Annotated in this window: 78 protein-coding genes, 1 tRNA gene, 1 rRNA gene, 1 other RNA gene and 1 pseudogene (1 of these 82 only partly in view); 42 read left to right on the forward strand and 40 right to left on the reverse strand. The window is 28.0% G+C overall.

The window, feature by feature from the left end; all coding sequences use genetic code 4:
* Positions 1-1,101, reverse strand: partial view of a hypothetical protein gene (locus BCF59_RS01965; RefSeq protein ID WP_134110712.1) — the 5' portion only. 651 nt of this gene lie to the left of the window's left edge; only the first 1,101 of its 1,752 coding nucleotides appear in the window; the start codon lies at positions 1,099-1,101; its stop codon lies off the left edge, out of view.
* A 507-nt stretch (positions 1,102-1,608) separates the two neighbouring features.
* Here BCF59_RS01965 and lepA point away from each other — a divergent pair.
* The 4 genes from lepA to BCF59_RS01985 all read left to right on the forward strand — a co-directional run bounded on the left by lepA (position 1,609) and on the right by BCF59_RS01985 (position 8,069).
* Positions 1,609-3,417 (forward strand): translation elongation factor 4, encoded by a 1,809-nt coding sequence (gene lepA, locus BCF59_RS01970; protein WP_134110713.1) that lies wholly within the window; start codon positions 1,609-1,611, stop codon positions 3,415-3,417.
* Positions 3,418-3,425: 8 nt separating this feature from the next.
* Entirely contained in the window at positions 3,426-5,330 is a 1,905-nt protein-coding gene (locus tag BCF59_RS01975) for a M13 family metallopeptidase (RefSeq protein WP_134110715.1), read from the forward strand.
* 451 nt (positions 5,331-5,781) lie between these two features.
* Positions 5,782-6,579 (forward strand): alpha/beta fold hydrolase, encoded by a 798-nt coding sequence (locus BCF59_RS01980; protein WP_134110717.1) that lies wholly within the window; start codon positions 5,782-5,784, stop codon positions 6,577-6,579.
* 41 nt (positions 6,580-6,620) lie between these two features.
* A complete protein-coding gene (locus tag BCF59_RS01985; protein ID WP_134110719.1) occupies positions 6,621-8,069 on the forward strand; it encodes an MFS transporter in 1,449 nt (482 codons plus the stop codon).
* Positions 8,070-8,221: 152 nt separating this feature from the next.
* Here BCF59_RS01985 and rplQ read toward each other — a convergent pair whose 3' ends face one another.
* The 20 genes from rplQ to rnpB form a co-directional block, all read right to left on the reverse strand.
* Complete coding sequence (rplQ, locus tag BCF59_RS01990) at positions 8,222-8,584, reverse strand: 50S ribosomal protein L17 (protein ID WP_134110721.1); 363 nt, start codon at positions 8,582-8,584, stop codon at positions 8,222-8,224.
* 1 nt (position 8,585) lies between these two features.
* The gene (locus BCF59_RS01995) at positions 8,586-9,596 is read right to left on the reverse strand and encodes a DNA-directed RNA polymerase subunit alpha (protein WP_134110722.1); all 1,011 of its coding nucleotides are present in this window, start codon (positions 9,594-9,596) and stop codon (positions 8,586-8,588) included.
* Positions 9,597-9,621: 25 nt separating this feature from the next.
* Entirely contained in the window at positions 9,622-10,011 is a 390-nt protein-coding gene (rpsK, locus tag BCF59_RS02000) for a 30S ribosomal protein S11 (RefSeq protein ID WP_134110724.1), read from the reverse strand.
* 2 nt (positions 10,012-10,013) lie between these two features.
* Complete coding sequence (gene rpsM, locus BCF59_RS02005; protein WP_134110726.1) at positions 10,014-10,382, reverse strand: 30S ribosomal protein S13; 369 nt, start codon at positions 10,380-10,382, stop codon at positions 10,014-10,016.
* A gap of 17 nt (positions 10,383-10,399) precedes the next feature.
* Positions 10,400-10,513, reverse strand: a complete 114-nt coding sequence (rpmJ, locus tag BCF59_RS02010; protein WP_134110728.1) for a 50S ribosomal protein L36 — start codon at positions 10,511-10,513, stop codon at positions 10,400-10,402.
* Between the two features lie 14 nt (positions 10,514-10,527).
* The gene (gene infA / locus BCF59_RS02015) at positions 10,528-10,746 is read right to left on the reverse strand and encodes a translation initiation factor IF-1 (RefSeq protein ID WP_134110730.1); all 219 of its coding nucleotides are present in this window, start codon (positions 10,744-10,746) and stop codon (positions 10,528-10,530) included.
* Position 10,747: 1 nt separating this feature from the next.
* Complete coding sequence (gene map / locus BCF59_RS02020) at positions 10,748-11,494, reverse strand: type I methionyl aminopeptidase (RefSeq protein WP_134110731.1); 747 nt, start codon at positions 11,492-11,494, stop codon at positions 10,748-10,750.
* A gap of 384 nt (positions 11,495-11,878) precedes the next feature.
* Complete coding sequence (tuf, locus tag BCF59_RS02025; protein WP_134110733.1) at positions 11,879-13,066, reverse strand: elongation factor Tu; 1,188 nt, start codon at positions 13,064-13,066, stop codon at positions 11,879-11,881.
* Positions 13,067-13,311: 245 nt separating this feature from the next.
* On the reverse strand, positions 13,312-14,559 hold the full coding sequence (locus BCF59_RS02030) for a CNNM domain-containing protein (protein WP_134110735.1): 1,248 nt from the start codon (positions 14,557-14,559) through the stop codon (positions 13,312-13,314).
* A 51-nt stretch (positions 14,560-14,610) separates the two neighbouring features.
* Positions 14,611-16,062 carry a DnaB-like helicase C-terminal domain-containing protein gene (locus tag BCF59_RS02035; protein WP_134110737.1) on the reverse strand — a complete coding sequence of 484 codons (1,452 nt, stop codon included), beginning with the start codon at positions 16,060-16,062 and terminating at the stop codon, positions 14,611-14,613.
* Positions 16,049-16,507 (reverse strand): 50S ribosomal protein L9, encoded by a 459-nt coding sequence (gene rplI / locus BCF59_RS02040; RefSeq protein ID WP_134110739.1) that lies wholly within the window; start codon positions 16,505-16,507, stop codon positions 16,049-16,051. The genes BCF59_RS02035 and rplI overlap by 14 nt, the downstream gene beginning before the upstream one ends.
* 1 nt (position 16,508) lies before the next feature.
* Positions 16,509-18,476, reverse strand: coding sequence for a GGDEF domain-containing protein (locus BCF59_RS02045; RefSeq protein ID WP_134110740.1), 1,968 nt, complete (start codon positions 18,474-18,476; stop codon positions 16,509-16,511).
* Positions 18,477-18,594: 118 nt separating this feature from the next.
* Positions 18,595-19,611 (reverse strand): ZIP family metal transporter, encoded by a 1,017-nt coding sequence (locus BCF59_RS02050; RefSeq protein WP_134110742.1) that lies wholly within the window; start codon positions 19,609-19,611, stop codon positions 18,595-18,597.
* Complete coding sequence (locus tag BCF59_RS02055) at positions 19,578-20,342, reverse strand: YebC/PmpR family DNA-binding transcriptional regulator (RefSeq protein ID WP_134110744.1); 765 nt, start codon at positions 20,340-20,342, stop codon at positions 19,578-19,580. Before BCF59_RS02055 ends, BCF59_RS02050 begins: the two co-directional genes overlap by 34 nt.
* An 8-nt stretch (positions 20,343-20,350) precedes the next feature.
* Complete coding sequence (nadE, locus tag BCF59_RS02060; RefSeq protein ID WP_134110746.1) at positions 20,351-21,142, reverse strand: NAD(+) synthase; 792 nt, start codon at positions 21,140-21,142, stop codon at positions 20,351-20,353.
* 123 nt (positions 21,143-21,265) lie between these two features.
* Positions 21,266-21,961 (reverse strand): 50S ribosomal protein L1, encoded by a 696-nt coding sequence (rplA, locus tag BCF59_RS02065; RefSeq protein ID WP_134110748.1) that lies wholly within the window; start codon positions 21,959-21,961, stop codon positions 21,266-21,268.
* On the reverse strand, positions 21,961-22,545 hold the full coding sequence (gene rplK / locus BCF59_RS02070; protein ID WP_134110750.1) for a 50S ribosomal protein L11: 585 nt from the start codon (positions 22,543-22,545) through the stop codon (positions 21,961-21,963). Before rplK ends, rplA begins: the two co-directional genes overlap by 1 nt.
* Before the next feature lie 157 nt (positions 22,546-22,702).
* Positions 22,703-24,799, reverse strand: a complete 2,097-nt coding sequence (locus BCF59_RS02075; protein WP_134110752.1) for a hypothetical protein — start codon at positions 24,797-24,799, stop codon at positions 22,703-22,705.
* Between the two features lie 2 nt (positions 24,800-24,801).
* Positions 24,802-26,661 (reverse strand): type 2 periplasmic-binding domain-containing protein, encoded by a 1,860-nt coding sequence (locus BCF59_RS02080; RefSeq protein WP_134110754.1) that lies wholly within the window; start codon positions 26,659-26,661, stop codon positions 24,802-24,804.
* Positions 26,662-26,780: 119 nt separating this feature from the next.
* Positions 26,781-27,060: RNase P RNA component class B (gene rnpB / locus BCF59_RS02085), an RNA gene on the reverse strand.
* Positions 27,061-27,459: 399 nt separating this feature from the next.
* Here rnpB and rpsT point away from each other — a divergent pair.
* From rpsT to BCF59_RS02100, 3 genes are all read left to right on the forward strand, one after another.
* The gene (gene rpsT, locus BCF59_RS02090) at positions 27,460-27,732 is read left to right on the forward strand and encodes a 30S ribosomal protein S20 (RefSeq protein WP_134110756.1); all 273 of its coding nucleotides are present in this window, start codon (positions 27,460-27,462) and stop codon (positions 27,730-27,732) included.
* Between the two features lie 139 nt (positions 27,733-27,871).
* Positions 27,872-30,274: an MYPU_1760 family metalloprotease gene (locus BCF59_RS02095; protein WP_134110758.1), complete on the forward strand. Its 2,403-nt coding sequence runs from the start codon at positions 27,872-27,874 to the stop codon at positions 30,272-30,274.
* Between the two features lies 1 nt (position 30,275).
* Positions 30,276-30,932 carry a DUF402 domain-containing protein gene (locus BCF59_RS02100; RefSeq protein ID WP_134110760.1) on the forward strand — a complete coding sequence of 219 codons (657 nt, stop codon included), beginning with the start codon at positions 30,276-30,278 and terminating at the stop codon, positions 30,930-30,932.
* 26 nt (positions 30,933-30,958) lie between these two features.
* Here the strand turns inward: BCF59_RS02100 and BCF59_RS02105 are convergent, their stop codons facing one another.
* A complete protein-coding gene (locus tag BCF59_RS02105; protein WP_134110762.1) occupies positions 30,959-31,426 on the reverse strand; it encodes an L-threonylcarbamoyladenylate synthase in 468 nt (155 codons plus the stop codon).
* Positions 31,427-31,499: 73 nt separating this feature from the next.
* Between BCF59_RS02105 and mutM the strand changes: the two genes are divergently transcribed.
* The 3 genes from mutM to BCF59_RS02120 are packed head-to-tail and all read left to right on the forward strand — an operon-like array spanning position 31,500 to position 33,247.
* Positions 31,500-32,354: a bifunctional DNA-formamidopyrimidine glycosylase/DNA-(apurinic or apyrimidinic site) lyase gene (mutM, locus tag BCF59_RS02110; protein WP_134110764.1), complete on the forward strand. Its 855-nt coding sequence runs from the start codon at positions 31,500-31,502 to the stop codon at positions 32,352-32,354.
* Positions 32,344-32,883, forward strand: coding sequence for a cysteine hydrolase family protein (locus BCF59_RS02115; protein WP_134110766.1), 540 nt, complete (start codon positions 32,344-32,346; stop codon positions 32,881-32,883). Before mutM ends, BCF59_RS02115 begins: the two co-directional genes overlap by 11 nt.
* Entirely contained in the window at positions 32,876-33,247 is a 372-nt protein-coding gene (locus tag BCF59_RS02120; RefSeq protein WP_134110768.1) for a Smr/MutS family protein, read from the forward strand. Before BCF59_RS02115 ends, BCF59_RS02120 begins: the two co-directional genes overlap by 8 nt.
* A gap of 15 nt (positions 33,248-33,262) precedes the next feature.
* Here BCF59_RS02120 and BCF59_RS02125 read toward each other — a convergent pair whose 3' ends face one another.
* The 3 genes from BCF59_RS02125 to BCF59_RS02135 are packed head-to-tail and all read right to left on the reverse strand — an operon-like array spanning position 33,263 to position 36,969.
* The gene (locus BCF59_RS02125; protein WP_134110770.1) at positions 33,263-34,279 is read right to left on the reverse strand and encodes a hypothetical protein; all 1,017 of its coding nucleotides are present in this window, start codon (positions 34,277-34,279) and stop codon (positions 33,263-33,265) included.
* On the reverse strand, positions 34,269-35,414 hold the full coding sequence (gene thiI, locus BCF59_RS02130; protein ID WP_134110772.1) for a tRNA uracil 4-sulfurtransferase ThiI: 1,146 nt from the start codon (positions 35,412-35,414) through the stop codon (positions 34,269-34,271). The genes BCF59_RS02125 and thiI overlap by 11 nt, the downstream gene beginning before the upstream one ends.
* 7 nt (positions 35,415-35,421) lie before the next feature.
* Positions 35,422-36,969 carry a hypothetical protein gene (locus BCF59_RS02135; protein ID WP_134110774.1) on the reverse strand — a complete coding sequence of 516 codons (1,548 nt, stop codon included), beginning with the start codon at positions 36,967-36,969 and terminating at the stop codon, positions 35,422-35,424.
* Positions 36,970-37,067: 98 nt separating this feature from the next.
* Between BCF59_RS02135 and BCF59_RS02140 the strand changes: the two genes are divergently transcribed.
* The 10 genes from BCF59_RS02140 to BCF59_RS02185 all read left to right on the forward strand — a co-directional run bounded on the left by BCF59_RS02140 (position 37,068) and on the right by BCF59_RS02185 (position 48,489).
* The gene (locus BCF59_RS02140) at positions 37,068-37,979 is read left to right on the forward strand and encodes an ROK family protein (RefSeq protein ID WP_134110776.1); all 912 of its coding nucleotides are present in this window, start codon (positions 37,068-37,070) and stop codon (positions 37,977-37,979) included.
* Between the two features lie 793 nt (positions 37,980-38,772).
* Entirely contained in the window at positions 38,773-39,420 is a 648-nt protein-coding gene (locus BCF59_RS02145; protein WP_134110778.1) for a LemA family protein, read from the forward strand.
* A 16-nt stretch (positions 39,421-39,436) separates the two neighbouring features.
* On the forward strand, positions 39,437-40,552 hold the full coding sequence (locus tag BCF59_RS02150; protein ID WP_134110780.1) for a hypothetical protein: 1,116 nt from the start codon (positions 39,437-39,439) through the stop codon (positions 40,550-40,552).
* Between the two features lie 91 nt (positions 40,553-40,643).
* Entirely contained in the window at positions 40,644-41,639 is a 996-nt protein-coding gene (gene trpS, locus BCF59_RS02155; protein ID WP_134110782.1) for a tryptophan--tRNA ligase, read from the forward strand.
* Positions 41,640-41,647: 8 nt separating this feature from the next.
* On the forward strand, positions 41,648-43,396 hold the full coding sequence (thrS, locus tag BCF59_RS02160; protein ID WP_134110784.1) for a threonine--tRNA ligase: 1,749 nt from the start codon (positions 41,648-41,650) through the stop codon (positions 43,394-43,396).
* Positions 43,389-43,862, forward strand: coding sequence for a hypothetical protein (locus tag BCF59_RS02165; protein ID WP_134110786.1), 474 nt, complete (start codon positions 43,389-43,391; stop codon positions 43,860-43,862). Before thrS ends, BCF59_RS02165 begins: the two co-directional genes overlap by 8 nt.
* Before the next feature lie 52 nt (positions 43,863-43,914).
* On the forward strand, positions 43,915-44,922 hold the full coding sequence (locus BCF59_RS02170; protein ID WP_134110788.1) for a heat-inducible transcriptional repressor HrcA: 1,008 nt from the start codon (positions 43,915-43,917) through the stop codon (positions 44,920-44,922).
* Positions 44,923-45,759, forward strand: coding sequence for a nucleotide exchange factor GrpE (grpE, locus tag BCF59_RS02175; protein WP_134110790.1), 837 nt, complete (start codon positions 44,923-44,925; stop codon positions 45,757-45,759).
* 87 nt (positions 45,760-45,846) lie between these two features.
* A complete protein-coding gene (gene dnaK / locus BCF59_RS02180; protein WP_134110792.1) occupies positions 45,847-47,631 on the forward strand; it encodes a molecular chaperone DnaK in 1,785 nt (594 codons plus the stop codon).
* A gap of 69 nt (positions 47,632-47,700) precedes the next feature.
* Positions 47,701-48,489 (forward strand): hypothetical protein, encoded by a 789-nt coding sequence (locus BCF59_RS02185; protein WP_134110794.1) that lies wholly within the window; start codon positions 47,701-47,703, stop codon positions 48,487-48,489.
* Positions 48,490-48,989: 500 nt separating this feature from the next.
* Here BCF59_RS02185 and rsmA read toward each other — a convergent pair whose 3' ends face one another.
* The 3 genes from rsmA to mnmE are packed head-to-tail and all read right to left on the reverse strand — an operon-like array spanning position 48,990 to position 51,921.
* Positions 48,990-49,763: a 16S rRNA (adenine(1518)-N(6)/adenine(1519)-N(6))-dimethyltransferase RsmA gene (gene rsmA / locus BCF59_RS02190; RefSeq protein ID WP_134110796.1), complete on the reverse strand. Its 774-nt coding sequence runs from the start codon at positions 49,761-49,763 to the stop codon at positions 48,990-48,992.
* Positions 49,763-50,569, reverse strand: coding sequence for a TatD family hydrolase (locus tag BCF59_RS02195; protein ID WP_134110798.1), 807 nt, complete (start codon positions 50,567-50,569; stop codon positions 49,763-49,765). The genes rsmA and BCF59_RS02195 overlap by 1 nt, the downstream gene beginning before the upstream one ends.
* Positions 50,569-51,921 (reverse strand): tRNA uridine-5-carboxymethylaminomethyl(34) synthesis GTPase MnmE, encoded by a 1,353-nt coding sequence (gene mnmE, locus BCF59_RS02200; protein ID WP_134110800.1) that lies wholly within the window; start codon positions 51,919-51,921, stop codon positions 50,569-50,571. The genes BCF59_RS02195 and mnmE overlap by 1 nt, the downstream gene beginning before the upstream one ends.
* A gap of 202 nt (positions 51,922-52,123) precedes the next feature.
* Between mnmE and BCF59_RS02205 the strand changes: the two genes are divergently transcribed.
* From BCF59_RS02205 to BCF59_RS02235, 7 genes are all read left to right on the forward strand, one after another.
* A complete protein-coding gene (locus BCF59_RS02205; RefSeq protein ID WP_134110802.1) occupies positions 52,124-52,567 on the forward strand; it encodes an MG284/MPN403 family protein in 444 nt (147 codons plus the stop codon).
* On the forward strand, positions 52,533-53,627 hold the full coding sequence (locus tag BCF59_RS02210) for a hypothetical protein (RefSeq protein WP_134110804.1): 1,095 nt from the start codon (positions 52,533-52,535) through the stop codon (positions 53,625-53,627). Before BCF59_RS02205 ends, BCF59_RS02210 begins: the two co-directional genes overlap by 35 nt.
* Positions 53,611-54,036: an MHO_1590 family protein gene (locus BCF59_RS02215; protein ID WP_134110806.1), complete on the forward strand. Its 426-nt coding sequence runs from the start codon at positions 53,611-53,613 to the stop codon at positions 54,034-54,036. The genes BCF59_RS02210 and BCF59_RS02215 overlap by 17 nt, the downstream gene beginning before the upstream one ends.
* A gap of 20 nt (positions 54,037-54,056) precedes the next feature.
* On the forward strand, positions 54,057-54,299 hold the full coding sequence (locus BCF59_RS02220; protein ID WP_134110808.1) for a phosphopantetheine-binding protein: 243 nt from the start codon (positions 54,057-54,059) through the stop codon (positions 54,297-54,299).
* 222 nt (positions 54,300-54,521) lie between these two features.
* A complete protein-coding gene (locus BCF59_RS02225) occupies positions 54,522-54,725 on the forward strand; it encodes a cation transporter (RefSeq protein ID WP_134110810.1) in 204 nt (67 codons plus the stop codon).
* The gene (locus BCF59_RS02230) at positions 54,709-56,772 is read left to right on the forward strand and encodes a heavy metal translocating P-type ATPase (RefSeq protein WP_166666789.1); all 2,064 of its coding nucleotides are present in this window, start codon (positions 54,709-54,711) and stop codon (positions 56,770-56,772) included. Before BCF59_RS02225 ends, BCF59_RS02230 begins: the two co-directional genes overlap by 17 nt.
* 79 nt (positions 56,773-56,851) lie before the next feature.
* Positions 56,852-56,926, forward strand: a tRNA-Trp gene (locus BCF59_RS02235).
* Positions 56,927-56,992: 66 nt separating this feature from the next.
* Here the strand turns inward: BCF59_RS02235 and BCF59_RS03685 are convergent.
* Genes BCF59_RS03685 through rpmH form a run of 3 tightly spaced genes read right to left on the reverse strand, consistent with a single transcriptional unit; the run spans position 56,993 to position 59,791 of the window.
* Positions 56,993-59,308 (reverse strand): YidC/Oxa1 family membrane protein insertase, encoded by a 2,316-nt coding sequence (locus BCF59_RS03685; protein WP_234851415.1) that lies wholly within the window; start codon positions 59,306-59,308, stop codon positions 56,993-56,995.
* Positions 59,292-59,627, reverse strand: coding sequence for a ribonuclease P protein component (gene rnpA, locus BCF59_RS02245; protein ID WP_134110814.1), 336 nt, complete (start codon positions 59,625-59,627; stop codon positions 59,292-59,294). The genes BCF59_RS03685 and rnpA overlap by 17 nt, the downstream gene beginning before the upstream one ends.
* Positions 59,628-59,644: 17 nt before the next feature.
* A complete protein-coding gene (gene rpmH, locus BCF59_RS02250; protein WP_015287724.1) occupies positions 59,645-59,791 on the reverse strand; it encodes a 50S ribosomal protein L34 in 147 nt (48 codons plus the stop codon).
* Positions 59,792-59,976: 185 nt separating this feature from the next.
* Here rpmH and serS point away from each other — a divergent pair, with 185 nt between their 5' ends.
* Positions 59,977-61,245, forward strand: coding sequence for a serine--tRNA ligase (gene serS, locus BCF59_RS02255; RefSeq protein ID WP_134110816.1), 1,269 nt, complete (start codon positions 59,977-59,979; stop codon positions 61,243-61,245).
* Positions 61,245-62,093: an HAD-IIB family hydrolase gene (locus BCF59_RS02260; protein ID WP_134110817.1), complete on the forward strand. Its 849-nt coding sequence runs from the start codon at positions 61,245-61,247 to the stop codon at positions 62,091-62,093. The genes serS and BCF59_RS02260 overlap by 1 nt, the downstream gene beginning before the upstream one ends.
* Before the next feature lie 405 nt (positions 62,094-62,498).
* On the opposite strand, the gene BCF59_RS02265 is transcribed toward BCF59_RS02260, so the two are convergent.
* Together BCF59_RS02265 and BCF59_RS02270 are read right to left on the reverse strand one after the other, a co-directional pair.
* Positions 62,499-64,304, reverse strand: coding sequence for a hypothetical protein (locus BCF59_RS02265; RefSeq protein WP_134110819.1), 1,806 nt, complete (start codon positions 64,302-64,304; stop codon positions 62,499-62,501).
* 594 nt (positions 64,305-64,898) lie between these two features.
* The gene (locus tag BCF59_RS02270; protein WP_134110821.1) at positions 64,899-65,441 is read right to left on the reverse strand and encodes a hypothetical protein; all 543 of its coding nucleotides are present in this window, start codon (positions 65,439-65,441) and stop codon (positions 64,899-64,901) included.
* A gap of 272 nt (positions 65,442-65,713) precedes the next feature.
* On the opposite strand from BCF59_RS02270, the gene BCF59_RS03720 reads away from it, so the two are divergent.
* From BCF59_RS03720 to BCF59_RS02305, 8 genes and pseudogenes are all read left to right on the forward strand, one after another.
* Positions 65,714-65,839 carry a hypothetical protein gene (locus BCF59_RS03720; RefSeq protein WP_268810732.1) on the forward strand — a complete coding sequence of 42 codons (126 nt, stop codon included), beginning with the start codon at positions 65,714-65,716 and terminating at the stop codon, positions 65,837-65,839.
* Between the two features lie 261 nt (positions 65,840-66,100).
* Positions 66,101-66,940 carry a MurR/RpiR family transcriptional regulator gene (locus tag BCF59_RS02275; protein ID WP_134110823.1) on the forward strand — a complete coding sequence of 280 codons (840 nt, stop codon included), beginning with the start codon at positions 66,101-66,103 and terminating at the stop codon, positions 66,938-66,940.
* Between the two features lie 89 nt (positions 66,941-67,029).
* Positions 67,030-69,035, forward strand: a pseudogene (locus tag BCF59_RS03735) (PTS fructose transporter subunit IIABC).
* Complete coding sequence (locus BCF59_RS02285) at positions 69,010-69,282, forward strand: hypothetical protein (protein WP_134110825.1); 273 nt, start codon at positions 69,010-69,012, stop codon at positions 69,280-69,282. Before BCF59_RS03735 ends, BCF59_RS02285 begins: the two are co-directional and overlap by 26 nt.
* Positions 69,275-70,180: a type I phosphomannose isomerase catalytic subunit gene (locus tag BCF59_RS02290; RefSeq protein ID WP_134110827.1), complete on the forward strand. Its 906-nt coding sequence runs from the start codon at positions 69,275-69,277 to the stop codon at positions 70,178-70,180. The genes BCF59_RS02285 and BCF59_RS02290 overlap by 8 nt, the downstream gene beginning before the upstream one ends.
* Positions 70,181-70,297: 117 nt before the next feature.
* Entirely contained in the window at positions 70,298-71,731 is a 1,434-nt protein-coding gene (locus BCF59_RS02295; RefSeq protein WP_134110829.1) for a hypothetical protein, read from the forward strand.
* 1 nt (position 71,732) lies between these two features.
* A complete protein-coding gene (locus BCF59_RS02300; protein ID WP_134110831.1) occupies positions 71,733-72,455 on the forward strand; it encodes a hypothetical protein in 723 nt (240 codons plus the stop codon).
* A 380-nt stretch (positions 72,456-72,835) separates the two neighbouring features.
* The gene (locus BCF59_RS02305) at positions 72,836-73,255 is read left to right on the forward strand and encodes a hypothetical protein (protein ID WP_134110833.1); all 420 of its coding nucleotides are present in this window, start codon (positions 72,836-72,838) and stop codon (positions 73,253-73,255) included.
* A gap of 133 nt (positions 73,256-73,388) precedes the next feature.
* On the opposite strand, the gene ffh is transcribed toward BCF59_RS02305, so the two are convergent.
* Positions 73,389-74,738 (reverse strand): signal recognition particle protein, encoded by a 1,350-nt coding sequence (gene ffh, locus BCF59_RS02310; RefSeq protein WP_134110835.1) that lies wholly within the window; start codon positions 74,736-74,738, stop codon positions 73,389-73,391.
* Positions 74,739-74,806: 68 nt separating this feature from the next.
* Between ffh and BCF59_RS02315 the strand changes: the two genes are divergently transcribed.
* From BCF59_RS02315 to BCF59_RS02330, 4 genes are all read left to right on the forward strand, one after another.
* Positions 74,807-75,745 (forward strand): RluA family pseudouridine synthase, encoded by a 939-nt coding sequence (locus BCF59_RS02315; RefSeq protein WP_134110837.1) that lies wholly within the window; start codon positions 74,807-74,809, stop codon positions 75,743-75,745.
* The gene (locus BCF59_RS02320) at positions 75,738-76,637 is read left to right on the forward strand and encodes a hypothetical protein (RefSeq protein ID WP_134110839.1); all 900 of its coding nucleotides are present in this window, start codon (positions 75,738-75,740) and stop codon (positions 76,635-76,637) included. The genes BCF59_RS02315 and BCF59_RS02320 overlap by 8 nt, the downstream gene beginning before the upstream one ends.
* A 108-nt stretch (positions 76,638-76,745) precedes the next feature.
* Positions 76,746-77,726, forward strand: coding sequence for a recombinase RecA (recA, locus tag BCF59_RS02325; protein WP_134110842.1), 981 nt, complete (start codon positions 76,746-76,748; stop codon positions 77,724-77,726).
* A 57-nt stretch (positions 77,727-77,783) separates the two neighbouring features.
* Positions 77,784-78,626: a TIGR00282 family metallophosphoesterase gene (locus BCF59_RS02330; RefSeq protein WP_134110844.1), complete on the forward strand. Its 843-nt coding sequence runs from the start codon at positions 77,784-77,786 to the stop codon at positions 78,624-78,626.
* 21 nt (positions 78,627-78,647) lie between these two features.
* Here BCF59_RS02330 and BCF59_RS02335 read toward each other — a convergent pair whose 3' ends face one another.
* The 6 genes from BCF59_RS02335 to BCF59_RS02360 form a co-directional block, all read right to left on the reverse strand.
* Positions 78,648-79,460 (reverse strand): ABC transporter permease family protein, encoded by an 813-nt coding sequence (locus BCF59_RS02335; RefSeq protein WP_134110846.1) that lies wholly within the window; start codon positions 79,458-79,460, stop codon positions 78,648-78,650.
* On the reverse strand, positions 79,453-80,418 hold the full coding sequence (locus BCF59_RS02340) for a sugar ABC transporter permease (RefSeq protein ID WP_134110848.1): 966 nt from the start codon (positions 80,416-80,418) through the stop codon (positions 79,453-79,455). Before BCF59_RS02340 ends, BCF59_RS02335 begins: the two co-directional genes overlap by 8 nt.
* Entirely contained in the window at positions 80,390-81,577 is a 1,188-nt protein-coding gene (locus BCF59_RS02345) for an ATP-binding cassette domain-containing protein (protein ID WP_134110850.1), read from the reverse strand. The genes BCF59_RS02340 and BCF59_RS02345 overlap by 29 nt, the downstream gene beginning before the upstream one ends.
* Before the next feature lie 90 nt (positions 81,578-81,667).
* Complete coding sequence (locus tag BCF59_RS02350) at positions 81,668-82,735, reverse strand: endonuclease (RefSeq protein ID WP_134110852.1); 1,068 nt, start codon at positions 82,733-82,735, stop codon at positions 81,668-81,670.
* A gap of 136 nt (positions 82,736-82,871) precedes the next feature.
* Complete coding sequence (locus BCF59_RS02355; protein WP_134110854.1) at positions 82,872-84,680, reverse strand: P68 family surface lipoprotein; 1,809 nt, start codon at positions 84,678-84,680, stop codon at positions 82,872-82,874.
* Between the two features lie 72 nt (positions 84,681-84,752).
* Positions 84,753-86,606, reverse strand: a complete 1,854-nt coding sequence (locus BCF59_RS02360) for a P68 family surface lipoprotein (protein ID WP_134110856.1) — start codon at positions 86,604-86,606, stop codon at positions 84,753-84,755.
* A gap of 398 nt (positions 86,607-87,004) precedes the next feature.
* Here BCF59_RS02360 and BCF59_RS02365 point away from each other — a divergent pair.
* A 16S ribosomal RNA gene (locus tag BCF59_RS02365) occupies positions 87,005-87,289 on the forward strand; the annotation flags it as partial.

Raw genomic sequence — 87,289 nt, forward strand, 5'->3', positions numbered from 1 at the left:
TGCGCTAGTTAGTGCTTTTGAGATTTCATTATTTAGTTCTTGCAATGCTTCTTGTAAGAAGCTTTGCAATTGAGATACTGAATTTTGATTATTTATTTTTGCACTAATTTTATCTTTTATGGTTTTAGAACTAATTTTTGATAAAGTTACATTAATAACACTTTTTAAATTTGTTTTTTGGTTTGTTTCTGTTAGTTTTGAAAATTCAGATTTAATTGCCTCTAATAAAGAATTTAATGTTTCTAAAGTATCAGAATTTAATAACTTTTGGTTAAATGCATCTTTTTGATCTGAATTTAATAAAGAAATATTTAAAGTAATTTCTTGTTTTTTAGCTTCAATTTGTTGTTGTTTTCTCTGTTGCTGTTGCTGTAAAAGTTTATCAATTTCGTTTTCAAAAGAAACTAATGCATCGTAAGTTTGAATCTCATTTAATTTCTGCAATTGTATATCTTTATTTTCTTCTAGTTGGTTAACTTTCTTAGCAACTTCTGCTTTTTGACTTTTAAATTCTGTTTGTTTTTCAAAATTAAATTTATTTATCGCTTCCTGTTTTAGTGTAGAAATTGTAGTGAAATCATCATCTAATAACTTAAATTTTTCTAGTAATTCTGCATTATCTTTAACTTTATCTATATAGGTTTTGGTTTCCTGTTTTAAATTTTTGAAATATGTATCAATCATTTCTTTAAGATTTTTAATATCTGTTTTACTTCTCAAACTTAAATAGCTTGCTAAGAAGTTTTTTTGACTAATAGAATTTGTTTGTATTTTAGTATTGATAATATCGCTTAAAAATTGTTTTTGTTGTTGAATTTCTTTAACTAATGCGTTTTCTATCTTAGTTTTTAGAATTCTTAATTCAGATTCATCTTTAGCTTCATTTAGTTCAGAAATAAAGTTTGCTTTATTATCTAATGAATTAATTTTAGTTTGTAACTCCTGTCTAAGTTCTTGATCTTGGATTTGCTGGTTTTGTGGTTTTGTATTTGTATTAATAGTTTGATGGTTTTGGGTTTGTGAACAAGCAACTGTTAGTATAACAGGGCTTGTGGATGTAGTAAAAACGAGCAACGCTCTCAATTTATTTTTAATTTTCATTTTATTTCCTTTTTTTAATTATTTATTATTTTAATATTTTAACATATTTTAAAAGGTAAAAAAAGACCAAAAGTGGCCTTTAAATTATTTGATGAAAGGAGGGTTATCTCAAGCAGCGACATATTTAATATGTCTCATTCTTGTCTAAAACAAGTATCGTTAATATGATAGCACAAAATTTTAAATTTCAATAAATTTTTTATGCAAAAAATTTTAATTAGTATTTTAAAAATGTTAGCAAAGTAGTAAAGCATAAGATGTAAATATTAATAAAGTATTTTAAAACAATTATTATTAACTTATTCCCTCTATTAAAGAAAACCTTAAATAAGCGAGAAAGTTGATATATGATTATTCTTTTTTTAATAGTTAAAAATAAACTTATTAATTTTGAGATTCATAAGTTTATTTATCTTTGTGATAAATTTTGCAACTTTATAACTATCATTTTGAATATATAGTAATTTTATAAAAATAGAATAAAAAATAATATAATTTAAAAATATTATGGATAAATCAAAGATAAAGAATTTTTCAATTATCGCACATATAGACCACGGAAAAAGCACTTTAGCTGACCGTATTTTGGAAATTACAAATACGGTAGCTCAACGCGATTTAAAAGAACAATTTCTAGATTCAATGGAATTAGAAAAAGAGCGAGGAATTACAATTAAATTAAACGCTGTACAAATAAAATATCGTGATTATATTTTTCATTTAATTGACACTCCAGGACACGTTGATTTTACTTATGAAGTATCACGATCATTAGCCGCTTCCGAAGGTGCACTTTTGTTGGTGGATGCGACGCAAGGAATTGAGGCGCAGACTTTAGCAAATGTCTATTTAGCATTAGAAAATAATTTAGAAATCATCCCTGTAATCAACAAAATTGATCTTCCATCTGCTGATGTTGATGGTGTAAAAAAAGAAATTGAAGATGTAATTGGAATACCGACCGATCATGCGATTTTGGTGTCTGCAAAAACTGGTTTAGGTGTAGATAAATTACTAGATGCAATTGTAGAATTTATACCATCACCAAGGAATGCTGATGATAGTAAACCACTTAAAGCATTAATTTTTGATAGTTATTTTGATGCATATCGCGGGGTCGTGATGTTAGTTCGTGTTTTTGAAGGACATTTAAAAGTAGGTGATAAGTTTAAATTTATGTCACGTAATGACGAAAATAATAACTATCACGTTATAGAACTTGGGGTCCGCAATCCTTATGAAAACAAAAAAGAATTCTTAGAAGCTGGTGAAGTAGGATGAGTTTCGGCGGCCATACGTGATGCTAAGGAAGTTAATGTAGGTGATACCATTACTTTGCGAGACAATCCAACATTAGAAGCCTTGCCGGGGTATAAAAAAATGAAACCTGTAGTATTTACAGGATTTTATCCAGTAGATACCAGAGATTATTCATCACTTAAAGAAAGCCTAGAAAAAATTTCTTTGAGTGATTCGTCAATTAGTTGAGAGCAAGAAACGTCAAAAGCGCTTGGTTTTGGATTTCGAGTTGGTTTTTTAGGTATGCTACATATGGAGATTTTACAAGAAAGGTTGGATCGTGAATATAAAGTAGGAATTATTGCAACAAGTCCAAGCGTGGAATATCGGGTGACTACCACTAAAGGTGAAGTTGAAATGATTGCTAATCCGACGCTACTGCCTGACCGAACTTTTATTGAAAAAATTGAAGAACCTTATGTGCAAGCGCAAATTTTTATACCAAATGAATATATTGGTAATGTAATGGAGTTATGTCAAAGTAAACGAGGAATCTATAAATCATTAGAAATGATAGATGCTAAGCGTTCAAATGTGATTTATGAGTTACCGTTAGCTGAAACTATTTTTGATTTCTTCGATCGTTTAAAATCGTCTACAAAAGGTTATGCTTCTTTTGAATATGAATGATTGGGTTATCGTGAGAGTGATTTAGTAAAGGTAGATATTTTATTGAATGGTGATAAAGTGGATGCCTTTTCAATTATTGCGCACCGCGATCGCGCTTACGAACAAGCACGAGAATTATGTGTAAAATTAAAAGATGCTATCCCGAGACAAAATTTTGAAGTACCAGTACAAGCCACTATTGGTGGAAAAATAATTGCACGCGAAACAATTAAAGCATATCGTAAGGATGTTACTGCGAAACTTTATGGTGGAGATGTTACTAGACGTCAAAAACTACTTAAAAAACAAAAAGAAGGTAAAAAGCGCATGAAAAAACTAGGAAGTATTGAAGTACCACAAGAAGCGTTTTTATCAATTTTAAAAACTAATATAGATCCCAAAAAATAGGAGTAATTATGGATAAACTATTAAAAAATGACTTTTATGAATATGTAAATGCAGAATGACTTAAAACTGCAAAAATACCTGAAGATCGCGCATCAATAGGTTCATTTGTCGAATTAGATATTAATTTAGAGAAATTGTTAAAATCTTTAATTAAAAAGTGAGTAGATAAAGAAAAAGAACAACCTAAAGATTATCCGATGGTTTTAGAGTTGATTAAATTTTATCAACTAGTAATTAATGAAAAACAGCGCGCAATGTTGGAATGGCAACCCGTTAAAGAATTTTTGAGTAAATTAAATCAAATTAACTCGTTTGATGATTTATTTAAACAAGATAGAGATTTTTGACTAGAATATACAGCGCTTCCGATTCAAATCCAACTATGAGAAGATTTTGTGGATAACGAGAAAAGAATTGTTTGATTAGATTCGCTTCCTACTATTCTACCTGCAAAAGAAACTTATAATCAAGCTGATAAAAATAAATTATTAAACGTTTGAAGAAATATGGTTTTAGATTTATTGGTAAGTTTTGGTATTCAAGCAGATATGGCAAACAAAATGATACAAAATGCGATAGATTTTGATAATTATTTTAAAGATCATATTTTATCTGCGGTTGAGCAAGCTGATTATGTATCTTTATATAAACTAAAACAACGAGATGAACTAAAAACTTATTCAAAACAAGTTAATTTGGCAAATTTATTAGATTTAATTGTTGGTCAAAAAGTTACAGAAGCATCAATTCCTAACTTAAAATTATTTGAAGAATTTGATGAAATTTTTTGTACTGAAAATTTTAACAAATATAAAGATTTTTTGTTTATTAAAAATCTTTTAGCAACTACAGGGTATTTGTCGGAAGAAATTAGAATTAAAGCAACAGAATTTAAAAATGCATTAAATGCGGTTGAAAAAGTTCGAAATTTGGAAGATTATGCATACGATTTAACTACCAAATTTTTTGGAATGCCTTTAGGTATGTATTATGCAGACAAATATTTTGGAAGTAAAGCGAAAAAAGACGTAGAAAATATGATTGCAAGCATGATACAAATTTATAAAGAAAGTTTATTAGCAAACACTTGACTTTCAAAAGAAACAATTAAAAAAGCAATAATTAAGTTAGAAGCTTTTGAACCAATGGTTGGTTATCCAGAAGAAATTAGACCATATTATGCAAAGTTTAAGGTTAAATCATATCAAGATGGTTCAAATATTTTTGCAAATGTTAAAAAATTTGTAAAACTAATTACTGAATATAATTTTTCACTTTATCATAAAGCAGAAAGCAGAAAAATGTGGTCAATGACACCTGTAACCATTAATGCCTACTATACTCCTATCCATAATCAAATAGTTTTTCCTGCGGCAATTTTGGCAGCACCTTTTTATGATATTAATCAATCAAAATCAGCAAATTATGGTGGAATTGGGGCGGTAATAGCGCACGAAATTTCTCATGGTTTTGATAATAATGGTTCACAATTTGATGAAAAGGGACGCTTAAATAATTGATGAACCGAACATGACTTACATGAATTTAAAAAACGCACGCAAGCAGCAATTGCATTGTATGATCAAACACCAACACCGTTTGGTAAAGTTAATGGAAAATTAACGGTTTCAGAAAATATCGCTGATTTAGGTGGTTTTGCATGTGCCTTAGAGGCGGCAAAAAGAGAAGCAGACTTTAATGCGAAGGAATTTTTTATTAGTTGAGCAAGGATTTGGAGATCTATATATAAAGATGGATTGGCAAAAAGATTATTAGAATCTGATGTGCACTCACCAACAAAGGTTCGTGCAAATAAAGTTTTATCAAATTGTGATTTATTCATCGAAACTTTTAACATCAAAAAAGGTGATCAAATGTTTATAGATAAAAGTAAAAGAGTTAAGATTTGATAATATTATATTATCTTGTTATTTTTGATAATAAATTAGGTATAAAGAAAAAAAGCAAAAATTACCATTTTTTGTTTTATTTTTATGTTATATAGTTAGCATATATTAAGAGTAAAATCAATTTTTTACCTTAGTGTATGCTATTTTAAAATTTTTAAAGTAATTACGTTAGTGTTTCTGCTTTAGCATTTTTATAAAGTATGGCAGTGGTTTTTGATATTTAATTTCTTTCAATTGATTTTTTATATTATCTCGTGTTTATTTTATCTAATTTAAAGGTGAGATTAATATGAGATCCTAATGATTTGAAAATTTATCTAAATACTAATGGTATATAGTGAAGAAGATAATTTAAAATTAATATTGTAAAAAAGTATATAATTATTAAATTTAATATAGAAATATTTCCACCAAATTATATATTTGAGTTTATGTGGTTATAAAAAAGGAGATTATGAAAACTTTAAAGTATGATTATCCAATCTTTTTTAAGGATAATAACAAACCAAAAAATCCTATCATCTTTGTGCACGGATTTAATTCAATGCCAGAAATCCATAACGTATTTATGGATCAATGAACTTTAAGTGATTATTATGCATTAGCATTTCCTGGAAATAATATGTTAGAACCAAAAAATGGTGATGATGTAAGCGTTGAATCTTTTGCTGATTTGATTATTAAGTTTATTAAAGACAATAATTTAAAAGATGTAGTATTAATTGGACACTCAATGGGTGGCGGAACTATTTCATTAACATATAAAAAAGAACCTAAATTATTTGTTAAAATGATTTATGTTTCTCCAATGAACAAAACCTTATTAGAACGTAAAGAAGAATTCTTCAAATTATTTTCACCAACCACATTTGAAGCGTATAAAAACTTATTAGCTACTCTTTCGCCAATATACGGGCAAGCGTTACAAGATCCGATGGTTGAGGCAAGGGAAAGAAAAAACTTTGAGTCTGGAATTGTAAACAACCCATATATTATGAAACTTGGATATAGTTTAGCTGATGAAAACTTGCATAATGCAATTGAAGCAGGAATTAAAAGCATTGATGTTCCAATCTTATTAGTTTTAGGTGAAAGCGATATGATTATTAACTGTGAAAAAACAAAAGCATATTTTAAAACACTTGCTAAAAAAATAAGAGTTGAAGTTATTCAAAATGCAGGGCACGTACCATTTTACGAAAATTTTATTAAATACTTTACATTACTTACTGAATTTTATTTAGAAAAATAAAATATTTAATTATGTATAACCTTTAAAATGAAAGGATAAGAATGTTATCGAGGCTGAAAGAATTTAGCAAAAAACAAATTATTGCTTTGATTGTTTTGGCGGCAGCCGATGTTTTTGTGATTGCAATTCCTTACTATCTTAAAAACATTATTCCTAACTTTAACCTTTATTTAGGAATTAGAGAAGATCAAGTTGCTATACTAATTGCTATCATCGGAATTGTTACCTTAGTTACACAGCTTCCGGGTGGATTTTTAGCAAATAAATTTAGTTCCAGATGATTACTCTTTGGAGCAATTGTATCCACTGCTATGATTGCAATTTGATTTGGTATTTTGGTGTTAAATCAACGTAGTTATCAAACTACCGAAGCACAAAAGCAAGTATTATTTGCGCAATATGCAATAATTTGAGGTTTATGAGGAGTTACATCTACTTTAATTTTTTGGACTCCATTATGAAAATTGGTATCTCAACAAGCAAAAAAAGAAAATCAAGGTTTTGCATATGGATTAGAAAGTTCGTTCAATGGAATTATTGGTTTTGTTTTAATTTGAGCACTTGGTTTTCTTATAGTTACTTTTTGAATAGGAAAACTAAAGAAAAATGAAATCCCATCTAGTGGTGTTCCGTTTGCAGTTTATGTCTTTATAGTTGCCGCATTTTTATTAGTTGTGTCGGTTTTAGTATTTACATTAGTCCCAGAACGACCACTTGAAAAAGCAATAGAAGATGAAACCACTGAAGTTACGCCAAAAGAAAAATCTTTATGATCCTGAGATAAATTTAAGTTAGCTTTTAAAGAGGGTTTTAAACAAGTTAAGAGTTGAAAACTTTGAGCCTTGGCACTATTTTTAATGGGAATGTATACTTTTCAAACAGCTTTTCCGTTCTATGTGCTACAAACGTTAGTAAATGAATATAAAGCACCGACATGAATTTCATTTATTTTAACCGGGATTCTTTCTTATGGGTTTAGAATTTTTATTTCATGAGTTATTGGTGGTTGAGCGGATAAAACTAGATCATATATTCTCTTTTTAGTTACATCAACCGGATTAGCGATTGTTTCAATTATTGCAATTTTATTGATAGGATTTATTAATAATCCAATTGTTGTAATTGTAACAAGCATTGTTCTCTTTATGTTTATTGGTTCGCTTTCATGGGCAATGGCTACATTGAGATATACACAACTTAATGAAATTCACATTGAAAAGAATTCTTATGCTTCATCAGTTGGAGTTATGTCGTTTATTGGATTTTCGCTTGATGCATGATTTTATCCAATGTCATCAGCAATTGGGAAAGCTTATACACCAAAATTTGAACAACACACAAGCTTAGAGGGCTATAGAATTATTATTATAATTGCCTTAGTGATTGCGTTTCTTGGTTTATTAGCCGGTATTGCAGTGTTCGTTGCGAATACACGCGAACTAAAAAGGTTAGGTAAAACCACGTACAGATGAAGAGAGCTAGTTAATTAAGGAGTAAAATAAATTAAAAAATATACTGTTTAGTATATTTTTTATAACTCCTTGTGATTTTTATTGTTTTTGTGCTAAGATTGAACAGTAAAAAAACAACTCCAGGTAGGAGTTGTGAGAATAAAATTTATAAAGCTCAATTATAAGGAGAATTAAATAAGTTCAATAATTGCCATACGTGTGTTGTCACCTAAACGTTTTGGTAGTTTAATAATTCTAGTGTATCCACCATTTCTTTGTGTATATTTTGGTGCTATACTATCAAATAAGTGTTTTAAAACGCTTTTGTTTTCGTCTACTTTGACATCACGTAGATAACTTGCTACCGCACGCCTGTTAGCTAAGGTTGGATTTTTAGCTTTTTGAATCATTCTTTCTGCGTGTCTTCTGACTTCTTTTGCTCTTGTTAAAGTTGTAGTTAAATAACCGTGTGCTAATAATTCGGTTACTAATGAACGCATTACACCTGTTCTTCATTTAGTATCACGCGAGTAAATTTGTTTTGGATTTGCCATACTATTCATCTCCTTCTTTTAAATAAACACCGTATTCATTACATTTTTTGACAATTTCTTCAATAGATTTTTTTCCGAGGTTTTTAATATTTTCCAAGTCTTCGTATTTCATTTCAGCCAGTTCGTTAAGTTTTCTGATTCCAACTTTTTTTAACGCATTATAAGAACGGACGCTGAACCCCATTTGAGAGATTTCAATTTCGTTTTCTGGGGTTTGTTCTTCAATTTCTTCTTCTTTCTCAAAAATATCAACGTTTTTAATGTTTTCTACATCACCGATTACCGCAAAATGTCCGATTAAAATTTCGGCTGCTGATTTAATTGCTTGTTTAGCTGTTACGGTTCCGTTAGTTATAATATTAAATTCGAGCTCTTCTTCAATTTTAGGTGATGATGAGTTTAGTTCTCTTTGAGAGTATCATACTTTTTCAATTGGTGAGAAATCTGAATCCACTGCGATATACTCTGCTTTTTTAATATCGGTATCTAAAGCGACTTTTATTTCGGGTTTTGAAATAAATACCTTGTTTTCCTCAAAAGAAACAAAACCTCTGCCTACACGTAAAAACATTTCTAATTTTAATGCGTTAGCTGAAGAAATATTAGCAATGTGAATATTAGGATCAATTACTTTAACTGATGGATGTGATATTTGAATTTTAGCAGCAGTTAAGATACCTTCACTATCTGAAACTAATTTTACTTTAATGATTTCGTTATCTGAAACCAATTCGGGATCATATGTGAATTTCACTTTACGTAAATTCATAATCAAACTTGGAACATCTTCGATAACATCTTTAATAGTGGTAAATTCATGTTCTACACCATCGATTCTAACACAAAATGGTGCTAGTGATGTGATACTTGATAGCAGTACGCGTCTTAATGCTACTCCTAAAGTGTTTGCAAAACCACGTTCTAGTCCTTGTAACGTAAAAGTGGTTTCGTTTTCACCGACTTCTCTGAATACTGGTTTTTTGTTATAAGATAATTGTTTCATCTTTTCCATACAAGATCTCCTTAAATACTATGGTTTATTTTTTAGCACGTTCACGTTTTAAAATACGTTTTGGAGGTCTAGTTCCATTGTGAGGAACTGGTGTAACATCTTTAACTTCAGTAACTGTAATCCCGGCAACTTCAATTTGTTTTCTAGCAGCATCTTTTCCTGCCCCTAGTCCTTTAAGTTCAACTTTAACAGTTTTCATTCCGTGTTCTTTAGCAGATTCTGCGGCAGCTTGTGCTGCTAATCCAGCAGCGTATGGAGTTTTCTTTTTTGTTCCTTTGTATCCGATTGCTCCGGCTGATGATCAAGCAATTACATCTCCTTTTTCATCAGTAAAGGTAACAATGGTGTTTTGATTGGTTGAATGGATATGTGCAATTCCACTAACAACGTTTTTTTTCTTACTTTTACGAGCCATTCTTATTTACCTTTCTTTCCAGCTACAGTTTTTCTTGGACCTTTACGGGTACGAGCGTTCTTTTGAGTAGATTGACCACGCACCGGAAGACCTTTACGATGTCTAATTCCACGGTAACATTTAATTTCCATTAAACGTTTAATGTCCAATGTTCTTTCTCTACGTAAATCACCTTCTGTTGTATACTCTTTAGCTGCTTCACGAATTCTTGATAGTTCTTCTTCTGTTAAGTTTTTAACACGTGCATCTTCACTAACTTTAGCAGTAGCACAGATTTTTTTCGCTAATGTTCTTCCAATACCGTAAATGTATGTTAATGAAACAACAACACGTTTTTCGTTTGGAATTTCAATGTTTAAAATTCTAGCCATTTAATGTACCTTTCTTATTAACCTTGTCTTTGTTTATGTTTTGGGTGGATACAAATAACACGGTTTATACCGCGACGTTTGAGGATTTTGCAATCTTTACAGATTGGTTTTACACTTGCTCTAACTTTCATTAAATTCTCCTTAATTATTTATGACGATATACAATACGTCCTTGTGATAAATCATAAGGACTCATTTCTACGTCAACTGAATCGCCAGGCAGAATACGAATGTGATTTACACGCATTTTACCTGAAATATGAGCTTTAATTAGTGCACCGTTATCTTCTAATTCAACTGTATATAAATCAGTTGTATGAGCTTCTTTAACGATTGCTTTAAATTTTATTGCATCTTTTGCCAAATTAAATTCCTTTCGTAAGGACTACACCTTTTCCGTCTTTGATTAAAACGGTATGTTCATAATGTGCTGTGTTTGTTAAATTAGCGCTAACGACAGTTCAACCATCTGATAATATTTTAATTTTAGGAGTTTGAATTATCATTGGTTCTATACATATGACCATACCATCTTTTAATAGTGGTCCAGTGTTTTTGTGACCACTATTAAAGATGTTTGGATCTTGGTGTAATTGTTTTCCTATTCCATGACCACAAAATTCATCTGGTGTATATAGATTATGTTTTTTGATATATTCACCAATAGCATAACTGATATCTCCGATTCTTGCGCCTGGTTTAATTGCTAATAATCCAGATTCAAAGGCACCGATCGCGACATCTATTAATTTTTGGTCATTTGTGCTAACTTTACCAATCGCTTTAGTAAAGGCACTATCACTATAAAATCCTTCTCAAACACATCCGATATCAATACTGACTAAATCGCCTTCTTTTACGATGTAATTTGAAGGAATTCCATGGATCAATTGTTCGTTTACGGAGATACATGTGGTTGCGGGAAAATTATACAAACCTAAAAAAGCAGGTTTGGCTCCGTGTTTTTTGATTTCATTAAAAGCTAATTGATCTATTTCTTTTAATGAAACCCCTGGTCTTATAAAGTCTCATAAAACTTGTTTGACTTGTGCCAAGATTGAGCAACTTTTCGTAATTTTCTTGATTTCATTTTTATTTAAAATTTGAATCATACTACTCCTGTTGCTGCTTTTGGAAGCATAAAAAGATACTTTTACAAAAGTATTTAAATAATATCATTTTTTTAAGAATTTAGAAATATTTTATTTTACTAAAATATAGAGAAATTTAAATTACAAATCTAAAAACTATACTATAAACTTTAAAAAAAATAAAGTCGCTTTTAGGTTTGTAATTCATTGTTTATTCCTTAAATATAGGAATAAACGCTTTTATACTCATAAAAGAGGGAAATACGGGAAATACAAAAAAAGATGACTTTTAAAAATATCATCTTTTTTTGTATAAAATTTTTGCTATTTAGTGTAGCTTTTAGGTTTGTAATTCAGCAACTATTCCCATAAAAGTTGGAGAATAGTTTTTTAATTTCTAAAAAATTATTTAATAATTTTAGTTACTGAACCAGCACCAACTGTACGGCCACCTTCACGGATAGAGAATTTGGTTCCGGCTTCAACGGCGATAGGAGCGATTAATTTAACTTTTAAGTTAACATTTTCTCCAGGCATAACCATTTCGCGCCCAGCTTCGAATTCAACTCCACCAGTAACGTCGGTTGTACGGAAGTAGAATTGTGGTTTATAGTTTTTAAAGAATGGTGTGTGACGTCCACCTTCTTCTTTTTTAAGAACATAAATTGCTGCCTCAAATTCTGTGTGAGGAATAATTGAACCTGGTTTAGCCAAAACTTGTCCACGTTCTACATCATCACGGTTAACTCCACGAAGTAATAATCCAGCGTTATCTCCCGCAAGAGCTTCTTTAAGGTTTTTACGGAACATTTCAATTCCTGTAACAACAGTTTTCTTAGTAGGTTTAAGTCCAACGATTTCAACTTCTTCGTTTAATTTTAAAGTTCCACGTTCTACACGTCCAGTAGCAACGGTTCCACGTCCTGTAATTGTAAATACGTCTTCAACAGCCATTAAGAAAGGTTTTTCGAAATCTTTAACTGGAGTTTCAATGTACTCATCAACGTGGTTCATTAACTCCATAATTTTTTCTTCTCATTTTGCAACACCTTCTAATGCTAATTTAGCTGATCCTCTTACAAATGGAGTATTGTATCCGTCAAATCCGTATTCAGAAAGCATCCCACGAACTTCTAATTCAACAAGTTCAAGCATTTCTTCTTCACCTTCTAACATGTCGCATTTGTTTAAGAAAACAACCATACGAGGTACTCCTACTTGTTTAGAAAGAAGAATGTGTTCACGTGTTTGAGGCATTGGTCCATCTGTTGCGGCAACAACTAAGATAGCACCATCCATTTGAGCTGCCCCTGTAATCATGTTTTTAACGTAGTCAGCGTGTCCAGGACAGTCTACGTGTGCATAGTGACGTTTTTCTGTTTCGTATTCGATGTGTGCTGTATTAATAGTAATCCCGCGAGCTTGTTCTTCTGGTGCTGCATCGATTGATGCATAGTCACGAGCTTGTGCAAGTCCTTTTTTAGATAAAACGGTAGCAATCGCAGCGGTTAATGTTGTTTTACCGTGGTCAACGTGTCCGATTGTTCCAACGTTAATGTGTTCTTTACTACGGTCAAAGTCTAATTTTGCCATTATTTAAAATCCTTTCATATTGAATAAATTGATATTATATAAATATAGTTTGTCTTAGCGCTAAAACCACCATAGCCTAGTCTTACAACTAGGACCCGTCCATTCTTTAGCGTTTATCTCTTATCTATTGATATATTATTAGTATATTTTAACATTTTTTTAATTTTAGTTAAATTATTAATGTTATGCTTGCTATTTTTAAAACAAACTCTAAATGATTGCTTGTAATTGTAGCATAGTCAAAATTATTCAATTGATACCTCGATGCAAGCTTTGTCTTTAGAGTGTTTTGACTTATTGTCTTTATATAATTCTAAAACTTTAAAGGTAACCTTGTTTTTTAAGGTGTATTTAGAATTTTTATATAATCTCGGTCGGTCAATTTTTTTAGTGAAATATTGATATACAGTTAAATTTTCTTCGTCTTCTTTTAATAAATTAGTATTAATTTTCATTTGTTTAAATAAATCTCACATTATAACATTCCCTTTAACACGAGATTTTTCTAATGAAATTTCAAAGATATCTTCATCATCGTCATATTCATCATATATTTCACCAACAATTTCTTCCATAATATCTTCAAAAGATATAATACCTAAAATATCGGTGCTATTGTTATTTTCCACAACAAAAGCCATTTGTGCTCTTGCGGCACGCATTTTATCTAAAGCACTAGATAAAACAGAATGAGTAGAAATAAATGGCACGGTTTTAACGTAGTTTATAATGCGTGCTCTAGTTAAATAAAAGATATCTTTTAATAAGATAATGCCAATTAACTCACCGTTTTTTTCGACCGGAATCCTTGAATAGTTGGTTTCTTTAAATAAATCTTTTGCCTCTTGTAAACTAGCCTTGTAATTTAAGGTTGTTACATCTTTTAGTTTTACATAGTGAGAAGCAACCTTGGTGGAATCTAAATCCAATGCGTTTTTAGCTAAAATGCTTTCTCCGGTTTGTAAAACACCTTCACTTTGCGCTAAATTAATCATTGATTTTAAATCTTGCTCAGAGTTAGTGATGTACATTTGTTTCGAAAAACGTTTAATAGGTCAGGTTAAAATTCAAAAGATTCAGTAGCTAAATTCGATTCATCAAATAAAAATTTGTAAGTATTTTTTGGGGTATTTTTTAGCAATTAATTTGGGTGTTATTTCACCAAAAATAACTAATAATGGAGTTACTATTACTGTTGTAATAATGATTGTTAATGATTCGTTATTAGGAATTAATTGTGCTAAAAATCAGCTAGTTAAAATTGATGATATAACATTAACTAAGTTGTTTCCAATTAAAATCGTGGTTAAAACTCGTTCGTAGCGACCTGCATATTTATTAATTAATTTAGCGCACTTTTCTTTGCGTTCTAACATTTCGTAAATTTTAGCTTTTGAAATCGTAGAATAAGCAATTTCGCAGCCGCTATAAACGGCTGATAGAACAAATAAAAGCAGTAAAAAAGGTAATACTATAAAACTATATCAGTTCATTTTTGCTCCTTAATTAACTGCTTATTGGGATAGGATTCCATAATTTCCTCTCTATTCGTTTCTTTCTTTTTCTTTGAAAGTAACAATTCTTCCTTCATATATTAAATCAGCATAACCGGTTGTGCCGCTCCTATTTTTTGCGATTGTTACTTCGGTAATTTTGTAAATATCGGCATATTCCTCTGTTTTTTGCTCGTTATCTTTTTTCTTTTTATCTAGAATTGTGCGCGATAAGAAAATAACAATATCCGCATCTTGTTCGATTCCTCCGGATTCACGGAGATCTATTAATTGTGGACGCTTATCTTCGCGATTTTCCACATTACGTGAAAGTTGTGAGAGTGCTAAAATTGGGATTTTTAAGTCTAAAGCTAAAGTTTTTAGAGTACGTGAAATCATGGCGACCTCATTAGAACGAGTCCCGTGGCTTGAACCACCAGAAACTAATTGTAAATAATCCACTACAACAAAACTTAAGCCACCGTTTAAATCTTTGGAAAGTTGTTTAATTTTTCAAATAATATCAGTTATTTTGCTGGTTGCAACATCGTCAAAATAAATTTGACCTCGATTTTCATTGAATGAAGCAAGGTTTTTTAATTTATTAAGTTCTAAATTACTTAAATATTTTGGATTTTGTAATTTTCCAAGTTCAATGTTAGCTAAAGATGAATAGTATCTTCCGATAAGTTCTTGAACAGGCATTTCTAAAGAAATAAAAGCGCATGATTTACTACGATCACGAATTATGTTTCTTGCGATGTTTAAAGCTAACGCAGTTTTTCCAACACCTGGGCGAGCACCCAAAATAATAAATTGACCCGGTTTGAAGCCTTTAGTGAAGCGATCTATTGAATCAAATCCACTAAAAATAGAATGAATATCTGGGTCATCTCCATGAATAATAGATTCAATTTTTTCTAAGAATGTTTCAGTTGCAGTATCTATATCTACAAAAGAACTATTCTTTAAAGCTCGCTCGTTGTTTTCTAAGATAAATGTTTCAAAATCATTTAAAGAATTTTGTCAGGTGATATCGCTATTGTTTTTGAATGCAGATAAAGTTTCAGCGTAAAAAGCTTCTAAAGCGCGCAAACGCGTGAGTTCTAATAATTTTTCTAAATAAAAATTAAAGTTTGTACTATTATTAAACATTACAGCTAAATCACTTAATAAAGCTTCTGTTACCAAGGGAAAACGACTTCTTAATGATGCGTCGTTAGCTATTTCGGTTGAAATTTCTAGGTAGCCAAAAAACGTGATGTGATTATTAGATTTGCTGCGTTTGTATTTTATGAGTTCGAATAATTGACGATATTGCGCTGAAAAAAAGTCGTCAGAAGTTAAATAATCTGTTGCTAAATACTGTTTTTCTTCGTCCGATAGCATAATCGCTAGGACGTCTTTTTCCATTACAAAATCTCTGAATAAAGTATCAGAAAGAGACCTCACTTTAAGTTCTTCAAAATTATTATAGATAGGTTTAAATTTATTTCTTAACATTTATTGTGATTTCAATCCGTATTTTTGCAACAATATCTTTGTAAAGAGCTGCTTCGATTTCGTGTGATCCTTCAGAAACTAAATGAATTTTATGTAAAGCGTGTTTTGGTAATTTAAAGCCTAATTCCTTTAGGTGTTTATCAACCTCTTTAGTTGAGACTGAGCCATGGACATTTAGATTTTTATGTCCATCAATATTAGCATTTAAGTGAAATTTTAAAGTTAGATTTTCAAGTTGTTTTTTTAATTTTAAGGCTTCAGAGCGCACTTGATGTTCATTTGCTACTAATTCGTTAAGCTTTCTTTGTAATTGTGCATTAGTTTGCTCGTTGTATGCGACACCAAAACCTTTTTTAATTAAGAAGTTTACACCATAACCTGGTGCTACATCGATGATTGTATTTGCTTTTCCATCTTTGCAATCTTTAAGTAAAATAATCTTCATATTATGTCCTTTCGGCAGTTGTAATTGCGTGTCTAATGTTATCTGCGAAAATTGGTAGTTCTTCTTGTGATTCAGCAGCAGCAGTAGCAAAATGACCACCACCTCCAACCGCTTCACAAATTACTTGTACATTAGTATCAATTCCGCGCGCGCTTAGTTTATAAGTTTTTGAATTTGGTAGTTTTGCAACAACAAACGAAGCTTTACGTCCACGCACTTTTAAAATTTCGTTTGCAGCAATAGAAATCACGTCGCTTGAAGCTTCTTCGTCGGAATAAGCTAAATAATATCCTTCTCTTACTTCAATTATATTTGTTAGTAATTTTTTTATTGTTTTTGCTGTTGTGTCATCGTATTTTAGTAAATCTACACTAATTGAGGAATCGGCTCCTTTTGTTTCTAATCAAGCTGAAGCTTCAAAAGCACGCTTTGAAGTGGATTTAGAAAATTGGGTTGTATCTAAATATATTCCATTTAATAATAGCTGCGCAATTTCTTTTGAAATATCTACTTTATAACTTAAGAATATTGATAGTTCGGTAACAATTTCTGATGCGGATGATGCATTTGTGTCAACATACATATTAGTTTTAGTACAAAAATCAATACTTTTACCTGGTCTGTGGTGATCTAAAACAAAAACATTATCACGAACCGAGTTAGCGATTGCATCAATATTATCAGTGCGTTCAGGATGCGATGTATCTACAATAAATATCAGACTTCGTTCGCTGGTTAATTTGTTAGCAGTCGCAATTTTGATAAACACGTTTTGTTTTTTAATGTTTTGTAACAAGTTTGTGGTAGTTGCATCAAATGTAGAAATTGCTATATAAGCTTCTTTATTGAAAGCTTTAGCGATGTTATAAATTCCAAAAGCAGAACCAACTGCGTCTAAATCAGCCAATTTATGCCCGTAAATTATTACGTTTTCAATATCAGGGTTTGACATTTTCTTAGCAATTTTTTCAGCAAGTACTCTAATTTTGGTGCGATTATTATCTGAAAGAATTTCAGTATAAGAACCAAAATAAATTGGTTGCGTGGTATCTGAAAAAATTGCGATCTGATCTCCACCACGTGATTGAGCTTGATTAAGTGCTTTTTTGGCTTGTTCGAGTTTTTTATTTAATAAACTTCAACCAGTCGCCAAACCAAGCGAAACAGAAAGTTTGATGCTTTCGGTGTTTTTGATTCTTTCGTTAATTTTAGTAAAGATTGCGAAATTCTCTTGCTTTAATTTTTTAAGAGAAATTTTGTTAGTTATTAAAATAAATTTTCCGTTAGTATATTGACGATAAATTAAGTTATATCTTTCAACACATTCGTTTAAAGTGTCAATTATGACTTTGTTAACATTAAATAGTTGCTCTTCGGATAAAACTGATTGTAAGAGTGAATAATTATCAATTTCTAATTCACCAATAACTGATTTTTGCTCGTGCATTTCCTTCTTAAATAAAGTTTCTAATGTGATGTCACGGATTATGATACTATTGTTAAGCGGTCAAAACTGTATTTCATAGTAGTTATCATTATTTTGTATTGTAATTTTAGTAGTATTGATTTCTTTAAATTGATTGTAATTTGGATCTAATTTAGTTAAGAAATCATTAATTTGTATTCCTATAAAACTTTTGTGAAATTTAGAAGTTATGAAATTGCTAGACCATATAATAGTGCGATTAACATCGTAAATGATAATTCCGATACTATTATTAGTCATTATTTCATCGACAAAATTATCAAAAGAACGCTTAACTAGCTCGCGCGATTTTGTAAAATTTACAATTGAAAAGTATAAAATCGTTAAAATTAACATTAAAATTAAAAATAGACCAACAACAAGCAAAATAAGTAGTCTTTGATCTGTGTTAATTAATAAAAAAATAATTAATAAAGCAACGAATAATAATGCTAAAACTATGCTAGCTGTTATAAAAAATCATAATTTTTGCTTGTGATTCATTTAACCCCTTATTTTAAAATAAATTTATTTATTTAAAATATATTTTAATTATACAATATTACACTTATTTTTATAGAGATTGCAAAAAGTATAAAAAAAACTTCTAATTGAAGTTGTTTTAGTGTGAGTGAAAAGATAAAATAATTACTGAAAAGACGACACCAAGAAATAAGAAAATAATTGTAATCAGTCATTTCTTTTTATTAAAGAACTCGTGATAGAATTCTGGGAAAAATTCTACAAGTGAGGTAAATAGAAAAATTCCACCAATTGCTGAATAGATAATGCTTTTAAGATATTCATTTACGAAATCACCACCATAAATACCAATTAAAATGAATGGTAAAAATAATGATAAACCTAAAAATGAGATAAATAAAGCTTTTCATGGTGAAAATCCAGCATCTCTTAAACGAACATAAAAAATCATTTCTTCAGGAATTAGGTGTAGAATAAGTGATGCAAAATATGCTGTTGTAAGTGCAGAATCACCAGGATTTCCATTTTGACCTGGTATTAGTTGATTTAAACTATAACCAATTAATAATCCTTCTGGAATTCTATGAGTTAGTAATAAAAGTAGTGCGATAAGTTTTAGTTTACCTTCCACTTTTTGTTTTAATGTGTCTTCGGCTAATTCAATTTTATCTTCTTGATTATTTAAAAAACTGTCATGTTGATGGTTGTGATGGTGGTTGTTGTGTGAGTGTTGGTGACTAAAAACACTAAGTTTGTTAGAAACCATTAATTTTTTGTTTAAACGATGTGAAATAACAAATTTAAGCACAAACGCAAAGATTAAACCACTTAATATTCCACCACCGACTAAACCGACGTTTAATAAAAATGCAGAATTATGTGTTTCTTCTAAATTTTCTACAATTCCTGAAGAAACTTCTAATGATTCTTTTAAAAATCCATATGTAGACAGCACTATAAAAAAACCAGTAGAAAAAGCATATAAATAAACTTTATTTTTATGAATACTTTTTCTAAAAAAAGGTAAAAGTAAAGAAAGCAATGTAGGGATGAGTAATAAAGCAAATAAAAATAAGAAACTTAAAATTAATTTTGACGCTCAAGGAGCATTGATTCCGTTTTCTATCGCGTTATATAAGTTTGTAATTCATTTCATTGTTTTTGTGTAATTTCTATATTATGAAAGACATCTTGAACATCATCATCCTCTTTGAGTTTTTCGACAAAATCTAATAATTTTGCTTCCTTTTCTGTTTCATAGGCTACATATATATTTGGAATATAAGTAACTTCACATTGGATGAAGTCTTCTATTTTTAATTGAGTTTCAATTGCGTTTTTGAATTCACTGAAATTTTCAGGTGCACACAACGCAATTAAACTATCTTCTGTAGTTTTTACGTCTTCCACACCGTTTTCTAACGCAAAAACCATAAAATCATCTTCATTAATTAATGATTTTGAAATTTCAATAATTCCTTTTTTATCAAAAGAAAAAGGAATTTGTCCAGTTTTGCCTAAAGTGGCATTTTGCTTGTTAAAATATGCTTGAATGTTTGATTTAACACGATTGATATTGTCACTTAAAGTGACAACAATAAAAGTAGCACCACCACTTATAGTAGCATTAAAGATTAATTCAGTGAATGATTCTGAACCTTTGGTTCCAGTTGCTTTTGTAATTGCTCTTTCAATGTTATCTTTAGGCATATTCTTTGCTTTTGCTTTGGAAATAGCAAGTTTTAACGTTGGATTTTTATCGGGATCTGGTCCTGATTGTGCTGCAACAAAAATTTCTTTTGATAATTTTTGGAAAATTTTTCCTCTGGCCGCATCTTGTGCGCCTTTTCTATGAGCGATATTTGCTGAGTGTGAGTGTCCAGCCATAGTTTCTCCTATCTAACTTTGTTTGGTTTGTAAATTTTATCGCGTTTATGTTGTGAAATTTTGTGTTTGTATTGAATTTTTTTAATAGTTCCCTGTGATAAGTATTTCTTAATTTCACTTGGTTGATTAAGATGGTTTAAATAAAAATCTAATTCTTGGTAACTAAATCCCAGCTCGTTTTCATCGGTTTGACCATCTCATAATCCAGCAGATGGTTTTTTATTTATTATGCTGTCTGGTACCTTTAAAAGTTTAGCTAAAAAACCTACTTCGGCTTTAGTAAGTTGGCAAATTGGTAGTAAATCTGCGCCACCATCACCATATTTAGTAAAATAACCAATATAAATTTCGTCAGCATTATCGGTTCCTAAAACTAAAGAGTTATTTTCTTGCGCTTTTGCATATAAAGTTGTCATTCTTAAACGAGGCTTAATATTAGCAATAGCCAAGGAATTCGATAGCTTTAATTGCTTGCTAATGGTATTGAAAGTTTCGGTTAGATTTATAGTTTCGAATTTTGTATGAAAATCAGATTCTAATTGTTGGATGTGTTTCAAATCTTCTTGAGTCATTTTTTGAATTGGCATCACAAAACCAAAAGTATGTTTTGGGGCAACTGAATGTGCTAGTGCGTAAGTTAATGCTGAATCAATTCCGCCGCTAATTCCTACTACAAAACCATTAGAATTAGATTGTTTTAACTTATTTGCTAAAAATCTTTGTATGGTTTTGATGTATTTTTTTGCTTTTTGTTCGTCAAAACTATATGAAAAACCATTATATTTGGTTATTAAACTCATTATTCAACCTTTCTAATTAAGTCTTATAACATCTTTATAATTATAAATGTAATTATTTTTATTTAAAATTAATTTTTAGAGAGTCAATGTATAATAAAAAAGCACCTTGTATTAAGTGCTTTTTTATTTTTCTATTTTAATTTTTACACTTGGTCCCATCGATGCTGAAACGGTTAGGTTTAGCATATATGTTCCTTTAACCGCCGCTGGTTTAAGTTTTTTAATTAAAGAAATTAAAGTTCTAGCGTTCTCTGCTAAATCTTTTGTGCTCATACTTGCTTTACCGATTAAAGAGTGCACGATTCCGGCTTTGTCTGTACGATAATTTGCTTTTCCTTTTTTTAGTTCTTCAACAGCTTTTTCGGGTGTTGGAGTTACTGTTCCGGTTTTAGGGTTAGGCATTAAGCCTTTAGGTCCTAAAACTTTTCCATATTTTCCTAGTAAAGGCATCATTGTAGGATCAGCAACCATAACATCAAAATCAAAATTTGATTCTTTGATTTTTTGTTCTAATGCCGGACCATCTAATACTATGTCTGCCCCTGCTTCTTTCGCAAGTTTTTGTTTTTCTACGTTATTTGTAGCCACTAAAACTTTAACAGTTTTTCCTGTTCCGTTTGGTAATAAAACAGCTCCACGTAGTTGTTGGTCTGCTTTACGAACATCTAAATTTAAGTTGAAAGATAAATCAATTGAAGCATCAAATTTTGCGTATGCTGTTTTTTTTGCTAATTCAATTGCTTCTTCTAGTTCGTAAGCAACAGTTCTATCAAAAGATTCTCGAGCAGCTTTTAATTTTTTAGGTAATCTTCTCGCCATTATTCTGCTCCTTCTTTTTCATCACTAATTGTACGTACTTCAATTGTTTGACCTTTAGTTTCATTTAATTTTTCTTGGTCGGCTTGTAATGCTGCTTCTTTTGCGGCAGCTAATGACGCAGCCTTTGCAGCAGCTTTAGCTTCCGCTTTAGCTTTAAATATATCATCTCAACCCTCGATTAAAACACCCATTTGTTTTGCGGTTCCTGCAACTATGGACATAGCTGCAAAAATATCATTTGTGTTTAGGTCGGGTAATTTATATTCTGCGATTTCTTTTAATTGTTCTTTAGTAATTGTTCCAACAATAGTAGTTTTAGAGTTTTTAGAACCTGATTTTAATTTTGCTGCTTGCATAATTTTATATGAAGCAGGTGCTGTGAATAGCTTAAATTCAAAGCTTTTGTCTTTGTAAACTGTAATTTTTACAGGAACTGGTTCATCACCTCTATCTCTAGTGGCATCGTTAAATGCTCTAGTGAATTCTGGCATGTTAACACCAACCCCGGCCAATGCAGGACCTGGTTTAGCTTTTCCGGCAATAAATTGCAATTTAGCAACACGTTGAATTTCTTTTTTTGCCATTTTGTTTAATAGAATCCTTTCGATAATTGTGGTATACGATTAAATTAATCTCCCACATCTGGCAATTTAATAAATTGCTATATTATTATATTAAAAAAGGTTATTTATATAAACCCTTTTTCATATTTTTTTATACTATAGTATAGTAATAAAGATTTTATAATTCAATCATTTCAAATTTTTTTGGTGCTCTTTTAATCTCTTTTAAAAGTTTATTTTTAAAAGAATTTGAATTACTATTTGTTTCGTATCCAAAGTAATCAAAATCATATGAATTCAATAAACCAAAACCATATCCATCATTACCTAAATTTTGCATAAATAAAGCAACCATATTCATGTTTTCATCAAAAACCACGCTTCCTGAAGCTCCTGAGGTTAAATCATATTTATTATCTGATGAATCATTTAATATAAAAGAATTAAAATTTCCGTATTTAGTAAAAGGATAGTCTTGATCATTTATTATAACTTCTTCAATTTTATTAATAATATGTTCGCGGTATCTTAAACCGGAAAAACCGGCATGAGCATCTACCGGGAAAGAAGCAACGTAATATTTTACATAATTATCATTTTGTAAATATTTTGTTTGCTTGCTTAATTTTAGATTTGGTAATTTAGCTCAATTGTTTAAATAATTTAAAATTTGAGTTTTACCTTTTTGTTTGGCTTGCTCTAATAAATGTTTAATATCAATTATATTAATTGAAATATCGGCATCATTTAAATTTTTATATCTTTGATTTTGGGTATATTGTTGTCCATTTCTATTATATTGATTTTCTGCTTGTCAAAAATTAAGAATAAAATTATCAGGCTTTATATTAATAGAAATTTCAGAATTGATATTAGCTATCTTTTGATCATCAAAATCAGGAATGATTAGTTTTTGTGAAATTCTAGGATTACCTCAATTTTTTTGTAATATATCGCTTACATGTCTATTGGTAATAAAATAATACCTTTGATCATTTGGATCGCTTGGTTTTACTTTTGCAATCATTGTAGATGTTCCACCACCTAGAACAAATACCCGTTTTTTTATATTATCAAATAATTCTCTTTTTTGATTAGTTAGAACACGTTGTGCGCTATATACTTTGTTATTTGAATCATAAGCTCTTTCGTTAGTTGATAATTTTGCATGTAAATCATCTGTTAAATAATTTTCAGATAATGAAAATAATCTATCATCATTTTGATTTGCTAAATAAGTAATTTCGGTGATTGTATTAAATTTATCAAACAGATCTTGATTTACATCATTAAAACTAAAGTGTTTTTGATTGTCCTTGTGTGATAAAACAAGCCTAATTGTATTATTTTCTAAAAAGACATCATAGTTATAATTTTGGTCTTTGAATCGGTGTTTTTTGTTATCTATTAAATCGTCTAAATCAACATCAATTACAATTGGTTGATTTTGAAATTGATTAAAAAATCTATTTAAAATTTTTTGTAAAGTAAATCTAATTTTTCTGTTGTGGTAAGGTTTATCTAAAAAATTAGTTATTTCCTTTTTAAAAATTAATTGACCATTTTCAATGGTTAATTCGTCATTTGAAATATGAGATAACATAATTTGATGTTTTAAAACTAACATTTCATTATTATCTTTAAAATAAACCTGTAAATCGGGAATTTTAGCAAATACAGAGTTTCTTTCGATAAAATTTGGCGTAAATCATTTTGGCAGATCTATGTATTGATTACCTTTATTTACAATAAATGAAAGAACCTTATTCATTTCGTTTCTAAAATATAAATTCATTAAAGAGATATTATTTGGTGTTTTTGACAAAACAACATTTTTTGGAAATTCTGTTTTGTCAAAAAGAAGTTTTGGATTTTTTAAATCCCCTTGAGAACTTAATAAAGTCTTAATATTAATTTTTGTTAACTCTGGAAATTGATATTTTTCTGCTATTTTATTATCTTCTTTTTTGTGAATTCATTTTGCTTTTTCATCAATTTTGGTTTTTGGTTTTATGGTATGTATTTGTTCAATTTTAGTAATATTTGATTCTTTATCTGATGTTTTCATTTTTTTGGTTTGTTTTGGTGTTTTGAATTCATCAGGTTTTTGAGGTTCCTCGGGTTTTGAAACTTTGTTTACATCATTAACATTTTCTTTTTTAGAAATTTCTAAATCATTGTTTTTTGAATTATTTTGCGTTGCTTGTTGGCACGAAATATATAACAGGGATGTACTAGATAGAGATAAATATAGTAATAATTTCTTTAATTTCATAATTAACGCTTTGTTTTAAAATAAAAGTATGTATTAAGTTCGGAGTTTAATTTATCATTTACTCCACCTATTTTTTCGTGATTAATTGTTTTATCATTAAGGTCTATTTCATAGATTTTAATTACTTTTTGATCGTATGTATTATCATCGTTTATAAAATAATTTCGGAGAATTATTTTGTAATCTACATTAGTTGTAGGGGTATATCCAATAAAATCAAAGTTAATTAAATTTAAGTATTTCTTGGATAAATATTCCTTAAAATTTTCGTTTGAAAAATCAATATGTGAGAGTGAAAAAGCAATTTTATTTATTACATTTTCTGTTTTTACTTCGTTAATATCTAAAATATTCATAAATGCATTTTTTAAAAGTTCGTTAGAAATAATTTTATTTTTCACAAAGATGTTGAATTTTTTTAGATCTGTATTATTTGGTTTATTTTCGATGGTAGTTTTATAAATCTTAATTAATTCGTTTTTTAAATTATTAAAATAATCTGCATTTTTGTCGATAGTTTTGTTTTTATTTTTGCTAGCTAATTCTTGAAGTAATTCATCTCTAAATGCGTAGCTTAAATATGTATCATATAAATTAATCATTGCAGTTTCAACACCATATGTTTGTCCGTCATTTAAATTGTTATATAGAGTTTTAGATAGCATGTTATAAAGTTGTTTTTCTGTTGGTTCAGATATTTTTTGAGCCACTACCAACCCGTCAACTAAAAGAATATTTTCGTTGAACTTAATAGATTGAATGGTTCCGTCTTCTATAGTTTTTTCTACTTTTATTTGTTTTCCAGTTACTTCATCTTCTTTAGTATAAAAAGCCTTAAAATTATTATCATCTGAATAATATGCATCTAATGCATCACCGTTATACATTATTGCTGAATTTACATCATTTCGATTCATATCTAATAATGATGCAATAATTCCCTGCCCATCTGGGTTAAATGAAACTTTTTTACTAGAAGTAATTTTAGTATCTGTTGACGAATTGATTAAATTTACAAAATTATTTATTTGTTGTTGATAGTTTTCTTCGCAGACATCACCCGTGTGTGTTGTTAAGGTATTATTTTTATTAGGAAAATTGAATGAAGAACCATATAACATATTAGCACGAACAGCATCTGTTATAACTAGTTGATTATATCCTAATGAATTGGCGGTCCTGATTATATTGAAAAGTGAATTAGGTTTTAGGTATTTATCTATTGTGTTTCATCCATCTTTTTTTGAATATTCTTGAATAGTTTTTCTTAGATTTTTTTCCAAGATCTCGTTTGTAATTTCTTTTTGATCTTTTTGTTTTAAAGGATTATAAGCGAAAACGGCATCTTGGACGTAATAAGGTACAAAGTATTCTCATAGATGTCTATATGTTCCATCGTTTTCTTTTCCTAAATCTTTTAGTTCGTCGTCGTATGCACTTAAATGAGCAAAAACAACAGGAGTATAAATTTTTTGTAATGCTATTTTTAAGTCTGTTTCCGTTTTAATAGGTTCTTGTGGCATAAGAAGTTGATTAAAATTAATTTTTTTAATTAAACCTTTATGAATTAATGCTATTGCTTGAAAGTCACTACCGATACCTGCGACTGCTTTATGGTTGCTTAATGCAATAGTAAATTCATTGATTTCGTTAAACTCTTTATATTCAAAATTTTCCGATAAAGCAGGTTCTACAGTTTCTTTTTCAATATATGATTTGTAATTATAAAATGCAGGTTTAAATTGATGTGTTGCTTTGTAAGAACTAATCGAAATAACAAAAATTCCAATAAGTAAAAGTACTATAGAAATAGTAATTTTTTTAATGTTTTTAATACTAAAAAATTCTTTGATCTTTTCCATCTTCTTTGGTATGAAATCCTTTCAAATTAATGACTTAATTTTATATTTTATAAATTTTATTAGATTCAGAAAATATAAAAGAAAAAAATAAAAAAAGTACGATTGCTCGTACTTTTTGCATCATAAGCCGTGTTCTGTGCTTCATTTAAAACGAAGTGCTGATAATTTATCTAACATATAAAATGTTCCATTTTCTAATTCATTTCTTAGTTAATGGTTCCCCTACCAAATTTGGGTTTCTAGTTCGTGGAGTTTACCGCGTTTCACTACTCTCGTCTCTGTGGCACTAGTCGTCTAGGCTTAAACTTATTAGGTTTAACACGATCACTACTAACATCGCAGTTAGTACTAGCACGGACTTTCCTCTACTATTTAGGATAGCAGCTATCAGCTGACGCAAATATATTATAAATTAAAACAGAAAAATAAAAAAATTTTATCAAATGTATCGAATAAAAATAACTTTTATATTGATGTTTATAGCAAAAAAGTTATTTTTATTTTTTATTTGTTTATACAAAAATATGTGTATTTTTATGAATAAATCACTTGAGATTTATAATTATTAAAAAATGTGTCTCGATTCCAAAAAAATTATTTTTTAAATAAAAATTTAATTTTATTCTACATTAAAACCAAAATCTTAATTTTATGTGTTTTTACTTTTTAACTATATTATAGTGATAAAAGTAATTTTTTTATTAAAATTTAGAATAATTTATGATTAAACTTTTTTATAAAAAAAGATATAATTTGAAAGATTTTTCAATTAAATTTAGAAAAAGGGGGTCATTTTAAATGGCAAATATTAAATCTAAAATCAAAAGCATCACAAAAATGGAGCAAGCTCGTCAAAAAAATGCAGCAATAAAATCTCGTGTAAAAAAAGCGATTCGTAAAGCAAGAGAAGCAATATTAGCAAAAGACGAAAAAGCTGCTTCATTAGTGGCAGAAGCACATAAAGTTATTGCTAAGGCAGTATCAAAAGGTGTTTTTCATGCTAATAAAGGTGCAAGAAAACATTCACGTTTAGATGTTTTTGTTAATAAATCTAAAAGTGAAGAAAAATAAAGTTTTATAAACTTTATTAAAGCTTATGTTTAAAATTTTAAGCATGCATTAAATGCCTGCTTTTATTTTTGTATTTTTGCAAATTTTTAAAATTTAATACAATTATTAAAAGTTATTAAATATTTAAAAGAAGGTTATTATGAAATTTCAAAAAAAGAAATGATCAAAGTTTGTTAAATTTTCAATGCTTGTTGCATCAACAACAGTTCTTTCTGCTACGGCTTGTAATTTATTAAGTCCAGAAAACGATAAAGATAAAAAAGAATCACCAATAATAATTAATAAAAACCCCGGCAAAACTCAACCATCGGTTTTACCCCCTGCTTCTGAAAAATATGGATCAAGACCTAATGAGGGCGAAAACTCTAATGGCAGTCAAAATAAAGAACCAACAAAACCCATTCCGAAAAATCCGAATACCTCACCAACTAAACCAAAACAACAAATGACGCCGGATAAACCAAAGGAACCATCAAAACCAATTAATACAAACAAGCAAGTAGAAAATAAGTTCATGTTTGGCAACATTTTAAAAATTCAACCAAACGAAGTATATTTTGCTAAAAATTTAAGTCAATTAGAAAAAGATCAGGCATTAGCTGCGTATAATAAAACTTCGGTTATGGACATCAATGAAATTCCTGAAAAGAATGATAGGGGGCAATGATATTTAGAATATCGCGATCCTTTTACCAATATTTTATTTAGGGATTATAGTTATCATACAAATGAAGATGGAAGTCATAGATATATGTTAGGGCGCCACGGGTTAATCGATTTGGCACAAGAGTTTAAGAGAAAAGTTCCTTTTGGACCAGAAGTTTTTGATTTAGAGGCAATTAATGTAAATAATTTTAATGTTATTGATGAAAAAGCTAATGGTTTATATATACCTAACATTAAAAACATTTATATAAACGGTTCGGCATTTGCTGAAAAAAACTTTAATTCATATCAAATTATAGGTGGGATAATGCCAACCTTATTTCATGAATATATGCATCATTGATCAAATTCATATCCAGAGGCAGTAGAAAATGGAATACAAGTATCAAAAAGTATAGCTGAACCAACATCGGAAAATCAAAAACGAGTAACTAAAATTTATTATAATCCAGGATTACAATTAAGTGATTCTAGCACTAATCAAACAAGCGGATTAGTACAATCTTGGGATTCTTATTTTGCAAACAATTTTTATAAGTTACTAAATTATGATGTCAATCAGTATGGTTATTTATCAGAAGATGATATTGCAATATTTGATCCATCGAGAGGTTTAAATTTTAATATACCACCATTAGAAGATGAAATTAATAACTTTTTATTTAAAAGACTAACTCCAAAGAAAATTTGAGAAATTGCAAATAACAAACCAAGACCACAAGAGTTAAGTCGCTTTGAAGAAAATACCCCACTTTATTACTCACCAGATCGCGCTTTTTCGCTTAGTTTAGGAAATTTGAGATATGTATATTCATTAACTGAATTATTACCTCGTGAATATACTAAATATGCTTATGAATCATATTTTCAAATTGATGATGAAAATCCTACTGCAAAAGCGGCACCAGGACAGGCAACGATAACATGGTTTGGAACTACATACTATCGTAATGATCCGAATACCGGAAAAGTTTATTCAGTATTTTCACCTTCTGCAAATGCTGAAGACTGATCTAAGGTATATTTAAATAATTTTGATAGTAAAAGTCGTAGCGGAATGTTTTTGCGTGGTGATAGGCCTTTTGATGAAGAAAATTTTCCTGGCTTAATTGTAAATTCTACAATAATGCCTAATTCAGTGTTTGATATAAGTTCATATCGTTATGAAAACGATAAATATTTAGGGATAAATTTTTGAGGACAACCTTCTTATGAATTAAGGGTGCACACATTACCTCCAGAAAAAACCCAAAACCGTTCGCAAGAATTTTACGATTTATTTTTAAATGCGATGGGGTATGGAAAAACTATTAATCAAATTTTCTATCAAAGTTCATGAAAATGAGGACAAAATAAAGGCTCAGTAGATGTTGATGAAAGCAAAGCTAATAAGGTAAAATTTACTGGGTTTTTACCTGATAAAAAATATGATGGAATAGTTGTGACAAAACCAAATGGTGGAGGGTTCGAAAAAACCTACTTTAATTATTATGATACTTTCTCGTTCTTTGGTCATAAAGAACTGGACGGGGGTGCAACTTTAATAAAAGATGAAAAGATTACTGATCGTCGCCAAAAACAACTTGAAAATCGTATTTATCCAGGAACAAGTAGCAATGGCGAACTAAATAAAGATTATGTGTCTTATATCACTAAAGATTATGTAAATCTTTATGATAATAGCCAAGTATTTTTATGAGAAGATAAAAACAAGGATAATCAAGTACAACCGGATGAATTAAATAGTAGCGACATTAGTCTTCCTGAGAATCGAAGCGTTACTAACAGCCGTGGTTGAAATATCGATGAAAAGGTATTTAGAAAATATGCTCTGAAATCTGAAAACGGAAAAGTTTTAGTTAAACGAGTGAACTAAAATGCAATGAGATTTTAAAAAGCTACAAATTGGAGCAATGGTTAATGTTCAAGCATATAAGCATGATGGATTTTTATATCGTCAATGAACTAATGCAAAAGTAATTTTTCATAATAAAAAACATGTTGTATTAGCGCTACGTGGAACACGAGTTTTAGAATCACGAAATAGTGCTAAAGGTTGAAAATATAAAGATGATGCAATTTGGTTTTTGCCTAAAAGATCCCTTTATAATACTATTGTATTGCTAAAAAAAGGTGTTGGAAGTTTGTATTACACTAATATTGCTTCATATCCGATTTTTGAAGACAATACTATAAAGTTTATTGATTATGATTTAGATTTAAAAAGTTATCCAAATAAAGACCTACAGATAGTAGATAAAGAAGAATTTAAAACTAATTCAAATAAATTTAATTATTCACATCGTCTTAAGGAAAAAATCTTCAATGAAATTACTGAAGTAGTTAATTTATATAACAATGAAGCGTATTTTTTTAATGAAGAAATTATCTTATATTATTTAAATATAATGCTCAAAGATAAATTAATAGATGAAAAAAATTATAATAGTTATTATCAAATGTATCATAAAAATTATAGTGAAGAGACCGAAATGATGATGCAGTTGCGTAATTTTAAGACTAAGAAATATTAAATTAAAAGCAAGTCTTATGCTTGCTTTTAATAACGCTTGATTACTTTTTTGGTATCTAGATTGTAAATAGTGCTAGGTTGATTACTTCCGCTGCCGAAATTATAAATATGTTTGATTTCAGGAAAAACGCACGAAGCTTGTTTTAAAGAGATTGGTAACTGACCGGAAATGTTTGCACTACTAACATACATTGGGCCATTTTTATTTAAAAATCTAAGTAATCCTGTTTGATTTGGCATTCTAAAACCTTGATTATTTATAATAATTGTAGCGGCGCCGGGCCACAATTGTTCTGCTAATTTTTCAGCATCTTGATTTCATTGTGAAAATTGTCTTGCTTGTGAAATAGAACCCACCAAAATAACTACTTTTTTATCATTTGGTCGTTTTTTTAAATGATAAATTGCATCTAAAACGTCATCATTAACAGGACCCCCTATACCTAAAACAGTATCTGTGGTAGTTATAAACATTGAATCATAAACTTTATCCATTTTAATCCTTATTTATCAATTTTATACTTTTAATACAATCGTTAAAATAAATGTTTTGTAATATAATTTTTATATGCCAGAATATCCAGAAGTCACAGTTGTACAAAGATCCTTAAACAAGTATGTACAAAATCAAATCATTTTAAAGGTCGAAATTAAAATAAGCAAATTAATCAAAAATATTGATTCTGATGGTTTTATTAATTTTTTAGTTAATAAAACCATCATAAATATAGAAAACTTCGGTAAGTTTTTAGTTTTTAATCTTAATGATAAGAGTCGTTTGATCTCACATTTACGAATGTCGGGAAAATATTATATTAGACAACAAAATGATCCCTTATTATATGCATATAAGCATGATTGTGTATATTTTTGGTTAAATGATATCGTGTTGGTTTATAATGATTCACGAATGTTTGGATCGTTTGAAGTAATTCCCGCAAGCGATCAAAGAAGTTTATTTCAAATCAAACACTTAGGTCAGTTACCTGGTGATACAGATGTCGAAGCATTATATGCTAAATTACGCAATAAAACAATAAATATTAAGAAAGTATTGTTAGACCAATCATTAGTATTAGGAATCGGTAATATTTATGCTGATGAATGTTTACATTTAAGTAAAGTGTATCCAATGTCGCGAGCCAAAGATATTACAAAAGAAAAATTACGTGAAATTTTAAGTAATGCACAAAAAGTGATGGATGCTTCTATAGTAAAAGGTGGTAGTAGTGTGCATACCTATAGTGCAGTAAATGGAATTAGTGGTAAATATCAAAATGATTTGTTAGTTTATGGACAAGACAAAAAAATGTGTAAGCAGTGTAACCAATCTCAAATAATTAAAGTTAAATTAGATTTTAAAGAAAATGGGCGTGGAACAAGTTTTTGTCCTCACTGTCAAAAGGATGTAGATGAAAAATAAGAGATTAACTGTAGTAATTGATATGTTAAATGGTTTCTGTAAATTTGGACCATTAAGCAGTCAAAGAATTAACCGAATAATTCCGAATATTGTTGAAGTTTTAAATAAATCTGATGACATTTTATTTGTTTGTGATGCTCATTCAATTGATGATTTAGAAATGAAACAATATCCGATACATTGTTTGAAAGACAGTTTAGAAGCAGAAGTGGTTGATGAGTTAAAACCATATCAACGACAAAAAAACGCCAAAACTGTTTTAAAAAATACTACTAATGGTTTTTACGAAGTGCTTCCTAGTTATTGAGATCAATATGACGAATTTGAATTTGTTGGATGTTGTACTGATATTTGTGTATTACAATTTGTAATGAATTTAAAAATTTGATTTAATAAAATTGGGAGTAAAAAACCAATTTATGTAATACAAAAATGTGTTGAAACTTTTGATTCACCAACCCATAATGGTGATGAGATGCATAAATTAGCATTACAATTGATGCAAGAAGCCGGAGTGGAAATTGTTTAATAAAGAATTAGACTTACATGGTTTACATTCAGAAGAAGCGATTGCAAAAATTTCAACTGCAATGATAGATTTAGAGAGTTCACTTATTGATGCCCTATATGTTCAAACTGGTATTGGTACTGGCGTCATGCAAGCGGTTTTAGAAGATTTTATTTTTAGGTATAATGCGACTAATGATTATAAAATTTCTTATGAAACTTTAAATAATGGCGGGGTTTATAAATTAATCATTCATCGAAAAAAACATCAAAAAAGATTGTTTTGATTTTGTTCTAAAACTTATGAGGAAACACCAAATAATGTTGAAATAGTAAGTGATTTTGATGCAATGGTTGAAGATTTTAAGTATCAAAACAAAAAATAGCATGTAATTTGTGTGCTATTTTTTGTATCAGGTGTTTTTATTATATTTAGCCAATTTTTCTTGAAATTGTTTGGTTTCTTTTTGCACATATTCTTTCATATTTTCGATGATATAGTTAAGAAAAGCTTTGTCTTTTGAAAGATTACCTAACATCTTGATAAAAGTCCTTTGTTTAAAAAAATTTTGAATATTATCTTTATCGCTTGCCTCTTTAATTTTAGTGTCTATTTGATCAAGGAATTCAGCAATAAAAGGATTAATTTTATCTTCTTTATCAGATTCATCTAAGATAGTTATTAAATTTACAATAATTGAATTTTTATTATTTAAAAGAGTTTTTTGTTCGCGTAAAGAAATGATTTTATTTATAAATTCTTGTGTTTGAGTTCAATGTGTTTCAACGAAAGCTAATTTATATACATCATCCATATTATATATTTTGATTTCTTTTAAAATTCGTTTCTTATCAGTTTTGTATAAATCACAGAAATTATAATGACTTAATAAAAATCATAATCCATATAAACAAGCTTTACGTCCGTCGGACCCTGATTGAATCAGTTTGATCAATCTTTTATTTTTATAATGCTCTTTTAAATTTTCTAAAGTGTCAAAATAAGTGCTTTTAGTAGCGATTTTATCAGGGACTACTTTATCCAATGCAATATTAAAATCAGTTAAAGAATCAATTTCTACATCAAAAAGTTTAGATAAAACAGCTCGCTCTAAATCTCCGCCCCAAGCATAAAAAACAGAGTTTGTTTTGTTTGGTATAAAGTTTGGATCGTTAGTTAGTAATCTAAGATGACTTAAAAGTAGTCTTCTTAAATGTTTATATATTTGTTTTGGTGTAGATTGTGCAAAATCTATTATTTGAAAATAACTTTTAAATTCATTATTAAAAAAACTACCTACTGAGTAGCAGTATGGTAAATCTTCATTATATGAGACGTTATTGGTTAGTTTATTCTTATATCAACGTAGAAAATTTACAGTAATTGCTTCAAAATCAATATAAAATTTATGTTTCATTTACCCTCACCTTCATTATTGTAATTTTTTCATTTATTAATTCTTCTTCTAGTTGTGTTATCATACTTAATTCATTTTCTAAAAGTTCAGCTTGAACTATAGTGGGTTTTGTTACTGGATCTTTTGGAGCAAACAATTCACATGTTTCGTTTGTTGCAATAATGGAGATATCGTGTGTATTAATTTTACGTGCAATTTGTATAATCTCGTTTTTATCATATGTTAATAATGGTCTTAGGATAGGTAATTTGATAACTCAACCAATAGTATTCATTGATTCTAGGGTTTGTGAAGCTACTTGTCCTAAATTTTCTCCGTTTGATATAGCTAATTGACCATATCTTAAAGCTATTTTTTCTGCGGTACGATAAAAACTGCGACGCATTAAATTGATTTTATAAGATTGTTTGCTTATAAAGGAAATATAGTTTAAAAGATGTGAAAAATTTGCCATTAATAAATTAGATGAGATTTGATATTTATTTAAAATTTGTACTAGATTTTTAATTTTTGATACTGTTTTTTCATCCGTTTGTGGCGGAGTTAAGAAAGTAAGGAAGTCTAATTTAACACCGCGTTTCATCATTAAAAATGCGGCAACAGGAGAATCAAATCCACCTGAAATTAAGTGTAATGCGCGACCTGAAATTCCAACCGGCAAACCACCTAAACCAGAAATGTAATCTGAAAAAATATAGGTTTGTTTATTGCGAATCTCGATATAAAAGGTTTGGTTTGGATTGTGTACATCTACTTTTAAATTAGTATTTTTTAAAACATAACCACCAAGAACATTGTTTAATTGGTCTGATGTATATTCAAATTTTTTATAATTACGGCGTGCTTGAATCTTAAAAGTTTTAGTACTAGGTTTGATAAGTTTTAATATTGTATTTTGAAATTCTTTGAGATCATTATTAGTAATAATTACCGGAGAATATGAACTAATACCAAAAACAAAATTAAGCTGTTCAAGATTTTTTAAACTATATGGTAGATACATTCGATCAAATTCTACTTCGGGCGCAGTTCCAACAATGTGTGTTATATTGTTAGAGAGTTGATTAATAAAAGATTTGCGATTTTTCTTTTTTAATACTAATTCACCATATCTAATTAAGATTTTGTTATACATTTTACTCCTAAGTATTTTTAATATAGTACTTTAATTTTAAATAAGCAGACTTAAAATCGTTATTTTTAACATCAACACTACTATTATAAATATGAGCCCTTGATTCCTCTTGTTTGTCTTTAAATTTTTCGTTTTCTAACACAAAAACAGTTAATTTATTATACATTTTATAATATTGTTGATTTTCTGCAATGCTATATAATAAAAATTTTAAATCATTCACTCAATTTTGTCATTTTTTTGCTTGTGTAGTTTCTATCAGTTTGAATTTATTTTTTTGAAATTCATTATAAATTTTTAAACAATTATTTTTAATTTGATCAGTTTTGGTGGTTATAGGGAGATTAATGTGTTCAATTACGCTGAAAAATAAATTGGTCATTTTTAAAATTTCGGTTTTTGTTTGTTTTATTCGCTTATTTTGTTCTATGATTTGTTTAGTCTGAAATATATTTGCTTGTAATTGATAAAAATCATTCATTAATGATTCTATTTTTTGAAATAAATCACTTGCAGATTTGTTGTTTTTAGTTAAATTATCGATTGAATTTTTTATTTTATCAAAAGATTTCATAATACTTTTATTTTCAATATTTAATTTTTGTCATTGTTTTTTAAGACCGGATAAAAGCAAATTGAATTTTTGTTTTTGATTAGATATAAATTCTACTAATTCCGAGCGTTTAGAAATCTCATTTTCATATTGAATTATATTTTTATAGATTTTTTTAATTTGTTGAATTAGTTTTGTTGCATCATATGTTCTTCAATTTTTAGATATTTCTTTTCATTGATGATTTATTTTTTGATAAAAATCTTTTTTGGTGGTTTTTAAAAGGTTTGATTGAATATTTGTCGGCAAATCTTCAAATAAAGTAAAATCAATTTTTTCAGATGCTGAAAAAAGCTTAACAAACTCTGCGGTTAAAAGTTTTAGTTTTTCAATCTTGTTTTGAATTGTTTGAAAATTACCTTTAGTTTTTTCGTTATCTAGTTTGCGACTCAAACTGCGAATAGTAGTAATTTTTGTATCCATTTCTCTATATATATCTAAGCTAATGTATTTTTTAACAATAAATTGTTCTTTTAAATCCTCAGTTACATCCAAAATGTCCGTTATCATTTGTTCTATTTCGCTTCAATAGTTAGCAAAACTTGCGCTCTTTATTTTAATATCATTTTGTTGTTTGCAATGTTGTAAAAATATTTTTTTGACTTTTTTATATTCTTTTAGAGATTTTCAAAATTTATGTTTTTTAAATAATAAATTGAATTGGTGATAAGTATGTTTGTAAATTTTTGTAGTTTCTTTAATGTCATTATTTAATTTTAATAAGTTTAAATAAATAACTTCATATTCTGATGATGCAGTTTTTAAAGTATACGCTTTCTGTAAATTTGTTTTATTATCGTTTTCACGTAAACTAATCTCTTGGTCTATTTTTTTTGTTTTTTTTATAAGTAAAATAAAAAAAATAGAGCGTAAAAAAAAGATAACTAAAAATATTATCGCAACGAATAAAAAACTTAAAATTACTCAAAATAAAATTTGCATTTTATATTTCTAATACCCTTTCTTTTTTAATATTATAAAACTTTATAATTACTTTTACGGAAAATTTGTATTTTGAATAAGAAATATATAATTTTAATATGTCAAATCCTAAATATTCTCCATATGCCACCGCTGATATTGGTGGTAGTAATGTTCGTTTTGCGCTTTTTGATGATAATGCAAATATAGTATTAAAATACCGTCAAGCTACTGATTCTAATTCGTCTGAAAAAACATGTGATTGGATTCTAGGATTAATTAATAAATATCAAATTCAATATTTAGCATTATGTGTCCCTGGACCATCTGATTATGAGAATGGAATTATTCATAAAAGTCCAAATTTAACCGGAAGTTGAGTAAATTTTGATTTAAAAACATATTTTTTAGAACGTAGTAATTTAAAGGATATAGTTTTTGAAAATGACGCAAATGCAATGGCTTTAGCCAATCATAAATTTTATAATTGTGATAAAAATCAAATTAGTCAATTTTTTACAATTAGCACAGGTTTTGGTGCGGGATTGATATTGGAAGATCAAATTTATCATGGTAATAAATATTTTGCACAAGAAATAGCACAGATTCCAGTATCATTTACACCTTGTTATAATTATCCAAAATTAAAAAATCCAAATGCGCTAGAGTTACATTGTTCTGGTAGTGGAATCGCTTGAAAAGCTCAAAATTTAAAAATCGCAGAAAATGCGCAAGAGGTTTTTAAATTAGGAAAAAACAATAATATACATGCTTTAAAATTAATAGATGAAGCACAAATTGCATTGAGAAATATGTTTGCCATATCGGCGGCATTATTAGCACCAAATAATTTTTTTGTTGGTGGAAGTTTAGCACTAAATAACAAAGATTTTGTTATAAAAGCATTTGAATTAGCAAAAGAAATTAGTGATATCAATCACTTTCAAGGTGTTAATTTATATTTTGACCAACTAGGAGACGATTCAGCATTGATTGGTTTATATTATTTAATTAAACAAAGGAACAATTAAAAGTAAATTTGAAAAATTCGAAAGATATCTAAAAAAGAACTCAATTTTAGCCAAAGTATGGAATTAAAGACATTATATACAAAATATTAGAAAAGGGCAACTAATGCTATTGAAAGACAAAATAATTAAATTTGTAGCGCAGAAAAAATGTTTGAATTAGCAAAAGAAAATAGAATTTCTAAGATTTAAAATATAAAAATTCATAATAAAGAAAATAAATGTATTATGTATTTCTGAGATTAATGCAAAGATAAATATAAAATATGTTTTGTTCATTTGCTATATTACTGAGCATATTCTTTAGGTAGAATTTAGGGGTAATAATGTATTTCTTCTTACACACTTTTTAGCTAACGTATTTAATTTATATAAAAAGCAAAAGTTAGAAATATTGATAAAATAACAACAGCAATTGTTAATGGACTCATTATATTGGCAATGATTAGGAAGATAGTACCTAATGCTACAATAATATCAATGAAAAAGTATAATAATGAATTAAAATTATAATAAATAGCTTATGCCGAAATTTAGAATGTAAGTTTTTTGTATATTGATTTAAAAAATATCTATTATTTTCCAAAAAGTAACGAGAAATTAAATTCTACTTTAAATTTTATTTCAATATTACATAATATTTTAAAAGATGAAACAAGTTATTTTTCTTCTTCTTTTTTTATTATTTACTAATTACCAAAATTAATAAATGTATACTTTTAAAATAAAGTATTATAATATATCAAAAAGTAACTTAACTTTTTCAATTATTAAAAATTAAGGAAAGGACATCAACATGGCAAATTTAGTTGATAATAGAAATGTTCATACCCCTGAAGGTTTTCAACCGAATGTAGATTCAAGACCGAAAGCGGCAACCGCCACCCCTTCATCAAAAGCGTTGTTTTGAATCTTTGGCTTATTAATTTTTTCATGAATTTATTACCTTTATAAAAGAAATAAATTTAATAGAATGCAGCTAGATGCAAATAACGCAGCAGCTACTATTGATACAGTTTTAGTGCAACGTTTTGATACACTTAGCAAACTAGTAGATCAAGTTAAATCATACAAAGAATTTGAAAAAAGCGTTTTAACTGATGTTACTAGAATGAGATCATTAGTAGGACAGGGCGGACTTCAAAATGGAAATGAGATTGATGCTTTAAACAAAAGTGTTTTTGGCAGATTAATTGCAGTTTCTGAATCATATCCTGAACTACAAGCAAGTTCATTATATAAGGAATTAATGAATCAAACCACTTATTTAGAAAGAGAATTGCAAGCAGCTAGAAGGTTGTACAATTCTCAAGTAAACGAATTTAACAAAGCAATTTTTTCACTTCCAGGGAGCATTGTTGCTGCTATGAAAGAATTAGAAACATTGCCTTTATTCGTTGCATCAGAACAACAAAAACAAGATGTTTCAATGTCTAATTTATAATTAAGGTGTAAATCTAATGAGAATAGTTGAAGATTACACAAAATACACTGATTATGAAGTAAAAGCACGTGAAAAACTACTTCCTAGAGTGAAGGAAGCAGTAGATAAAATTTTAACACCAGAAAATAAGAAAAAATATTTATCAGTACTTAAAACTACAAAAATAGTATTTGGGGCATCGATTATCTCTCTATTTTTAGCGATTATTTTAATAATTGCTTTTTCAAGAGGTAACGGAGGTGCGACTTTTGTTATAGGGATTATATTTTTAGCAATAACTGCTATTTTAACTATTATAACAATTTTATATTATTTAAAAACAATGAAAGAAAAGCGTGCGTTAAAATCAATGATTGTTAATTTGTTAGATCAAGATACTCTATATAAAGAAGCATATGATCTTTTAGATGATTCAATGGATTATATTTCAAAAGAGCGCTGTGACGAAATTGGTCATTTGTATTTTAAAAATTGTGAAATTAAACGAAGTGAAATGCATAAATACCGTTGCACTGTACCGCCAGAAGCATCAATTCACAAAATAACTCAACCAAGATATGTTTTAATTGATAAAAAATATCCTGCTTCGCTTCAAAATATCATGTGGCGAGAAGTTATTCGTAGAAATAAAAATTATGATGAAGAAAAATTTTATTATACTGGTCTAATGAAAATTGATACGAGAGCATTGGGTGACAAAGCGATGCGTTTTACTTTGTTAAATGGAATGTTAAGTAATAAGATCGGGAAATTTTTCCGCAAGATTGTGGGACTTGATGATGGTTTAAAATTAATTAATTTAGAAAACAAGGAATTTGTTAAAATTTTTCAGTTTAGAGCACAAAATGAAATAAAAGCCAGAATGATGTATACACCATTATCAATGGAAATTTCTTTAAAAAGATTTTTTGATAGAACCGGTGTAAAAATTCGTGGCTTAAGCGTTATCTCTGATGGTGCTTCAATTTATTTCGAATATGAAGTAGACTTTGGATTTATGTTCTTAGATCTTCCATTTTCAATCAAAAGCAAGGAAAGAGTTATTCAATCAATATATAAAGATTTATTGTTAGATACTTATAGTCTTTATTATATGCTTTCGTTAATGTATATACCTATTTACCTACAATAATATTTAGAATGTGGTTTGTCCGCATTCTTTTTTTCTATATAGCAAGCATATATAAAAAAAGTAATATAATATAAAAATTATAAGGAGTATTATGCAACAAAGATTTTTGAGTGGAATTAAACCGACAGGTAATTTAACATTAGGTAATTATATTGGGGCAATTAAAAACTTTATCAGTCTACAGAATGAATACCAACCAATTGTTTTTGTGGCTGATTTGCATTCATTAACTACTGGTGCAGTTGATGTTAAAGAGTTAAGTAACGCACGCAAAACGATTGTTGCGTTGTATTTAGCATGTGGTTTAAATCCTGAAAAAACCACAATCTTCTATCAATCTGCTGTGATAGAACATACTTTACTACAGTGATTATGCACTAGCGAAACCACAATTGGTGAACTTTCAAGAATGACTCAGTTTAAAGATAAATCACAAAAACTTAAACAAGGAAATGGTACTGAAAAAATTCCATCAGGGTTGCTAATGTATCCTACTTTGATGGCTGCTGATATTTTGTTGTATAATCCTGATTTAGTTCCGATTGGTGAAGATCAAACACAACATTTAGAACTAACTAGAAATATCGCTGAACGCCTAAATAAAAACTACAAAATGAACTTTAAAATTCCAAAAGCATATATTCCAAAAGTGGGAGCGAGAATTAAATCTTTGTCTAATCCTGTAGTAAAAATGTCTAAATCTGAATCTGGTAGCGATAAAGGGGTTATTTATTTACTAGAAGATCCACAAAGTGCTTATAATAAAATTTTAAAAGCAGTAACTGATTCAGAAAATAAGGTATATATTTCAGAAGATAAACCTGGGATTTTAAATCTATTAAACATACACGCAGCATTAAATGATTTGACCTTACAACAAAGTGAAGCAATGTTTAAGGATAACAATTATAAAGAATTTAAAGAAGCAGTAGCAAATGATGTCAAAAACTTGTTAATTGATATTCAAACTAAATTTCAAAGTGTATTAGAACAAGTGGATGAAGTAGCTGCGGCTGGTGCTGAAAAAGCCAGAGCATTAGCAAAACCAACCATTACAAAATTAATGCAGAAAATGGGATTTAATTAGGGAGTAAAATGAAAGCAGACAAAAAATTAAATCATACAACTAGTCACTTATTAGCGGCAGCAATTTTGCAACTATACCCTGATGTGAAATTAGGTTTTGGACCCGCAATAGAAGAGGGATTTTATTATGATTTTGAGTTTTCACAGCCTTTATCTGATACTGAGTTAATTAAAATTGAAAAATTAATGAAGAAACTAGCATCTCGCAATTTGGTGATGCAAGAAGTTTCTGAAAAAGAGTATAATCTAAGCAAACAGCCTTATAAAAGAGAGTTATATCATGAACTTAAAAATCAAGGTAAAAATATCACTTTTTATGCTTTGGTAGATCCTTTAAATAAGCAAAATGTTTTTGTGGACTTGTGTGCTGGTGGTCATGTTGAAGATACAAAAAAAATCAAGCATTTTAAATTACTTAATTTAGCAGGTGCATATTGACGTGGCGATTCAAATAATATTCAGTTAACCAGAATTTATGGAACATCACGTAGTTCAAAAGACGAATTAGATGCTTATTTAACAATTTTACAAGACCGTAAAGACCGTGATCATCGTAAAATTGGTAAAGAAATGAAATTGTTTATGTTTAATAAACTCGGCGGACAAGGATTACCATTTTGATTAGAAGATGGGATGTATATTCATAATGAAATTCGCAACTTAATCCTAAAAAAAGACCGCGAATATGGTTTTAGTGAAGTATTAACCCCGCATTTTGGCGAGGTTGAACTTTATAAAATTTCAGGGCATTTAGTACACTATAAAGATGATATGTTTAAAGCAATTCAGATGGATGAAAATGAAAGCTTAATTGCTCGTCCAATGACCTGCCCACACCATATTTTATGCTATAACTCTGAAAAGCGCTCATATCGTGACTTGCCAATTCGTTATAGTGAACAGTCACAGTTATATCGCTATGAAAAATCTGGAGCATTAACTGGTTTAGAACGAGTACGCGGGATGCTTTTAACTGAAGGACATTTATTTGTGCGTAAAGACCAAATTGCGACCGAATTTAAAGCAATGTATCGCTTAATTAAAGAAACATTAGCCGAATTTAATATCCAAATTAGTTATGTTTCCTTATCATTACGCGATCCACAAGATAAGCAAAAATACTATCAAGATGATGTAATGTGAAACTCAGCCGAGGTAGAACTAAAACAAGTTTTAGATGATCTGAAAGTTGAATATATAGAAAAAATAGGTGAAGCAGCTTTTTATGGACCAAAAATGGATATTCAAATTTTTACAGCACTAGGACACGAAATTACCGTTTCTACTCTACAATTAGATTTTTTACTTCCAAAACACTTCAAGATGTCATTCACTAATAAACTTGGCGAAGAAGAAACCCCGGTTCTAATTCACCGTGGTTTAATTGGTACATATGAGCGTTTTGTTGCAATTCTAATAGAACAAACTAAAGGAGTTTTTCCGTTTTGACTAGCACCAAAACAAATTACAGTAATTCCAGCCACTAATTCAGACGAAGACGTTAATGCAGCTAAAGAAGTGAATAAGCGTCTTTTTGCTTTAGGATTTAGATCAAAATTAGATTTACGTGATGAACGTTTAAGTAAAAAAATTCGCGATGCGCAAACATCTAAATCTAAGTTTCAAGTCATTATTGGTGAAAAAGAACGCCAAAGCAATACAATTTCATATCGCGAATATGGGCAACAACAAACTTACAATATAACCCTAAGTGATTTTGTGAATAAACTAACCTTATTAAGGAAATCGCATGACTAGAAAGAGATTAAATTTACATGCTTTGGTTTTCAATATTTGAGCAACTTTGATGGTGTTATTTGTGGTTTTAATTTCAGGTAGAATCATTCCGTGACATACTATCAATAATTCTGGTTTTAATTTAAATTACTGACAGCGTATTTTGGTTGCGCTATTAATTACTTTGTTTACTATCGTACCTTGTTTTGTTTTGGTTTTATATTTAAAGTACAAGGCACCTTATTTTTCAATGATAGTAATGATAGTGGGAATAGCAATTACCATTTTGTGGCTTCCGTATAGCAATGGTAATAAGGATGGCGGTTATCAATGAAGTTGATATCGTTTTGATATTATTCCGGCTGCCTTAATTTACGTTATAGGGTATTTTGTATCATATACTTTAGTTACTGCTGAAAAAGTTCGCAAATATCGTGAAAAATTTAAATTAAATAAAGAAAACAGTCTTGAAATTCAAAAAAATTAGCAAACAAAAAATTTAATTGCTAATTTTTTTGTTTTTGTGTTAGAATTAATATATGCTAAAAGATGAATTAAAACCAGGACATGAAACTGTTTTAAAATATACCATTTTATTATATATAGAATCAGCAGAAGCAATTAGTAGTTTAAATTTACTGAAAAAATATCCTGAAATTAAGTTCTCAAGCGCAAAAGTTAGGTATTTAATGAATGATTTAGAGCAAAGAGGTTTTCTGATTAAACCACACTCCTCTAGCGGTAGAATTCCTACTTCTAAAGGACTAAATTACTATGCAAACTTTTTAAGTGAAACATTCGAAGAAAAGATGTTGCAAAAATTAGAAACTATTTTAAATAAGAAACGAGATCAAATTGATTCAACATTAGATCAAGCTGCAAAAGTAATCTCGGACATTACAAATTTAACATTAGTAACCACTGATTTAGAAACAAATTATTTATTAAAGAGTATAGAAATGGTACCACTTAGTTCTAATAGTGCAACAATTGTAATGGTAATTTCATCGGGTGAAGTGTTTTCCAAAATTATTAAGTTTGAGGAAGGTGTTGGTCTAAAAGATTTAAGGATTGCAATTAAAATCTTTAAGGATCGCTTAATTGATGTAGCAATTAATCAATTAGCGAATTTTGTATTGTCGTTAAAAGAACCGCTGGCGGCACAAATAAAAAACTACCAAAAGGTTATTGATTCATTTATTACACAAATTTTTAATAGTAAAATTGAAAATTTTACTAAGAACAAAGTATATGGAAAAAATAATATTATCTTAAGAGATGATATTGACCGTCAAACATTGACAAAGATGCTAGATGTGATTGAAAATTATTCTGTTTGAGATCAAATAGAACAAAATTCGGATGATGAAAAGCGAATTAAGATTTCAATTGATGATCACCGCACTTATATGTCCAAGCGAATTGAAAATAATTCTAAAATTACTGAAGTATCAGTAGTAGGAGCAAGCACATCGGATTATAATACAATGCGCACTGCCTTAAATGTTTTTGAATACATTTTAAAAAATACTAAAAAAGGAGAATAGATGTTTAAAGATGAAAAAACAAAAATTGGTGATATTTTAAAAGGAAATTTTAAATTATATTTAAATGGTATTCACCAAGTTGAATATGATAAAGAAGCGACTATTGAGCTAGGAAAAAATGAATATTTAGATGATTTGGATACTTTTTTAATCAATCGTAAGTATAAAAGGAATTATGAAATTGATTTTAATTATCGCAAAGATCATCCAAATGAATTTTTAGCAGGAAAATCAGTTAAATTAGTTATTTCACATATAGAAATTAATCCAAAATCAGATGAAACAAAGAAAGAAACAGTTAGCGAAATAGAAAAACTCAATCAATTAGTTACTTCTTTAAAACAAGAAGTTGCTAGAAAAGAACTTGAAATACTAAATTTACAAACTGAATTTAAATTTAAAGCACATGAATTGTCTAAGAAAGCAGAGGAAAAATTATTAGAAGCAGAACAAATTCAAAAAGAAAAATTAAATAAAGAACGTCAAGAAATTAAAGATTATGCACTACAAAGATTTTTTGAAGATTTCTTACTTCCTTTTAATAACTTAACAATGGCGGTAAAGGTAGGAGAAAATTCCCAATCTGCCGAAGTTAAAAACTATAATATTGGATTTAATATCGTTATTAAACAATTTGAACAAGTTTTTGAAAATCATGGGGTTGAATTAATAATTCCGCAACTAGAAACTGAATTTAATCCAGAATGTCAACAAGTTGTAGATTTTATGGAAGATTTAAGCTCAACTAATCTTATAAAAAAAGTAACAAGATATGGTTTAAAATTAAATAACCGCGTAGTTACACCAGCATCGGTAGTATTATCTAAAAAAAATTAGCAATTTAACTTGTTGATTGCTAAATTATATGTTATAATATTTATATCAATTGATTAGAAAGATTATTTAAATAAAGGAGAAATAAATATGGCAAAGGAAATTATTTTAGGAATTGATTTAGGGACAACTAACTCAGTTGTTTCAATAGTAGAAGGTAAAAATTCTGTTGTTTTAGAAAATCCTAACGGAAAAAGAACAACACCTTCTGTTGTAAGTTTTAAAAATGGTGAAATAGTTGTGGGAGATGCCGCAAAGCGTCAAGTAGAAACTAATCCAAACACAGTTGTTTCAATTAAAAGATTGATGGGAACTTCACAAACAGTACATGTAAATAACAAAGATTATAAACCTGAAGAAATTTCAGCAATGATTCTTTCATATATGAAAGAATATGCGGAAGCAAAATTAGGACAAAAAGTATCGAAAGCCGTGATTACAGTTCCTGCGTATTTTGATAATGCACAACGTGAAGCAACCAAAATTGCTGGTAAAATCGCGGGATTAGATGTTTTAAGAATTATCAACGAACCCACCGCTGCTGCCTTGGCATTTGGATTAGAAAAAACCAATAAGTCAATGAAAGTTTTAGTTTATGATCTTGGTGGTGGAACTTTTGATGTTTCAGTTCTAGAATTAGAAGATGGAACATTTGAGGTGTTATCAACAAGTGGAGATAACCACCTTGGTGGAGATGATTGAGATCACGAAATTGTAAAATGAATGTCTAAGAAAATCAAACAGCAATATAATTATGATGTTGAAAACGATAAAATGGCTAAAAACAGATTAAAAGAAATGGCCGAAAAAGCAAAAATTGATTTATCAAATCAATCAGTAGCAAACATTAACTTACCGTTCCTTGCAATGTCTGAAAATGGACCAATTAACGTTGAATTAGAGTTAAAACGTAGTGAATTTGAAGATATGACTTCACATTTATTAGACAGAACCAGAAAACCAATTGAAGATGCTTTAAAACAAGCAGGTATTACTTCAAAAGATTTACATGAAGTATTATTGGTTGGTGGTTCAACCAGAATGCCGGCTGTTCAAGAAATGGTTAAGCGAACCTTAAATAAAGAACCAAACCGTTCAATTAACCCGGACGAAGTTGTTTCAATCGGAGCCGCAATTCAAGGGGGAGTTTTAGCTGGGGATATTGACGATATTCTATTATTAGATGTTACTCCGCTTACATTAGGAATTGAAACATTAGGTGGTGTTGCAACACCATTAATTGCAAGAAATACAACTATTCCGGTTACTAAGAGTCAAATTTTCTCAACGGCTGCCGATAATCAAACAGAGGTTACAATTAGAGTTGTACAAGGTGAAAGAACAGAAGCCGCAAATAATAAAACATTAGGTCAATTTAACTTAGGCGGAATTGAACCGGCACCACGTGGTGTACCGCAAATTGAAGTAAGTTTTACAATTGACGTTAATGGTATTACAACAGTAACTGCAAAAGACTTAAAAACCAACAAGGATGCAAAAATTACAATTAGTAACTCAACTAAACTTTCTGAAGAAGAAATTCAAAGAATGATTAAAGAAGCAGAAATTAATAAAGAAGCTGATGCAAAACGTAAAGAAGAAATTGAAACAATCGTTCGTGCCGAATCTTTAATTGATCAACTTAAAAAAGCAAAAACTGAACAAGGTGATAAATTAGATGAAAAATCAAGTCAAGAAAGTGATAAATTAATTAAGGAATTACAAGAATTAATAGATAAAAAAGACATTCCAGCATTAAAAACAAAATTAGATGAAATGGAAAATATGATTCGTAATTTCGCAAACTATGCAGCACAACAAAACGCAACCAAAAAAGAAGATAAAGAAGACACTGCAACAGTAGTTGAAGATTAAGATAAAACAATCCTTTTTACTTTAAAGGATTGTTTTATAATTTACTAATATATTAAATAATGAGGTCAAATGAACAAAACAAAATTATTTTCTATCTTGTTTGGAATTGTTCCAATAACTACGGTTTTAGTGACTGGTCTTGTTTATTTGATTAAAACTTTTAAAGATTCTAATATTGACGAAAGCGATATTCAATTACAAAAATATAAAAAAATAAAATCATATTTAGATAAATATCAAAATGATGTGAATATTCATCGTATTTATAATGACTATTTTACAAGCAAATTTTATTATACTGAATTAGTTGGAAGCATAATGACTGATAAAATTCAAGTTTTTACTAATTCTTATCAAGTTAAAAATGATTTTTTAGTTAAATTTAATAAGAATTTTTATAGCAATCTTCAACAAAAAAGAAGTGAAGAAAATAAAGATGAAAAATTAGAATTTGATTTAAATAAAATTACTGATAAAGAACTTTTAGACTTTAATATCAAAAAATTTGAAGAAACATATTTAAATGGACAAAATATAGATGAATTTTTTAAAACAAAAAACCTTGTGCTTTCTGAATATGATGTAGACTTTATAAATCCTGAGAACTTTATGATATTAAGTCCAAATGATAATGATTTAAGCAACGAAATTCTTTTTATTAAAGTTGTACCAATTTATATTTGGTTAAAAGAAAATAATTCACTAGCAGGACTTGTTCTTGATAAATTTTCATTTATGGATGTTGCGCATGTTGAAAAAGGTTATCAAATAGCAATTCAAAATAATGAAATTAAGGATGGAAAAATATTAGAAAGAATATATACTTTTTTAGATGATAAATACAAGGAGAAAGAGTAGGTTGTTTATATAAATTTCATAAAGGAGCGAATCAAGTTTGTAAAATTTATTTTTGGTATTGGTACTTATTTATCAAGTGATTAGGTTGTTTGACAAAAAATGCCAAACTATTTCAAGCAACTAAAATTTATATTTAAATAATAAAACATTTTTTAGTTTATGGTTTACAAAAAGATAATAATTGTTTAACAAAAATGTCTTGTAAATTTTAATAACAAATAGTTGATAATATTGATAGTTTGACATTTGTATTAAAAATCAGATATCTTTTTGACTTTAGTTATAATGGTATGAATTTCATAATTTAGGTAAATGATGATGAGAGGAATGAGTTTTAGAGAAGTGAGCGAAGATTGTAAAAATTTTTAAATAATTTGATTCTTAGTAGCAATAAGTAAATCGTGTATTGCGAATTATATATAAATAGTTTAGTTGGTTTAGTAACTCTGTAAAAGATGTGTTGCTTAAGAAATTGTTTCATTAACTTTTAAAATACTAATTTATTTATTAAGTAAATGATATAATTCTATAATCTCTGAAACTTTTAATTCTTGTACGCGCAGATTTTCGTCTTTTGACAGCCTGTTAAATGCAACGAAAATTTGATTCTCTTTATAGACTGTTTTCAAAGATGTTAGTAGTTTTTTACGACGATTTTGAAAACATAATTTAAAGAAATCTTTATATTGTTTTCATAAATTACTAGACATATTTTCTTTAAATTTAAGTGAAATAATTGCTGAATCCACTTTTGGCATAGGACTAAAACAACTTGCGGGAACGATAAACTCAATTTTTACTTCAGCTAAAAATTGGCAAGATACAGATAGCTTTGAATATTCTTTAGTTTTATAAGTTGCACATATACGCTGTGCAACCTCTTTTTGCACCATTAAAATTGCCTTATCAAATTTCTCTAAATTATCAAAAATTTTAAATAAAATATCTGTAGTTATGTAGTAAGGAATGTTAGCGATAATGGTAGATTTAGGAATACTGGTTAAGTTAGCTAATAAAAAATCTTGAGTAAATAAGTTAAAATTTGACTGTTGAATTTCTTTATTTAGAATATTAACCATATCAGAGTCTATTTCATAAGCATCTATTTGTTTATTTAACTTTACTAATTTTTTAGTTAATGCACCACGTCCAGGGCCGATTTCAATAATATGATTTTGACTTTCTACGGTCAAATTAATTATTTTATTAATGATATTTGGATCATTTAGAAAATTTTGGCCAAATTTCTTTTTTGCATAAATTTCTTTTTTCATTACAAGTTGAACAGTTTCCTTAGGTTACGATTTATACGATCGACAAATTTATCCATTCCTACACCTTTCAATCCCGCTAGATAATAGCTTACATAAACTACAGTATTAGGTTCATTTTTCTCTCCGGTATATGGATGCACTCTTAAATAAGGTGAATCAGTTTCGGTTAATATACGATCTAATGGTAACATTTGGATTACGTTTTTAGTTATTTTAGATGAACCATAAGTAATAACGCCGCTGAATGAAAAATATAGATTTGGAAATTCTAAGAATTTCTGTGCTCAAAATTCGTCACCTGCAAATGTATGTAACATACATTTTAGGTTAGGGAACTGCTTTAAAATTTCATATACATCTTGATAAGCGGTAAATTGTTTGTCTTGATCTCGAATGTGAATAACTGCTGGTAAATTGTATTTATCTGATAGTTTTATTTGATTTAAAAAACTTTTGATTTGGTTTTCTCGAGTTGGTGCATCTGGATAAAAATAATCAATACCGATTTCGCCGATTCCAATAACGCTATCACGATATTTTAATAGTAATTGTTCAACCTCTACATAGTCTTTAATATCGCTTCCTGCTTCGGGGTGAATACCAATACACGCTTTAAAAATAGGATATTTTTGTGCCAATTTAATTACTTCAAAATTTTCATTCGGATGTCCTCCGTTATTGATAAAAAATTCAATATTATTATATTTTGCTGCAATAACTATTTCATTGATTATTTCTGGGTTTTTATAATAACTGCTCACTACATGACAATGTGCATCAACAAATTTATTTCTTTTTTTTGACATTATTTTCCTAAACAAAAATTACTAAACATTACATCTAATAAATCTTCGCGGTTTGCATTTCCTTTAATGTTTTGAATTTCATCTCAAGCATTATATAAATCCACAATAATTACATCATATGTATAAATATTCAGTAAGGATTTTTTTGCTTCTTGTAAAGATTTTAAAGAAGATTTAATTAATGATAATTGACGAGCATTAGAAATAATTTTTTCATCAAATATATTGATATTTACGAAGTTTGCAACCATTGCTGTTTCTAAGTCCTGAATATCATTATTTATTGCACTAATATTAATTAAATTGGGATTTTTATCATTTACTAAATCTGACTTATTTTGCACTTTTATATAAAATTTACGTAAGTTTTGACTTTCTTGTTGAATTTTTAAGTCAAACTCATCTTCTTTTTGGGTAGGGTCAACGACATGAACTACTAAGTCTGCTTTTTGAATTTGTTCCAATGATTTTTTAATTCCAATTTGTTCTATTTTTTCACTTGTATTTCGTAAACCCGCAGTATCAATTAATTTGAATAAAATTCCGTTAATTTGATAAGTAGCCTCTACTAAATCGCGAGTTGTTCCGGCCACATCTGTAACTATTGCCTTTTCCTCACATAATAAAGCGTTTAAAATACTACTTTTGCCAACATTTGGCTTTCCTAATAAAGCAACATGTACTCCGTCAAAAATGTATCTACTATCTTCGGAAACCTTAATTATTTTTTGTAGTCTTACAATTAAATCATCAACTTTTTCTAACATAAGTCGATTACTCAGTTTTTCTACATCTTCATATTCTGGATAATCAATATTAACTTCACAAATACCGATTAAATTTGCTAAATCATTCGCAAATTCATCTAGAAGTTGTGAAGTTTTTCCTTTAAATTTATTGACAATAGCGCTAGCTTGTGACATAGTTTGAGCCATAATTAAATCATGGATTGCTTCAGCTTTAATTAAATCCATTTTACCATTTAAAAAAGCGCGTCGTGTAAATTCCCCTTTTTCAGCTAGTCTAGCCCCATTTGTTAAAATTAACTCTAAGACTTTATTGGTAACAACGATTCCGCCGTGACAGTTGATTTCAATCAAAGGCTCGCCTACATAATTGTTATAAACTTTTTTACCTTTAACTTCTTTACCTACAAATCACATTACTAAAACTTCATCAACTAATACATCACCATCGAAAATATAGCCGTATGTTATTTGATGATCTGAGCCAATGCGTCCTTGAAAAATTTTTGAAACAATTTCAACTGCATCAGGGCCACAAACACGAATAATTGATATGGGTTGATTTATTCTAGAACCACTACTGATTGCTGCGATATTTTCATTCATTTTTTAATTATATAAAAAAACAACTTAAATGTAATTTTATGGACAAGATTAATTTATAAAATTATGAAAAATGTGGAAAAAAACATCAAAAAGTTATTTTTATGTTCGTATTTAGTTCTTTATTTGTATTTTTGAATTTTTATTATTATTTAGTGTTATAAATAAAGAAAGGGAACCTCAAAAATTATTTAGGAGCTAATTTATGCAATTAAGACGTGACGAACAAGAACAATTTATATTTAAAGCAGATTTAGAAAAAGAAACCATTCTGCAAAATCGTGATAATTATAACTTTAAACTTAAATTAATCAATGATATATTTAACTCTTATGAAGATTACCAAGATCGCATTCGCAAGAAATTGCTATCGCTCAAATTTAATAAAAAGTATGTGAATAAAACTAGTGATGATGAAATTCAATTAATTGAAAAACGCTTACATGATCAAACAGATGTTATTCATACGATTCTAACTTATCTAACTCCTAGAAATGCTTGAATTATAGAAAAGTGCTATTTAGATAAATTTACCAAATTTAAAACCACCTGATATGAGGAACATTTTTCGAAAACAACTTTTTATAAGTACAAAAGAGAGGCAGTAGATCAATTTGTGAACTATTTCTACGATACAATCATATCATAGTGAAAATTATGATTCTAAAATTAATTATGTAAATAATATTTATTATAACATTAGAAATGAAATTATAAAACCTCATTATAAATTTGAATTTAGTTTTGAAATTATAAGTACTGGGGATTTGGAAAAACCTACACTTTTTGTTTTTAATAAAACGGTACCTAAACCCTTTGAGTGAAGAAAGTATATTTTAGATGTGGTCATTAATGATGAATTAGTACAAAGTTTTGGACCAAATGATAATGAATTTCGTATTTTACCGGTTAAAAAAGAACAAAATCGTGAAATACATTTAATTTTTAAGGATCAAAAAACTAATAAAATGCTTCAGAGGACATCTATTTATGAGAATAATATTACAAAAGATAGTGTCAATAATTTTGTTATTGATTCAAATGTTTCACAAGTTAAAATCCCGTTTTCTACAATAGTGAATTTTCATGCTGATGGTTCTTTTAATAAATATGTTAGATACTGAAATTTATATTTATATATTAATCCACTGACAAATGAAAAATCACTCAAAACAGCCTTAAGTATTAGTTTGTTTGCAGATAATACATATAATTCTAAAGTTCATAGGTATATACCGGATGCTAATAAGTTTAATATCAGTAAATATTCATATTCTGCCGCCTTTAATGACGATAAAAGAGAAGAAAAATTTGAATTATCATATTTTAAAGAAAATAAAGCAAAAACAACAAAGTTTAATTTTGAGTTCATAGAAAGCAAAAGTGATGTAGATAGTAATTTGATTCAACTTCAAGATAATTCTGTTAAAGTTAATAAAAAATTCAATGGGATTTTAACTTCTAAATTTCTCATTAATACTAATTTTGGAACTTTTATAATAAATCGTAATCAAAATTTTACAAAAGCAGAAAAACCGTCAAAAGCAGATTCATTAGTAATTCAAGAGTTAGAAATCAAGGACTTAGAAACATTAAAAAAACGTAATTTTAAATATCAAATTATTTTAGAAAAGGTTGCAGATCTTAATCTTTTTAAATTAAGCCAATGAATTAAACTAAAAAGAAAGTCTGATGAAGAGAATTCATAAAATAACAATTGCTCTATCTACTTCATTTGCAATTGTTGGAACTGGTTATGGAATTTATATCCTTACTAATAAACAAAAACAAAATAATACACTATTGGAAAATGAAATATTAAAACCAAAACAACAAAAACCAATTTTAAATGAGCTTTCAATCAAAAGAACTGACCCTTTTCCAATTTTGGATGCAAGTTATTTTTCAAAATTTGTTAAAGAAAATAAATATGGTGAATATTTTCTAGATAAAAAGATAATTGATGAAATTCTAAAAGATATTATTAGGAGATTTCGTAATCATAAAGGTAAATTAGATGTTGATTATGAACAAATAAAAGATAATGAAATTATCTTATATTTTAAATATACACTAGAAAATGACATACGATTTAAAAAATATCATATTAAAGTTTAGTTTTTTAATATAATTTAACCATGAATAATGAAATTAGTCAAAAAGTTTTAAATAAATTAAAAAAATTATCAAAAAAGAAAGTTAATGAATCAGATGAATTAAATTTACTAAATATTGATTCGCTAGATTTTGCAGAGTTACTGATTGAATTAGAAGAAGAATATAAAATTAGTATTTCTGATGAAGAACTCTTGAATTTAAAAACAGTTAAAGACGTCGTTGACATTATACAAATTAAAATGAAACAATTACATCAAAATTAAAGCAATTTTATTAGAAAGCTTTAATTTTTTTATTAAAATCAAAAAATGAAATTTTGCATAAAATAGATCTAAAAAAGCATTTTTTTACTTTTATCAATTTTATTTTGTATTATGATATTATGTAGAATTGTAGGTTATTTCATTTCGTACATTTGAAATATCTGCAATCCTTGATACATATAAATATTATGTTATCCAAATTTGTCTAAAAGGAGAAAACGTATGACACGTTATTTTACTGTTAATGTTTCATGTGCGTCATGTAAATCACACATTGATAAACAATTTAAAGATTATCCAGAAATTAAATATTCAGTTAATTTAATGGAAAAAATGCTTAAAGTTGATGCAGATGAAGAAAAATATCCAGATGAATTAATTATTAAATTAGCAAAACAAGCAGGATATGATGCAGAACCCTATTAATAAAATGGTTTTTAGAAAATTCTTTAATTGGCTTTGAACTCCTAAAAATAATCTAATAGTTCAAGTCGCTATTTTTATCCCAACATTCGCGATTTTAGTTACAAGTTTGATTAGTATGCAAATTAATAAGTCAAAGACAGGTTCTGCGGTTGATATCTTTACAACTAATGGTCAACAATGAGTATTCTTGCTGGTGGCAGCATTAGCTAGTGTTTTAGTATTTGTAACATCGGTTGGTTACTTTAAAAATTATTGACGATTATTTAAAGGTTCCGTAAGTATGGACTTACTGATAGCTATCGGAGTTCATTTATCATACTTCTATTCATTGATTCTTACTATTATTACACTTTCTACAAAGGGTTATTCAGGCATAGATATGTACTTTTGGGATGTACCTTCGGCTTTATTAACATTTATAGGAATAGGTCATTACTTAGAAAATAAATTAATGCGTAAATCAAGTATTGGTATAAAAGAATTATTACAATTACAAAATCGTACTGCAATTTTAGTACAAGCGGACGGTGGTACAAAACAAGTACCTACTCGTTCATTAAAAGTTGGTGATATTATTTTGCTACCAAAAGGACAAAACGTCCCGGTTGATGGTGTTGTTATAGAAAATAGTTCAGATTTAGATATGGCTGCAATAAACGGAGAACCCTTACCTAAGTTTGTTGAGCCTGGAGATCATGTTGTTTCGGGCGCAATCAATTTAACAACATCACTAAAAATTCAAGTTCAAAAAAAAATGCAGGATTCTACCTTAACAAAAATTATTGATAAATTAGAAAATATAGTTGATTCAACTTCAAAAATTCAACGTTTAGCAGATAAATTAGTTAAATATTTTATTCCAAGTATTTTATCAATTGCTGCAATTAGTTTTATTATTTGAACCTCAATTTTATACTCGATTGATAAAACTAGCTGACCAAACTATTTTGATAATGAAACAAGCGGAATATATTATGGAATTAAAATTGGCGTTTCGGTAGTTGTGATTGCGTGTCCTTGTGCGTTTGGAATTGCTGCACCAGCCGCAATTTATGCTGCAAGTGGGTTAGCTTCTAAAAACAAGATTTTATTTTCATCAGCTGATGTTTATGAAAAACTTAAAAAAGCTAAATATCTTATTTTTGATAAAACTGGTACCTTAACTCAAGGAAAACCAACAATTCAAAAAGTTTTAGGGGATGAAAATTTTAAAATTATTGCAGAAAGTTTAGCTAGCAAATCACACCACCCGCTTTCACAAGTTATTGCGAATCTAGAAGCTGATAATACAAGAATTGTGATAACAAATGAACAAGAAATTCCAGGTTATGGAATTACTGGTCAATATGATCAGGATACCTACGAGTTAGGTTCTTATAAAAAAATGCTTGATAAAGGTTTTTTAGATAAAGTTAAGATAGCAAACTTTGAATCATTTAGTTATGTTGCATTAGCAAAAAATCGGGAAGTAGTTTTAGTTTATGCATTAGGTGATAAACTTAAACCTGACGCTAAGAAAATTATTCAAAAATTTCATGATTTAGGTTTAGAGATTGTTATAGCTTCAGGTGATAATAATGAGGTTGTTAGTCAAATAGCGCAAGAATTAAATATTGAACACCACCACGGACAACTTCGGCCAGAGGAAAAATTAGAACTTATAAAAGAATACAACAAAAAAGGCGAAACCATTTTTGTTGGTGATGGTTTAAATGATATTTTGGCTATTAAGCAAGCATCGTTAGGAATCGCCTTTTCTAGTGGTTCAGACTTAGTAAATAGCTCAGCAGATATTTCATTAATGACTAATGAATTACACACTGTATATCAAGCAATTTATTTAGCTAAAGAAACACTAAAGGTTATTAAAATTAATTTTGTGTGAGCTTTTGTATTTAATTTCTTAGCAATTCCACTAGCTATTAGCGGTATCATATTACCTTGATTAGCGGCAATTATTATGATTATTTCAAACATTTTACTGTTAAGTAATACTTTATACTTTAAAAATCGTACAGCCAAAAAGCTAATTAAAATTATTCAATAAATATTTAAAACAAGGTATTATTAGATACCTTGTTTTAAATCTTGTTAAATTATGTTATAATATAATACATATCAATGTTAGGAGTATAGTTCAACGGTAGAACAACGGGCTTCAACCCCGTGTGTTGTGGGTTCGAATCCTGCTACTCCTGCCATTTTTTAACAAATTTTTACGCAAGAAAACACCAATAATTAACATTGGTGTTTTACTTATGAATTTATTATGTTGTAGCTTTGAGCATTCGTTTTGAATATTTATTCTTGAATCATTTAGTTTTTTTAAGGCGATGTAAGAATAATACTTCTAGAATTTGTCAAAGTCCACCAAATAATCAGTATACTTGTACTCCGACAGAGAATAGTACGGTAATTACAGCAAATACAATTACCATAATTTTTTGAGTTCGTTCAGATTTTTTGAGTGCTTGTGCTTCTGAAACGGTAGTTGCGCGCTTAAATTTGCGACGATCTAATAGTTTAGGAAGAATTTGAGATAGAACTTGAATTGCAATGGTGAGAATTAAGATTCAAGCATAAATAAATTCTCCACTCATAATTTTAGATCATGATAATGAAGAGAAATTCAATCCTAATCAAACTGTTTGTTTAATTTCAGGGATACCTTGGATCACCCGTCACATTGCCAAAAATACAGGCATGGTAAGTAATAAACTACCAAATTGATCCATTGGATTTATGTTATATTTAGAATATAAAGCCTGAATTTCTTGATTTTTTTTCATCTTCATTGCTTTATTTTTCTCAAAGCCTGCATATTTAGCTTCAATAGCGGCTTTTTTAGATCTTAATCCTTCTTGAACACTTTGAGTAACTTTTGATTTAAATGTTACAAGAAACATTAAAAATCTGGTAATAACTAATGCAATGACAATAACTATAATTGAACCTCAACCATATCAGTCAGGGATTGCTTGACGCATGGCTTGAGTTAGTGCGGCCAATGGATAAACTAATAAACCATAAAATGGCCCATATTTTCAAGCTTCACCCCAGTTGGTGATTGGTTGGCTTGGATAATCGCCACGCATTGGCATATTGATATCATAAATATTTTGTTTGTTGTTATTACCTAAATGAATTAAAATATTTTTTTGTCAGTTATATTTTTCTGCTTCGCTTTTGCTTGCGCGTTTAATAGTTGAGGTTGCGTCAAATTTTCTTAAATCAGCCTTATTTATCAATCCTACTTGTGATAGATACTCTTGCATGGTTTGTTGATAAACTTCTATTAAACTTTTCTCTACCTGTGAAATTTTAATTCCTTGTGGTTGAATATCGACAGGTTTGGTTACTTTAGCAAGATTTTTGGTTTTTTGGTCATCGGAAAGTTTATTAAATTCTTCTTTAACTTTATTTAATAAAGTTTGTAGTTGACTTTCGTTATTATTTGCTTGTTTCAATTCGTTTTTAAATTGAGTTTGTTGATCTGCATTTAGTAATTCGATGTTGTAACTAACGTCTTGTTTTAATTGTTGTATTTTTTCAATATCTTGCTGTGCTTGAAGTTTTTTACCCAAGAAGATAAGATAATCACTAAATGTATTATATCCTGCTTCATTTTCTTTGTTTTCTCTAAGAACGGATTCGTTTAATTTATTAACAAATGCGCTATTTGGACCGAATGAATAATTATAAAGGGTTTGTAAAATATCACGAGCAAATTGTACATTAAGAAGTTTTATAGTTTTTTCATTTCCTGTTTTATCTTTAAAAGTTGCAGTACCTTCATATTTTGGAATGCTTTGAAGACCGCTAAAACTTAATAAAGTAAAGTTTTTATTTGCATCAACATCGTTAATATTTGTGTTTGTTCCGTTTGCTTTATGAGTTTTTAAACGAATTGTTTTGTCGTTTGCACTACTTGGAAAATCAAGTAAAACAATGTTTTGAATATTATTAAAATATTCGTATTTTTTTGAAGTATTAGCACGGTAAAGGAATTGTGATTCTTCTTTGTTTGTAATTAATCCATAACTAGCGTGTTCTTTTTCTGTATAAGCTACAGCTAATTTATAACCTAAACGTTCTGCAGTTTCTTTTTTTACATCTAAAGCAAATGCTGTATAGTATTGTTTAGGTTCAGCGTATTTACCATCATTTCTTTCGGTCTGCTCTTTTAGTTTTTGTAAGATATCACGGTTATTAACTAAGGTGTTTATGTCAGAATTCACAGAAAGAACAGAAACCGGAACTGAAAAAGTTTGATCTTTTTGAGCATCTTTAATGGTTTTTCCGTCATTATCAATGTAATTGATATTGGTATCTTGTTTTCTTTCTACCAATGTATTTACGCGTGGTGCAACTTGATTGTCGTTTAAATAAAATTCAATACTATTACCTACACTTGATGAATTTTTTAATGCGAACGATTGCACACATCCTGTGATGGTTAAACCAAATAATAGTGCATATAAAACCATTTTAATTCATTTTCAGATTTTCTTTAGGTTTTCTTTCTTTTTTTCTTCATCTTTACCACTTTGGGTAAAATAACTAAAATTATTTGTTTTTTTCATTATCCCTAAATTTCTCAAAGAGTTTTGCGATTGCGGTTTTTTTGGTAGCAAAATCGCTATTACAAAACTCTTTGCGAGCAATTATTACAAAATCATAATTTAAATCATATAAATTAATTTGATGAATGATTGCTTTAAGTTGTCTTTTGTTAAAATTACGACCAACAGAATTTTCAAATTTTTTTGGAACAGTTATTCCGATATGAAAACTATTGCTTTTTTGATAATAAACAACCAAATATTTATTTTGAAGAGATTTATTGTTGTTTATTATTTTTTGAAAATCTCAATTTTTTTTAAGTCGGTATTTTTTTTTCATTGAAAATTGAAAGTTTATTATTTGTCAGAAACTGTTAATCTTTTTCTACCCTTAGCTCTTCTTGCTGCTAATACTTTTCTTCCGTTTGCTGTTTTCATTCTTGCTCTGAAGCCATGAATTTTTGCATGTTTACGTTTATTAGGTTGATATGTACGTTTACTCATGTTTCCTCCTTCATTTTACTTTAATATTAAGAATATAAGCGTGTTAATATTATACAATAAAAGATTTTTTTAATAAATGCAAACTTTAAATAACTAAAAGTGCTATACTGTAGCGTTAAAAATTAGAATTATACTTTTAAAAACAGGTTTAAAAGTGTATAATTTGAAAGAAAGTTAGAGGTCTTATGTTGGATATAAAATATGTTTTAAGTAACGTCGATAAAGTTAAAAAAGGTTTACAAAAACGCAGGTTTGATATGAGCTTTTTTGATAAATTTTTAAATTTAGCAAAGCAAAGAGGTCAAAGCATGTCTGACGCACAAAATGCAAAAAGCAAACTCTCACAGCTTTCTAAACAATTTCAATTTTATAAGAATGATAAAATAAGACTAGAGCAACTAAAACAAGAAATTGTTAAAATCAAGCAAGATGAAGTAAATTTAAATCAACATGCAAATAGTTTAAACACTAAAATTAATGAGATGTTATTGTCAATTCCCAATCTTCCTTTAGATTCTGTACCAGTTGGTTCGGACGAAAATGATAATCAAGTTTTATATGAATTTGCTAATTTAGGTCGTGGTTTAGTTAAGGATATCAAGCCGCATTATGAAATTGCTAAAGACTTAGACATTATAGACATTGAACGAGCGGTTAAGTTATCTGGTTCGCGTTATGTTATTTATAAAAATCAAGGCTCTAAATTAGTGCGTGCTTTAATTAATTTTATGTTAGATTTACACACTTCTAAAGGTTATCAAGAATTTAATACGCCTGTAATAGTTAAAGAGCATATTTTATATGGTACTGGACAGTTGCCAAAATTTGTTGATGATTTATATAAAATCAGCGGCGCTAATGAGTATTTAATTCCCACTGCCGAAGTTACATTAACTAATATTTATAACAATGAAATTATTGATTTATCTACTACATTTAAAGCTACGGCATATACGGAATGTTTTCGTTCTGAAGCAGGTAGTTCTGGTAAGGATACCAAAGGGATTTTAAGACAGCACCAATTTAAAAAAATAGAATTAGTTAAAATAACTAATAAGGATGTTGCTTGAGATGAGTATTTAAAAACAGTTGATGATGCGCGCAGCGTTTTAGAGGCGTTAGAAATTCCATATCGTGCAGTTATCTTGTGTGGCGGAGATTTAGGATTTTCATCTATGTTTACAACTGATTTAGAATTATGACTTCCATCCGAACAACGCTATCGAGAAGTGTCTAGTGTTAGTTATTTTGGTGATTTTCAAGCACGTCGTGCGATGATTCGTTATCGTGATGCAGAATCAAAAGTACACTATGCACACACTATAAATGGATCTGGGTTAGCGGTTGACCGTGTTATTGCCGCGTTATTGGAAATTTATCAAAATCCAGATGGAAGCATTTCGATTCCTACTGTGTTGCAACCATATATGAATGGAGCAAGATTTATTAAATAATGCATTTTGAACCTTATGTTTTTGCTTTTGATTTAGACGGAACTTTACTTCAAAAAGATAATAGTGTGCATTCTTATACTCTTGAAATAATGCAAAAAATACAACAATCTGGACACATTAATGTAATTGCTACTGGGCGCGGAGTAGCTAAAACCTTACCCTTGCTAAATAATAAAACTATTGATTATGTTGACTACTTAGTATGCTCTAATGGTAGTTGTATTTATGATGTTAAAAAACAAACTACTTATATAATTAATACTTTAGATAAGGCAATTTTTCCTTATATGCGTAAAATTGCATTAGATCATAAATTGATTATAACAATTGATTCTGCTGATTATAATGCGACCGCATTACCTGATAATAAAGTGCCTGCCTGAATGACTGATGCCAATATAATGGATATGAATATTTTTAATCAAATTAATCTTGATCAAATGCAAGAGATAGTTGATTTATCTCGAACTAAACTAACTCAAATTGCGTTACGTAATCCATTAAATCAAGCAAAACAGATTACTGATTTAACTAGGGTAATGTTGAAAAAATTTGATTGTAATATTTATCTTACTAATTCTATTTATACTGATGTTAACCCAATTAACACATCTAAGTTAATTGGGATTGAATATGTTTTGAATTTATTGAATTTAACTACAAATAACTTAATTGCCTTTGGTGATAGTGGTAATGATATTGAAATGGTTTTAAAAGCCAAAATTGGCGTAGCGATGCAAAATGCTACTAGTGATTTGATTAAAGTTGCTGATGTGATAATTGGTAATCATAATAGCGCAACAATCGGCGAATACTTAGAAAAATATATAACAAAAACACAAGGTTAATCTTTCTTGTGTTTTTGAATGCTCTTTAAGCTAATTTTGAGAAATTTTTAGTTCTATATTGTCTATAAAAAAATGCTGTTGATAAACTTTATCAGAATTTACTGATTAATAAATGAATGTTAATAATTGAGTGTTTGAATTCAAGGAAATTTTGTGAATTTATTATGAGTATCACTACTAGTGTTTTTGAATTTTTTGTTATTTGCTATTTAATAACAAAAAGTTGAATAATTAGGTTTGTTATTTTTCCTATTAATACCAAAACCACCGATTTCTGCTTATTCTTTTAAACCTAGCAAATTTGTGTTATTTTATTTTTGTATGATAATATATGCTTTAGTTTTATCAGATATCAATTAATCAATTATATCTGTTTTTTACTAAGGAATTTTTGTAGAGATCTTCTTATATTTGTGATTTTGTTTCTTTTGTTTGTTGTAGGTTGTTATTTGTGGTTGAATTTTCAGCGGGTTGGCTTGCTTGTGTTTGTTCTGAATTTCCTTGGTTTTGTTCGCTAGTTTGAGTATTGGTGTTTGATGTCTCAGAACTTGCGGAAGTTTGGGTTGTGTTTGTTTTTTGCTCAGTAGTTGTTTTACTGCTGTTTTGTGTTTGATTTGTATTTTCTGCTGGTGCAGGTTGACTTGTGCTGTCGGTAGGGTTTGAAGTTTGATTTGTTGTATTCTTATTTGTTTTTGTTGGTTGATTGTTGATGCTTTTTGATGTTTGTGGTTTTGTTATGTTATGTAAAGTAATAATTTGTTTCATTGCGGGCGCTTCGGGCATTCCAACGATTTTGTATATAAAGGTTAATGTTTTAGTTTCTTCGTCTCAAGTTGAATTTGTAAACTTAACATTATTTTGATTAATTGGTTGTCCATCATTTGATAACCAATTAATGTTTAAACCATTTTTTATTATAAAGAATTGATTGTCTTCTTTATTTCCGCCTGTTGCAATACCAAATGTAGAAGTTGTGCGATACCTTTGTATACCTGGAAAAACACCATTTTTAGCTTTTAGTCTTTCTTGGATTTTATCGTATATTGTTTGGTCGCTGATATTTTCTTTTCTAATTAATGGATTTGAATAATCCACCTGTTTAGCAGTATCGGGGTTCAAATTTGCTTGGATTTCTGCTTTAAAGTCAGTTAATGTATTCTTTAAAGTTTTTGTAGCATTTTTTAATTCTTCCACGGTTGCGTTGGTTTTATTTATTTCTTGTTCTGCGGTTCGATAATTTTCGGGAAATTCTTTAACTTTTTGATAAAAAATTCTATAGTTAAGTTCATCGGTATCTGGTAAATTAAAGTTTTTAGCTTCTTTAATAACCATTAACAATGCTAATTTAGCATCTAAAAGTTCTTCTTTGTGAGGTTGTAAATTTTTAATATCATTTTTAACAGCGTTAAAAGTTTGTTCTAATGAATTGTTAAAATTAATTAATTCATTAATTGTCTTATTTTGATCTAATACATCATTTACTTGTTTTACCTGATCCATTAATTTCTTCTTATTCACTGAATCTTGGCTGTCTGAAAGAAAATTCGCATAACTATTTACTAATGTTTTTAATTCATTAAGTTTGTTTTTAAAGTGCTTTAAAAGTTCTGTTTGATATGTTGTTTCATCTACTGTTTGAAGAACGTCTTTATATTCTTTTTCTAAATTATTAAATATTTTGTTTAGTTTATCAACAGAGAATTGAAAGTTTTGAATAAATTCTGTAAGTTGACTAAGTTTATTCATCAAATCCTTAACGGATTGCATTTGTGCAAAATCATTGTTTAATTTGTTGTATTTTGGTGAATTAGAATTAAGTTTATTAACTATGTCGTTAAATTGACTAATTAAAGTGTTGGTGTTAGTGATCTTAGTTTGCAAATTATTTAAACTATTCTTAGCGATATCTAAATTTACGTTTGGATTATTAAATAAATCGCTTGTAGTAATTGAAGCATTTTGAGCCTCATTTAAACTATTATCAATTAAACTGTTCGCATCTAATTCTGAATCCTCATGTAGTTTAGCTACTATATCTTTAAGTTGTTCAAAATTAGTCATCGTAACTTTGAATTGTTGTAGCAAATCTTTCTTTTGTGGATTGGTGTTGTTATTTTTTGATACTTCTCCACATGCTATAGTGAGAGCCGGTGTAAAAAAACTTATTGAAGCGGTTGTTATTAAAAATAGTTTCTTAAATTTATTAGTCATATAATAATTCTAATAAATTATTTTTATTGTTTAAGTAAATAAAAGGATTTTGTGCACACATTTTGAATTTTTAGTTTGATATGGAATTTGATGTTTAAAAGTTATCTAAATAGATTAAAAAATTTATAAATAAAACGTTTTTTAATTATTTTCATTTATTTTAATTTGCTTTTCTTTTATTACAAAAAATAAAATTAGTAAGAAAAACTTTAAGATAAAAAGTGTGATTAAAGTGTCAAAATTACAATATGATTTTTCAAAAAAATGTATATGTTAATATTAACAAAATCTTTAAACTAACAAGATTATTTTTAATTTCTTTTTGCATTTCATCTATATTGTTTATTTAGTTTTTTAAATTTCTAATTGAATGAGATTAACATAAATGTAGCAAATAATGGCATCTTACTTTTTTTAAGTATTTTATTAACTTACTTCTGTGGGGGACTTTAACTTTGTTAGTGTTCCGTTCCTTTTGTTAATTGCAAGGTCATAAAATTTTTAAATTTGTGTTGTTTGACTGTTTTATTATTTAAATTTCAAAAAGTTAAAACCGGGTGATTTTGATAGAAATCTTTTAACATCTTAAATAAATTAACTCTTTCAATAAGTGTGCATTGCTACTAAATTCACCACAATAATAAAATCAAAAAGTGTCTCACAAATAAACTTTTTAAAACTTTGTTCGTTAATGTTGACTAAAAATGAGTTTTCGTTAATGATAAAAATTAATCTATCATAGAAATCAATAAATCTTCATTTTTTGTTATGTGTTATTCCTTTATTTACTTCTTCAACCATATCATCTAAAAATGGCAAACACATGTTGATCATCTCTTGTTGGTGTGGTTTAATTTCGCGGATGTATGCCTTTAAGAAATTAAGAAAGTGGCTAAAACTTATTAAATTTTCAAGGTATGTATTAGTAAGAAAGGTTGAATATAATGTATCTAAGTTATCAACGAAATCATCACATCAGATGTTGTCTAATTGACACATTTCATCATTAATTTCTAAATTTAAACGACTTTTTAACTTTGATGTATTAATTGCTAATAATTGTTTTAATACTCCATCGCATAAAAATGTTTTTGAAAAATTGCGTTCAAATTCACTGCTTTCGGTTTTGCTACACATCAAAAAGAGCGATTGGTATAAATCAGAGAGTTCGTTTTCTTTGAATATTTTCTTAATTGTTTTTTGTTGGTTCTGAATAAGTCTTTTAATTCTTTTCAGGTTGCTAATGTATTCATAATAAAAAATCCTTCTATTAGTTAAATCTAAGTAATTAGACTTGTTTAATAAAAGGATTAATTGTGTTTAATTTAATGTCTGATGGTAATATATAATAATGTATATCATAATTATTAAATAGTTGTTTAATAAAACAACTATAGAAAGGAGGTAATATGTTTAGTAATAAAAAGCCAAATGATCAAAGATCAGATGTTAAAAACCCTAATAATAGTGATTTTAAGAAAAATAATGATAATAGATCAAATCAAATAAATCCTAATCACAAACAATCAAAATAAACTATTAGGATTTATTGTCTTTTTTTGAAAGAGAGACAAATTTGAACCCAAAACAACATTATTTTATTTTAATTTTATAATGTTGTTTTGGGTTTTTTGTAATAATAGCATTGTATTTTTCATTAACTTTTTATATACATTATTATATATTATTATAATATAAAAATTTAATATTATTAAATTTACTATTTATTTTGCAAATTATCTAAGTAAACTATTCACACTTATTAAAACACAAAAAAGTTATATTATAATAGTAATATGAATAAACTTTTGACTACATTTTTTTCTAAAAATCAACTTGATAAATTAACAAAAACCGAATTAAATTTAATTAATTATGCTTCTAACTACCCTGAAGAATTTTATAAGTGTTCTATTAAACAGTTAGCAAATAAGGTAGATATCTCGATGTCGGTGATTTCAAAGCTTGTTAAAAAATTAAATTTTGATTCGCTAAAAGATATGCAATTTTTTGTGTATCATAATTTTCTAAATACAGATATTAAAAACACCGAAAATATTGATTATCAAAAGATAATATTAAAACAATTATTTTTGTTTTACCGCGAATCAATTTCAAAAACCTCACATTTAATTGATTTAAATCAAATAAATAGAGCAATTAACAGTATTTTAGATAGCGAACGAATTTATTTATATGGTGCTGGTTCCTCTTATTTATCTGCCTCTGAATTGGGTATTAATTTAGCAAAAATCGGAATTAACGCAATAGCGTTTCGCGATTTTCATTCTTTATTATTAACAAGTAGTCAAAAAGATATTAAAAATAAATTAGTCATTTTATTTTCTAAATCATGTGATACTAAAGAAATTAAATTTGCAATTGAACTCTTTGTACTGTATAAAATCAAATTTTGATTGATAACAGCAAACAAACAAATTAAAAATAAATTAGACAATGTTATACTATATTCAACTTTGGAACAAAATAGAAGATTTGTTTCTATTTCATCTAAAATCAATCAACAATTTATTGCTGATTTACTCTTTTTGTTTATTCAGCGCAATAAAGTTTCAGATTTTGAAGCAAAATATGCTGAAAATATTAAAGTTTTAGAATTTTGAAATAAAAAATAATTTTCTAATATTTTAAAAAATATCAAAATTTTTTTCTTTTGCTTCTTATGTATTGTATTAAAGGTTAAAATACAAATACAGGAGGATAAATGCAAGTATTTAAAACTGAATATATTTTTGAAGCAGAAAATTTTCACACCAAAGAAGATGTATTAAATTTTATCGCTTCTAAAGCAGTTCAACTATCACTAAGCGAGTCAAAAGATGTAGTTTTGAAAGCATTAATACAAAGAGAAAATGAATTTTCAACCGGGATGGAAAAGGGTTTTGCGATTCCACATTGTCAATCCGATGCAATTAAACGGCCTGCTTTATTCTTTATTAGATCAACCAATGCTTTAAAGTGGCAAACATTTGATCAAAGTGATGTTAAATATATGTTTGTAATCTTAATTCCAAAAGAAAATAAAGATAATCTACATATGCAAACTTTAACTAAAGTTTCAACTATTTTATTGAATGAAAATCTTATAAATATTCTAAAAACTTCGATTGATAAAAATGAAATTTATCAACTAATTAGTTTGTTTATAAATGAAGAGAAAAATAATATAAATTCAGTTATATCAGGTAAAAAAGTAGTGGGTATTACTTCTTGTGCTGTAGGTATTGCACATACATATTTATCTGCCGAAACTTTGACCAAAAAATTGATAGAACTTGGATATCAACCAAAAATTGAAACACGTGGTTCGGTAGGAGTTCAAAATCAACTTACAAACCAAGACATTGCTGAAGCAGAATTTGTTATTATTGCTTCAGATGTAAAGATTCCGTTAGATGAGTTTAATAACAAAAAAGTTTATGTTACTTCTACGAAAGAAGCTATCCACAAAACCGAAGAAGTAATTAACAAAGCATTAAAATCACCAGTTTTTTATAGTAATAACAAAGTAGAAAAAACATATGATACTACTAAACAAGGTATTTTAAAACATATTATTAAAGGAATTTCATATATGATTCCATATGTTATTTTTGGTGGGATAATGATTGCTATTTCCTTAGGTTTAGGAAAAAGTATTTATGGAAATAATACTGAAGCACCAAAAGGTGATTTCTTGTGATGGTTATTGCAAATAGGAGTTGTTTCATTTACTCTAATGATTGGTGCTTTAGGTGCTTATATAGCATATTCTATTGCCGGCCGAGCAGAGCATTAATGCCCGCTTTTGTTGTAAGCTTTATAGCGAATAAAAGTGATTTATTTTTTAGTATCGGAGGAATTTCAGCGGTTACACCATTAGGGTTTATTGGGAGTATACTTTTTGGACTACTTATCGGTTATACAGTAAAATGGTTAACATCATTTAGGATACAAAAATCTATTAGTGCTATTATACCAATGTTTGTTATACCAATTGGAGTGACTTTATTTTATTCATTAATTGTAATTTTTGTAGTGGGTGCTCCAATTGGTTATGTTATGGATAAATTTATTGCCGCGTTAAAAACTGTATTTACCAGCGATAATAATATAGGAATTTGAATTGCACTACTATTGGGTATTTTATTAGGTGCAATGGCTGGTTTTGATATGGGTGGTCCCATTAATAAAGTTGCTTTTTTAACATCAACAGCTTTGGTTTCTCAAAATATTTTTGAACCAATGGGTATGGTAGGGGCAGCAATTCCTGTTGCGCCATTAGGGATGGGATTAGCAACTATTATTTTTAGAAAGAAATTCAATAATAATGAAAAGTCATTAGGTGCGTCTGCGATTTTGATGGGATTTATAGGAATTTCAGAAGGAGCAATACCATTTGCTGTGGCCGATCCTAAGCGCGTGATAGTTGCTAATGTTATTGGTTCCGCTGTTGCTGGTGGTTTAGCAGGTGTTCTAAGCGTTACAAATGCTGCTGCACACGGTGGACCAATTGTTGCTATTTTGGGTGCGGTAGGTTCACACACACATGGAACAGGATTAGGAATTTTATTTTACTTTATTGCAATTATTATTGGTATGATAATTACTGCTTTAATTTATGGTTTTTGAAAAGAAAAAGAAATTAAAAGTTTATCTAAATTATCAATGGCTTTATCAAAAATTAACTTTAAGAAAGGTAGAAATGATAAAAAAACTTTCAAAAGATAAAATTATCTTAATTGTTTTGCTATCAGTTACAACAATCGCTCTTATTATTGGTATTGTTTTAACTGTTTTAGGTTCACAACAATATATAAATTTTGTAAATAACGCAATAAAAAATGGTAAAAAAATCATTAATATTTCCGAATTTATTTATGGAATTTTCTTGTTAATTTTGTCGGTACTGCTTTATATAGTAACTGCATTATTTGCTAATTCACAGTTTAATAAAAAAATAAATCAAAATGTCTAACATTATCTTTTTGAAACCCTTTTTTAAACCAACCTTATGAGCTAATGATAATTTACAAAAAATGTATCATTTAAAAGAAAAAGTAGGTGAGGCTTGATTAATTTCTGTGATTAAAAATTGTGAATCAATAGTAAAATCAACAAATGAAAAATTAAGCGATTTTATAAAACATAATCCTGAGTTTTTTAATCTTTCTATAGAGGAGTCAAAAACTTTTGAATATCCTCATTTAATTAAATTTTTGGATGCAAAGACACCATTAAGTATTCAAGTACATCCTAATGATGAATATGCAAAAAAGTATCATTCATTAGGTAAAAATGAATGCTGGTATGTTCTAAAAACTAGTGATGAACCATTTATATTAGGAACAAACACAAATAAAAGGCAAGAAATATTGGAAGCAATTAATAGTCATTTAATTGAAAAATATTTAAATAAAATTAAACTAGAAAAAGATGATTTTGTTTATATACCAGCTGGTTTAATCCATGGTATCCCTTCAGAAACAATGGTGTTTGAATTACAGCAATCTAGTGATATAACATTTCGCTTATACGACTATGAACGTAGAGACATAAACGGAAATAAAAGAGAAATTCATATTAAAGAATCAATAGATACAATGAACCTTGATTTAGAAGTTAAAATACAAAAAGAACTTACTAATAATTTTTACCAAACCGAGAATTTTAAACTTACTAAGCTGAATTTAAAAAACCAACAAGAAGTAATTTCAACAAATAATGCTAAACATTGTGTGGAAGTTGTTGTTTTTGATGGTACTGGTTATATTAATAATATTCCTATAAAAACAGGAGATGCATTACTCATTAGTAAAAAACAACAAAATTTTCTTGTTAAAGGAACGGTTTCGCTTTTTATTAGTTTTATTTAAAAAAAGCAGCACCAAAATTTCTAGGACGGTGCTGCTTTTTTAAACTAAAGCAAAATACATTAGTGAATTTCATAATTTAATGTATTATAAATATAAAAATTAAATTAAGGAGCATAAATGAAAAAACTACTATTTAGTATTGGTGAACCTATTTCTGGTTTAGGTGGCTTAACGGGAATAGTTCCGCAAACTGCAAAAATTGAAGATGATTTATTACTTAAAAAACAATTCAGTAAAGATTTGACATCAAAAGACATAAGTAAAGCGATTCAATTTTCACAAAACGTATTTAAGGGTAAGGAAAATATAATAGATAGTATCTCAAATAGTATAATTGAGAGAAAAACAAGTGTAAATAAGACTATAAAAGAAACTATAACTTTTGATGATTTTTATGAAATTACCAATAGCATTATAGATGGATATAGAGCAAATAATTTTATAAATCAATTACAAGCAGAAGAAGCACGAAAATTAATAAATAAGCAAGCCTACAAATCATTTGTGAGTGATTTTAGTAAAGATATTAATTCATATAAAAAAGAATTCACAAAAATAGTTGCTACAAATAAACCAAAAAAACAAGATGAAGAGTTTAAAATTACAAGAACAGTTCTAGAGTCTGACAAAGGGTATGTGGTTAATCTTGTTAATAATGAAGTTAATTCTAAGGAATTAACAGTTCAGTTTTTTAAATTAGAAAACGAATTAAAAAATATCAATATCATATACAAAGGAATTAACGATAATATAGTAAATCTTAATTATAGAATAAAAGTTGCAATCGGTTTAAAAATTGCTGCATCAGCAACATCTATAGTAACTGCTTTTTTAGGTTTTTTTAGCTTAGGATTAGCATTTTTTCTTTCTGCTGGCGCTGGCGTAGCATCTATTGGTTTATCAATTCATATAAAAAATTTAAAAAGGCAAAAAGAGGCATACGTAAAGAATTTGGATTCAATTAAACTTCTAATTAAACCAGGAAAAAAATATGATAGTGGTTTTATGGATGCATATGGTTTTTCAAAAGATGTCATCACTAGTGTTCCAGTAAATGTTTTTAGCACTGTATGAAATTATTCTAAAGGACAAAAATTCTGATATTCGGGTCTTAAAGAAGGACTGAAAAACCTAAGAAAAGGATTTTTTTGACAAATACCAGGAATAGCGTTAGATATAGCTGACATCACAATATCAGTAAATGAAATTATTGGATTAAACAATGAATCAAGCAGGATAAATTCATATTTGCAGAATTTAGAAAACTGGCTTAATTTGATTAGTCAAAATTTAGAAAATATAAAAAAAGTAGAATGAGTTGTCGTAAAGGAAACACCACAAACAGCACCATATAACAAAGGTGGCATAGGAGGACGAAACGAAGTCTTTAAAAATTTAAAAACAGGAGAAATCTTAACGATTGATGAAATGTTAAAACAACCTGATTGAAAATTATATTCATGAGGATTGAAGAAAGTTTTTAATCCAAGATTAAATGTATGATACATTAGAAAATTACCAAATCATACAAAAAAAGATAATTTAGGTTAGTATGGACGCAATAGGTTTATACACTTCAATCGGTTTACTGTTATTTACTTGTTTATTTATATATCCGATTTATTCTTCTTTTTATATTTATAAATTTCAATATTTTTATTTTATTATTAGCGATGTATACAAAAGAGAAAAAGATATTAATCCTAATGAATATCACCACGAATTTGTAGATTTTTGAAAAGTGGTTTTAAAATATTCAAATTCATTTTATAAAAGGATGTTAATTTGATTGCTGATTGGTATATTTTGGTCAATTATTATTTTAGGGTTAGAATTATGATCAATAATTTATCAAGAAAAATTAGAATATAATGCCTCATACATTCTTGCTTGACTTCCTATGTTTTTTTTCTCTATAATAACTTTAATTGCTTCATATTTTATGTATATTAAATGTTTGGTTTATTGTAATCGGATAAAATTTCATTTTAGAGAAAAGTTTAAATTTTCAAAAATTATTTACAATAAACCTTTATTAAATTCTGAAATATATTTTAATAATAGTTTAAAACCTAATAACTATATACCTTTTCACACCTTTATTTTTGATAATTTTTCAAGGTTTTTGCGAATACATACATTTAAAAAACTCTTTAAAGATGATGCCTATAGTGTTTTTGGTTTCTTTATTTATAACATGCATAAATCAAGAAAGGAAATGCATAAAAATTATTTTAAAGGTTTATACAATGATTATGTAAACTTTTATAATTAAAGAAAACTAATATGGAGGTTTTATTAATTGCTTGAGAAATCATTAATATATTTTCAGTTTCTATGATTACTGTTCTTTTATGTCTTTATGGAATTGTATTAAGTATTCAAAAATATATTATTAGGTTTGTTTTTATAAAGACTCAAAGATTATTGGCGATACCAGAAGCAAAAAATACTCATTTGCTATTTTATGAGGGTTTTATAGAGTTTAAAAATTCAATAAAAAAATGAAAAAGAAAAAGCTGTATATTAATAATTTTTATATTTATTTTGATTTTCATAAATGTATTTATTATTTTAGTTTCTTACCTTGGTTATTTAGATTTGATACTTAAAGAAAACAATAGCGGTGCTTTTTATATAATATTTTACAGTATAATGGTTGGTATTTATGCCTTATCACTACTTATTTGCACATGCTTTATTTATTTTTATAAAAAAGTAGGAAAAAAATATCTTCCACATCTAACTAAATGAATTAATGAATTTAAATATTCATCAGGTGATAATTTTTACCTGAATGGTGAAAATGAGGAAATTCCAGAAAAAGAAAAACTTCTTGTTTATTTTTTTAACGAAAATAAAAAGAAGGCATATCTAGGTTATAACTTTATGTCTTATTTTAATGATGAATACGAACAACAAATTAAAATATTTTATTTTGTAATTTGAGGTTATCATTTTAAAGAAATTAATGATGGGGATATACATTATAGCGATTTATATCAATCATTTTTATACAACAAAAATAATAAACCAAAAGATGATTCTTTCTTTGATAAATTATTTAAGAAGTAAATGGCTTTAATTATTTTTATAAATTATGTTTGATAAACGAAAATCACTATGTGGTAGGTAAATTCGTTAAAATGCAAGGATAAAAACATGTATTGGGGTGATTAAAAACAGGGAATTATCCCTGTTTTTAAAATTATAATCCAAATCCGCCAAGACCACCTATACCACCACCACTTTTAAATGATTTAGCCATATCGCTCATTCTTTTTACCATTGCATCAAAATCTGCTAATAATTTATTAAATTCTTGAGCATTACGGCCGCTACCTTTTAAAACTCTTTCTTTGCGAGATGCTTGTCTTAACAGTTTGGGATTTTGACGTTCACGTTTAGTCATTGAAGAGATTAAAATTTGATAGACATACATTTTCTCTTCGGCTTTATCTAATTGATCTTCGCTTACTTTTGCAGAGAGATTACCGGGAAGCATTTTTAAGATTTTAGAGAACTTACCAAGGTTTTTTACTTGTTTAATTTGCTCTAATAAATCATCTAAAGTAAAGTTTCCACTAAAAATCTTATGAAACATCTTGGTTGCTTTATCTTCATCGATAACATCTTGAGCTTTTTCAATTAAGGTCATCACATCACCCATACCTAAAATTCTATCTGCCATACGTTCAGGATAAAAGAGATCTAAATTTGATGTTTTTTCACCAGTACCAATAAATCTGATTGGCAGATTTAAGATATATCTTAAGCTCAATGCAGCGCCGCCTCGGGCATCTGAATCTAACTTAGTTATAATGGTTCCGTTTAATTTAAGATTTTCATGGAAAGTTTTAGCCACATTAATAATATCCTGACCACTTAATGCGTCAGTTACAAATAAAATATCATCCGGATTGCAAATTTTCTTTAATCTACGCAATTCATCCATTAATTTTTCATCAATTGATAAACGACCAGCAGTATCAATGATAATTAAATCATTATCATTTTCTCTTGCAACCTTTAAAGCATTTTTAACAATTTCATCGGCACTTTTATCAACTCCCTCTTGGTGGTAGTCGATTTGGATATTTTTAGCTAATGTCACCAATTGTTCAACTGCGGCCGGACGGTAGATATCAGCAGCAACGACTAAAGGTTTTTGAACCATTTTTTTCTTTCTAAATCAATATGCTAATTTTGCTGCTGAAGTAGTTTTACCAGACCCTTGCAAACCACACATCATAATAACATACGTTTTTTTATTAATCTGAAATTCTTTAACTTTTCCACCTAAAATCTCAACTAATTCAGTGTGTAAAATTTTAATAAAGTGTTGTGACGGATTTAATTGTCCAATAATTTTTTCAGTCAAAGCTTTTTCTTTGACTTTATTGATAAATTCTTTAACAACTTGTAAATTAACGTCGGCTTCTAATAGCCCCATTTTAATATCGCGAGTAATTTCTAAAATATCAACTTCGTTTAAAGTGACCTTTTTTTGCACTTTTTCTAGTGCTTTTTGCATTCTCTTTTCTAAAAAACCTAACATAAGTTATATTATACAATAACCCTATATTTTCAAACTTGCTAATTTTGAAATTTGGTATAATTTTTAATATGATATATTTAATCGTAGAATATCAAGAAAGGATAGATAAATATATAGCAAATAATTCAGAAATATCACGTAATGATATTAAAGAATTAATTGATCAAAGAGTGGTATATGTTGATGGTGTTTTAGTTAATAAATCTAAATTTATGGTGCGAGAAGGTCAACACATTAAGATATTAAAAGTTTTAGATAAAACTCTTCATGTAGAACCTGAAGAAATGCAATTAGATATTGTTTATGATGACGAGTATTTAAGCGTTATTAATAAACCGTCTGGTTTAGTAGTACATCCGTCGCCCGGACATATTTCAGGGACATTAGTAAATGGATTACTATATCATTTTAAAAATAATCTATCAGATAAAAATGGATTATTAAGACCCGGAATAGTACACCGAATTGATAAGGATACTAGCGGCTTATTAATTATTGCCAAAAATAATCAAATACATCAGTTGTTATCTGAAAAATTTGTGACACATCAAATTAATCGTAAATATCTTGCAATATGTGATGGAATTATTGAAAATAAAAAAATGTTGTTAAATTTACCGATTGGTCGCTCTAATATAGATCGTCAAAAAATGACAATTACTAATATTAATTCTAAACCAGCAATTACACATATTAATTTGCTAAAAACTTTTTATATAGATTCAATGCCAAAATCTTTAGTTCAATGTGAATTGGAAACCGGAAGAACTCACCAGATCAGAGTGCACTTAAAATACATTGGAAATCCAGTTTATGGAGATCCAGTATATGGAAAAGCAATTGATGACAACGGACAACGCTTGCATGCTTATAAATTGGAATTCGAACATCCTATAACTAAACAATATTTAGAGTTTTATAGCAAACCGGGTGACAAATTTCGGGTAGCAGAATTTAATTTTGAAAAATTTATTCAAGAACACGAAACGAAAGGAAATAATGATTAATTGAAGAAATTTAAACTGAGATGAAATAGATAACACTGAAACTTTATGACAAAAATTTAAAAAGCAATCTAATTTGTGAATTATTTTTTATATTATTGTTATTGGTTTAGTGGCTGCAATTTCTTTAATTCAGGTGATTTATGTCGCTGTTGATAAAGCGGGTTATTTTGATTTACAAACTGAAATTTATAAGAAAATAGCAGAATCTAATTCAAACTTTCCCACTGGTAATATTTCTGAATATGTTCAATCAGATTTTATAAGAAATCTTACAACTAATTCGTTTTTAACTATATTTTTATTTACGCTTGTTGTGTTTTTTGTAATTTCGGTATTTAAAGCTTTTAAAAATCGCAATTTTAAATACTTAAACGGTTTAGCCTTAATGGGGATGTGATTTACCGCTATCTATAATATTATTGTCTTTTTTATAAATATTAGAAATTTCTTTGGTTTTCAAGGTTTTAGTGATTACAATGTTGCGATAATGATGGTTGTAACTAATGTTATTTTAGCAGTTTTATATTTACTTATTATATTTTTTCCAGGCAGAGAAGTAAGTAAATTAAGAAAGATGTTTATTTACTTTGAAGGCTACGTTTTGAGAAACAGAGTGATAGAAGAAAATTTAAAAAATATGAAAATGAGTGGTAATTTCCAAGAAATTTTTGCTCCATTTTTTGGTGCAAATGCTCAAGGTGCTAATCAAACTACAACAAGTTCAAACACACAAACAAGTGAAAAACCAGAAAAAAGTGAAGAATATCAAAGACTTTCAAAATTACCGTTAAGTCAATTACATAAAATAGCAGCAAAACTAAATATTTATGGACACGAAGATATTGAAAAAGATGAATTAATAGAAAAAATTATTCAATATTCAAAAAAATAATTACTAAGGTAATTATTTTTTATTGTATCAATTTATAATAAAAGTTCATTTTTTGTTCTTTTTTAGTTTGCATTTACCGATTTTTTTATTAATAAAGTAGGAGGAAAAATGGAAAATAATAAAGATATCATTTCTACTACGATTCATCAAATAGAAAAAAAATTTGGTAAAGAATCAATTATGTTGTTAGGAGATGTTCCTGATTTAGCGATTGAAACTTTTAGCACAGGTAGTATTACTTTAGATACCTTATTAGGTGGAGGTTATCCGAAAGGACGCATTATCGAAATTTATGGACCTGAAAGTTGTGGAAAGACAACGCTTTCTTTGCATGCAGTTGCAGAAGTTCAAAAATTAGGTGGGGTTGCGGCATTTATAGATGCTGAGCATTCAATTGATCCTTTGTTTGCTCAAAAAATTGGAGTAGATGTTAATAATTTAATACTTTCACAACCTGACAGCGGAGAACAAGCGATGGAAATAGTTGATATTTTAGCTAAAACAGGAAATATCGACTTAATTGTTGTTGATAGTGTTGCAGCGTTAGTGCCTGAGGCTGAATTAAATGGAGAAATGACTGACCAACAAATTGGAGCGCAGGCTCGCCTTATGTCGAAAGCATTACGTAAAATTACTGGAAATTTAAATAAAAATAAAACTACAATTATTTTTATTAATCAGATTAGAGAAAAAGTAGGTGTAATTTTTGGTAACCCTGAAACAACACCAGGAGGTCGTGCTTTAAAATTTTATTCAAGTATTCGTGTAGAAGTTCGCAAAGGACAAGCAATTGTTGAAGATAAAGAAATAATTGGTGCAGAAATTAAATTTAAAGTGGTTAAAAATAAAATAGCACCTCCATACAAAACTGGTCAAAGCGAATTTTACTTTGACAAAGGAATTGATAGAGTAGGAGAAATTATCGATTTAGCAACAGATAAAGAAATTTTAGATAAAAAAGGTGCTTGATATGGATATAACGGACAAAATATTGCACAAGGTAAAAAGAATTTAAGAGATTATTTATTAACTAATTCTGAGATATATCATGAAATATATAATAAAGTAAAAGAATTTAGTAAGCATTAAACTTGCTTAATTCTTTTTATTTTTTATAATTACAATATATATTATAAAGGAGATGTTATGGAAATTAAGGTTTTATTCTTAGGTGACATTTTTGGACTTCCTGGAATAATTACAGTTGAAAAATACTTACCAAAGCTGATTAAAGAATATCAAGTTGATTTTGTTATTGCTCAAGGAGAGAATGTTAGTGGTCGAAAAGGTTTAAGTGTTGAAGATTACCAACGTTTGAAGAACGCAGGAATTAATTGTTTTACTATGGGAAATCATGTTTGGGCCAATGACGGAATCTATCAAATTATAGAAAATGATGATATCATCCGTCCTTATAATGTTGATGCAGATTATCCTGGCGATGGAAGTAAAGTGTTTCAAATTAAAAATAAAACTTTACGTGTCTCTTCTTTTATGGGTCAAAGTTTTAATGAATTATTAAAACCATGACATCAACAATATGCAGATTCATTTATTTATAGTTTCGATAATTTATATTTTACTAAAAATAAAACTGATTTTCATTTTATAGATTTTCATGCTGAAACTACAAGTGAAAAATATGTTTTTGGTTTATACGTGGATGGAAAAGTTGATGCAATTTGTGGAACTCACACTCACGTTCAAACTAATGATGCGCATAGATTGCCAAAAGGAACTTTATATATTTCAGATGTAGGAATGGTTGGACCAATTGATTCGGCTATTGGTGTTCGTCCAAATGAAGTAATGTCTAAGATGTTAGATGAAGAAAAGAAGGGTAAATTTATTGTAAGTGATAATAATACTCAAATTAACGCAGTTTTATTAACGCTAAAAAGCAATGGAATTATCAATAAAGAAAATAAGATTCAAGTAATTAATATTTTTGATATAGATATTTATGCTAAAAAGGATCCAATTTTATAAATTGGATTTCTATAGCTGAATCTAGATTGATTTAACAATTTTACGAGAAAAAATAAAATAAATTAATAATGGCAGAGCAATAACTACTAAGGCACCTGCTGATTGAATATTAATAAAATAACCACCGGTTGGTATAGGACCGATTTGTCTGAATCAAATACCGACTGTTTTTTTGCTTGTGCTACTTAATAAATAGTTGGGTCATAAAAAGTCGTTTCATACTGATACAAAGCTAAATATAATTAATAAAAGATAAAATTCTTTCATTTCTTTTCAATAAACTAAATAAATTTTTTGTCATATACTTAAATTATCTACTACAATAAGTTTTTGGTATTTTTGTTTTGCTTTTTCGTAATGTATAAATAAGTTATACATAAAAAAATATGAAAAGATACTATTAGTAATCAATGATAATGGAGTTAATGTATTAGCTAAAAGCAAATCATTTAATAATTTATTTAAAGATAAATATATGGCAAATTCGGGTGTAAAAGAAAATATTAATACAATGATTCAAATTATCTTTTTAAATTTATTAGGAAATCTAGATAAACCTATAGCGAATAGAGTATATGTTAATAATCTAATTAACATTAAAATGAATGCACTTTCAAATGATATTAAAATTGCATTTCAAAATTCTGCATTAGCAAAAAAATTAAAATTCTGATAATTTCACTCCTTGAAATATAATGCAAAATTATGGTTGGTTACTGATGAATTTGATAAAAAAGCAGTGACTATTAAAATGTAAATTGGGAATAAGATAAGAAATACTAGTAATAATATTAGAAATATTTTTAAAACATCTTTTAGGAATTTTTTATACATAATTAAACCCTTTTTCCCTTTGTAATTTAATTACGATATACTTGAAAGAAAACTTAAATAAGTAGATTGTAAGTCAGCTCACTAAAAATAAAAATAGTAAATATAAAATTACAATCAAACTAGCCGCATAAGCTTTGTTATAGTCAACGGTTAGGGCACCGGCGAATGGTTTGATTAATGAAAGAATATAAGATGCAAATGTATGTGCACCTACAATTTGTATTCTTTCTTCTGTTATTATTGTACCTGGATACATTAAAAAAGAAAAGATGATGTTAGTATAAATTATTAGAATAAAAGATTTTCGAAACTCTTTATAGTATAAATGTTTAAATTTATCTCAGAATTTTAGATTATCAACCTTCATTAATTTTTTATATTTTTCATTAACTCTGCTAAAGATAAAACTGAAAACTACAATATTAAAAGGGATCGATCTCCAAAGCTGAAAAATTAACATATAAAATTTAATACTTAATCGATTGTCTCCGTATAAAAAACTTTTATTTGAATTAAATAATTTAAAAAAGAGATTTTCTTGGCCAAATAATAAAATAAATGCTAGACCAACAGTAAAGCCCGAAATAAAGAATTGAGAATAAATTAACTTTAAGAAAAAATTTTTTGTTCTAATGAAAATCATTGAACTAATTAAATAAGCGAAAATAACTGACAAAATTAAAGATATAAGAGTAGGAACAAAGAACAAAAAAGTGGAGTTTGATAATGCTATTTTAAAATTTGGATCATTAAATACCTTTATATAATTAGTAATTCCGTACTCATAAATTGTTCGTTTTGTCTCGCTAGGAAAAGTTATAAAAGATTTATTAATAATACTTATTATTGGATAAATATAAAAAATAAACAATAGAACAAATAGTGGTAATAAATATAAAGATGCGACAGTATATTTTTTTACATTTTCTTTATTGATACTGATTTTCAATTTCTTCATTTTTAAATTTCAAAACCTTTTCTGAATTTATTTCTAAATCAACATAATCACCCACATTCATCTTATTATTGATATTTACTGTGATGTAGTAAGTAGTACCGTTTGAAATTTTATAAATAGTTACATCTGCTACATTATCTTTTTTTATAATTTTTCAGCTAGTGGTTTTATTTGTGGGTTTAATTGTAATGTCGCGTGGTTTAATGAATTTTTTATATTCTTCAGTTTCTTCTAAAACATTTAATCTAGGAGAACAAAAGAAATTGGCGACAAAATATGTTGCGGGATTTTCTAAAATGTTGTCTTTAGTATCAAATTGTTCTATTTTACCCTCACGCATTACTAAGATATAGTCGCTAATTTTTAATGCATCATTTTGGTCGTGTGTCACCAAAATGATTGAGAGATTAAATTCCTTTTTAATTTTTAAGATTCACTCGATGGTTTTTTCTTTGATCTTAATATCTAGAGCGGAAAAAGGTTCATCCATTAAAATAAGTTGTGAATTTTTAATAATAGCCTTTGTGATTAAGACACGTTGTTTTTGTCCACCTGAAATATTTTGTGCTTTATGTTTTAAAATCTCTGTAATCTCTACTTTCTCAGCGATGCATTTTAAGTCTCTATTAAAGAAATTTTTTATTCTACATTGGAAAATTAGTTCTTTTAGTGCAAATTTTGGTTTGTTGAATAATAAATAAAAAAAGAGTTTAAAATAAAGTTTTACAAAAATTTTTTTCTCTTTTTTATCAATTAAATTATCTTTGTATTTTTTAAAACATATGCATAGATTTTTACTTTTAATTTGATGTTTGATAAAAAAGTCTTCTAAGAAAAATATGCGATTTTGTTTTTTTCATACGAAAGAGTTTTTAGCGCTTAGATAAATATTATGAAAAACGCTTATTTCATCATATAAAAAATTTTCTTGAAAAATAAAGCCGATTTCAGCAGTGCTCATATTATTAAATAAAGTAACTTCTGTTTTATTCGTTTTTTCAATACCAGCTAAAATATTTAATAAAGTTGTTTTTCCAGCTCCAGAAGGACCTACCAAAGAAATAATTTTATTTTTTGGAATATTAAGTTGTGGGATATTTAATATTTCTTTTTCATTTTTTTTAAAAACTAAATTCTTTATGACCGCTATATCTATCATAAAAGAAATTGTATTACAAAAATTCAAAATGATAATTATAATACACTGAGTTTTGTTCTATTTGTGCTTTTATAAAAAATAGCAAAATTGCTATTTGAAAATCTCATCAGAACCATTAGAAATTAAGATACCTTTGTTTATAAATGGTTTAGGGTTTTCTCCAAAAAGACTTTCTACTAAATTGGGATAATCGATAAACGGATTTCTAAATTTATAAACTTTATAAATTTCATTATTTCTATTAATATCAAAAGCATCTACAGGATCAATTTTGTTTCACTTTATATATGTATTTAAAAAATCAGTTTTATAGTAGGGAAACTCAGGAATAAATGAATTGTTATTTGGGTCATTATAAATTGATTTTTCATAGTACATAGTAACAAAATACATTAAACTTCTTGCAACATCACCCTTAAAAGCATCAACTATTTCAAAGACATTTTGTCCACTTATGTTCAACCCTAATTTTGAACCATTTCTACTATTATAAGTTGGATTAACTACTTCACCAATTGGATAGTTTGCACGCTTTTTGTTTATAAATGTATCAAGTGGTCAAGTAGTGAAAGGATCAGGTTGCATTGGATCTAAACTAGAATATCATTTTTCTGGCACTAAGTGACCTCTTATTAATTCTTGAGATTCTGCATTTGCTGATGTATTTTCATTAAATTGTGTTTTTGAAACAAAGCTAAGATCATTTGATTGAGTGGTGAAAATATCTAAAATGCCACCATCTTTTTTATAGTAGTAATCTTTATAAGCTTTTGAAGTGTTATAAAAATTTTTAAGGCTTTCGTATATTTGTGAACCATGTAGAATACTTGCTCTAATTCCGTGATGATGTGTTTCTAATGCTCTTCATAAGTCTCTACCGGTCTTTCCTTCTGCATTATTATAATAATCTGATTTTTGATAAATTCAGTTGCGGTTATTGTTTTTAGAAGTTTCTAGGTTCATAGAACTTGTTGATTCAACCGGATTTTGTGTGTTTGTATTATCCTTTTTTAGTTCGGTGTCCTTATTGGTGGGGTTTGTGATTTGTTCTTTTGGTTTATTGTTTTTTATATTTTTTTGTGTTTGTTGGTTGCAACTTATAGCAATCGAAAAAGGGATAACAGAAGCGAATATTGCTAGTTTTTTTATTAATTTCATTTTTCTCCTTGTTTTATTTAGTTTTTGTAAATACAAAGTTAAAAAATTTTATTTCTATATTACATATATAAAAGATTTTTATTTGTTATTCTGTATTATATTTAATTATTTATTTTAAATAAAGCTATGTTCGTAACTATTTTTTATCTATAATATTGATGATTTCTTGATAAGCTTGCTGACCAGTAATGATTTTTGGATTATTTTTTAAAGTGGATTCTAAAAGTAATTGTCTCACTTTCTCTATTATTGCAGAGGTTTTTTCATTGATAGGTAGTCATAAAATATCTTCTGTTGTTGATTTTTCAAATTCTTTTAAGCCTTTAAAAGTTGTGTTTGCTGCATATAAATAATTTATCTCTGTAGACAATTTATCTATTTGGTTTTGTATTTGTTCTCTATCTTTATGGTTTGTTTTAATTAATTCTAGTTTTTCTTTGATTTTATCTTCTAAATATTTTTGTTGATTGTTATATCAATTAAAATTTGCTTCTAAATTTTTACTAAGAGGAATAATATAGCCACTTTTTTGACTCAATAGATCACTGACTTTTAAATTTTGTCCTTGATAATTTATGTCTTGTGTGTAAAGTCATTTTAAAAATAATAAGGTCGCCTTATCTCTTTTGCCACCATTATCAACAGAAATAGGAATAATATTTGAACCGCCCTCAATGTATGTAGAAAAATCATCATCTGCATTATTTTTTGTTAGTTGTTGTTGTAAATAAATATCGTCTTTAGTTGCTCATTGTTTTCTGGTTTCAACCCCCTCTCTTTCGTAAAACAATCTAGAAATCGTACTATCTACTGATTGTTCATATCCAACATTTGCGACAAAAGAAAAAATTGCTTGATATCTACGAAGTGCTCATGATCCCCATTCATTGCTTTGGTTTTCGTATTTAACATCTTGAAATACTGCGTCATTTAACTTCTGAGTTGAATTTTCCTTAACAAATTCGTCAAACGTTTCAATGAAAGCATTTTTGACGTTTGTGTCGGTTTTGATATTATATTTAACTTTTGAAAAATCATATTTATCGTTATTTACTTCCAATTCTCATGGTCTGATTCCTTTTAATTTATTGTTTAAAACTTTAAAAAACGCATCATCACGTTCATCAATTGTAAAAATTGCTAAATCATTAATGTTTGTATCTTTGTTTAAGTTTTGAATTTTACTACTATCAAATTCTAAAATACTTTTCAATTTTCTTGCTAATTGATAGAGAGAACTAATGCCATTAAATGTTTTATCGTTAATGGTATAACCTGTTAAATTGGCATTGTCTTTGACTTTTAAGTAGTTAATTATAGAGTTTTTAGGGATATTATTTCCTAATTCTCTACGCTGATACATATATTTATATATTTTAGAATCTTCGTCAATCTTTGCGTTAGCTTGTTTTAAAAAGTCAAATGCTCTATTTAATAAATCCACATTAATTGAAAGACCATCGATATCTGTATCATCAAACGGTAGATTAAAAATTTTGGTATTTTCTAATTTTTCACCTACTAGATTTGTGTGCGTTTTTAGAATTTTAGGTGTAAAAATATTTGATTTAAAAATAGTTGATGTATCTAATAATTTTCCGTATTTATTGATTAAAAAAGCACCGCTTTGGTTGCCTAAAAATAAATTAGCAAGCCGAACATCTTTATTTTGAATATAACTAGCATTAATATTAGCTAATTCTAATTCAGAATCTGTGTTTGTTTCTCTGGAAGTTAACAATTCTACTGGTAGGAAATTAGGATTATCTTTCATTGTTTGATTATAAAGTGGAATTATTTCTTTTAAGGCCATAATTAATGGAAAATATTGACCCTGTGAAGTGGAAAATACAACTTTCATTTCGTTTTTGGCACAACTTGTAATTATTGTGGTTGTTGAAGCAGCGATTGTAGTAAAAAAAGTTCAGAACTTAATTTTTTTCATATATTTTCTCCTCATAAATTAATAAAATAACTTTTTGCACATATTATAGAGCAAAAAGTTATTTTTATAGATTTATTTTGAATTAATTATATCTAAAACAGCTCTTAAAACATCAGAACCCTTATAAACAACTGGATTTTCGTTCTTAGTAGATTCTAATAACATATTTTCAATCTTTTTAGTAATTTGGTTGGTTTTCTCGTTGCTTGGTAAATTTAATAAATAATCTGAATTATTTAAAAAATCATTAAGTGATTGATATGATAATGAACCCGAGTGTGTATAGTTAATTGCTGAAGTTAATTGTTTGTTTTCGTTTTCATATTTTTGTTTATTTTCTTGAGATGTTGTTTGATTTTCTATTAGTTTTTGGTTTTCTTCAATTTTAGTTTTTAAAACAGCTTCTTGTTGACTGTAGTAGGTGTTTCCGCGATTGATTAATTGATTCAATGGAATAATATAAGCAGATGAACGAGTGATTAAATCGCGTACTAAAATTTTCTCTCCAGTTTCTAATACAACTTCTTGTTTATAGAGTCAGGTTAAGAATAGTTTTGTTGCTTTGTCTTCTTTGCCATTATTATCGACAGAGATAGGTATTAGACTTGAACCTCCCTCTATATAAGTACCATTTTTATCACTAGCATTATTCTTGGTTACTTGTTTCTGTAAATAAACATCGTCTCTAGTGGTTCAATTTTTTGGATCTTGACTTTTACCAAAAAAACTACGTGATGTTGGTGAATCAATTGATTGTTCTAAACCTACCGAAGCGACAACAGCAAAAATTGTTTGATATTGTCTCATATCTCATGAAGCCCAATCACTAGAACCGTTTGCTTTAAATTCAACATCTTTAAATAATTTTGTACCAACTGTTTTACGATGATTTTTTACAAAATTGTCAAAAGTTTTTATAAAAGCTTGTTGCATTGTTGTATCATCTTTAATATTTCATTTTATTTTAGAAAAATCATATTTTCCGTTTGAAATTTCTAATTCCCATAATTGTTTACCATTTAGTTGATTTGATAGAGACTTAAAGAATTCATCTTGTTGGTAATCAATTGAAAAAACGTTTAACTTATTGATCGGGTTGTTACCATATTCGGCGACTTTTGTGGTATCAACATCCATGGCCGAATGAAATTTTCTAGCAAATTCGAATAAAGAATTCAAACCTTTAAAAGTATTTTCATCGATTTTATAACCTTTTAAACTATTAGCGATAGGTTTTAAAAAGTTAATTGCTGATGAAGCTGGAATACTATTACCTTTATCTTTGTTTGTTTTTAAGTAATCAAATAATGCGCCCGACTCATCAATTATCGCCCCTGCTTGCTTAGCAAGTTCTAATGCCTTGTTTAATAAATCAATATTTATGCTAAATCCATTAGTATCTGAAACATCAAAAGGTAAATTAAAAAGTTTTACATTATTAAGTTGTTCTCCTACCAACTCTGTGTGATTTCTTAATAATTTAGTTGGAAAATTTGAAGCAGGCAAAATACTTGAAGTATCGAGTAATTTGTTATATTTATTAATAATGTACGCTGATGTTTGATTACCTAAAATTAGATTTGGTAATTTATCAGAATTATCCTTAATATATTGTTCGGTTTGAGTAGCCAGTTCTAATTCTGTATTTGCTTTAGATATTGAGTTTGGTCTAAATTCAATAGGTAAAAAATCAGGATTCTTTTTCATTATATTGTTATAAAGTGGAATTAATTTTTTTAATGCAATTGTTAGAGGAAAAACTTCTGATTGCGGAGTTGAAAAAACAATTTTGTTGTCAGACGCCGCCTTTGTGGTTGAATAATCGGTTTTATTTGGTTGTTGATTTTGTGTTCCGCAACCGGCAACTAATGCCGTTGTAGTAATGGTTGTAAAAGATGCAAAAATTAAAAATTTTTTTCTTCTCATATTTAAAACTCCTTTTTAAATTATCTTATATATAGTTTTAATTAAATTTAGTATATTTATAAATTTTATTACTCTAAATAAATTATGAAAATAAAAACTATGTTTTTTCTATAATATAATATAAATTAATAAATTAATTAAATAACAAAAATAATCGAAATTTTTAAATAAGCAAGAATTAAAATTAAAAATATGTTATAATAACAATAATTATTAATTGATCTAACTATTAATAGAAATTAGTTAAAACTAAAAACTAAATTTGAATTTAAATAAAATAATAAAAAAAACAAAAAAATTTGTTAGTTTTTATTTTGTGCTATAATAGTTTAGCGACATTTTAAAAAAGTGTTATAAAAGTTCTTTGAAAACTAGATATATAAAACATGACAGTCAATTTTTTCGAGAGTTTGATCCTGGCTCAGGATGAACGCTGGCTGTGTGCCTAATACATGCATGTCGAGCGGAGTTCTTTTAGAACTTAGCGGCGAATGGGTGAGTAACACGTACTTAACGTACCTTTTAGATTGGGATAACGGTGAGAAATTATCGCTAATACCGGATACATTTAATATTTGCATAAATATTAAATGAAAGAAGCGTTTGCTTCACTAAAAGATCGGGGTGCGGAACATTAGCTAGTTGGTAGGGTAATGGCCTACCAAGGCGATGATGTTTAGCGG

Source organism: Mycoplasmopsis mustelae (genome assembly GCF_004365095.1).
Taxonomy (GTDB): Bacteria; Bacillota_I; Bacilli_A; order Mycoplasmatales; family Metamycoplasmataceae; genus Mycoplasmopsis; species Mycoplasmopsis mustelae.